Source organism: Phenylobacterium ferrooxidans (assembly GCF_042714595.1).
GTDB lineage: Bacteria > Pseudomonadota > Alphaproteobacteria > Caulobacterales > Caulobacteraceae > Phenylobacterium > Phenylobacterium ferrooxidans.
Genome location: NZ_JAOTJD010000007.1, coordinates 1 through 113,689 on the forward strand (window position 1 = coordinate 1; position 113,689 = coordinate 113,689).

Genomic DNA, 113,689 nt, shown 5'->3' on the forward strand with positions numbered 1-113,689 from the left:
GGCCCGAGCAGGCGGCCAGGGCGAGCGCCAGGAGGGCGGCGACGGCGGCCGCGCGCCGGCGGGCGCCTGAGGAGATCTCGTCCGGGAGGCGGGTCATCAGAGTCCTCGATCGCCTTTGCACATCCGTCGTGGGCGACGGCCTGGAAACACTCAGCCATGAGCATCGATTGCGCGGCAAGTCGGGCGTGGGTCGCTGATCCCTCTGATTGCCGTGGCGGAGGACAAGCCCGGGGATGACGGAGACGTCTCAGTCGCCTCGATGCGGCAAGCGCTCCATGCGCGAGCTATTCTGGGCGCCCAAGCGCCGAGCATGCGGCCCAGGAAGCCGAGCGCGGCCTGCCGCTCAAGCGACTTAAGTTCCGTCGGGCCTCGGCCCGTCCGGGTTCGACCCCCGGCGTCCCCACCAAAAAGGGGCGTCCCTACCGCCTACGCCCGGCGCCCCGGTGGTGCTCCGGGCGTAGGCGGCGTCGAAGGCCGCAGATCGCCGATCGTTCAGGGGACGGGTCGCCGCAGGTCCGGCGGCTAGAGGTCTCTAAGCCAATCCCAAATGAGGTCGGGGCGGCGATGGTCATTGAGGGGTTCACCCCCCTCCGCGGCGTTGCGCAGCCGTCCGGGCGGCGCGCCAAAGCGGCGGCGGAAGGCCCGATTGAAGTTGGCGTCGGAGCGGAAGCCGTGCCGGTAGCCGACCTCGCTGAGCGAAACCGCGCCACCCCTGTCCTCCATGATCGCGCGGAAGGCGTTGTCCAGGCGGCGAATCTGCACGAAGGCGCTGACGCCACCGAGGGGCTTGAACAACCGATAAAGCTTGGCGCGGGAGACGCCCAGCTCGGCCGCGACGCTTTCGGGCGTGAGGTCCGGGTCATCGAGCCGCGCGTCGATCAGGCTCCGCGCCCGAACCATGCTGACCTTGTCCGCCGGCCGCGCGTCCTCCCAGGCGACGCCGGCCTGGGCGAAGATCAGCGCTTGAACCAGGGCGCTCGCCGCCGTGGCCATCGGTCGCGCCTCGGCGGCGGTCAGGTTGGGGAGATTCTCCCAGAGCGCGTGCATGAACCCCGCCAGGAGCCGGCAGCTTGGGCTGTTCTCCGGCGCGACCAACCCATGCAGGTCGAAGCCCGCCGCGGGGCCAAGCAAGGCTCGCGGCAGCATCAGATTGAGCGTTGTGAACGCGTCGGCGCGGAACTGGAACGGCCGCGACCAGTCGATCAGGCGCAGGACGCCCATTCTGCTGTCGACGAGCCGTCCGTCGTAGTCGCCCTCCCACCGATTGCCGGGAAGGTCGAGAACCACCTGCACATTGTCGCCGCCGTCCGCCACCAGGTGAGCGGGAGACCGGTCGAACCGCTGCGCGACGCCCTCGCAACGGGAGAATATCGCCGCCTCGATGTGAAAGCTCTCCATGCGATTGGAGAAGGTGGCGTCGGCCCCCAAGAGCTCAACGGCGAAGATGCCTGCGCAGGCCCGCCGGTATTGCTCAGCGGCGTCGGCCTGCTCGCAGGCGTCGAGAACCCACAGGTCTCTCCGCACAGCCGGCGATCTAGAGATGGCGATCCCCTTGGCGGCGCGCCTTGCGCCGAAGGGGCGCTCCGCAGCCCAACAGGCAAGTGTTCGCCGCCCTCAACCTCCAGGTGATGCAAGTGCGACGCTGGGTCAAGATTCGGAGAACCCCAGGATAATGACTTCCCATCCTTCTAAACACAGACTGCCCAGGAAGTACGCTCAAACAAAGTGTAGGGGGATATTGCATGTCGAAGGCCGCGAGCACCACGACCAAGGTTGCGCAAAACGTGAAGGCGGGGCCGCAAGCCAAGGCCGACGCGGCTTCGGGCGGCGAAAACCAAGTCATCACGATCGATGTCATGGCCAACGACGCCGGCGGAAATGGCAAGGCGCTGTGGTCGTTGGACCAGGCCAATCCCGGCGTCTACACCGCCCCGGACGTGGCGATGATCCTGGCCAGCGGCGCCACGGTGCGTTTTGAGGGCGGCAAGGTGGTCTACGACCCCGGCCAGGCCTTCGACCATCTGAACGAGGGCGAGGTCGGCGCCGACAGCTTCACCTATGCCATCCGCATGGGGAACGGGGTGGTCAGCTACGCCACCGTTTCGGTGACCCTGAACGGAGAGAGTGATGGCCCCGTCGACGAGAACCTCGTCGGCACTGAGGGTGACGACACCATCCTTGGCAATGGCGGCCAGGACTACATCAGCGGCCTTGGCGGCCGCGACTATATCGATTTCGCCTACGGCGGCGCCGAGGGCGGCGACGGAAATGACACCATCGTCAGCAGCGGCCCAGCCGGCGGTTTCTTTACCCGCGCTTCGCTTGATGGCGGCGACGGCGATGACGTGCTCACCCTGGAAGGCGGCACGGGGTTCATTGTGTTCGGCGAGGTCTATGGCGGGAACGGCGATGATGTGATCAATTTCGGCGGTGTGGGTGACCTCAGTCCGCGATTGGCGCCAGGTTCCGGCGCCGACACGATCAACCTCAGCGCGACCGCGGCCACGGGCTCGGCCTACGTCCAGTTCGGTCCCGGCGAGTTTGGGGCGGGGGACGTCATCCAGGGGGTCGGTTCGGCGTCCGACTATCTCGACATCAGGACCGAAGGCGACGGGAATCTGACCGTCGCCGGCTCCACCTGGACATTCAACGGCGCCGCCGTCAGCGTCGCCGGAATTGACCGCCTGGGTCTTTATACGGACCAGGAAGGCGACTTCTCCCTCAACTCCAGCTTCGATTTCTCCGCCGCCACAGGACTGACTTCAATCGAGGTCCGGGGCGGCGGCGGCGTCGATCACTTCGTGGCGCCGACGTCCGGGGAGGTCGCGACCTTCTTCATGATCGCGGACACGAACGGCGACAGTTTCGTCGGCGGCGGGGGCTTCGACGTCCTCTCGATCCAGCCCGGAAGCGCCTCGCCGCAATCCTTGCAGATCAATGGGCCGGGCGGCGGTCTCGCCGGCGGGGTGCAGGTCGTCGGAGCCGACCGCACCGACGTTCTGATCTCCACCAGCGGTGGAGGCGTGATGGCCGCTGGCGACCTGACCGGAGTCGTGGCGGTCACCTCCTACGCCTATACCGGCAGTCCGACGGTCGTGGATTTTGGAGCTGTGACCGGTTCGGCCACCCTCGACTACCGTCTCGGAAACTATGAGGCCTTCTTCTCAGCCCAAGCCACTGTGATCGGCACCCCAAACGGCGACGTCATCCAACCCGGACGCGGCGACGACATGGTCACAGGTGGCGCAGGCGACGACCTGATCTATCTGTCCGAGCGAGGGTATTTCAGAGGAGACTATGGCTCTGACACGGTGGTGGTTGGGCCAGGAAGCGGACACGATCAGCTCCACGGATTCCGGCCCGGCGCAGGCCCTGGCCACGACGTGATCGACCTCTCCGCTTACGGCTTCAGCAGCCTGGCGCAGGTGCTGAACGCCGCTGCGGGCGATGATTCATACGGAATCCGCATCCAACTCGATGGCGCCAACTCAATTACGGTCGCAGACATCAGTCTGAATGAATTCACCGCCGACAACTTCGTGTTCATCTGAATCAGCGGCAAAAACGGCGCCGGCCAGCCCGAAGAATTCGGTGAAGAATTCGGTGACAGTGCATATATATCCCGCGTGGGTTGAGAATTGAATGCACTGTCACCGAAATTCCCCGAAATTCCCCGAAATTCCGCGAAATTCCGTCATTTGTCGCCCTGGGCAGGCGCGGCCCTAGCCCGAACGCGCTCACTATTGCCGCTGACGTTGGGGCCGCTCCCCGTTCCAACTCCCGTTCCGCCCGACGAGCCGGTGCTGGCGATGCAGCCGAAACGGGCTTGCGAGTTCCAGGGCGTCGGCAGGTTCGTGCCGGCGGAGAATTTCATGACGATAGTCTGCGAGCCACAAATCGCAGCCGCGGCCAGGGCGGAGTCCGCAGCGCTCTGCAGATAGCCCAGCTGTGTTGAGCAATACGACGCGCAATTGCTGGTGGGCAGCACGTTGGTTTGCTGATTGTAGCAGGCCCCGTGATTAGTCCGGCTGACTAGCAGGGCTCCGCCAAGTCCCAAGGTTGCGGTGCAGGAACAGTGGGCCGACTTGATCCCGCTGCAGGGATGCGCCTGCGCCTCAACACCGTAGCACATGACGATCAGGCCGCAGACCACAGGCGCCAAATTGAAAATCTTCACGGCATTCACTCCTTATGACCTTGCCGAAACAGCAGCAGTCACGGGGACGTTAGACGGTTTTACAACTGAGTATTGAAATTACCGATCTCCTCCCGAGGATGCGGAGACTATCGGGCCAGGCCTAGCCCACCCCCAGCCGCACAGGATCGAGCGCCGTGCCGGCCGGGTAGTTGCCGCCCAGCCATTGGCTGCCGAACATCAGCAGGGCGGCGGGGAGGGCGAGCTCGCCGGGCGCGGTCGCCATGGCCCCGAGGTCCAGCCTGGCGGCTTCCAGGCGGTAGGTGCGGGTGGGGTGGTCGGCGACGGTGAGGACGGCGCCGGCGTCGGTGATCTCGAGGATGGGATCGACCATCCAGACCTTGAGCATGCCGCCGTGGGCCTCGAAGTGGACAATGCCGGTGAAGGTCCCGCGTCCGGTCAGCCTGCCGGCCTCGTCGAGCGCCAGGGTGCTGTCGGGGCCGGCTGCGAAGACGAAGCCGCCGTCGGCGGCGGTCTGGGCGCCTTCGCTGGTCTGGGTCTTGCCGCCGGCGCCTTCGACATAGGCCCGGAAGCTCTGTCTCACGCCCCAGCTGAGGGTTCTGATGGTTTGCATGGGGCTCTCCTCAATCGATCCCGGACGGGCCGCGGCGGGCGGCGAAGGCGGCCTCGACGCAGGGCATGACCAGCCAGCCGATGCCCTCGCCCACGAAGGCCAGTTCCTTGGCGGTGCTGGAGGAGACGTGCAGGAACTGGGACTCGCAGATGAAGTGGACCATCAGCACCCGGGGGTCGATGCGGCCGGCGACGCCGTGCAGGTTGAACTCGTCGTTGAAGTCGCTGGCCTCGCGCAGGCCGCGCACGATGTGGGTGGCGCCGATCTCGTGGGCGTAGCCGATCAGGCTGCGGTTGGCGTAGTCGGCGACCTCCAGGGCGCCGCCGAACAGGCCGTCGGTCCCGTCTGGATCGGCGGCCTGGGGCCACAGCTCGGTGACCGAGTCGACGATCAGCTGGCGGCTTTCCTGGACGCCGAAGGTGCGGCCCTTGCGGACATTTGTGCCGATGGCGACGTGGACGGCGTCGAAGGTCGAGAGCGCCTTGCCGATGATGTCCAGGTGGCCCCGGGTGACCGGATCGAACGACCCCGCATAGAGCGCCTTGGTGGGGCCGGACTTACGCATGTGGGAACCTTGAACGCCTCGCTGGGGCGCGAAGAGTTCCGCGATGCGGAGCCGATGCGCAAGCCCCGGCGCGCGGAGGATTTTCTGGGTGGGATAGACCTAGCGGTCCGACGGCCCCCTCACCCTACCCTCTCCCCCGCGTAGGGGGAGAGGAGGGGATAGCTCGAGACCTGCCGTTGAACTCTCCTCTCCCCCCTGGGGGAGAGGGTAGGGTGAGGGGGGCTCTCCGCCGCAATGCTATGGTCACGGAATGATTCAGCGCCTGCTCAGCGCGGCCCTGGCGGCCGCCCTCGTCGCCCTCCCGGCCCAGGCCCAGACCGTGGTCATCGTCCGCCACGCGGAGAAGGTCGCCCCGACCGGCGACGTGGACCTCTCGCCCGCCGGCAAGGCCCGCGCGCTTGCCCTGGCGAAGGCGTTGTCGGGGGCGAGGGTGAGGATGGTGCTGGCGACGCCGCTTCGGCGCACAGGCCAGACCGCCGCCCCGACCGCCGACGCCGCCGGCTGGACGGTGGCGGCGATCGGCTTCGAAGGCGGGGATGCCGCTCACGCCCAGCGCCTGGCCGACGAGGCGCGCAAGGCCGGGCCCGGCGACACCGTGCTGATCGTCGGGCACAGCAATACGGTGGCGCAGATCGCCCGGGCGCTCGGAGATCCCGCCCCGGTGGCGCCCACCGATTGCGAGTACGACAAGATGACGGTGCTGGAGCTGGGCGGGCCGGCGACGCGGGCCATCCACACGCGCTATGGCGCGCCGACCGAGGCGTGCTCAGCATGAGCCCCCTGTCCCAACTGCCCCCCGACGCCTTCGCCAGGGAAGACGACGGGGACGACGCCGAGTTCTACGCGCAGGCCCGGCTGAAGACCCACATCGATGAGGCCGCCATCGCGGCCCTGACCGGGTTCTACCGCCAGGTGCTGCCGGCGGGCGGGCGGCTGCTGGACCTGATGAGCAGCTGGGTCAGCCACCTGCCCCCCGAAGTCGCCTATGGCGAGGTGATCGGGCACGGCATGAACGCGCAGGAGCTGGCCGCCAATCCGCGGCTGTCGAGGTGGTTCGTGCAGGACCTGAACCGCGACCCGCGCCTGGACCTGGCGGACGAAAGCCTGGACGCCGCGATGATCTGCGTGGGGATCCAGTACCTGCAGCAGCCCGTGGACGTGCTGGCGCAGGTGGCCCGGACCCTGCGTCCTGGCGCGCCGCTGGTGGTGAGCTATTCCAACCGCTGCTTCCCCACCAAGGCCGTGGCGGTGTGGCGCGACCTCGGCCCGCAGGGCCACGCCCGGCTGATCGAGCTCTATCTGGAGGCGGCCGGGTTCACGGACGTCGAGGTCCACCGGCTGCGGGACGGGCGAAATGGTGATCCGATGACGGTGGTCATGGGACGGGCGCAGGCTTGGTAAGATCAAAGGCCACGCGGAACAGGCGGCCGGGTCGGGCGAGCTCGTAGGTGAAGACCTCCGGCGTCAGGCCCAGGGACCAGACATTGGTGTTGGAGACCGCCCGGCCGGTGCGGGTGAACATGGCGATGGAATAGGCGTCGGCGGGGAAACGCTGCAGGTCAGGCGCGCCCGGCCCGGCGGTGTCGCCGCCATATTGCGAAACCTCGTCCTCCGACCCGTCGGCGTGGCGATGGTCGTGCTTGAGCCGCAGGCGGCCCCCAGGCAGGCGGGTGACGACCCAGGTGCGGGAGCGGTCCTCGCCGACCTGGAAGGGGATGCGGATCTCGTCGGCGGCGCAGGCCGCCACGGTCATGGTGAGCCTGGCCTGGCGCATGGCGGCGTCGGCGGTGGGGTCACCCTCCACCACCACGCCTGAGAAGGTCTGGCCGCAGAGACGGCTCAGGGACGCGAAAAAGGCGTCGGCGGGGGTCTGGGCCTGGACCGTCAGGGGCGCGGCGCACAGGGCGAGGATCAGGGCGAAGAGGAGACGCATGGGGACCACCTTTGGGAGGCGCCAACCTAGCGCCCGCGCCCCACCGGCGTCTCGTCAGAACTCTTCCCAGCCCTCGACCTGGGGTTTGCGGACGGCGCCGCCGGCGCGACTGACGGTCTTCAGGGCGGCGACGGGGCGGGCGGCGCGGGGACGTTCGGCCTCGAGGGCCGCGCCGGTCTGGAAGCGGCTGATGGAGCCGGCCAGGACATCGGCCTCGTTGCGCAGGGCGTGGCTGGCGGCGGTGCTTTCCTCCACCATGGCGGCGTTCTGCTGGGTGAACTGGTCCATCTGGTTCACCGCCGTGCTGACCTCGGCCAGGCCGGTGGCCTGTTCCTGGGCGCCGGCGGCGATCTCGGTGACCAGGCTGTCGATGTCGGCCACCTTCTCGATGATCCGCTGCAGGCTCTCGCCGGTCTGGCCCACCAGCTTCACGCCGGTCTCCACCTGGCGCGAGGAGGCGCCGATCAGGACCTTGATCTCCTTGGCGGCTTCCGCGGAGCGCTGGGCCAGCGCCCGGACCTCGGAGGCCACGACGGCGAAGCCCTTGCCGGACTCGCCGGCGCGGGCGGCCTCGACCCCGGCGTTGAGGGCCAGCAGGTTGGTCTGGAAGGCGATCTCGTCGATCACCCCGATGATGGCGCTGATCTCGCGGGCCGAGCCTTCGATGGCGCTCATGGCCTCGACGGCCTGGCGCACCACGTCGCCGCTGGTCTGGGCGTCGCCGCGGGCGGCCTGGACCACCTGGGCGCAGGCGATGGCGCCCTTGGCGGAGCGCTGGACGGTGGAGGTGATCTGCTCCAGGGCGGCGGCGGTCTCTTCCAGGCTGGCGGCCTGTTGCTCGGTGCGGCGCGACAGGTGGTCGGTGGCGGCGGTGATCTCGCCCGAGCCGTTGCGGATGCCGCGGACATTGCCCACCACGATGGTCATGGCGTCCTGCAGCTGCCCCATGGCGGCGTTGAAGTCGCCCTTCAGCTTGGCGTAGTCCTCGGGGAAGGCCTCGGCGACGCGATGGGTGAGGTCGCCGCGGCTGAGATGCTCCAGGCCGCTGGCCAGGGAGGCCACGACGACGGCCTGTTCGGCGGCGGCGCGGGCCTTGGCGGCCTCGGCGCGGGCGCGCTCCTCCTCGGCGGCGCGGCGCTGTTCAGCGCTCATGCCCTCCAGGCGCAGCTTCTCGATGCCCGCGTCCTTGAAGACGGCCACGGCCTCAGCCATCAGGCCGACCTCGTCGCGGCGGCCCTGGGCGGGGATGTCGACGGTGAAATCGCCGCCGGCCAGCAGGCGCATGGCCCGAGTCATGGCGGTGACGGGCCGGGCGATGGCGCGGGTCAGCCACAGGCCCACGGCCACGGCGATCAGCAGGCCCAGGAACAGGCCGGCGGCCAGGGTGAGATAGGCGCTGCGGGTGATGGCGGTCTGGCGGGCGGCGAGGCCGGCGAGGCGCTTGGTCTCACTGTCGAAGATCGCCTCAATGCCGTCCTCGGCCGGGGCGATCAGGCCGTCGGCGGCGCCGTCGGGGGAGATCATATCGACCGCCTGCTGGCGGGTGGCGGGGTCGGCGGCCAGCACCTGGCCGGCCTGCGCGATCTCGCTATGCCAGCGGTCAGCGGCCGCGCCGATGGCGGTGAGGGTTTCCAGGTCCTTGGGCGTGTCGGCGAGCAGGGGGGCGGCGGCGGCCAGGCGCGCCTTAAAGTTGGCCCGGTGCTTGGCGATGCGCTCGACATAGTAGGGGTTCGCCGAGAGGAGGAAGCCGCGATAGCTGTTCTCCTGGCGGGCCAGGAAGAACTTGGCCTCGTTCAGGGTCTGGATGGTCTGGCGGCTCTCGTCGGTCTCGGCCCGCGCGGTCTCCAGGGACTGGAAGGACAGGAAGGTCGCCGCGCCCATGCCGGCCATGGTCAGGGTGACGGCGGCGAAGCCCGCGGTGAGCTTGCGAGAAATCTTGAGGTTGTTGAATGACATGTCCGGGTCCGCCTTGGGGCCGGCGTCGCGGCGCCGGCGATCTCGCATCTACCTCGGCCCACTTGAGCGAATGGTTACCAGCGGTTGACGCAGGGTCGCCTGCGACAGCGGGCCACAGGCCTTGCGGGAACCGGCGTCCATGACCGGCATCTGCATGACCATCAGGATCACGTCCAAGGCCTGGGTCTCGAAGATGCCGGCGTGCGTCGCGCCGGCCCGCAACAAGCCTGGACGTGTGGCGTGCGTAAGCGACGATTAACCCTGATCTCTCATGGTCGGCGCCATTCCGGAGACGACAATGACCCGCCTGGCCTTGGTGATGATCGCTCGGGACGAGGCTCACCAGATCGCCCGGGCGCTCGACAGCGCGGCGGCCCATGTCGACCTGATGATCGTGCTGGACACCGGATCGATCGATGGCACCCAGGAGATCGCACGGGCCTGCGGCGCCCAGGTGCACGAGTTCGCCTGGTGCGACGACTTCGCGGCCGCGCGCAACGCCTCGCTGGACCTGTCGCCCGCCGACTGGAATCTGGTGCTGGACGCCGACGAATGGATCGAGAGCGGGGGTGAGGCGCTGGCGGTCCTGGAGCCCGACACCATGGGCTGGGTGCGCCGGGACAACCAGCTGGCCGACGAGGCGGTGGCCCAGACCTGGATCCCCCGGGTGCTCCCACGCGGGGTCCGTTACACAGGCCGCATCCATGAGCAGCCAGCGGGGCCCGAGCGCGGTGTGCGCCTGCCCCTGTTGCTGGGGCACGACGGGTTCACGCAGGCCAGCCTGGCGCGGAAGGGGGACCGCAACGAGGTCCTGCTGATGGCCGACCTGCGGGACCATCCGGAGGACCCCTATCTCTGGTTCCAGCTGGCCAAGGAGCATCAGGCGCGGGGGCATCCGCCCCAGGCGGCGCTGTGCTTCACCGAGGCCCTGCGCCTGGCGCCGACCGACGCGCCGTGGCGCCATGGCCTGGTGGTGCGGGGGCTGACGGCCCTGAAGGACGCCGGTCAGCTGGACGAGGCGCGGGCCTTGGCCGAAGCCGAGCGGCCTGCCTGGTCCGGGTCGCCGGACTTCCACTTCGCGGTGGGGGACCTCTATCTGCAATGCGCGATGTCAGACCCGGCGCGCGCGGTGAGCGAGCTGCTGCCGATGGCCGAAGCGGCCTGGAAGACCTGTCTGGAGATCGGGGAGCAGCCGCATCTCGACGGCTCGGTGCGCGGCCGGGGCAGCTTCATGGCCGCCCACAATCTGGCGACGCTGTACGAGACCTTCGGTCCGAAGGCTGCGGCCGCACGCTACCGTGAGCTGGCTTCCCTCCGCTAGGCTGCGACCTTCACATCGGTGCGCGAGAAATCGTCGCCGATGAAGAGCAGGGCGCAGTCGTTCTCTTTGGCCAGAGCGTAGGCGAAGCAGTCGCCATAGTTGAGACCGGCAGGGTGGAGCCCCTTGCCCCACTGCGCGTAGGCCTGGCTCACCAGACGCGCCGCGGATTCGCCAACGGGAATGACCGTGAAGGCGAGTCCGACCACAAGCTGGTCAACCTCAGTGGCGACCCCGCGTCGGGCGGCGACGATGAGCGCCTCGGCGAGGGTCGCCGCGGAGATCAGAACCTCAGTCTCGGCTTCCAGCACGGCGATGCTGGTCTCGCTCACCGCCTCGTCCAACACGATGGCCAGCAGAGCAGAGGTGTCGACGACGATCATTCCGGCAGACCATCCTCGCCATAGAGAAAGTCCTGGCTACGTTCCGCGGATGGGCCGGGGCTAGCCTTGGCGGCGCCGGCTCGGCGCACCGCGTCGATGATCGCCCGGCGAGTCCGGGGGTCTGGTTGAGTTCGAACAGGCGTGAGTCGCGCAGCCGCCTGCCCATGGCGGGTGAGAATGACCTCCTCCCCCGACTCCGCCCGGCGCACCAGCTCGGTAAGTTGAGCCTTGGCCTCAGTGACGGAAATGCGCATTTGAACCGATGGACTATTAAGTGGTCCAATATATTGGTCCAACATGTGGTCCAAAGTCAATTGACCACGAAAAAGGGCGGCGCCCGGAGGCGCCGCCCAGTTCGGCAGGGCTGGTGAGAGGGGTGGCTCCAGCCCTGAGTTCCAGTCACCCTTACGGGGTCGGAACGGTGATCGCCTCGGGCTGAGCCGAATCAGGGGTCGCCTCGGACGGAGCCGGGTTGACCGCTTCGGGAGCCGCTGTCACCGGCGGGACCACGATGGCGGCCGGGGCCGACGCCGAGGTCTGGGCCAAACCGGAATAGGCCTGCGGCGTCGCCGGGATCGTGGCGCTGGCGTTGGTCCCTGAACCCTCGGCGCTCACGGCGGAGGTCGCGGGGCGGGCCCGGGCCACACGGGTCGGGGCGACGCGAGCCGTGGCCCTGGGCGTCTCGATTCTGGCCAGCCTGGTGTCAGCGGGCGCTTCCGGCGCCATGACCGGCGGCGTGGTCACCGCGGCGGTCTGAGTGGGAGCCAGCATCGGGGCCGGAGCCATGGTGTTGGTGGCGCTCGGGGGCGGAGCCGCCTCGTCCTTGGGGCCGCCCATGAACATGACGCCGGCGCCAATCGCCAGGGCGATGGCCGGAACCGCCGCGTAGACCAGGGGATTTACACCCCCCTTGGCCCTGCCGGCCTTGGGTCGGGCATAGATCGGAGTTTCCGCAAACATCGGCGTATCGGAACCAGGCTCGGCGTCTCGGCGCTCAAGATCAGACGCGGCGACAGTCGGCTTGGCGAAGGGGCTATATTCGGTCGTCACTTTAAGACCTCCCAATGTTGTTCGAGAGGTTAAACGAGGGGTCTGGTCACACGTTCCGTGTTTTCACCGGTAGATCTCGGGTCTGGTGTGTCAAAAACGCCGCAACACCCAATAAAACATGGGCTTGAGGCGAGTCATATTTTTTTCGGAAACTTCCTAATTTTCGGATCAAACGGCTCCTGTCCTTTTCGGAACGCGCCGAAATCTCTCCAATTTTCGACGTAAACCCGCCCCATTTGACGCTCAGCTCAAATTTTCCGTCAGTTCGCCAATCGATCGGATGATGCGGTCGGGCCTGACCAAGCTTTCCGCGGGCAGGCCCTCTCCCAGGTGATCGTGCCAGATGGCGTGGATGCCCAGGCGCTGAGGCCCGGCCACCTCCCATTCGAGATTGTCGCCCACCATCCATGTCTCGTGGGCCTGCACGCCGAGGGCGGCCATGGCGTGGAGGTAGGCCTGCTCCTCCGGCTTGCCGAACCCGGCCTCGCCCTCGATCTGGATGTGGTCGAAGCGGTGGGCGAGGTCAAACCTCTCGATCTTCGCCCGTTGCACCGCCGCCGCGCCGTTGGTGACCAGGGCGAGCTTCACGCCACGCCGTTTCAGCTCGTCGATGGCCTCCACCGCGCCAGGGAAGAAGCGGATCTGTTCCTCGCGATAGGCGTCGAAGCGCGCGGCGAAGGCCCGGCCGGTTTCCGGGGGCAGGCCGGGCGTTCGCCGCCGAAGGTCGGCGAAGACCCCAGTGACGACACCGAGCCGCGCCGCGGCCAGGTCCATGCGCCCGCGCTTGTGGCGCTCGGCGTCCGACCAGAAGGCGCGGAAGGCGTTCTCCATCTCCTCCGCAACCCTGGCGGGGCCGGGGGGCGTGAGGTCGGCGGCGAACTCTTCGGCCACCTCGGCCAGCAGCTGTGGGCGGCGGCCCAGGGAGATGAGGGTGTCGTCCAGGTCGAACAGAATTGCGCGGGGCAGCAGGGTCATGGAACCAGCCTAGCCCGTGAACCGAGTCGTTGGACTGAGTCCTTTCCGCCACGGTGGACCCTGTCTGACGCGGGTGTGACAACGGGTGTCCAAAGCCCCGCTTGACCCGCGCCTCGCCGCCCCGCCAAGGTGGCGCGGACGTCGGAGGGTACGCATGAGTTTTAAGGCCCGGCTCGAACGTGAGTGGCGGTTCGTACGCGGGCTCAACCGCACCCTGAAGCGGGTGAAGACCATTGCGCCCACCTCGCCCAACCTGGTCTGCGACGATCTGCAGGCCGCCGTGGATCAGTGGCGTGAGAAGCCGGCCCTGACCTTCGAGGGCAAGACGCTGACCTACGGCGAGATGGACGCCATCGCCAATCGCTACGCCCATTGGGCCAAGACCAACAACCTGCGGCGCGGCCAGAGCGTGGCGCTGTTCATGCCCAACCGGCTGGAATATTTTCCCATCTGGTATGGCCTGACCAAGGTCGGGGTGATCACCGCCCTGATCAACAATCAGCTCTCAGGCGCGGCGCTCGCCCATTGCCTGAACATCTCCGGCGCCGGTCACGCCATCGTCGACTCCGAGACGTCCATCGCCTTCGAGCAGGCCAAGGGGCTGCTGGACAGACCCATGCAGCAATGGGTGCTGGGCCACGCGGTGGGCGATCAACGCGACCTTTCGCAGGCCTTGAAGAGCTGCAGCTCCCTGCCGCCCGACCGTTCGGTGCGCGAGGGGATGACGGCGAGCGACACGGCCCTGTTCATCTACACCTCCGGCACGACCGGCCTGCCCAAGGCGGCGCGGATCACCCATGTGCGGGCCCAGCTGTTCATGCGCGGCTTCGCGGGCTCCACCGGGGCCACGGAGCATGACCGGATCTACAACCCCCTGCCGCTCTATCACTCCACGGGGGGGCTCTGCGGCCTGGGCGCGGCCCTGCTGAACGGCGGCTCGGTGGTGCTGAAGAAGAAGTTCTCCGCCACGCACTTCTGGTCCGACGTGGTGGCCGAGGAAGCCACGATGTTCGTCTATATCGGCGAGCTGTGCCGCTACCTGGTGAACCAGCCGCCGGGGGAGGACGACACCCGCCACAAGCTGCGCCTGGCCTTTGGCAACGGCCTGCGCCCCGATGTCTGGGCGGAGATGAAGTCGCGGTTCCGGATTCCCGAGATCCTGGAGTTCTACGGCTCCACCGAAGGCAATGTGTCGATGTTCAACTTCGATGGCCGCACCGGCGCCATCGGACGTGCGCCCAAGTGGCTGCGCAATCGGTTCAACATCCGCCTGGTCCAATTCGACGTCGAGGCCGAGGCGCCGATCCGCGGGACCGACGGTTTCTGCATCGAATGCGGGCCGGGCCAGGTGGGGGAGTGCATCGGCAAAATCGGCCAGGGCGACGCGCGAAGCGAATATACCGGCTATGTCGACAAGGTCGCCTCGGACCGGAAGATCCTGCGCGACGTGTTCGAGAAGGGCGACGCCTGGTTCCGCACCGGCGACCTGATGAAGGCTGACGGTGACGGCTATTTCTACTTCATCGACCGGATCGGCGACACCTTCCGCTGGAAGGGCGAGAACGTCTCCACCGGTGAGGTGGCCGAACGGCTGCAGGCCGTGCCGGGGGTCACCGAGGCGAATGTCTATGGCGTCGAGGTTCCCGGCGCCGACGGCCGAGCTGGCATGGCTGGCCTGGTGGTGGACGCAGATTTCGACATCAAGGTCTTCGGCGACCAGGTGGCCGCCGACCTGCCGCCCTACGCCCAGCCGGTGTTCGTGCGCATCCTGCCGGCCATCGAGACCACGGGCACCTTCAAGTACCGCAAGCTCGACCTGGTGACCGACGGCTTCGACCCCGGCAAGGTGAAGGGGGCGATGTTCTACAAGGACGGCGCCAAGGGCTATGTGAAGCTGACCAAGGCCGGCTTCGCCAAGCTGGAGGCCGGCGGCGTGAAGCTCTGAGTAGATCCTCCCCCAGGCGCGTAGCGACGATGTGGGGGAGGTGGGCTCTCGCGAAGCGGCAGGCCGGAGGGGGATCGACGTAGTCGACACCAGTCGCCGTAGAACAAGAGTCAAAGTCCCCCTCAGTCAGCTTCGCTGACAGCTCCCCCAGTGGGGGAGCATCTGATAGGGCCAGCCAAAAAACCCGCCCGGCTAAGACCGCTTTAAACCCTACCGGACCATTCTCTCGTCATGGCCAAGCTCATTCTCGTCACCGGCGGCGCCGGGTTCATCGGTTCGTCGCTCTGCGCGCGCCTTGTCGCCGAAGGCCACAAGGTCATCTCGCTCGACAACTATTTCGCAGGGACGAAGGACGCCCATGTCGCGGGCGTCGACTACCGCGAGGGCCACACCAAGGATGTCGCGGCCCTGGTGCCCGAGACGCCGGACCTGATCTTCCACCTGGGGGAATATTCCCGCGTGGAGAAGAGCCTGCTGGAGCCGGCGACGGTCTGGGACCTGAACAAGGCCGGCAGCTTCGGCGTGCTGGAGTTCTGGCGGACCAAGGGCTGCAAGCTGCTCTACGCCGGGTCGTCCACCAAGTTCGGCGACGGCGGGCTGGGTCGCGACCAGAGCCCCTATGCCTGGACCAAGGCCACCAATACCGAACTCGTCCGCAACTATGGCGACTGGTACGGCCTGCAGTACGCCATCACCTACTTCTACAACGTCTACGGACCCGGCGAGCGGGCCGGGGCCTATGGCACCCTGATCGAGATCTTCCGCCAGCGCCGCCTGGCCGGCGAGCAGTTGCGGGTGAATGCGCCCGGCACCCAGAAGCGCAACTTCACCCACATCGACGACATCGTTGAGGGCCTGGTCCTGGTGGGCGAGAACGGGGTCGGCGACGACTTCGGCCTGGGAGACAGCCGCGCCTATTCGATCCTGGAGGTGGCGGAGATGTTCGGCGGCGAGATCGTCATGGGGCCAGAGGTGGCCGGCAACCGGATGAGCGCCGACATCGATACCTCGAAGACACGCCTGCTGGGCTGGTCGCCGACCCGCGCCCTGATCGACTATATCGGTCAGACTCCGGGCGCGAAGACCCAGCCCCGCCGAGCTTAGACGGCCGGCTTCAGGGGCAGGATCACCTGACAGTGGAGGCCGTCCTGGCGGTAGTCGAGCGTCGCCTCGCCGCCGAGTTCGCCCTTGAGGCTGCGCTCGATCAGGCGTGAGCCGAAGCCCTTGCGGGTGGGGGCTGTGACCTTGGGGCCCTTCTCCTCGGTCCAGGTGATCACCAGGCGCTGGTCGGCCAAAGTCCAGTTCACCTTCACGCAGCCCTCGGGACTGGAGAGCGCGCCGTACTTGGCGGCGTTGGTGGCCAGTTCGTGGAACAGCAGCCCCAGGGCCAGGGCCTGGGACGGCGAGAGGCCGAGGTCGGGACCCTCCAGCTTGTAGCGCTCGACGCCATGGGGCCGGAACTCGGCGCCCAGGATGTCGCGCAGGTCGGCGCCGCGCCAGCTGGAGGCGGTGAGCAGGTCGTGAGTGGAGGAGAGCGCCATCAGGCGGGACTCGAAGGCCTCCTTGAAGGCCTGGGGGTCGGGGCTGGTGCGCAGGGTCTGGGCGGCGATCGACTGGACGGTGGCGAGCGTGTTCTTCACCCGGTGGTTCAGCTCGTCCAGCAGCAGCTTCTGCTGCTCCTCGGCGCGCACCCGGTCGGTGACGTCGCTGCCTTCCACGAAGACCCCGGCCGCCTGCCCGTCGGCGCCGAGGATCGGCTGGTAGATGAAGTCCAGGAAGCGCTCCTCGGGCGGTCCGTCGGGCGCGCGCTGGAGGAGGACGCTGATCGACCGGCCGATGAAGGGTTCGCGGCTGGCCATCACCCCTTCGAGCAGCTGAATGAAGCCCTGGCCGCGCACCTCGGGCAGGGCCACGGCCACCGGACGACCGATGACCGGGCGATGGCCGATGAGTTGATTATAAGCGTCGTTGGCGAGGGTGAAGGTGAGGTCGCGCCCGGTGAGCACGGCCATGAAGCCGGGCGCCTGGCGGAAGATGTCGCGCAGCTCGCCGGTCTCCTGCAGCAGGGAGAGGTTGGCCTCCTGCACCTCCTGCACCCGTTGGAGCAGGCTGGTCTCGCCGGGCCCGGGGGCCAGGGCTCCGGGACCTTGGGCCGTATCCTTCAGGGCCTGGAGCTCGGTGACGTCGACGGTGTTCTGGACGATGAACGCCACCTCGCCGTCGTCGCCCAGCAGGGGTGTATGGACCGCCGACCAGTAGCGCATCTCCATCCCGCCGCCGCGGCTGGCCGGGCGTTCGATGGCGTAGGAGATAAGCGCCATGCTGTCGGCATGGCGGGTCTCGATGACGCGCTGGAAGGAGGCCCGCAGCAGGCGGCCGCTCTCGCCGGGATCGGGGAACAGCTCAAAGATGTCCCGGCCCAGCAGTTCCTCGCGGGTCCGGCCGACCACCTGGACATAGGCCTGGTTGGCGGCGACGTACCGCAGCGTCCGGTCCAGCACCATGTAGGGGCTGGGCAGGACGTCGAAGAGGGCCTGGAAGTCGATCTGCTGCAACACGTCGTCCCGCATAGCCTTGAAGCCCGCGGGGGCGCCCAAGCGAGGTCACTCTTAGCGAACCTGGTACATAGCGCACCGGGCGAAAAGTCGAAGCCTGACGAAAGGTCGCGCCGCCGCTGCGCATCGCGGCGGACTCGCCTATATCTGCGGCATGCCCACGGACGTGACCCTGGCGCCCCTGAAGGGCGCGGCCCTGATCAAGGACGAGGTGAGACGCCTGCCGGACGCGCCGGGGGTCTATCGCATGATGGGGGAGGACGGCGAGGTCCTCTATGTGGGCAAGGCGCGCTCCCTGAAGAAGCGGGTGCTGCAGTACGCCCAGGGGCGCTTCCACACCCAGCGCATCGCCCTGATGGTGGACCTGACCCGGTCCATGGAGTTCGTCACGGTCCGCACCGAGACCGACGCCCTGTTTCTCGAGATCAACCTGATCAAGCAGTTGAAGCCGCGTTTCAACGTGCTGCTGCGGGACGACAAGAGCTTCCCCGAGATCGTCATCCGCCGCGAACACCCGGCCGCCCAGCTGCGCAAGCATCGCGGCGCCCACACCATCAAGGGCGACTATTTCGGGCCCTTCGCCAGCGCCTGGGCGGTGAACCGCACGCTCAACACCCTGCAGAAGGCCTTCCTGCTGCGGTCGTGCTCCGACAGCGTCTATGAGAGCCGCACCCGGCCTTGCATGCTGCACCAGATCAAGCGCTGCGCCGCGCCCTGCACCGGGCTCGTCAGCCTGGAGGACTACGGCGCCCTGGTGGAGCAGGCCGAGGACTTCCTGCGCGGCAAGAGCCGGGCGGTGATCTCCAGGATGTCAGGCGAGATGCAGGCGGCCTCCGACGACATGGAGTTCGAGCGGGCCGCGCGCCTGCGCGACCGCATCCGGGCCCTGGCCTCGGTGGCCCAGGAACAGCAGATCAATCCCGAGACCCTGGACGAGGCCGACGTCTTCGCGCTGTTCGCCGAGGGCGGGCAGGCCTGCGTCCAGGTGTTCTTCTTCCGGGCGGGCCAGAACTGGGGCAACCGCGCCTACTTCCCCCGGGTCGACAAGTCCGACGAGGACATCGACGTGATGAGCGCCTTCCTCGGCCAGTTCTATGACGACAAGCCGATCCCGCGCCTGATCCTGACCAATGTGGAGCCGGCCGAGCGGGAGCTGCTGTGCGAGGCCTTCTCCCTGAAGGCCGGCCGCAAGGTGGAGATCAGCCGGCCGCAGAAGGGGGAGAAGAAGGGTCTGGTGGACCACGCCCTGACCAATGCCCGCGAGGCCCTGGGGCGCAAGATGAGCGAGAGCTCGGCGCAGGGGAAACTGCTGGCCGGGGTGGCCGAGGCCTTCGGCCTGGAGGCCCCGCCCGAGCGGATCGAGGTCTATGACAACAGCCACATCATGGGCACGAACGCCGTCGGCGGCATGATCGTGGCCGGGCCCGAGGGCTTCAACAAGAACCAGTACCGCAAGTTCAACATCAAGGGCACGGACCTCACCCCCGGCGACGACTTCGGGATGATGAAGGAGGTGCTGCGGCGCCGCTTCGGCCGGATGGTCAAGGAGGAGGAGTCCGGCGAGGCCTCCAGCCCGCGGCCCGACCTGGTGCTGATCGACGGCGGTGCAGGCCAGATCTCGGCGGTGATGGAGGTGATGGCCGACCTGGGGGTGGACGACATCCCCGTCGTGGGCGTCGCCAAGGGGCCTGATCGCGACGCTGGGCTGGAGCGCTTCCACGTGGCCGGCAAGCCGCAGTTCATGCTCGAGCCCAAGTCGCCGGTTCTCTACTACCTGCAGCGCCTGCGCGACGAGGCCCACCGCTTCGCCATCGGCACCCACCGCATCAAGCGGTCCATCGACATGAAGAAGAACCCGCTGGACGAGATCGAGGGCGTGGGTCCCGGCCGCAAGCGCGCCCTGCTGCACGCTTTCGGCTCGGCCCGCGGGGTGAGCCGCGCCTCGGTGGACGACATCATGAAGGTGGAGGGGGTCAGCGAGCCCCTGGCTCAGCGGATCTTCGACTTCTTCCGCAAGGCCTAGCGACTCTCGGCAAGCTGAGGCGTTAGACTGCCATGATGAAGTCCCTGCCCAACATCCTGTCCACCGGCCGCCTGATCCTGACGGTCCTCATGTTCGTGGCCCTGGCCGCTGCGGCGGGCGGCGTGCCCTATGTCAGCGAGAACCTGACGCCAGACACCCAGTTCGCCCTGCAACGGTTCGCCTTCTGGGCCTTCGTGATCGCCGCGGTGACCGACTATTTCGACGGCTGGCTGGCGCGCAAGTTCGACGCCGTGACGGTCTGGGGCGCGATCCTCGATCCGATCGGCGACAAGGTGCTGGTGGCGGGCGCGATCCTGGGCCTGATGGCGCTCGGCCCTCAACCGGCCGTGGTGCTGCCGGTGGGCCTGATCCTGTTCCGCGAGTTCACGGTCAGCGCCCTGCGCGAGGTCGGCGCGGGCCGGGGGATCAAGCTTCCGGTCACCCTGCTGGCCAAGTGGAAGACCACCCTGCAGCTTGTGGGCCTGGGCGCGGAGCTGCTGGTGGCCTCGTGGGCGGCGTTCCAGCTGCCGTCGGACCCGTCCATCCAGGGCCCGGTGATGATCTTCGCCCATACGGTGCTGTGGCTGGCCGCCCTGGTGACCCTGATCACCGGCTGGCAGTACTGGGACCAGACGCGCAAGGCGTTGGCCGCCTAGAGCCTGACGCGCTCTAGCTCATCGGATTGGCGGGCGGGGACGGCTCGGGCAGGGGGATGAACTCCTGGTCGTCGGCGTCGGGCAGCTTCATGCGGCCGGCGCGCCAATCGGCCTTGGCCTGCTCAATGCGCTTCTTCGACGATGAGACGAAGTTCCACTCGATGAAGCGCGGGCCCACCGGCTCGCCCCCCAGCAGCATGACGATGGCCGGCGTGACGGCGGTGAACAACACCGGCTCGCCAGGCTTGAACACGATCATCTGGCCTTCGCGGAAGGTCTGGCCCAGCACCTCGACCTCGCCGTGGGCCACATAGGCCGCGCGCTCGGGATACTCCGCCGGCAACTGCGCCTTGGCGCCGGCTTGCAGGGCCCAATGGACATAGAACATCGGCGAGTGGGTCTTGACCCGCGCCTCCGCCCCGAAGGCCTTGCCGACGATCAGCCGGGCCCACATGCCGTTTTCCTCATAGGTCGGCAGGTCGGCGACGTCGTGGTGGTAGAAGGCCGGATCGATCTCCTCCTGGCCGTCCGGCAGGGCGACCCAGGTCTGGATGCCGTCCATGCGCCCGCCATGCGCGCGGAGTTCCTCAAAGCGCTCGGAGTGGGTGATGCCGCGGCCCGCGGTCATCCAGTTCACCTCGCCGGGGTTCACCACCTGGGTGGCGCCCACCGAGTCGCGGTGGGTCATCTGGCCTTCGAACAGATAGCTGACGGTGGACAGGCCGATGTGGGGATGGGGGCGGACATCGACGCTGCGGGGGAAGCCGGCGGTGAAATCGGCCGGACCCATGTGGTCGAAGAAGATGAAGGGCCCCACCATCCGGTGGGCATGGAACGGCAGAACCCGCCCCACCTCGAACCCGCCAAGGTCCTTGCGGCGTTGTTCAATGACGAGGTCGATCATGGGAAGGAAGCCCTAGGAGTGGGCGCTCACATACGGGCTGACGAGGCCGAGCGGCGCGGCGGTCGTATTCTTCACCGATCGTATGACGATCCGGCTCTCGATGTTGGAGACCAGACCCAGGGACAGGATCTTCTCGCGCAGGAAGTCGTCGAAGGCGTGCATGTCGCGGGTCACGACCCGCAGCTCGTAGTCGGCTGAACCGGTGACGGTGGCGCACTGCACCACCTCGGCCAGCTTGGTGATGGCCTGCTCGAAGTCGTTGAGGTTGTCCTTGGTGGGAAGGCTGAGCTTGACGGTGCAGTAGACCTCGAAGCCGAGGCCCAGCAGTTCGCGATCCAGGATGGTCACGCGGCGCTGGATGATGCCGGAATCTTCCAGGCGCTTGATCCGGCGCCAGCAGGGGCTGGAGGACAATCCGACCCGCTCGGCGATCTCGGCGACGGACAGGCCGGCGTCATGCTGGATGAGATCCAGAATCTTAGCATCGACAGCGTCGAGAGCCTCAGACAAGTTTTCCTCCCACACTTGGCGCTATTGCGCGTCATTCGTGCCCCGGAACCGCTGTCAGGGGGCACGCCTTTGGCAAGCAATTGCGGCGCACTTATATGATCTTCTAACCTCGTTAGGGAACCCAAAAGGAAAGAAATTGCGATGCGGCACCAGGATGTGACGCTCGACGACAAATTTCTGCTCAGCCAGGGCCGGGTTTTCATCACCGGCGTGCAGGCCTTGTTGCGAGTTCTGATGGATCAGCGCCGCCTCGACCAGGCGGCCGGTCTGAACACCGCTGGTTTCCTCTCCGGCTATCGCGGCTCGCCATTGGGCGGGCTGGACCAGCAGGCGACGCGGGCGAAGAAGCACCTGGAAGCCTGCGAGGTGGTCTTCAAGGAAGGCCTCAACGAGGATCTGGCGGCCACCGCCGTCTGGGGCAGCCAGCAGGCCAATCTGTTCCCCGGCGCGAAGTTCGATGGGGTCTATGGCATGTGGTACGGCAAGGCCCCCGGGGTCGACCGCACCGGCGACGCCTTCAAGCACGCCAACTTCGCCGGGACCTTCCCCAAGGGGGGCGTCCTGGCCGTGGCCGGCGACGACCACACCTGCAAGTCGTCGACCCTGCCGTCGCAGTCGGAGTTCGCCTTCCAGGACTTCGAAATGCCGGTGCTGTCGCCGGCCGATGTGCAGGAGGTGCTGGACTACGGCCTGCTGGGCTACGCCATGTCGCGCTATTCCGGCCTGTGGGTCGGCCTGATCGCGCTGGCTGACACCATGGATAGCGGTGTCACCATCGACGTCGACCTGTCGCGCCACAAGTTCGTCCTGCCGGCCAACTTCGCCCTGCCGCCCGGCGGCCTGGGCATCCGGCTGAAGGACCAGCCGCTGGACAAGGAGCGCCGGCTCCGCACCCAGAAGATCCCCGCTGCGCTCGCCTTCGCCCGCGCCAACAAGATCGACCGCGTGGTGCTGCCGGCCGCCCGGCCGCGCCTGGGCATCGTCTGCCAGGGCCAGGCCTACAAGGACGTGATCGAGGCCTTCGCGGCCATGCGCATCAGCTTCGAGGAAGCGGCCAGCCTCGGCGTCTCAATCTACAAGGTCGGCATGCCCTGGCCGCTGGAGCCGCAGGGGCTCCGGGCCTTCGCCGCCGGTCTCGAGACCCTGATGGTCATCGAGCACAAGCGCCCCTTGATCGAGACCCAGGCCCGCGCCGCCCTTTACGACCTGCCGGCTCACGCCCGTCCGCGCATTATCGGCAAGACCGACGAGGTGGGCCATCCGCTGCTGTCGCAACTGGGCTCGCTGTCGGTGGCCGAGGTGGCGCTGGCCATCGCCGACCGCCTGCCGCCCGGGCCGCACATGGACCGGGTGCACGACTATCTGAGCCGGGTGTCGGCGGCCTCCATGGCCGCGGTGACCCTGGCCGCCGAACAGCAGCGCAAACCCTTCTTCTGCTCGGGCTGCCCGCACAACACCTCGACGCGACTTCCCGAGGGATCGCGGGCGCTGGCCGGCATCGGCTGTCACTACATGGCCAGCTTCTCCGATCCCCAGACTGACCTGAACAGCCACATGGGCGGCGAGGGCCTGACCTGGGTGGGCTCGGCGCCCTTCACCACCGAGGACCACGTCTTCGCCAATCTGGGGGACGGGACCTACAATCACTCCGGCTCGCTCGCGGTCCGCGCCTCGATCGCCGCCAATTCGCACATCACCTACAAGCTGCTGTTCAACGACGCCGTGGCCATGACCGGCGGCCAGCAGGCCGAGAGCGGATTCACCCCGGCCCAGATCACCCGCCAACTGGCCTCCGAAGGTATCGCCAAGACCGTCATCGTCGCCGACGATCCGGACCGCTACGCCCACGTCACCGACCTGGCGCCGGGCGTCGAGGTGAGGCCGCGGTCGGAGCTGATCGCCGTGCAGAAGATGCTGCGCGACACGCCGGGCACGACGGTCCTGCTCTATGACCAGGTCTGCGCCACCGAGAAGCGTCGCCGCCGCAAGCGCGGGTCGATGGAGACCGCCACCAAGCGGGTCTTCATCAACCCCCTGGTCTGCGAGGGCTGCGGCGACTGTTCCAAGGTCTCCAACTGCGTCTCCGTCGAGCCGCTGAACACCGAGTTCGGCCGCAAGCGGAAGATCAACCAGTCCAGCTGCAACACCGACTATTCCTGCCTCGACGGCTTCTGCCCCTCCTTCGTCACCATCGAGGGCGGCGAGAACGCCCAGGCCAAGGCCCTGCCGGCGCTCACCGCCGACTCCACGCCCCTGCCCAGCTTCGAGCCGCTGGAGGGGGTGAAGAACATCGTCTTCACCGGCATCGGCGGGACCGGCGTCACCACCGTCGCCTCGATCCTGGCCATGGCCGCCCACGTGGACGGCCGCGCCGCCTCGGTGGTGGACATGACGGGCCTGGCCCAGAAGGGCGGGGCGGTGTTCTCCCACGTCCGCATCGGCGAGCTTGAGGAGACCGTGGTCGGCGGCCGGGTGCCGGCGGCCTCGGCCCATGTGCTGATCGCCTGCGACATCCTCTCGGCGGCGGGGCCGGACGCGCTGTCGCTCTACGCCAAGGACCGCACCGTGGCCTGCGGCAATGAGGACTTCGCCCCCACCGCCGACTTCGTCACCGACCGCGACGTGCGGTTCGACGCGGGGAACATGGCCCGCCGGATCGCGGCGGCCACCAAGAGCTACGACGAATGCCCGGCGCACCACCTGGCCGAGACCCACTTCGGCGACGCCATCTACGCCAACATGATCATGGTGGGCTTCGCCTGGCAGAAGGGGCTGATCCCGATCTCCAGCCGGGCGGTCTATCGCGCCATCCGGCTGAACGGGGTCCAGGCCGAGGCCAATCTGCAGGCTTTCGAACTGGGCCGCCGGGTGGCCCACGATCCGGCTGAGCGCGGCAAGGCCGAGGCCGACGTGCCGACGCCGGAGACCATGCCGCTCGCCGAACTGATCGCGCACCGCGCCCGCGAACTGGCCGCCTATCAGAACCAGGCCTATGCCCGCCGCTACCTGACCCGGGTGGAAGACGTGGCTAAGGCCGAGGCCATCTTCGGCTCTGAGGTCCTGACCCGTTCGGTGGCGGTGAATCTCTACAAGCTGATGGCCTACAAGGACGAGTACGAGGTGGCCCGGCTCTATTCCGACGGACGGTTCGAAGCCGAGAAAAACGGGACCTTCAAGGGCGGCAAGGCCAAGGTCTGGCTCGCCCCGCCGATCATCGCGCCCAAGGACGCCAATGGCCGGCCGAAGAAGATCGCCTTCGGCGGCTGGATGCTGGACCTGGGCTTCCCGATGCTCGCCAAGCTCAAGGGCCTGCGCGGAACGGGCCTCGACCTCTTCGGCCACAGCGAGGAGCGAAAGATGGAGCGGGGGCTGATCGCGGCTTACGAGGCGGGGATCGACAAGCTGCTCGCCGGCCTCTCGGCGGAGAAGATGCCGCTCGCCGTCCAGATCGCCCAGGTCCCGCAACAGATCCGCGGCTATGGCCACATCAAGGAGGCGTCCGTCACCAAGGCCACGGCGCAGGAGACTACCCTGTGGGCGCAGTGGGCTTTGGCTTGACGAAGGGGTAGAGCGCCGCGGCGGAGGCCAGCAGCACGCCCGCGATGAGAGGCGCTCTCCAGTCGTCGGAGGCGATCCGCGCCACGAGCAGTCCAAGGCACACAACCGCGCCGGCCGCCGGGATGACGATAGGTATCTCGAAACCGCCTTTGGGCTCGTCCTTGCGCAAGGTCAGCACCACCAGGGATGCGTTGACCACGACGAAGACGCAGAGCAGCAGCAGGACCGTGGCGGAGGCGAGTTCGGCGATGTCGCCGGCCATGGCCAGGGCGATCAGCAGGACCAGCAGGATGAGGATGGCGATGTGAGGCGTGCGCCGCGTGGGATGAACCCGCGCCAGCCGCGCCGGCAGGCGTCCGTCGCGCGCCATGCCGTACAGCAGGCGCGAGGCGGTGACGTAGTTGATGAGGGCCGAGTTGGCGACGGCGAAGACGGTGATGACGACGAAGGCCCAGCCGGGGAACCAGGGCGCGGCCCGGGCCATGACGTCGGCCAGCGGGGCCTTGGCGTCGGCCAGCTCCCGCCAGGGGATGACCGAAACCGCCGTCACCGCCACGCCGATATAGAGGATGCAGGCTAGCGACATGCCGAGCACCAGCCCCAAGGGCAGGGTGCGTCGCGGGCTTTTGACCTCCTCGGCGACATTTAGCGTGTCTTCAAAGCCCACGAAGGAGAAGAAGGTGAGCACGGCGCCCTGCACCATCAGCAGCGGCGGGATGGCCAGCAGGCTGCCGCCGGACGGGGTCGCCGGGGTCTGGAACATGTCAACCGACCCCCAGTACTTCGCGCCCACGACGATGATCAGGGCCAGGCCGGCGGCCTCCACCACGCTGCAGACGACATTGGCCCACATGCTCTCGCGAATGCCGCGAAAGACGATGCCGGCCATCAGGAACAGATAGGCCACCGTCAGGACCACGACCGGTGTCTCTGACAGAAAGGGGATGCGCTGCAGGTTTAATCCGATGACCCAAGATCCCGCGGCGATCGAGGTGAGGCCTGAGCCAGCGACGGCCAGCCCCAGGACATGGGTCAGCAGGCCCCTGCCGTAGGCGCGGTGGGTGACGTAGGCCGCCCCCCCGGCCCGCGGGTAGCGGGAGCCGAGGGAGGCGTAGGACAGCCCGGTGAGCAGGGCGGCCACCATGGCCAGGAGGAATCCCAACCAGACCGCCGAGCCGAGTTCGCCCGCCGCCTTGCCGATCAGGCCATAGATGCCGGCGCCCAGCATGGAGCCTGCGGAGTAGAACACCATCTGGCCCAGACCGATGGTCCGCATGAGTTGCGGCTGGCCTGTCGGGGCGTCGGGGCTAGCGGAGTCTGTCAGGGCCATCTCCTTGCAATGGGAACGGTCAAGGTCGGTTCCCGACCGCTCCCAAGCTTTCGGCCAGGCGACCGCAACCTTATGCGGCCCGGCCCAGCACGCTGGCGGTCTCGCCTGAGGGCAGGGCGACGGCGCGTTCGGCGATCAGGGCGCGCCGCAGGTCGTGGTCCTTGTTGCGGGTGGCGGCCTCGATCAGGGTCAGGTCGATCAGGTCGCGCTGAGCGTGGCTGCCGCCGAACCGCGCTGAGCGGTTGCGGACCGTCCGCAGACGCTCAACCGCCAGGCCGTAGTTCCCGGCCCCGAAGGCGACGAGGCCCTCCATGACGGGCAGGCCGACCTCACCCGTGAAGCTGGCGTTGTCGCCGGGACCCTTGAGCGCCGCCTGCTGGGTTTCCAGCAGCGCCTGGATCGCGTCCATGCGGCCGGCGCCCACGAAGGACAGCATGGCGTGGGTGTCGTCGAAGGCGTAGGCGCCCAGGGTGTCGGCGCGGGCCTGGTAGACATCGGCCAGCTCGTTCCAGCGGTTCCCCAGATCGACGCCGCGCACCCACAGCCGCCACAGCAGGGCCGAGGCGTCCACCAGGTCGAAGGCCATGTCGGACTTCGCGCCCCAGATCGGGCCGTCATAGAGCTTCAGCACCTCGTCGACCTCGCCCAGGCCCAGGTGGAAGAGCGCCAGGTGCCACCAGTTGTGGACCGCGAAGAAGCTCTCGCGGGTCCAGGCGTCGATGTCGGCGCGCATCCAGATGATCCCGTCGGCGCGGCGGTCCTGCATCTCCAGGACGTGGGCGACGGCGTGCTGGGCCCAGCCGTTGCGCGGCTGCAGGTCGATGGCCTGGCGGCCGGCGGCTTCGGCGCGGTCATAGAGACCGGTCTCCTCCAGGCCGAAGGCGAGCATGCCGAGCACGGCGTGATAGTCGGGTCGGCCCGGGTCCCAGTAGGGGGCGGCGCGGCCGATGCGGTCGCGGAGCATGCGGCTGTCCCCGGTCAGGAAGTCCATCAGCTGGCCGGCCTGGAGACCGAGCGCGTCCTTCGGGTGAGCGATGGTGAGGTCCTCGAAGATCCGGCCGGCGGCGCGGTATTCTCCCGACAGCATCTTCTGCAGGCCAGCCAGGTGGCCCTGCTCACGGTCGTTGGCGGGCAGGGAAAGCGCCGTGGCGGCCGCCTCCACGCCCACCTGAACCGCCGCGGCGTTGGAGCCCACCAGGTGCAGGTAGGCCTTCAGCACATGGGCCATGGTGAAGGCCGGGCTGTCGGCGATGGCCGCCTCGATCAGGCCGCCGGCGTCGCCTGCGAAGCAGTGATAGGCCTCGACGGCGGCGATGTAGTTTTCGGTCGCCGCGGCGCTGGCGCCAGACAAGACAGACCCGGAAAGGTCACGATTTTGCATTTCGTTCTCCTGGCGACTGGGCGCAGAGGGGTTGTCTTCCAGATGCCGGCCTCTCGCGGTGGCGCGGTCGGGCTTGGACGCGGCGAGATTTCCCGACATCTGAGCCGCAAATCGGGGGTTTGGCGAGCGGAACGAGAGGATCGGCGGCATCCTTCTTGAAGGCTTATGCCGAGGCGATGGAGCGGGGAGCCGCGAGGTGCGGCAGCGCAACGGCCCGGCCCTGAGCCCACCCTGGCTTGGCGTCGCCCGCGGCATCGGCTACCCACCCATCCATGGCGGACTTCGATTTCGACGTGGTGGTGGTGGGCGCGGGCGCCGTGGGCCTGGCCTGCGGCTACGCCCTCACAAAGCGTGGCCTGGTGACGGCTGTGCTGGAGGCTGGCCCGATCATCGGCGAGGGGGTATCGGCGCGCAATTCCGAGGTGGTCCACGGCGGGCTCTACTATGCCTCCGGCTCGCTCAAGGCGAAGCTCTGTGTGCAGGGCCGGCGGGCCCTCTACGCCTTCTGCGACAGCCACAAGGTCGCCTATGACCGATGCGGCAAGCTGGTGGTGGCGACGACGACCGACGAGGTCGGCCGGCTGGACGCCATCCTGGAGCAGGCCCAGGCCAACGACGTCGAGGGCATGGCGCACATGACCAAGGCCCAGGTCCTGGCGCTCGAACCCGAACTGAAATGCGAAGGCGCCCTGATTTCCCCGCAGAGCGGCGTCTTCGACAGCCACGGCTACATGCTGGCCCTGCAGGGCGAGATCGAGGCGGGCGGCGGGGCTGTGGTGACCTCCACCCCCTTCGAGGGCGCGAGCCCCATCGCCGGCGGCGGCTGGTCGGTGCGGGCCGGCGGCGCAGAGCCGACGACGCTGACATGCCGCATCCTGGTGACCGCGCCGGGGTTGGCGGCCCAGGCGGTGGCCGCCGAGATCGACGGTTACCCGAAGGTGACGATCCCCGAAGGCCACTACGGCAAGGGGGTCTATTTCCGGCTGACCGGCAAGGCGCCCTTCGCCCGGCTGATCTATCCGCCGCCGATCCCGGGCGCGCTCGGCACCCACTACCGTCGCGACCTGGGCGGTCAGGCGGTGTTCGGGCCCGACCTGCAATATGTCGACAGCCTGGACTATAGCGTCGATCCGGCGCGGGCCGCCGACTTCTACAGCTATATCCGCAAGTTCTGGCCGGGCCTGCCGGACGGGGCGCTGGCGCCTGACTATGCCGGCATCCGGCCCAAGCTGCATGGGCCTGGCGAACCGCAGCCGGACTTCCGCATCGATGGGCCGCAAGCCCACGGCATGGCCGATCTGGTCACCCTCTTCGGTATCGAGAGTCCGGGGCTGACCAGCTCCTTGGCGATCGGCGAAGAGGTGGTCTCGCGGCTCAGCCTCTAACGCTGGCCGCAGGGCTTCCCATATGGAGGCGATGATCCCGCTTTCCGTTCTCGACCTCTCGCCGATCCTTCAGGGCGGCGACGCCGGCCAGTCCCTGCGCAACACGCTGGACCTCGCCCGCCACGCCGAGCGGCTCGGCTACAACCGCTACTGGCTGGCCGAGCATCACAACATGCGGGGCGTGGCCAGCGCGGCGACCGCCGTGGTCATCGCCCACGTGGCGGCAGGCACCAGCACCATCCGGGTCGGCGCCGGCGGGGTCATGCTGCCCAACCACGCGCCCCTGGTGATCGCCGAGCAGTTCGGGACCCTGGCGGCACTGCATCCCGGGCGCATCGACCTGGGCGTCGGCCGCGCGCCGGGCTCCGACCAGCTCACCGCGCGCGCCCTGCGCCGGACCCTGACCGGCGACGTCGACCAGTTCCCACAGGATGTGATGGAGCTGCTGCACTATTTCGAACCGGCCCAGCCCAACCAGGCGATCCGCGCGGTCCCCGGCGAGGGGACCCGCGTCCCGGTCTGGATCCTGGGGTCCAGCCTGTTCGGGGCGCAGCTGGCCGCGCACCTTGGCCTGCCCTTCGCCTTCGCCAGCCACTTCGCGCCCGCCCAGATGATGCAGGCCATCAACCTCTACCGGGCCCAGTTCCAGCCCTCGGAGTACCGCGACAAGCCGCATGTCATGCTGGGCCTGAACATCGTCGCCGCGCCCACCGACGAGGAGGCGCGGTTCCTGTTCACCTCGATCCAGCAGGCCTTCGTCAACCTGCGCACCGGCCAGCCCGGTCCCCTGCCGCCGCCGGTGGAGGGCTATGGCGAACGCCTCGATCCCATGGCTCAGGCGGGACTGGCCTCGGCCCTGTCGCAGGCGATCATCGGCTCGCCGGATACGGTGCGCGCGGGTCTGGCCGAGTTCGTGGCGCGGACGGGCGCCGACGAGCTGATGGTGACGTCGCAGATCTTCGACCACACCGCCCGCCTGCGCTCCTTCCAGATCGCCGCGGAGGCTCGCGACGCGTTGGCGAAGGTGGCGGCGTAAGGCGTCCACCATCCAACTGCACATCCCGGCGAAGGCCGGGATGTGCGAAGTTGAAATCAGCTCTTCGGGACCAGCTTGAGAATGCGGCCCTCGGCGCTGTCGGTGGCGAGGTAGAGGGCGCCGTCGGGGCCGACCACCACGTCGCGGATGCGTTCGTTCAGCTCGGTGGCGATGCGCTCCTCGCCCACCACCTTTTCGCCGTCGAGGGTCAGGCGGGTCACCGACTTGCCGGCCAGGCCGCCGACGAACAGGCTGCCCTTCCACTTCGGGAACAGGGCGGCGTCATAGAAGGCCAGGCCTGAGGCCGCGATCACCGGGTCCCAGTAATAGATCGGCTGCTCCATGCCCTCCTTGGCGGTGAGGCCCGCGCCGATGGGGCCGCCCTGGTACTCAATGCCGTAGGTGATGGTGGGCCAGCCATAGTCCTTGCCGGCGGCGGGGATGTTGAGCTCATCGCCGCCCCGGGCGCCGTGCTCGGTGGTCCACAGCTTGCCGGTGGCGGGGTTGAGAGCCGCGCCCTGGACGTTGCGGTGGCCGATGGACCAGATCTCGGGACGGGCGCCTGCCTTGCCGACGAACGGGTTGTCCTTGGGGATCGAGCCGTCGGCGTTGATGCGCACCAGCTTGCCGATGGCGCTGTCCATCTGCTGCGACTGCACGCGGCCCGGCAGGACCGAGCGGTCACCAAGCGTCACGAACAGCTTGCCGTCGGGGGCGAACACCAGGCGTCCGCCATAGTGTTGCACCGACTGCAGGGAGGGCGCCTGGTGATAGATCACCTGGACGTTTTCCACCTTCGCCTGGCCGTCGGAGGCCACCACCAGCTTGCCGCGGGCGACGGCGGTGTTGGTCATCTTTTCGGCCGGGCTTTCGGCATAGCTCCAGTAGATCAGGCCGTTCTTGGCGAAGGCCGGATCCACCGCCAGGCCCAGCAAACCGCCCTGGCCCTTGGCGTAGATGGCGGGCAGGCCGGCCACCGGCTCGCTCAGCGCCCCGTCGGCGCCGACGATCCGCAGGCGGCCGGGCTTCTCGCTCACCAGGATCTTGCCGTCCGGCAGGAAGGCGATCCCCCAGGGATTGGCCAGGCCCTCTGCGACCGTCTTGACCTCGTACTCGACGCCGGCCTTGACCTCCGGCGCGCGGGTCTGGCCCGCGAAGGCCGGGACCTGGTCCTTGCCGTTGGCGGGCCGCGTCTCCACCGGCGCGCCGGGCGCCGCCAGGGTCGGACCGCAGGCGGAGATCAGGGCCGCGACCGCGGCGGTGAAGAGCAGGCTACGCATGGGAGTCTCCGGGGTTTTCAGCACAATAGCACGTCAGTCAGATCGTTCCCGCTGCTTGGCGCAAGGCGTCCTCGGGGCTCGCGCCCTCAAGATGGACCAGCGACCAGACGGCGAAGAACAGCAGGGGCCATCGCTCCGCGCCGCCCCCGACGAAGGTGGCGCGGACCGCGTCCGGCGTGCGGACTCGCCGCACGGCCTCCACCTTGCCGATTCGCTCGGCGAGGTCGGCGGCGCGGGGCGCGATCCAGGCGTCCACAGGGACGGTGAAGCCCTGCTTGCGCGCCCAGGGATCGGCGGCGGGACAGACCCGCTCAAGCCACTTGCGCACCAGCCACTTGCCATAGCGTCCCCGCACCTTGAACCGGTCGGGCAGGGGGAAGGCGAAGTCGGCGACGTGGGGGTCGAGGAACGGGGTGCGGCCCTCCAGCCCATGGGCCATCAGGCAGCGGTCCAGCTTCAGCAGCAGGTCGTTCGGCAGCCAGGTGGCGATGTCGGCCCATTGCGCCTGCTGCAGCCGGGTAAGGCTCGCGGGCGCCCTTGCCTGCGCGCGCCAGCGGGCCAGGGCCTCGGCGTCATCGGGTCGCGGCTCGGCCGGACGCCCTCCCAGCCAGGCGGGGCGCAGGGCCTTGCGATAGCGGCCATAGCCGCCGAACAGCTCGTCGCCGCCCTCGCCCGTGAGCACGACCGTCAGGGTCCCCTTGGCGGCCTCGGCCAACTTGTACGTGGGCAGGGTCGCGTAGTCGGCGGTGGGGTCGTCCAGGGCCCAGGCGACCTGCGGCAGCACGCGCCAGAAGTCGGCCTCGTCGAACCGGGTCTCGCGCCAGTCGAGGTTCAGGGCCCTGGCCACCCGCTCGGCCTGGGCCCGCTCGTCCTTCGCGCCGGGCGCATCGAATCCGCAGGTGAAGGCGGTGACCGGCCGGGCGTTCAGCCGCGACATCAGGGCGGCGATGGCGGCCGAATCGATCCCGCCGGAGAGGAACAGGCCATAGGGCACGTCGGACCGCTGGTGGACGCGGACGCTGTCCTCCAGCACCGCGTCGAGCCGGTCGAGGAGCGCGGCCTCGTCGCTCTTCTGGCCGATGGGCGGCGCGGAAAGGAAGGGTCGTCGCGTCGAGGGCTGCAGTTTCCCATCGATCACCTCGACGATCTCGCCGGGCGCCAGGCGCTTCAGGCCCTTGAAGATGGTGTCGCCGGTCAGGGTGTAGTTGAAGGCCAGCAGTTCGCGGGCGCGATCCTCGTCCAGCTCCGCGTCCAGCAGGGCCGCGAAGGCGCGGGGCTCCGACGCGAAATAGACCGCGCCCTCCTGCTCCAGCACATAGAGCGGCTTGATGCCGAAGGGGTCGCGCACCAGCCAGGTGCGGCCGTCGCCGCCGATCAGGCAGAAGGCGTACATGCCCCGCAGGCGCTGGAACGCGGCCGGCCCCTCCTTGGCGTAGAGGTGCAGCAGAGGCTCGAAGTCAGAACCGGTGGAGAGCTCGTTGGCCAGCCCGAACTCGGCGGTCAGTTCGACATAGTTGTAGATCTCGCCATTGCCGATCACCGTGCCGCCCGCCGCGTGCAGGGGCTGCCAACCGCCTTCCAGGTCGATGATCGACAGGCGGGCGTGGGCCACCGAGCCGCCGCGAACCTGTTCGGTCCGCACCCCGTTGGGGCCACGATGGGTCAGGGTCTCGATCATGGGACGCGCAGACGCCGTCCCGTGCAGCACCCCGGCGATGCCGCACATCAGGCGGCTCCGTAGTCGGCGAACAGCGACCGCCATTGGGCGACGACGGCGGCCTCGGAGAACTCCGCCTCCACCCGGTTCGACCCGTTCTGCACCAGCCGGATGCGCAGCATGGGGTCGGCCAGCAACCGGCGCGTCGCATGCGCCAGCGCCTCGGCCTCATCGACCGGGACCAGCAGGCCGTCGTCGCCGTCCGCGATCAGGCCGGCCGGGCCCTGGCTGGCGGCGGCCACCACCGGCAGCCCATGGGCCCAGGCCTGGATCACCACATTGCCCAGGGGCTCGTAGCGCGAGGGGAAGACGCAGACATCGGCGGCGCGGTAGAGGGCCGAGGCGTCGGTGCGCCAGCCCAGGAACCGCACCCGGTCGGCGACGCCCAGCGCCGCGGCCATGGCCTTCAGCTTGGCCTCCTGCGGCCCGACGCCCGCGATCCACAGGAAGGCGTCGGGGATCTGGGTCAGGGCCTGCAGGGTGACGTCGTGAGCCTTGGCGTCATGCAGCCGGCCCATGGAGAGCAGCAGGGGCGCGTCGGCGGGCGTGTTGAGAGGCGCGCGGTCGGCCGGCGCGGTCTCGGGCGGGACGGCGGCGAAGTTGGGAATGCAGCGCACCTTGCCGGCCGGCCAGCCCTGGCCGACGATCCACTCGGCGATGTCCTCGGTGTTGGCCACCAGCTCGTCGAAGCCGCGATAGTATTTGAGATTGTAGTAGCCGCCGAGGCGCCCGATCCGGACCGGGCCTTTCGGCGTGTGCCGCGCGGCGCGGTTCATCCAGGCCAGGGCCAGCTTCACATCGTTGCGGCGGGCGAAGCCGGCCACCTGGGGCTTGGTCAGGATGTCGATAGGACCGCCGAACCGGAAGGTCGCGGTGGGGACGCCGGCGGCCGCCAGGGCCGCCTGCCGATTCGGGTTTGGGCGGATGGCGGCGGCCTGGCTGACGCCCGCGCGGGCGAGGCCGGACACGAGGTCGACGAAGTACGTCTCCGCGCCGCCTTCGCCGGCCGTTCCAAGGAGGTGGAGCACGCTCATATGAGCCGCAACTCTAGCCGGGCTTTGCGCCGCACCCAAGCCGCTTGAAGCGGCGAACATCCCACCCTATAACCCGCGCCTCCGCGGGTGGCCCATGGCTGGGTAGCTCAGTTGGTTAGAGCGGTGGATTCATAACCCACAGGTCGGCGGTTCGAGCCCGCCTCCAGCTACCACCCGCGGAGTTTGCTTCAGAAGACCTGACCATATAGCAGCCAAAGCCATCCAGGCGGGCGGCTTGGCGCGCCACCGCCGCTGCGTTAGCGTCCCGAGCAAGATGTCCAAACCGATCGCCACGTTCGTCGAGTTTCCGGTTGTCTCTGATCCGCGCGGAAACCTCTGCTTCGCTGAGGCGAGACGACACGCGCCCTTTGACATCGAGCGCGTCTACTTCCTCTACGACGTGCCCAGTGGTTCGGTGCGCGCCGGCCACGCGCACAAGGCCCTGCAACAAATCCTGCTCGCGGTCGCGGGAAGCTTCGACGTCAAGCTAAACGATGGCTTTGGCGAGCAGACTGTCACCTTGAACCGCCCGAACGTCGGCCTGCTGATTGGCCCCGGCCTCTGGCGCGAGATCAATAATTTCTCCTCCGGATCCGTCTGCCTGGTGCTCGCATCGATGCCCTACGACGAGGCCGACTACTTCCGCGATTTCGAGACGTTCGCGCGGCACGTCCGCCAATGAGGTTCGTCGACCTCGGCCTGGACGATCCGACGTTGCGCGAGGAACTCGATGCCGCATATGCGCGGGTCATCGACAGGGGCTTGATGATCCTCGGGCCCGAGCTCGAGGCGTTTGAAGCGGAGTTCGCGAGCTATTGTGGCGCGCGTCATGCGGTCGGCGTCGGTAACGGCTTCGACGCCCTGGTCCTGTCGTTGCGGGCCGCCGGTGTGGCCGCGGGAGCCGAAGTCATCGTTCCCGCCCATACTTTTGTCGCCACCTGGCTTGCCGTGGAGGCGGTGGGCGCGACCGTGGTTCCGGTGGAGGTCTCGCCAGATACCTACATCATGACGCCAGAGGCGGCCGCCGCGGCGATCACGTCACGGACCGCCGCAATCCTGCCTGTGTCGCTCTACGGCCATCCTGTGGACATCGACGGCTTCATGGCTCTGGCCAGTCGGCACGGGCTTTTCGTCCTCGAGGACGCCGCCCAAAGCCATGGCTCATCCTATCGCGGCAGCCGGACGGGCGGGGGCGCCCATGCGACCGCGTTCAGCTTCTATCCCACGAAGAATCTCGGTGCGCTGGGCGATGGCGGGGCCATCACCACGAGCGACCCGGAGTTAGCCGCGAGGCTCATGCGCCTGCGCAACTACGGCTCCTCGCGCAAGTACGTGCATGAGGAAACTGGCGTGAACTCGCGGCTAGACGAGATGCAGGCCGCGTTCCTGCGCGTTTTCCTTCCACGACTCGACAGCCGCAATGACGCGCGGCGGGGGATCGCCCTGGCCTACGCAGATGCCCTTGCGGGGGTGACGGGGCTGACGCTCCCCCACGAACTGCGGGACGCGCGCCACGTCTATCACCTCTATGTGGTGCGGACCGGCCGGCGCCAGGCCGTCCAAGCGTCTCTGACGGAGGCGGGCGTGCAGACACAGGTTCACTACCCGATCGCGTGCCACCTCCAGCCAGCCTTCGCCGCCCGGGCGTTCCGACGCGGGCAGTTTCCCCTTGCCGAGCAACTCGCCGACGAGGTGCTGTCCCTGCCGATGTGGCCAGGGTTGCGGCAGGTCGATATCGCCTCTGTGGCTCAAGCGGTGCGCGCGATGGTATGAACTGCCCCATGTCCTCCGAAGTGGCGCGTCCAGACGAGCGGGATCTCTCCGCCTACGAGATCACCTATCGCGAAAGCACTTTTGAAGTGGTGCAGGCGGCGTTCCGGAAACGGATGCTCGTAGGCCTGCTGGAGCAACTGCGGCCGCGCAGAATTCTTGAAGTCGGGTGCGGTCTCGACACCCTCGCCAACCACTGGACCCAGGCCGAGCGCTTCGTGATCGTCGAGCCGGGGCGCAGCTTCGCCGAGGAGGCGCGCCGGGCCACGCACGGCCGCCCGGATGTGGAAGTGGTCGGCGCGAATCTGGAGGATGCGGCCGATCGGCTGGGACCCAGGTTTGACCTCATCCTGCTCAGCGGTCTCCTGACGGAGCTGACCGATTGCGCGCCGGTCCTGGCTGCGACACGCTCACTTTGCGGGGCCGATACTGTCGTGCACGTCAACGTCACGAATGCCCGGTCCTTCCACCGCCTGCTCGCGCTGGAGATGGGGTTGGTCGACAATCTGCTCGCGCTGTCCGATCTCCAGCACAAACTTCAGCAGCATCGCGTCTTCACAAGCGAAAGCCTGCGCGACCTGATGGTGGAGAGCGGGTTCGCCGTGTTCGAGGAGGGGGACTATTTCGTGAAGCCGTTCACCCACGCGCAGATGCAGGCCCTCGCCGACCAAGGCGTGCTCACGCCCCAGATGCTCGAAGGCCTTTGGGGCATGGCCAAGCATCTGCCCGGCCTGGGCTCCGAGATCTATGTGAACGTCCGTCGATCGGCCTGACCCGCGCATGCAGACTGACCGACTGCGCCTCGTCGCCTACCGGCCGGAGCTAAGGGCCCGGTGGAACGCCTTTGTCACGTCGAGCAAGAACGGCACGTTCCTTTTCGATCGCGACTTCATGGAATACCACGCCGACCGGTTTGAGGACGCGTCTCTCGTGGCCTTCGAAGGTCCAGACGAGTCAAACATCGTCGCGCTCCTCCCGGCCACGAGATTGGGTGACCGCCTGATAAGCCACGGCGGTCTGACCTATGGAGGCTGGGTCACTGACCGACGCATGACCACGGCGGCGATGCTGATCCTCTTCGACCTGCTTCGCAGCTGGTCTGGTGGCCACGGTGTCGCCGAGCTTCGCTACAAGGCGACGCCGCGCTGCTACCATAGCCTGCCGGCGGACGAAGACCTCTATGCGCTCTTCCGCCAAGGCGCCGTCGTGGTTCGCCAGGACGTGACCTCAGTAATCGACCTGAACCCCGGAGTGGCCTGGTCGAAAGGCAAGCGACACGCCCTCAGCAAGGCGCGAAAACTCGGTGTCACCGCAGTGCTGAGCGATGATTTTGACGACTTCCATGAGGTCCTTCGTGAGGTGCTCTCAGCCCATGACGCCACGCCGGCGCACAGCGTCGACGACCTGAAGCGCCTTGTGTCCCGGTTTCCGGAGCACATCCGCCTCTACGCCGCCGACCTGGAGGGGCGGGCCATCGCTTACGCCCTCGTCTTCGATTGCGGGCAGACGGCGCACACTCAGTACCTCGCCGCGCGGCCCGAAGGGCGTCAGAGTGGCGGCCTCGAGACAATTGTTCAGCGCCTTCAATTCGAGGACTTCTCGTCTCGGAGATTCCTGAGCTTTGGAATATCGACTACGAACGATGGGCGGACGTTGAATCTCGGCCTCGTGGCTCAAAAGGAGATGTTTGGCGCGCGAGCACTGATCTGTCCTCACTTCGATCTCGCGTTCTAGCGCAGGTTCATTGCTCATCCGCTGAGGCCAGCCTTGGCCCGCTACCAAGTTCCCCAAAGGTCCGATGCAGGCGTCAGCTCCCGAAAAGATTGTGTTTGTCGGCGGGGCCCCGAGGTCGGGCACCACGGTTGCGCACGCGCTGATCTGCACCTCCGCGAGGGTCACACGCTATCATCCGGAGATCAGTTTCTATCGCGGCATAGCTTTGGCGTACCGAAACGGGGCCGTGGCCTGGGACCAGCACACCTCCGCATTCTTCTCTGACCGCGAGGCCTTTCGCGCGCACATGCGCGAGCACAGCGACCTCGCCCTGAGGCGGATATGGGACGCCCTCGACAGGCGCCCCATCCTTGCTTGCAAGGACCCGTTGCTGACCCGCTTTTTCCCGGATTTGGCGCAGCTTCATCCGGAAAACGCCGTCTTTGTCGTAACTGTCCGCAATCCGATCGACATCGTCCGTTCTCGACAGGAGGTGCACGAGCGGGCGGGCAGTGGGCGCCCGTTCAGCGCGGCGGACGCTGTCGGCGTGGCGCGAGAAATGATGGAAGCCTATCAAGCGGTGCTCTCGACCGACTTCGGAGGCCGGCTTTTCGCTCTCCGCTACGAAGACCTAGCGGATGCTCGCATTCACGCCGAATTGGGAGCGTTTCTCGGCGTGAGCGATCTCGATCCGGCCAATATGTGGGGGACCGCCCCCGACCAGGGCGACGACCCCTGGGGATCGCCGAAATACTACGGAAAGATCGACCTAAGTCCGCGACTTTCGCCATTGGACGCTCTGCTTGCCGGCCACGTGCGCCAAACGTGCGCCCCTCTGATGCGGCGATTTAACTACGAGTGATCGGCTGGTGACGGGTCGGTGCGCAGGTGAATGTAGTTCTCAAAACGGTTGAGTTCTCGTCGTAGCGCGGCGACGTATTCGGTGGACTGCAGGTCCTCGCCAAGGGCCCGGGCCTTCTTCAGGGCATTGGCGATCTGATAGGGGCGATTGATCTCGATCCACCCGGGCATCGGAATGTCGAAGCGCGAGAGGCTGGGCGCGTCGAGATCCACCGGGACTATCACTGGGATCTGCGCCGCTAGCGCTTCGAGATTGGCCTTGCCACCCGCTTCGGGATAGCTCGACAAGTAGACGTCCGCTCCCTGGGCGATCAACTCGGCATGAAGGCTGGGCACGAAGCCGGTCACCACGTAGCGCGATGGATCGATCCGTTCCTTCTTCAATCCGGCCGCAATCGCCGACATTACGTCCTCGGTGACTGTCCCGATGTGGACGATGCGGCTGTCCGGTTCAGCCTTCAGGGCGGCGGTGAAGTAGCTCGCCCATGAGAAGGCGCCAGCGCCGCGGTACTTGTTGGAGCTCCCACATGTCGCGATCACCAGCCCTTTGCCCGCTTCACGCTGTGGCCGAGGTCCAGTCGCCAAGGTGGGTGATGTCATTCCAGCGTACACTGGATTGAGGCCTGCCTCCCGACACGCGAGGTGGCAACGATAGGTGAGATCGACGTGGCTGGAGAATGGCAAGGTAGCCCCGACCGCGGGCGCGTGATCGAAGTGATGTACGAACTCAGTGACCTCTCGAAAGGGCCAGGCGGCGAGGATGGGAACGATATCCATTCCATGGCCGAAAAGGAGGATTCGAGTGGGCTGGATCGCCTTCAGCATCATGTAGACTTCCACGCACCGTTCTAGCAGGCGCCGTCGGCGTGGATACAGCCAGGCACGCTCCTGGAAGACGGTCGTCAGCTGCGGCATCTCGCCGAGTTCTTCCGGAAGCTCGCGGTAGCTGTCGGTGTAAATTCCCGTCACCTGACCAGGGAAGGCGTGCATGATGTCCTTCACCACTTGGCTATGCCCGCCAGTGTGACGCAGTATCGTGGCTAGGACGACGATCCGCTCGTTAGACTTTTGCGGTTGCGGCACGTCGATCAAACCGAGGCGGTTCGCGATCCCGGGCGCCAACTTGTCGAACCACCCCACGAAAAGCTTGCGTCCGTGGATCGCGGGATTGCGAAATCCTCTGTTGAGCAAGATCACCTGTTCCATCGCCGCGTCGAGTTCGGCCCAGCTGCGCGCCGAAGTGATGGTCGTTTCAATGTCCGGCCGCTCGTACTCGAGGGTCATCCCTACTCCTGCCTCACGCGGCGCATCTTGATGGGTCTACTCGCGAATCCCTCGCGATTCTGGGGCCATCAGAATAGTCTCCATCACGGGTCGTCAAACGTAGGGTCAGTTCTTTGTGGAGGAGACCCGCTGCCCTATGCTCGGAAGTGGACTCTCTGGAGGTCCGCATCGAGGCGTCAGCAGCCGATTACCCTGTGGCCGGAAGCAGACGTAACCCCGTCGCCCTCGGCGTCTTGCGGACAAATGCGCGACTAGGTGTCGGGATCGCCCCGCGTCATCCGTCATACTTGGGTGACCCAACTAGGTCCTGAGGAGATGAACCGATGCGCTTCCTGTTGATCGTCAAGGCGACCCCCCAGTCGGAGCGTGGCGAGATGCCCGCCGACGTCGAACGGCTGATGGTCGATATGGGCAGGTTCAACGACGAGATGATCGCCGCCGGCATCCTCCTCGATGGGGCGGGCATGCAGCCCAGCTCCGCCGGCAAGCGGATCCGGTTCGAAGGCCTGGGCCACGCGGTCGTCACCGACGGGCCCTTCGACAACGTTTCCGAGCTCGCGTCGGGCTACTGGATCCTCAACTGCAAGGACACCGACGAGGCCCTGGCCTGGGCGCGGCGGGTTCCCTTCTCCAGTGGGGCGCTCGAGCTCCGCCCCCTGGCGGAGCCGGAGGCGTTCGCCGACCTGGTCTCGGAGGAGGAAGTCCAGAAGGAGCGTGACCACCGCGCCGAACAGCTGCGCAAGGCGCCAAAGCCCAAGGTCTGAGCCTCAAGAGGGCCCCTGCGGGGAATTGGGCGGCGGCCCCAGCTCAGTCCCGTCGGAGGTGCAGGGCGTCGCCGCGCGATGCTGGTGTGCTATGGCATACCCATGCGCATCCAAGCCCTGCTTCCCGTCCTGTCCCTGCTGGCCCTGTCAGCGTGCGAGCCTGCGCCGCCCGCGGCGCCCCAGGCGCCTGAGCCGCCGGCTTCTCGGTGGTCGTCCATCGTCACGGGGGCCGGGATGGCGCTGAGCTATGCGCCCGCAGCCCCCAGCGCTCAGACGCCCGCGATCCGTCTGAGCTGCGCTCGCGATCCCGACGTGTTCCAGGTGGCGGTGGAGCAGATCATTCCGATCTCCAGCGAAGATCGGCTGTCGGTCGGGTTCGACGGCGAGCCCTTCGCCCTGGCCGTGACTCCGGAATCCTTGGCGGGACCTGCGGGCCTCGAGGCGGCCGGGCCGATCACCCAGGACCTGTTGACCGTGATGCAGACCGCCAAGGTGATCGAGGGATCCTACGGCGCCACGCAGTTCGGACCCTATGACGCCCCGCCGCCAGCGATGCTGGCGAGTTTTGTTCAGGGCTGCCGGGCGGCGGGCGTCAGCCGCTAGATCCCGGCGGATCAGCCGGCGAAGATCCAGGCGCCATCGAGGGTGGCCAGGGAGACTCCCACCAGGATCATCTTGCCGCCGCCCACCATGTCTATGACCGTGTCGGCGCCGACCTGGGAGGCGGTGGCGGCGGTCCCGACGTCAAGCTGCACCCGGTCGCCCTCGGCGCGGCTGAAGTCGGTGATCCGGTCGATTCCCGTGCCGCCCCAGGTGCGGAAGGTATCGGCGCCGGGGCCCCCGCTGAGGGTGTCGTCGCCGAGGTCGCCCGACATCCAGTCGTCGCCGCCCCCGCCCGACAGGCTGTCATTAGCCTGCCCGCCTCGCACCCAGTCGACGCCGTCGCCGCCGTCCTGGGTGTCGGCGCCGAGATTGCCGTAGACCAGGTCATCGCCGGCCTCGCCGTAGAGCATGTCATTGCCCTGGCCGCCCACCACCCAGTCGTGACCGTCGCCGCCGCGAACGGTGTCATTACCCTGGTTTCCGTGGGTGTCGTCGAAGCCGGCCCCGCCGACGATGCTGTCGTCTCCCAGGAAGCCGCGCAGGAAATCGTTTCCGCCGCCACCGTTCAGATAGTTGGCCGCGTCATTGCCCAGGATAGTGTCCGTGGCCGACCCGCCCAGGACGTTCTCGATCACTGTCGCATAGGCGATGCCCAGGTTGTCGGACCAGGTGTAGGTCTCCGGGTCGATGATGAACTCGGCGATCGTGGCGGCGGAGTTCGGATAGATGCTGCTCCAGTAGTCGGCCTGGGCCTGGGCCGAATAATAGGCGATCGAGGAATAGGCGCCTGGCGTCAGGTCGATGATCGATGAGCGGGTATGGGCCGAGAGGTCGAAGGTGTCGGTCCCGCCCGCGTCATAGACCGCCTGCATCATGGGGGTCGCCTGGGACCAGGTGTAGGTGGTGTCGCCGAGACCGGTGGTGGGGTCGGCGCCGTAGCGGGCCTGCAGGGCGACGATGTCGAAGACCATCGGGGTGGTGGGGCTGACCGCCCGTCCCACCAGCCGGTTAACCCCGTCCACGGGCTCGATCGTGACGTGGAAGATGTCCTGCGGAAAGTCATAGGACATTATTGTATAGCGGACGTTGTCGTAGCCGGTGGGCAGGGTGGCGCCCGGTCCGAACGGGTGCTGCAGGCCCAAGGCATGCCCCAACTCATGCAGCACCGTCTCGAACCCTGCGGAGCTCGGGGCGAAGTTCGAGGTCTTCAAGGTCTCGTCCAGCCACACGTCGCCCTGCCACGCCCCCTGGGCGAATCCCGGCTGGGGCGGGCGATAGGCGAAGGCCGTGGTGTCCTCGTTGCCGGTGACGTCATTGACGTCGGTGAAGGCGAAGCGGATCTGGCCGGTATTGGCGACGTCGTCGGTCTCCACCAGGCTGGGGGCGATGACCTTGTCCCAGGCTTGCAGGGCCAGCCGGATGGCCGCGGCCTGGGCCTCGGTCACGGTTCCGTAGTCGGCGTTGGCCTGCTCGTCGTCCACGGCGTAGGTCGGCCAGGTGCTGCCGGCCTTGGGAAAGCTGAAGGTGATCTGGTTCCCGCTCCAGGCGTTGCCCTCGTCGTACAGCAGGACGCTGGTGATCTCGGAAATGCTCGGCGCCGCCATCTTCGCCCCCCACAGGCCGACGCCGGTAACGCGTCACTCGACCTCTACCCTAGCGCGACCCGCCGGTGCGTGGGCAAGCGCAAACGTCAGGCGGCCACCGCGCGGCCCCACTCGTTCCAGCCGGCGATGCGCGGCGTGCCCGGCAGGTACATGGTCTCCAGCCAGTCGACCTTCAGCCCGGCGGCGGGAAGGGCCGCGGCCACGGGGCGGATGATGTGACAGCCCCCGGCCATGCGGCTCCACAGCGGGTCCCAGAACCTCTGCCATCTGGCGACGTCGGCGTCGGGAGCCAGGCCATGCTCACAGAACAGGAACTCTCCCCCGGGCTTCAACACCCGGCGCGCCTCGGTCAGGGCCGCAGCCGGCGTATGGACCGAGCAGAGAGTGAAGGTGCACACCACCGTATCGAAGCTGCCGTCCTCGAAGGGCAGGGCCTCGGCGGTTCCCTCTGCGACCTCGACGGCCAGGCCGGGCGCCCGGGGCGCGGCCTCGGCCAGGGCGAGCAGCTCGGGCGAAGGATCGACCCCCACCACCGTGGTGACGGCCGCCGGATTGTAGAAGGCCAGGTTGAGTCCCATCCCGATGCCCAGCTCCAGCACCCGTCCGCTGGCGCGGGGGACGATCTTGGCCCGCTGTTTCATCATCGGTGGCGAGGAGCAGGCGCAGGTCAGAAGACCCGGCAGGATCTTGCGGCTGTAGAAGGATGACATGGCGTCTCGTCCCCGAACTTTCGACCAGCATCCCTCAGGTCGCCGCCCAAGGCCAGTGTCCGCAGACGGCGCGCCGCGCCGGGGCAGGGCGGGACGAAGCTAGGCTGCGACCGACTCTTCGGCGGCGCCGCCGAGGTTTTCCTGCAGGGCCTTCAGCAGGTTCTCGGGCTTCATGGGCTTTTCCACGACACCGTTCATGCCCGCGGCGAGGTAGCCCGCGGCGTCCTCCGGGTCGGCGTTGGCGGTGAGCGCGATGATCGGCACCCGGCCCGCCGCGCCAGGCAGGGCGCGGATCGCCTGGGTGGCGGTGACCCCGTCCATGCGGGGCATCTTGATGTCCATCAGGATCAGGTCGAAGCGGCCGGTGCGGGCGGCGGCCACGGCCTCTACGCCGTCGACGGCCGACTCCGAGGTGCAGTCGAACATCTCGCACAGGGTCTCGGCCACCATGCGGTTGGTGGCGTTGTCGTCCACCACCAGGATGTGAGCGGCCCGCTGCCGGGCGTCGAGATTGTCGGGCTCCGCCTCGCCGTTGCTTTCCACGGCCGTGGGGGCGGTGAATTCGAAGACCAGGGTCTCCCCGGCCCCGGCGTTGGCCTCGGTGTGGACGTCTCCGCCCAGGGCCGCGATGATCTGGCGGCCGACGGCCACCGACAGGGCCGTTTCCAGCCCGAACAGCGCCTCGATCTCCTGGATATCCAGGGCGTCGCCGACGCTGCGTTCGCCGCCGCCGCGCACGCGGCCTTCCAGCCGCACCATGTCCCCGGCCGGATAGGCTCGCAGGGTGGCCTCAACCGCGCCGTGGCGCACGCCAGCCAGGGCCTGGGAGATGAAGCCGTCGAAGGCCTGCATGACCCGGGCGGAATCGATGAGCGCCGTCATCTCCGGCGCTCCGTCATAGGAGACCAGCAGGGTGACGCCGGACTTGGCCGCCTTCTGTCCCCAGCGGGCCTCGATCTCGTCGGCCAGGTCACGCAAGCGCTTGGGGGCGGGCTCGAAGGCCATGCCCTGGGTGGCGGCGTCCTTGAGGTCGGCGCTGGAGGCCAGGATCTGGCGCACGCAGGCCGCGGCCTCGCTGACGCCGGCGACGCAGGCCTGGGCGTCGGCGCCCAGGGGGTGGCGCGCGAGACGTTCCGCAAGCGCCTGCACGCCTTCCATCTGCTGATGGATTTCGCTGGTGATCCGTTCGAAGAAAAAGTCTGGCAGGGACATGAACAGCCGACGCGGGGGGAACTACGCCCAGAATGCGCGTAAGCGCTTGCAGAGACGTTAAGGTCAGAGACTGAGAGTTGTGAGCGCTGCAATAGGTCGCACGCGCTGAAAATTCCTGACGCAGGCGCAGAAAAAGGGCGGCGGATTGCTCCGCCGCCCTTGAATTTCCTGGAGAAAATTCGGCTCCTTGGAGCCGGGCCGTCATCCAGATCCTAGAACTTGTATTGCAGTTCCAGGCTGTAGGTGCGCGGCGCGATCAGGCCGCGCGAGATCGAGACGCCGGTTTGGCGCAGGTACGGCGTGCCGCCCACCACGAGGCCGGGGTTCGGATTGCCGAACACCGCCGTCGGGTTGGTGGAGCCCGTCGAGGTGAAGCCCTGCTCGTCGGTGACGTTCTTCACCGAGGCGATGAGCGTGTACTTGTCGTCGGCGTCCTTCCACAGCGCCCGCAGATCGCCGGTGCCGTAGGCCGGAACCTCGAACGCCGGGTCGTTGAAGGGCTGGTAGATCGTCGAGTCCGTCCAGGTGTAGGTGCCCGACAGGATCAGCGAGCCCGGGGCGAAGTCGAAGGTGTAGTTGGCGTTGAACGCGAACTTGTTCTCCGGCGACTGGAAGAGCTGGCTGCCCTTCAGGTCCTGGAAGACCAGCAGGACGCCATTGGTGGTGGCCGAGCCGCCGCGGGGCTGGGCGCCCGGCAGCAGGGCCGACGGATCGGCCGGGTCATAGAAGCAGCAACCGCGGGTGATCTCGGTGTTCAGATAGCCGTAGGAGGCCATCATCTGCAGCGGCTCGATCGGACGCCATTGAGCTTCCAGCTCGACGCCCCAGGCCTTGGCGTCGACGTTCACGAAGTTCGAGGCCGCCGCCGTGCCGGTCGCGTTGAGCTGCGACAGGTTGAGCTGCAGGTCCTTGAAATCGTTGTAGAAGATTGACGAGTTCAGGATGAAGCGGCCGTTGAAGGTCTTCTTCAGGCCGATTTCGTAGGCGTTGACGGACTCTTCGTCGGCCTTCGGCTGCGGAGCGAGCGTGCCCAGCAGGAAGCCGCCAGACTTGTAGCCGCGGCTGTACTTGGCATAGGCCAGGGTGTCCTGGTCCGGGGTCCAGTCCAAGTTCAGGGTGCCGGTGACGGCGCTCCAGCTGTCGGACAGGCTGCGGAAGTTCTGCACGCCCGGGGTCAGCGGGTCCATGTCGCTGGAGACGTCGAAGGCCGCGGCGCCGCTGAAGATCGAGGGCGACTGGATGATCAGGCGCTGGGTCTCAAAGCCGTCCTTGTCGTCGACCGTGTAGCGCAGGCCGCCGGTGATCGCCCAGGCGTCGTTGAACTTGTAGGTCGACTGGCCGAACACCGCCCAGGCCTTGGACTCCAGGGTGGCGTTCTGGTCGGCGAAGTTGCGCAGCGGGTTGGGGGCGGCGGGCGTGCCGGCCAGGGTCAGCGGGGTGGCCAGCTGCGACTGCTGCGGCGAGCCGAGCTGGATCCGCTGCTTGTACTCTTCCTTGTACTGATACAGGCCGAGTATCCACGAGAGCGGGCCATCGCTGTTGGAGGTGAGGTTCACCTCGTTCGAGAAGTAGCGCTTGTTCTCGTTGAAGTCGGTGGTCAGGTCCGGGAAGAACGGAACCGCCATGCCCGGGATCGCGATGGCGCCGGTACGGCTGGTGGCGTCATAGTCGCCGCCGGTCTGGTAGTTGTACTGCTGGAAACCACCGATGTACTTCAGGTCGGCCCATCCCAGGTCATAGGTCACCTGGGCGGTGAGCACGTGGTTGCCGCGCAGGTAGCCGTAGCCGTCGCGGTTGGTGTTCTGCTTGTAGGGATCGGTGACGCCCGGGTTGGCGACGCCGTAGCCGAATTGCGGGTTGGGCAGCAGGCCGCCGATCGGCTGGAACACGCGGGTGGTGTCGTAAGGCGTCACCAGGTTGGAGAGGCGGTCGCCCACGCCGGTGGTGTCGTCCCAGTTCGAGCGCGAGTAGCGCAGCCAGGCGTTGGTGTTGTCGCCCAGCTCGGCCTCGGCCTGGATTTCGAAATAGGTGCGCTTGATGGTCCCGCCGTCGTTGGCCGGGCCGATGTTCTTGATGAAGCCGTCGCGCTGCCAGTCCTGGCTGCCGCCGATGGAGAAGCGCAGGTGCTCGGCCACCGGGATCGAGACCAGGCCTTCGATCTTGGTGCGTTCGTAGTTGCCCACCGCCAGGCGAACTTCGCCGCCGAACTCGTCGGCCGGGCGCTTGGAGATGGTGTTGATGGCGCCGCCCATGGCGTTGCGGCCATAGAGGGTGCCCTGGGGACCGCGCAGGATTTCCGTGCGCTCGACGAACAGCGGCGACTTGAACAGTTCCGACGAGGAGGCGGAATAGAAGCCGTCGGTGTAGGCGGCCACGCCCGGGTCGTTGCCGACATAGAAGGTGTTACGGCCGGCGCCGCGCAGCGACACCCGGTCGGTGCCGGAATAGTTCATGCCCGGCGTGAAGTTCACGAAGTCCTGGATGTTGTTCATCCCGATGACGTCGCGCTGGTTGGAGGTGTAGGCCGACACCGCGACCGGAACGTCCTGCAGGGCCTGCTCGCGCTTCTCGGCGGTGATCACCAGCTCATCGATGGTGAAATCGTTGGCGGCGGCGTCCTGGGCGAGGGCGGGGGCGGCGATCGCCGCCAGGGTCAGGGTCGAGACCCCGAGCGCCAGAACGGTGCGCAGCCGGAAACGGTTGACTGAAGACATGTATCCTCCCGGGCGGCGGGGCTTCGCCCGCGTCCGCCTGCATGTACGAATCTGATGAAGCCAGGGCGCGGGGAGGCGCCGAGGCGCGCGATACCTCGGTCGCGCGCGCGCCTCCGTCAATGTGCGGCGCCGAAAGGCGCGGGCTTTTGGCGACGCTTTCGTGTCGCTGTGGCCGAAGTACCGCAGTTTCAAACGGGCGGTACAAAACTGACCCGCGTTCTTTGGTTTCCCTGTTAATTCCTGGGAAAGCTTAACCAATCCGGGAGGTGGCCGTGGCTGCGGTTCATACCGTGCCTCGAAATTGGCGTGCAGCCTACATTCAGCGAGGCGTTTCCGCACGGCGGCCAAGAAAAAGGGCGGCGGGTTTCCCCGCCGCCCCTTCAGTTCATAGAGTTCGTTTAGAAGCGGTATTGAAGCTCCATGCCCATGAGCCGGGGCGGCGTTATTTCCAGGTTCTGGGCGGCCCCGGTGAGGGGGAGATTGCGCTGGGACCCGGCGACCGCCGCCGCGTAGCCTTCAGTATCAAAGACGTTCTTGACATAAGCGATGACGGTGTATTTGCCGCCGGACGGCTGCCAGAACGCGCGGAGGTCTACCTGGTCCCAAGAAGGCGCCATGTTGTAGCTGCGCGTGAAGACATTGGCGTAGGACTCGCTGCGGTAAAGGTAGGTTGCTCCCAAAGTGAGGGCGCCAGCGTCCATGTCGAACGTATAAGCGCCGTTCAACGCGACCTTATGCTCGGGAGCTTATTTCCTTTAACACTGACTGCCGTCGTGGTGACGTTATCGTTGACGTCGACGAGCGATACGCTCTCCACGATTTTGGTAGGGTTGTAGCCGTAATCCAAGGTTAAGCGGATCGGCGGCGCTGGCTGCCAAATCGCGCTTAACTCCAGTCCGCTGGAACGCGACTTAGCAATGTTCACGAACTGGCCGACGTTAGTTGGGCCTACCCTGATCGTGACCGGCGCCTGAAGGTCTCGATAATCAATGTAGAACAAGGCGGCGTTCAGTTGGAGATTCGGGAAATTCTTCTTGACCCCAATCTCGTAGGCATTTGCGAACTCGGCATCGGCCTTGGGCACGGCAAGGAAACCACCGGCGGAGAAGCCGAAGGCCTTATAGCCTCGGCTGTAGCGAGCATAGGCCATCGTGTCGTCGTCCGGTTGCCACTGCAACCCAGCAGTCCCGGTCGTGGCGTCAGAGGTGTCGCTCAGCTCACGGCTGGCGATGCCTGTCGCGCTGCTGATGGTGTACTGGCGACAGACCCCAGCCGTGCAGACCGAGGGACTGGTGACGCCCTTGATGAGTCCCGAGGTGCTCTTTGGCGCAAGGGTGTCGGTCAGGTCAAAGGCGCCGTTGCCCAGACCGGCGAGGCCGTTCAGGGCGCCGCCGAGGCCCAAGGCCGCGCCGACCGCAGGCAGAGCGTTGATGTTGCCCAGCAGGCTGCCGTAGTTCGCCGCCGTTCCTGGGCCAAAACCGCTAAGTCCGAGGGCCGGATAGAGGCCTGGATAGCAAGCATCAGAGTTGCAAACGATGCGGCGGTTCTCAGTCCCGAACTTCTTGTCCTTGGTGTACCGGAGGCCCACCGTGAGCTTCACGGTGTCGGTGACGTCCCAGTCAACCTGCCCAAAAAGCGCCCTGCTCTGTGTAGTGAGGGAGTAGGTGCCGGTCGACCAGAACTGGTCCGGATTTTGCGCTGCGCCGAGCACTGGCGTTCTCAGGTTGCTGGGCCCGACAAGGAAGAAGTCGGCGGTGCTTCCCGTGCCGGTGTATTTTTCCTGGTAGTCGAACGCTCCCACGATCCACTGAACGGGCCCGTCCGTCGTCGAGGAGATATTGATCTCGTTGCTATACCACTTAGGGTACTCAAAGTAGTGATAGCCGTTGTTGGCGTTGACGGTTAGCGGCGAGCAATTGACCGTCGAGGCGCCGGCGGCGAACAACGCGGCGACATTTCCGCAAAGAGACCCGGGCGCGAGCGGGATTTGGTAGGACTGGACGTTGGTGGCGTCTGTGTCCCCGTAGAGATCGTAGTTGTACTCCTGAAATCCGCCCACATACTTAATGTCAAAATTCTGCGCATGGTAGACGAACTGCGTTGTGAATGAATTCACATCGCTTAAGCGTACGCGTTGAGTGAGGTTTGTGTTGAACTTGTGAGAGTCAGTCAGCGCTGGATTAGTCTTCGTGACGCCTCCGTTAAACTGCACAAGGCTGCCCGGTACAATCCCGTTACTGTAGCCGAAGGCCGAATTGTAAACGACCGGGAAGTTGGGATCGAGGAGGCCTGTCTCGTATTGCCCGTTGAGAAAGCCTGCGCGGGCGCCGGGTCCGCCCCGGTTGTGCCAGGCCAGGGTCTTGTATGAGGCCCAGAGTTCAGCGTTCTCACCGAGGTCGGCTTCCAACTGGAGTTGGTATTGATACTCGTCACGTTTGCTGCCTTCAGAAGGGCCGCCATTGACGTTCTCGTAGTAGCCTTCCCGCTGGTCGAGCTTGTAGCCTGAAACCCGATACCTCAGGCCATCCGCAATTGGACCCGAAATCGCAGCCTGGAAGTTTGTGAATTCATAATTCTCCGCAATTGCCCGTACCTCCGCGTAGAAGTCCTCAGTCGGCCGCGCGGAGATAACGTTGACGGTGCCGCCGATCGCGTTGCGGCCGTAGAGCGTGCCCTGAGGGCCCCGCAAAATCTCGACCCGATCCACATCCAAAGGCGGGCCGCCAGCCAGCACTGTCGAGGTTGTAAACAGGCCGTCCACGTAGATCGACACAGCGCCGTCGACCGAGTGGACGTTGGTGAGGCGGCCTATGCCTCGCATGCTCGCGCGGTCGTTTGCAGATTGGTAGACAAAGCCTGGGGTGAAATTGGTCAGGTCCTGCACCGTGCTGATGCCGACCTTGTCGCGCTGCTGGCTGGTGAAGGCCGAGATCGCGATGGGGACGTCCTGCAGGCTTTGTTCGCGCTTTTCAGCGGTGACCACCAGCTCTTCGATGGTCGTTGTGGCTTGGGCGAACGCTGGCGAGGCCATTGCTGTAAAGGCCGCCACGGATGCGCCAGCAACCAGCAGGCTCCGCAGGTGCAGAGTTTTGGACATTCAATTATCCTCCCATGACAGCCGGACTTTCTACGCCGGTCCGGTCTGTCAGCATTCGCCACGCAAAAATCTTGGCCTGGAACCCGCGGCGGCTGTCCCAGCAGAGGTGACGGTCACGCCGCGACCAAGAGTCTGTCAACGCACAGCGATAGGTGAACAGCGTTCAGTCGGTCGTTTTTTGGCGGCGATGTGGCGCAAATACCAAGGGTCTTTGAACCTTCCGTAGCGGCATGGAGGCCTGATTTCTCAAGGGATGGGCGACTTTTTGATCGCCCGTACGATGAACCGGTCCCTAGGGGCGGCGCCGGGGAAAGCCGTGCGGCGCGGCCCACGGTCGCGCCGGCCTTTCGATTTGGCCGGCTCTGACGCATATGGAGCCGATGAGCCAACCCACCCGCGCCCTCGTGCTGTTTTCCGGCGGCCAGGACTCCAGCGTCTGCCTCGCCTGGGCCCTGGAGCGCCACGACCACGTCGAGACCGTGGGCTTCGACTACGGCCAGCGTCACGCCGTGGAGATGGCCCAGCGCCAAGTGGTGCGCGCCGGGTTCCTGCAGCGGTTCCCTCGGTGGGCCGGTAAGCTGGGGGACGACCACGTCATCGACCTCACCGGCTTCGGCGCGGTGGGCGAGACGGCCATGACCACCGAGCGCGCCTTCGAGGTGACGGAGAAGGGTCTGCCCAACACCTTCGTGCCCGGGCGCAACCTGGTGTTCCTGACCTATGCGGCCGCGCTCGCCGATCGCCGCGAGGCCCGCTTCCTGGTGGGCGGCATGTGCGAGACCGACTTCTCGGGCTATCCCGATTGCCGCCGCGACACCCTGGACGCCCTGCAGACGGCGCTGAACATGGGCATGGCCCAGGACTTCGTCATCGAAACTCCGCTGATGAAGCTCACGAAAGCCCAGACCTGGGCGCTCTCCAAGACCCTCGGGGGCGAGGCTCTCGTGGAGCTGATCGTCGCCGACAGCCACACCTGCTACCGCGGCGAACGCGGCGAGCTGCACGCCTGGGGCCACGGCTGCGGCGACTGCCCGGCCTGCGACCTGCGGGTGCGAGGCTGGAACGAATGGGTGGCCGCCGGCCGGCCGGACCTCGTCCAGTGACCTATTCGGTCAAGGAGATCTTCCTGACCCTGCAGGGGGAGGGAGGGCAGGCGGGCCGCCCCGCCGTCTTCTGCCGGTTCGCCGGCTGCAACCTCTGGAGCGGCCGGGAACAGGACCGCGCCACCGCCGTCTGCACCTTTTGCGACACCGACTTCGTGGGTATGGACGGGGAGGGGGGCGGACGCTTCACGACCCCCGAGGCCCTGGCCGATGCGGTTGCGGCCAGGTGGACGGGCGGCCCGGACAACCGCCTGGTGGTCTGCACCGGCGGCGAGCCCCTGCTGCAGCTGGACCCGCCCCTGATCGACGCCCTGCATGGGCGGGGCTTCACCATCGCGCTGGAGACCAACGGCACCCTGGCGGCCCCCAGCGGCGTCGACTGGATCTGCGTCAGCCCCAAGGCCGATGCGCCGGTCGTTCAGCGGACGGGGCAGGAATTGAAGCTGGTCTTCCCGCAGGCGAACGTCGATCCGGCCACCTTCACGTCGTGGGATTTCGAGCGGTTCCTGTTACAGCCGATGGACGGTCCGGCGCGCCTGGAAAACACCCAGGCGGCGATCGCCTATTGCCTCGCCCACCCCCAGTGGCGTTTAAGCGTCCAAACCCACAAATATCTCGGCATTCCCTGAGCTGCGACTGCGCTCAGCGACGCCAAAGACAGCTGATGACCGCTCCGATTTTCGAGATCACCAAGGCCGCGACCTTCGACGCGGCGCACTATTTTGAAGATGGGCCCGAGCACCGGCCCTATTCGCGCCTGCACGGTCATTCCTTCAAGGTGGAGGCCACTGTTCGCGGTAAGCCGCAGGAGCCGGTGGGCTGGGTCGCCGATCTCGCCGACCTGGACAGCGCCCTGCGCGCCGTGGCCGCTGAGCTGGACCACGGCCTGCTCAACGAGAAGCCCGGCCTCGAACGCCCGACCCTGGAACACCTCTGCCTCTATTTCGCCGAGCGCCTGAAGGTCACGTTCCCCGGCCTGTGCCGCATCGTGGTCTCGCGCCCCACCATCAGCGAAAGCTGCGCGCTGAACCTCTAGGCGCCTGTGGAGTCAGGCGAGGGGGTTGCAAGGCGGCGGCCCCTTGACACTGACCCGTGGTCATTAGTTAATGACTGTCGGTCATCAGGAAGGGCCCCATGAACAGACCTCCGCGGCGGCGGCTTCATCCCGAGGCTCGGAAGCTCGAGATCGTCGAGGCCGCCGAACGCCTGCTGCAGGCCAATGGCGGCCGGGCGCGGGTGGAGGATGTGGTCCGCGAGGCCGGCGTCGCGAAGGGCACCTTCTTCCTCTATTTCCCCACCTGGGACGACCTGCTGGAGACGATCCGGCAGCGGCTGGTCTCCCAGTTCGACACCGCCTACCCCCTGCCCACCGAGGTCGAGGGCCCGGTGGACTGGCCGGGCCTCGTGGAGTCCCAGGCCTTGGCCTTCATCGAGTTCACCCTCTCCCGGCGCGGCGTGGGTGAGGCCGTCTTCCATTCCGACTTCGCCGAGCGCCGGCCCCTGGCCGACCACGCCATCCATCGGCTCGCCGCCGTGATCCGTGCTGGCCAGGAGGCCGAAGCCTTCGGGCCGGTCGATCCGGACGCTACGGGACGCCTGCTGTACGCCGTGATCCACGAGGCGGCCGACGCCGTCGCCGGATGCGGCGACCGCGCGGCCGTTCAGGGCGCCCTGCAACACGTCCTTCGGCGCACCCTCGCGCCATGACCCCAGTCTTCGTGCCAACCCCTGGAGGATCCCATGAGTGAGAGCGTTGTGAACGTGCGGTACATGGTCAGCGACGTGCAGGAGGCCGCCGACTGGTATGTCGGCCTCATGGGCTTCAGCCGACTTCCCAACGCCTCGCCGGCCTTCGCGGCGGTCGAGCGCGGACCGCTGCGGCTGCTGCTGAGCGGCAAGGCCAGCTCGGCCGGTCGGCCCATGCCCGACGGCCGCCAGCCCGAGCCGGGCGGATGGACGCGCTTCCAGATCATCGTCGAGGACCTGGCGGCCGAGGTCGGTCGCCTGCGGGGTGAGGGCGTGACGTTCCGCAATGATATCCTCACCGGTCCCGGAGGATCTCAGATCCTGGCGGAGGACCCGTCGGGCAACCTGGTGGAACTGTTCCAGCCGGCGGTGTGGGGCTGATCCCCGCGCCCGGATGATCGGCGAGGGAAATCTTCAGCGGGTCAAGCCGGTCTTCTAGCCAGGCTCAGCGCCGCTTGCGGTCGTCGCGCTCTTCGTCCTCGTCCTTCCCGTCGCCAGGGATCACCGCGCCCACCACCATGCCCGCGCCCTTGGCGGTCATGCCGACAGCGCTGGCGGTGACGCCCACGGCGGTGCCGACCACGGCGCCGGCGGCCATGGCGATGCAGCCGGCTTGGGAGAGGCCGAGCGCGGCGAGGAGGGCGGCGGTGGCGGCGGTGCGGACGATGGTCATGCTGGGTCCCCGGCTGGCCCGCCAGGGTTAACCTGCAATTGATACCAAATGGTGGCTAGGCGGCTTGCCGGACTGTTGAGCGCGTGGGCCGCGACGCGACAGCGAAGACTCTAGAGCCTGAGCGCGCGGGGCGCGGGCCCGTCGGCGGCGCGGCGGCGCGGACCGTCGTAATTCGGGTCCACCTTGCGGCGGCGGTCGGGCCCGAAATAGTCGTCGGTCCGCACATAGGGGCGCGGGTGGTCGATGATCTTCTGCAGCCGGTCCAGCACACCGCGCGCGGTGAGCGGCTTGGCGAGGAACTCGTTGACCCCCACGTCGCGGGCTTCGCTGATCCGGCGCATGGTGGAGTGGCCGGTGATCATGATGACCGGCGCCATCTGGTTGGGGCTGTCGGGGGAATTGCGCAGCAGCCGCACGAAGTCGATGCCGTCCAGGGGCTCCATGGCCAGGTCTGTCATGACGATGTCGATGGGATGGGCCCGCATCTGCTGCAGGGCCTCGGCCCCGTCGCCGGCCTCATAGATGTTCTGCAGGCCCACCGCGCGCAGAACCTCCGACAACAGCACCCGCATGTGGTGGTTGTCGTCCACGATCAGGATCTTGAGGACTTCAAGCCGCACGGGGTTGGTGTTCGCCCTACAATCTAACCTAGAAAACTGGCCTTGAGCCGATGGGGGTGTTGTCATCAACGGCGCGGAAGGCGCTCAGATACCGGCGTCGAACGCGTTCGGTCAACGGGCAATAACCCCTGACGGAACAAAACAATTCGGAGCGTGAGAGGTCGCTGAAGGCCGCGCCCTGAAGCTAAGCGTCAGCGGTCTGCTACTTTACCGGGCAAGTGGGCGCCGCCACCCGTCTGGGCCCGGTGCCGCAGGAAGGCGTCGGCCAGGACGCAGGCGGTCATGGCCTCCACCACCGGGACCGCGCGCAGGCCGACGCAGGGGTCGTGGCGGCCCTTGGTGCGCAGGTCGATGTCTTCGCCGGCCTCGTTGATCGACTGGCGCAGGGAGAGGATGGAGGAGGTGGGCTTGAAGGCCACGCGCGCCACCACCGATTGTCCTGTGGAGATGCCCCCCAGGATGCCGCCGGCGCTGTTGGACAGGAACAGCGGACCCTCATTGCCCATCCGCATCTCGTCGGCGTTCTCCTCGCCGGAGAAGGCGGCCGAGGCGAAGCCCGCGCCCACCTCCACGCCCTTGGCGGCGTTGATCGACATCAGGGCGCCGGCCAGTTCGGCGTCCAGCTTGCCATAGATCGGTGCGCCCCAGCCGGCGGGCACGCCCGTGGCCTCGACCTCGACAATGGCGCCCGTGGAGGAACCGGATTTGCGGACGGTCTCCAGGTGGTCTTCCCAGACAGACACCATCGCAGGGTCGGGGCACCAGAAGGGGTTCTCTGTCGTCTGGTCCCAGTCGAAGCGCGAACGGTCGATAGCGTGCGGCCCGATCTGCACCACGGCGCCGCGGATCGTCACGCCGTCTAGGATCTTGCGGGCCACGGCGCCGGCGGCCACACGGGCGGCGGTCTCGCGGGCCGAGGCCCGTCCGCCGCCGCGATAGTCCCGCACCCCGTACTTGGCGAAATAGGCGTAGTCGGCATGGCCGGGGCGGAAGGCTTGGGCGATCTCGGAATAGTCGCGACTGCGCTGGTCGACGTTCTCAATGATCATCGAGATCGGCGTGCCGGTGGTGACCTGGCCGTCGGTGCGCTCGTCGGCGAACACGCCCGACAGGATCTTCACCGCGTCCGGCTCCTGGCGCTGGGTGACGAACTTGCCCTGGCCCGGCCGGCGCTTGTCCAGCCAGACCTGGATCTCTTCGGCGGTCAGCTTGATGTTGGGCGGGCAGCCGTCGACCACGCAGCCCAGGGCCGGACCATGGCTCTCGCCCCAGGTGGTCACGCGGAACAGATGGCCGAAGCTGTTGTGCGACATGCCGGCGCTTCTAACTGCGCGCTGTGACTATGGCTAGGCCGCCCAAGCGGCGGCGAAGCGCCGAAGCTGGGCGCGGGCGGCGGAATCCCCGGTGGCGCTGTCGGCGGCCAGGCGCAGGAACAGGTGCCCCTGGCGGTGACGGCCCCGGGTCGGCAGGCCTTGGCCCACAAGGCGGATCAGCCCGCGTTCGCCGGCCTTCTTGGTCAGCCAGACGATGCGCCGGCCCAGCGGCGTCTCCACCGCAATGCGGCCCCCTTCCGCCAGCAGGCGCGGCTCAATCTTCACGGTGATCCAGAGGTCGTCGCCCCGCACCAGCATCTCGCCGTCGCCGCGGATCGCGACCTCCAGCTCGGCCTCGCCCACGCGGACGGTGTCGCCGGCCCGCATCCCGGCGGGCAGGTCGATCTTCACCCGGCGGCCGTCGGGAAGACGATGCTCCACCTTGCCGCCGGTCATGGCGATCAGGGGCGGGACCGAAAGGGTCGGCGAGCTGACCATGGGACGGCTGACCGTGGCCGGCGGCTGGCTCACCCGGTCGCGGGGAACCGGGGCGGTCTGGAGGATGTGATAGGCCTCCACGACCTCGCGGAAGCGTTCGGCGTCGCCGCCCTTTCTATCCGGATGGGCGCGTTTGGCGGCGTCGCGGAAAGCGCGGCGCAGTTCGGCGGGGCCGGCGAGGGGGCCTGCGCCCAGCACCTCGCGCGCCCGTTTCGCGCTCATCGTCGTGGAGTTTGCCGCGGCCATCGACGACAGTCTTAGGAAGACGCGGTCAATGGGGGGTTAAGCCCTGACGCCGGAAACCGGCTGCGCTATATGCGGGGCCATGACCGACAAGCCCCCCATTCCCGCCTCGCCGACCGAGGACGACTACGTCCGCAGCGTCACTGAAGCCGCGCCCCTGCCGCTGCTCTCGGAGGAGGACCCGATCGCTCTCTTCAACACCTGGCTGACTGAGGCCCTGGGCAAGGAGCTCAACGACGCCAACGCGATGGCCCTCGCCACCGCCGATGCCGACGGCCTTCCCGACGTGCGCATGGTGCTGCTGAAGGATGCGGACGAGCGCGGATTTGTCTTCTATTCCAACGAACAGAGCGCCAAGGGCCGCGAACTGGCGGCCAATCCGCAGGCCGCCCTGCTGTTCCACTGGAAGTCGCTGCGCCGGCAGGTCCGTGTGCGCGGTCCCGTCTCCCACGTCTCCGAGGCCGAGGCTGACGCCTATTGGGCGACCCGCGCCAGGCCCGCCCAGATCGGCGGCTGGGCCTCCCAGCAGTCACGGGCTCTGCCCGACCGCCTGGCCCTGGAAAAGCGCATCGCCGAGTACGGCCTCAAGTTCGGCCTTGGCAAGGTGCCGCGCCCGCCGCATTGGCGCGGCTTCCGCATCACCCCGCACAGCATCGAGTTCTGGCGCGATCGCCCCTTCCGCCTGCACGAGCGCTTGGTCTTCGTCCGCGAAGGCTCGGGCTGGACCACCCAGCGGCTCTATCCTTGACCGATCCGCAGGAAGCCGAGGTCGCCGCCTGGTTCGAGGCCCAGGCTGACCGCGCCATCGAGACCGCCTGCGCCCGGGTCTATCTGGCCGGCGAGCTGGCCTTCAAGGTCAAGCGCCGGGTGGAGCTTGGCTATCTCGACTACTCCACCCTGGACCTGCGCCACTGGGCGCTCGAGCGTGAGCTGAGCTTCAACCGCGCGGCGGCCTCCGACATCTACCGCGCGGTGCGCAGGGTGACACGGGCGCGCGACGGCGGCCTGGAGCTGGACGGCGCCGGCGAGACCGTCGAGTTCGCCCTCGAGATGCGCCGCTTCGACGAGCATGCGGTCCTGGCCGCCCAGCCCTGGGCGGTGGACGGGGCCCTGGCCGATGCGCTTGGCCGCACGGTGGCCGGCTTCCATGCCGATGCGCCCATCCGTCCCAATGGCGGCGGCGGCAAGGCGCTGAAATACACCATCGATTCCAACGCCCAGTTGCTGAAGGGCCTGGCCGCGCGGTTGGGCGCCGAGCGCGTCGAGCAGGCGGCTGCCGCCACCGACGCCGAGTACCACCGTCTGGAGCCCCTGCTGGACGCCCGCCGCGCCGCTGGGTTCGGCCGCCACTGCCACGGCGACCTGCACCTGGGGAACATCCTGCTGGAGGATGGCCGCCCCATTCTCTTCGACTGCATCGAATTCAACGACGTGCTGTCGGAGATCGACGTCCAGTATGATCTGGCCTTCCTGCTGATGGACCTGCAGTTCCGCAGGCGGTCAGACGCCGCCGTCCGCGCCCTGTCGGCCTATTTCGACCAGGCCGCCCGGAGCTGGGGCGATGAACTGCGGGCCGGCATGGCCGCCCTGCCGCTGATGCTGTCGGTCCGCGCCGCCGTCCGCGCCCATGTCTGCGCCTATAGCGGCGACGATGCGGGCGCCGTCGCCTATCTCGACGCCGCCATCGCCCACCTGACACCGGTAGCGCCCAGCCTGGCGGCGGTCGGCGGCCTCTCCGGCACCGGCAAGTCCACCTTCGCCCGCCTGATCGCGCCGGGCCTGGGGGCCTCGCCCGGCGCGGTGGTTCTACGCACCGACGAAATCCGCAAACGCCTGCTGGGGGTGGCCCCGGACGCCAGGCTCTCCAGCGCCGTCTATTCCCCGGCCTTCTACCAGGACGTCTACGATACGATGTTCGCCGATGCGCGCGCCCTGCTGGCCGCCGGCCGCGCCGTGGTCCTGGACGCCACCTTCATTCAACCCGAACTGCGCGCCCGCGCTCAGGCGCTCGCCGCCGAGCTGGGCGTGGTCTTCCATGGCGTCTGGCTGGAGGCCGCGCCCGACATCCTCGCCGCTCGCATCGACGGCCGCAGCGGCGACGCGTCGGACGCCACCCGGGCCACCCTCCAGATGCAGCTCGACCGCGACATCGGCGAGGTGACCTGGACCCACGTCGACGCCTCAGGTCCCGCCGCGGACTCCGCCGAGGCCTGGTCGATCCGCTACGCCCGAGGGTGATCGCCCCTGCGCGCGAGGCCCCTGGATTCATTCTCCGTTAGTCAAGAGCACCCAAGGCTCACCGCACAACTCGGAGATCGGTGTTATGGGCGCGCAGCAACAGACCGCGGAGGTGCTCGAGGCCAGCGTGTCCAGCATGGTGGGCGTCCTGGCCTGGGAGATCGAACTGGCCGGCGCCCGCTGCATGAAGCTCGACGTCCTGATCGGCCAGCTGATGACCATCCTGCCCCCGGAACACCGCGAGAAACTGGTGGAGGGCATGCACACGGTCGATCTGCTGGGCCAGCAGCTCACCAGTCTCTCGACCTTCGCCCGTCACCTCAGCGCTGGAATCCCTGAGGAGGTGACCGCCTCGGTGGAGGACGCGCTCGGCGGGATGACTTTGGGCGCCCTGGCCGACCGCATGTTCAGCGCCCTGGGCGGCGAGGAGAAGGGCATCAATGACGGCGACGAGGCGGGTGACCTTGACCTGTTCTGACCCCTCCGTCCCGACCCTCAAAGGCGCGCACCCATGAACCTCGAGAGCCAGGGCCGCAGGATCCTGATCTGCGACGTCGACCGCACCGTGCTGGAGCTGCTGCAGATTCGCTTCGACCTCGCCGGCTGCCACACCTTCGTGGCTCGCACCGGGGCCTCGGCCCTGGAAACCGTGAAGACAGCGCGTCCGGCCGCCATGATCCTGGAGCTGAACCTGCCGGAGATGGACGGCTTCGACGTGCTGCGCGCCCTCAATCCGCGCGGCGAGGGGATCCACTTCCCCGTCCTGGTGATGGGCAAGAAACTGTCCGCTGAGGACATCCAGCGGGCGGTGGCGCTGGGCGCCCGGGATTGCCTGGCCAAGCCCTTCAGCGGTGCTGATGTGCTGGAGCGCGTCGCCCGCCAGTTCCGCCGTCACACCCCGCCCGCCCCGCCGCCCGCCGCCCAGTCCCTCCGCACGGCGATGGTCTAGCGCCCGCGAGGACTGATCGCCGGACAACCTCAGCTTCCCTTCGCGGTGAAGCTGCGGCCATTGTGCGCGTCGTGAACATCCTCTTCATCACCCTCGACCAGTTCCGCGGCGACGCGCTGGCCTGCGCCGGCCATCCGGTCGTGCAGACGCCGCATCTCGACAGATTGGCCCGTGAGGGGGTGCGGTTCGCCCGGCACTACAGCCAGGCCGCCCCCTGCAGTCCGGGTCGGGCCAGTCTCTACACCGGGACCTACCAGCTCAATCATCGGGTGGTGGCCAACGGCACGCCCCTGGACCGGCGGTGGGACAATGTGGCGAAGGCGGCGCGCAGGGCCGGCTATAGGCCAACCCTGTTCGGCTACACTGACCAGGCGGTGGACCCCCGGGACGCCACCGGCCCCGACGACCCGCGCCTTAGGTCCTGGGAGGGCGTGCTGCCGGGCTTCGAGGTGGGGCTGAACTTCGCCACCCACAATCCCGGCGTCTGGGTCGACTGGCTGCGCGGCCTGGGCCACGAAGTGCCGGATGACTATGAGGGGGCGGTCGGCGGCGAGCCGGGTCGCCCGGCCGAGCACAGCCTGTCCGCCTATCACACCGACGTTCTGCTGGACTGGATCGCCGCCCAGGACGGCCCCTGGTTCGCCCACCTGTCCCAGCTTCGACCGCACCCGCCCTATGGCGCGGCGGGGCGATTCGCGACGATGTACGACCCCGCCGACATGGCGCCGCCCATCGCGCCCGCTGAAGATCGCCACCGGCTGCACGACGGCCTGCGCCGCGCCATTGGCGCGCCCGAGGACCCGACGGAGATGGCGCAGCTCCGGGCCCAGTACTTCGGCATGGTCAGCGAGGTCGATCACCAGCTCGGACGCCTGTGGGCGGCCCTCGAGGCGTCCGGCCAGTGGGAGGACACATTCATCGTCGTCACCGCCGACCACGGCGAGCAGCTGGGCGACCACGGCCTGATCCAGAAGGCGGGGTTCTTCGAGGAGAGCTACCACATCCTGAATATCGTCCGGGACCCGCGCCAGCCCCGCGCCCACGGCGCGGTGGTGGACCGTTTCACCGAGAACGTGGATCTCCTGCCCACGCTCTGCGAGGCCATGGGCCTGCCCGTCCCCGACCAGTGCGACGGCCTGCCGTTGACGCCCTTCCTTGCGGGCGAGGACCCGCCCCACTGGCGCGCCGCCGCCCACTGGGAATTCGACTGGCGCGGCTCCAACATCGCCAAGGGCGTCCAGGCCTGGCCGTGGGACCGGCGGCTGGAGCAGCAGAATCTGGCGGTGCTGCGCTCGGAGGAGGCCGCCTATGTCCAGTTCGGCGACGGCGCATGGCTCTGTTTCGACCTTGCCGCCGACCCCACCTGGCGGACGCCGGTCACCGACACCGGTGTCATCCTCGCCCACGCCCAGGCGATGCTCACCTGGCGCGCCCAGCACACCGACCGCACCCTCACCGGCCTGCTGATCGACAATGGCGGGACCGGACGCTGGCCGGCCTCGCACCTCTGACGCAATTCTTCACCAAAACCCTCGCGTCACAAGGGCGCGGCGTTGCGTCGGAGCCCGGCAAAAACTAGCCTGTCGCGCGCCCGTTCAGAGGCCGCAGTGGAGGACGCGTTTCGATGCAAGGCAGGATGCAGGACTGGCCGCTGACGGTCGACCGGATCATCGATCACGCCAAGTCCTGGCACGGCGACCGCGAGATCGTCTCGCGCTCCGTCGAAGGTCCCATGATGCGCACCACCTATGCGCAGGTCCATGCGCGGGCCAAGCGCGTCTCCAACGTCCTGAGGGGCCTGAACATCCAGCCGGGCGACCGCGTCGCGACCCTGGCCTGGAACACCGCCCGGCACATCGAGGCCTGGTACGGGATCATGGGGATGGGGGCGGTCTGCCACACCCTCAATCCGCGGCTGTTCTCCGAGCAGCTCGTCTACATCATCAACCATGCCGAAGATAAGGTCATCTTCACCGACCTCACCTTCCTGCCCATCCTGGCCGGGATCCGCGACCAGATCCCCACCGTCCAGCACATCATCGTCTTCACCGACGACGCCCACATGACCGCCGGCCTGCCCGGCGCCCATTCCTATGAGAGCCTGCTGAGCCAGGTGTCCGAGGACGCCGTCTGGGGCGGCTTCGACGAGAATTCGCCGGCGGGCCTCTGCTACACCTCGGGCACGACGGGCAATCCGAAGGGTGTGCTCTACAGCCACCGCTCCAACTTCCTGCACACCCTGGTGACCATGGGCGCCGACGTGCTCGGCATCGGGGCGACGGACACCGTCCTGCCGGTCGTGCCCATGTTCCACGCCAACGCCTGGGGCGTCGCCTTCTCCGCGCCCGCCGTGGGCGCCAAGCTGGTGATGCCCGGCGCCAAGCTGGACGGCGCCTCGATCCACGAGCTGCTGGAGAGCGAGCAGGTCACCTTCTCGGCCGCTGTGCCCACCGTCTGGCAGATGCTGCTGACCCACCTGCGCGACACCAACGGGACCCTCAACAGCCTCAAGCGCGTCGTCATCGGCGGCTCGGCCGTGCCCGAGGCGATCGTGCGGGCCTTCCGCGACGAGTACGGCGTGGCCGTCACCCATGCCTGGGGCATGACCGAGACCTCGCCGCTCGGCACCCAGGCCACGCCCAACCACAAGATCGCCGCCATGGATGACGAGGCCCAGCTTCGCTTCCAGCTGAAGCAGGGCCGCCCGCCGCTGGGCATCGACCTGCGGCTCACCAATGACGAGGGCCAGGACCTGCCCCGCGACGGCCACACCTTCGGCAAGCTGCTGGTGAAGGGCCCGTTCGTGGTGGGCGAGTACTTCAAGGGCGACGGCGGCCACATCCTCGACGACCAGGGCTTCTTCGACACCGGCGACGTCGCCACCCTGGACGAGCACGGCTTCATGCAGATCACCGACCGCGCCAAGGACGTCATCAAGTCCGGCGGCGAGTGGATCAGCACCATCGAGATCGAGAACATCGCCGCCGGCCATCCCAAGGCCGAGCTGGCCGCCGTCATCGGCATGGCCCACCCCAAGTGGGACGAGCGGCCCTTGCTGTTGGTCAAGCTGCGGCCTGGCCAGGAGGCCACCAAGGAAGAATTCCTCCAGTTCCTGGAAGGCAAGATCGCCAAGTGGTGGATGCCCGACGACGTGGTCTTCGTCGACGACATCCCCCTGGGCGCCACCGGCAAGATCGACAAGAAGCTGATCCGCACCCGGATGGCCGACTATGTCCTGCCCACCGCCGCTGCGGCCGCCGCCTCGACCATCGCCCTGGCCGCTCCACCCGAGCCGAAGATCTACGCTCCGGAGCCTGAGGCCCCTGCCGAACCGGAGGTTCACGCCCACGCCGAGCCCGCGCCGCAGGAGGACCACGCCGGATGGTCTCCCGCGGCCAGGCCCACCCAGGAGGAGAGCTATTCCGGACTCACGGTCCTGACGCCGACCCTGGATGACGCTCCGGCCGTGGAGGCGCAGGCGGAGGCCATCGCCCCTTTTCCCGCTGAGCCCGCGTCCGAGACGCGCGCCTCCGCTATCCCGGCGCCCGAAGTCCATGCGCCCCTGACCTTCGGCTCGCCCTCCGACGAGGAGCCCTTCGGGGCGCCCCTGGTTCCGCGCCGGACGAAGACGCGCAAGGGCGACGGCTTCGCGGGCTTTTATCTGAACCTGGCCACCCTGGTGGCCCTGACGCCGGCCCTGATGGTGGGCGCGGGCATGCTGGGCACCCGCTACGGCCTGATGGACTGGAAGACCGGCCTGGGCGTCATCGCCCTGGAATGGGCGCCCAAGGTGACCATGATCGCCGTGGCCGCGGGCCTGCTGGGGATCATCATCGCCCTGTTCGCTGGCTTCGGCCGCTACTGGGCCCGCGCCCTGATGGTGCTGATCCTCTGCGGCGCGACCTTCGGCGGCTATCTCTGGGCCCGTCAGGCCCAGATCACCAATCCGCCCATCAATGACGTCTCCACCGACTGGACCATGCCGCTCACCTTCTCCCAGAAGATGATGCGCGAGCGGGGACCGGAGGCGATCATGGTGGAGGCCGATCCGATGCGGCCCATGGACTCCTTCGCCTATGCCGGCCGCCGCATCGCCGACATCAACGCCGAGACCTGCGCCGAGGCCCGGCCGCTGGTCCTGGCCCAGGCGCCAGGGCAGGCCTACGCCCAGGCCAAGGCCGCCGTCGAACAGGCAGGCCTCGCCCTGGTGACCGACGATCCGGCCACCGGCCGCATTGAGGCCACCGGCCGCAGCCTGGCCTTCGGTCTGAAGAATGATGTCGTGGTCCGGGTCCTGCCCGCGCCCCAGGGCTCGCGCATCGATGTCCGCGCCATCGGCCGCGTTCCGGTATCCGACCTCGGCGCCAACTGCGCCCGGGTGACGGAGCTGATCGGAGCGATGCGGAGCTGATCCGCGCCGGGACTTCGGGAGCGACAGCCAACGGAGGGGCTCGAAGGCGCAACGAATAGGGAGGCGGCTCGTTGGAGCGACGCAACGCTCGCCCCTTGGACGCCAATGACCCCTCAGCCCCCGCGACGGATCGACATTCGCGACAACCGGCTCGCGGCGGCGATCATCGAGCAGGCCGTCGAGTACGCGATCCTGACGATGGAATTCGACGGGACCATCACCTCCTGGAGTCCGGGCGCCGAGCGGATGACCGGCTACACTGAGGACGAGATCGTCGGATCGAACTTTTCCTTGCTCTTCACCTCGTCCGACCGCTCGGCGGGGGAGGACAGGATCGAGCTCGCGACCACCTTGCGCGACGGGCGGGCCGAAGATTCCCGCTGGCACCTGTGCAAGAACGGCGGGCGCTTCTGGGCCAACGGCATGACGATGCTGATGCGCGACCCGGACCTCACCTGCCTGCTGAAGGTCATGCGCGACGAGACCCCCGCCAAGCGGGCGGACGAGCAGCGGGTGCTGCTGCTCAATGAGCTGAACCACCGGATCAACAACACCCTGGCCACGGTGCAATCCATCGCCGAGCAGACCCTCCGAGGCAGGGAGGTCAGCAGCGAAACCCGCGGTGATCTGGCCGGACGGCTGCTGACGCTCTCTGAGGCCCACCGGGTGCTGGTGGACGAGAACTGGGCGGGCGCGGACCTGCACACCATCCTGCGCAAGGCCCTGGCCCCCCACGCCGGCGGAGAGAGCCGCATCGTCTTCGATGGCCCCGACGTGCGGCTAAGTCCGCCGCAGGCCGTCTCGATGGCCCTGGCCCTGCACGAACTCGCCACCAACGCCCTCAAGTACGGATCGCTGACCAGCCCCGACGGGGCGGTGCGGATTGACTGGAACCTGGCCCACGACGGCGCCGGCGGTCGGCACCTGACCTTTCTCTGGGAGGAGCATGGCGGGCCCGCCGTCGCGATCCCGACTCGCCGGGGTTTCGGAACCCGGCTGCTGGCCCGCACCTTCGGCGAGGAGAACGGGGGGAGGGCGGAGGTGCAGTACAATCCGTCAGGCCTGAGATGCCTGATCCATCTGCCGCTTTCCACCCGCGAGGAGGCGCTGGTCCTGGATCTCGCGGCCGAGGCCGGCGAGTAGGGGCGTGCGCCGGGACCCGGCGTGGACTTGATCTAGGTCAAGGCCGCCGCAATCCCGCTCGCCAGATTGGGGTCCAAAGGAGACCCCAATGCCTGACATCGGCCTGATCCAGCAGATCTATCTCGGCGGCGTGATCACCGCCTTCCTGAGCTTCATCCTCGTGTTGGGATGGGGCGCTTTCTATTCCAATTCGGCGCCCCGCAAACACCTGTAGGCAGCCCCGGTTCGCCAGTCGGAGCCAGGCAAGGCCGCCTGAGGTTCGGCGTCAGGCGCGGCGGTAGTCGCTGTCGGGACCGGGCTTGCCGTCGGTGGTCACCAGGCCGCGCTTCACCAGGTCGATCATGTGGCCCAGCACGGAGCGCGCCGCCGCGGGGTGGAGCCTGGGATCAACGTCGGCATAGAGCACCGGGACCATCTCCCGAATCCGGCCATGGCCCTCGGTCACAGCCTTCAGTACCTGAGCCTCGCGGGCCCGGCGGTGAGCAATATAGGCGTCGATGAACGGCGCCACTTCGGTGACCGGCGGCCCGTGGGTCGGCCATAGGATGGAAAAGTCGCGCGCCTTAACCAGGTCCAGGCTGTCCATGTAATCTGTCATGTCGCCGTCCGGCGGCGTGATCACCGTTGTCGACCAGCCCATGATGTGATCGCCGGAGAACAGCGCGTTCTCTTCCTTCAGCGCAAAGCAGATGTGGTTGGAGGTGTGACCGGGGGTGGCGATCGCCTCCAGCGTCCAGCCTGGCCCCTCCAGCACCTGACCACCGCCACACAGGCTGACGTCCGGCGAAAAGCCGAAGTCCGCGCCCGCCTCCATCCGCACGCCGCTGTCGTCCACCGGGATCTCGGCCACGGCGCAGCCGTAGATGGTCGCCCCGGTCCGCGCCTTCAGCGGCCCCGCCAGGGGCGAATGGTCGGAGTGGTGGTGGGTGATCAGGATGTGAGTGATCTTTTCGCCCGGCTCCAGGGCGCCCAGGATGGCCTCCAGGTGCTCGTCCATGTCCGGACCGGGGTCGATCACCGCCACCTCGCCGCGCCCGATGATGTAGGTGCCGGTGCCCAGATAGGTGAAGGGACCGGGATTGTTGGCCACCACCCGACGGATCAGGGGGGAGACCTGGTCAGCCTTGCCGTAGTCGAACTTGATCTCGCGGACGTAGGGAATCATCGGGCGGTCTCCTTTGGGAGCGTGACAGCCTGAAGTGGGTACCGGTTCAGGCGACCGTCACGCGACAGACTAAAGAAAAGGGCGGCGCTTATCGACTCCCGGCGCCGACCTTGCGCAGCAGCGCCTCAGTTCAGGATTGTGAGGCGGTTATGGCGGCGCAGGCGGTGATGTTTGTTTCAAAACGGCTTCAGCGGGTGGTCTTCGCCCTGATGTGTCTCATGACGGCGCAACTGATTCTGACCATGGCCAGCTGCGAGCCCGACGAACCCGCCCTTCTTGGCGCGGTCCGCGTGCCCATCTCCTATCCAGGCTAGGCTGGGAGGACGCCGTTGAGGTCGTAGCCGGCCTGATGGCCGAGCTCCACCAGTTCGTCGCGCGAGCGCGCGCCGTCCATGGCCTCCCCCAGGGACCAGGTTATGATCGAGCGGGTGCCGGACCGGCAGAAGGCCAGCACCGGGCCCTCTGAGTTTTCCAGGATCGAGCGCTCCTCGGCCACCTGGTCCTGGGTCGGACCGCCGCGCACCGGGATGTAGGCGTATTGCAGCCCCGCCGCCTTGGCGGCGGCCTCGACTTGCGCGCTGCTCGGCTGGGCCGGGTCCTCGCCGTCGGGACGGTTGTTGATCACCAGCTTGAACCCCAGGTCAGCGGCCCTTTTCAGGTCATCCAACCCGATCTGTGGGCTGACAGAGAGCTGGTCGGTGACGCGTCGGAATTCGGTCATGGTCTGACTTCACTTGAGGTGGGAGGAGGCCCTTCGTTGACATCATCGGGGGGCGATGAAACTTTCGCAACGCCCGGCCGTCAAAACGCCCTCCACCTTGAGCTTCCAAATCCATGTTGCGTTTCATAGGCCGACGACTCCTCGTGGCCATCCCGACGCTGTTCCTCGTCGTCACGCTCGCCTTCTTCATGATGCGCGCGGCGCCCGGCAGCCCGTTCGACATGGACCGCAAGCTCTCGCCCGAGATCGAGGCCAATGTCATGGCCAAGTACGGGATGGATAAGCCGCTGGGCGAGCAGTACGCCGACTACCTCAAGGGCGTGCTGCAGGGCGATTTCGGGCCGTCCCTGAAATACAAGGACAAGACCGTCCTGCAGATCCTGCAGGAGAACTACAAGGTCAGCCTCACCCTGGGCCTCTCGGCCATCACGCTTGCCGGCGCCATCGGCGTGACCCTGGGGGTGCTGGCGGCGCTGAAGCAGAATGGGTGGGTGGACTTCGGCGTCATGGGCGTGGCGATCATCGGAGTCTGCATCCCCACCTTCGTGACCGCGCCGCTGCTGGTGCTGCTGTTCGGCTCGATCCTGCAGTGGCTGCCCAACGGCGGGTGGAACGACGGGGCGATCCAGAACCTGATTCTGCCCATCACCGTCCTGGCCCTGCCTCAGATCGCCATCATCTCGCGCCTGACCCGGGCCGGCATGATCGAGGTGCTGCATTCCAACTATGTCCGCACGGCGCGGGCCAAGGGTCTTCCGGCCCACCGGGTGGTGTTTAAGCACGCTCTGCGAGCCGCCATACTGCCCCTGGTGAGCTACCTCGGCCCGGCCTGCGCGGGCCTGCTCACCGGCTCCCTGGTGGTGGAGAAGATCTTCAACCTGCCGGGGCTCGGAAAGTTCTTCGTGATCTCCGCCCTGCAGCGCGACTACACCGTCGTCATGGGCATGGTGATCTTCTACGCCGCCCTGATCCTGTTCCTGAACCTGGTCGCCGACCTGCTCTATGCGGTCCTCGATCCCCGCGTGAGGCTGTCGTGAGCACTCCTATCCTCGCTCCCGGCTCGCGCGAAGGCGCGGCCCTCATGGAGACCGCCGTCAAGGGCCGCAGCCTGTGGGACGACGCGCGCCGTCGCCTGCTGCGCAACTGGGGGGCGGTGGGCGGCATGATCATGCTGGCCATCCTGGTGCTGGTGGCCCTGATCGGGCCCTATGTGACCCCCTTCGCCTACGATCAGATCAACAAGAACGACGTCTGGGCCGCGCCGCTGACCGGCGGCCACCTGCTGGGCGCCGACTCGCTTGGCCGCGACCTGCTGGCCCGGCTGCTCATGGGCCTGCGGGTTTCCCTGTCCATCGGCCTCATCGCCACTCTGGTCTCCCTGGTGATCGGGGTCGCCTGGGGCGCGGTGGCGGGCTTTGTCGGCGGGGTTGTGGACGAGGTGATGATGCGCATCGTCGATGTCCTCTATTCGCTGCCCTTCATCTTCTTCGTCATCCTGCTGATGGTGACCTTCGGCTCCAACATCATCCTGATCTTCATCGCCATCGGGGCGGTGGAGTGGCTGACCATGAGCCGGATCGTGCGCGGCCAGACCCTGTCGCTGAAGCACAAGGAATTCGTCGAGGCGGCCCGGGCTGCGGGCCTGACCCAAGGCTCCATCATCACCAAGCACATCGTGCCCAACCTGCTGGGGCCTGTGGTGGTCTATGTGACCCTGACCATCCCCGCCGTCATCCTGGCCGAGAGCTTCCTCAGCTTCCTGGGCCTGGGCGTGCAGCCCCCGATGGCCTCCCTGGGCACCCTGATCGCCGGCGGCGCCCAGGACATGGAGCTGGCCTGGTGGTTGCTGGTGTTCCCGTCGGTGACCATGGTCATCACCCTGATGAGCTTCAACTTCATCGGCGACGGCCTGCGCGACGCGATCGATCCCAAGGACCGGTGATCACGAATCCTTCTCCCGCAAGGGAGAAGGACCGCTCCCCTACCTGACCCGCCGGGCGCGAACCGCGCGCTGGCCGTCCAGGTTCATGAAGTAGCCCATGGCCGCCTTGCGAATCTCGGCCTTGGAGCCCGCCTTGGGCGGGCGGGCGAGAATCTCGCTGTCGTTCTGGGCCCAGACCGCGCCGCCCTCGAGTTCCACCGTCCAGCGGCGGTCGCCCCCCTGATAGGCTCGAACCACGGCGGTGGTCACCCGGTCCAGATCCTCGGGCTTCTCGCCGCGATCGAACATCGCCATGGAGGGCAGGGTGAAGCCGAAGGCCTGACGGCGCGCGGCCCGGGCCTGCTCGCGGTCCACTACCACGATGTCGCCCTGCTTCTCGGCCACGTCCAGGCTGGAGACCGCGGCGTCGTAGCAGGCCAGCCGCTCGGCGGCCTCGGTCTTGCCCTTGCAGTCGATCAGGTTCTGGAAGGTCGCTGTGCGCGCCGCGGCCCTGGGCTCGGCGGCTGACGCTGCGCTGGAGAGGGCAAAGGCGGCCACACCGAGGGCCACCAGCTTTAAGCGCGTGGGAAACTGTGTCATCCGTGGCCCCATGATCTCGATATCCCGCATTGATAAGGCGCTGCGGTCGCGCGGCAAGCCGATGATGTTGGCGCTCGCCGCCTTTTCGCTCCTGGCCACGGCCGGCTGCTCCCAGAAGGTCTCGCGCCCGGCCTGTCCAGCCGGCAAGATCTGTCTGCAGGTGGGCAATGGCTCCGAACCCGCCAGCCTGGATCCGCACAAGTCCACCGGCACCTGGGAAGACCGCATCATCTCCGACCTGATCGTCGGGCTGACGACGTCGGACATCGACGGCAAGTCGATCCCCGGCATGGCCGAGCGCTGGACCAGCAGTCCCGACGGCAAGACCTGGACCTTCTATCTGCGTGACGCCGTCTGGTCCGATGGGGCGCCGGTCACCGCCGACGACTTCGTCTTCTCCCTGCGCCGCATCCTGGATCCGAAGACGGCGGCCGAATACGCCTCGCTTATCTACTTCATCAAGAACGCCCAGCCGGTGAACGAGGGCAAGCTGCCGGGCGCGGAACTGGGCGCCCGGGCCATCTCGCCCAAGGTGCTGGAGATCACCCTGGAGCACCCGGCCCCCTACATCACCGAGGTGGCCAAGCATCAGACCATGCTGCCGGTGCCCAAGCACGTGGTGGAGAAGTGGGGCGACGCCTGGAGCCAGCCGGGCCACTACGTCTCCAACGGCCCCTACATGCTGAAGAGTTGGACCCTGGGGGACCACGTCGGCGTGGTGAAGAACCCGCGCTTCTACGACGCGGCGAACGTCTGCATCGACCAGATCAACTACTATCCGACCAATGACGCCATTGGCGCGGAACGCCGTGTGCTGCGTGGCGAACTCGACATGAACGCCGACATCCAGTCCAACCGCATCGCCTTCCTGCGCGAGCGGATGCCGGAGTACGTTCACACCAACACCTATCTCGGCGTCGCCTACCTGGCCTTCAACGCCTCGGTGCCAGCCTTCAAGGACAAGCGCGTGCGCCTGGCCCTCGACATGGCCATCGACCGGGAGTTCATCACCGGCAAGCTGCTGCGCGGGGGCCAGACCCCGGCCTATACCTTCGTGCCCCCGGGCGTGGCGAACTACACCCCCGCCGCGCCGCCGGTCTGGTCCACCTGGTCGCTGGAGAAGCGTCAGGCCGAGGCCCGTCGCCTGCTGGCGGAGGCGGGCTACGGTCCCAAGAACCCGCTGAAGATCGAGATCAAGCACCGCAACAGCCCTGATCCGATGCTCTTCATGCCGGCGGTCCAGGCCGATTGGAAGGCCGTGGGGGTCGATACGGCCCTGATGCAGAACGAGACCCAGATCGCCTATGCGGCCTATCGCTCTCGGGACTTCCAGGTGGCCGACGCTGCGTGGATCGCCGACTACAACGACGCCATGAGCTTCCTCTATCTGCAGCAGTCCTCCACGGGATCGCAGAACTATGGCGACTACAAGAACCCGGTGTTCGACGCCCTGCTGGCCAAGGCCGACAATGAGCCCGACGTGAACCTTCGCGCGGGATACCTCGCCCAGGCCGAGCAGATCATGCTGGACGACGCCACCGTGGCGCCGGTCTTCTTCTACGTGAACAAGAACCTAGTCTCGCCGAAGATCACCGGCTGGAAGGACAACCTGGTGGATCACCACCGGTCGCGCTGGCTCTGCATGCCGCGGACGACCGGCTGACATCAGGGATTCGGTTTCGGCGTGGCCGTGCTCAGAGGCGCGGCGTCCCATCGCCTGGGAAGGGCGGCTGCGCGCCCGTCAGCCGTAGCCGAGCAACTCGCGCAGGCCCGGCGCCATGAAGTCCACCGCACGCTTCTGGTCGTCGGGCAGCACCTCGGGCAGGGTCATTCCCACCGACAGCTTCTCGCGGCTGGTGGCGCTGTGTTCGCGCGCCGACCCCACCCGAACGCGGTCGCGCCAGTCGTCGGGTAGGGCGATGCCGAACTTCGCCAGCAGGTCACGGAAATAGGTCTCCGCCGCGGCGGCCTCGAGGTCCTTCAGGTGGGCCACGATGTCCTCGTAGCGGACCAGGTGCGCGCCCGTGCCTAGCCACCCCACCGCATGGAAGGTGAAGGCCTCCCGCAGGGCCGGTCCTTTCCCCGGAATCCCGAAGATCATCAGGTTCATCATCTGCTCGACGCTGACCGCCCCGTTCTTCAGGGGGTTCAGCTCGGGATGGTCCAGCTGGTCCGACAGACTGAACCGCGCGCGCGCCAGCACATAATCATAAGGGTCGCGCACCAGGATCACCTGGTTGGCGTGCTTCAGGGCCATCAGCGAGATGTCGGCGAACAGCAGGTGGCCCACGCTGAACTGCGGCCGCGCGGGGTTCAGCGCCCCGATGTGTTGCTGCAGGTTCTGCACCTGGATGAACTCGCGATCGTAATGCTGCTCGGTGGGTACGAACATGCGCACGATGTTGCGCAGCAGGTGGGTGCCGCACTTGGGCACGCTGTTGAGGAACGCCGTCTGGCGCAACGGCGCCTGGGCGAACTTCCGCACCTCAGGCCCCAGGGTGTCAGGCTTGCTGCGGATGACGGCGACCGGTTGAGCCATGGGAGCGCTCCTCGAAACAAGAGTTATCGCTAGGCGCCGGGCAGTCCCGGCGCAACCGAAAATAAGTCGCGCTAAGGGTACGGAAAATCCGCTAGCCTCATGGCGAAGGTCCAAGGGGGGCGGCGCCTACAAGATGAGTGGTTTCGACCAGACGCGGCGGGGCCTGATCGGGGGCCTGGCGGCGGCCGGACCGCTGGCCGCCTGCGCCACGGCTCTGCCCGGCGATCGCCGCATGATCCAGGTCAACCTTGCCGACACGCCCCTGCCGCCAGCGCCCGCCGATACGGCGCCATCCTCCGCCGCTGATGCGGTCCTTCAGGCCGGTTTCGACCCCGTCCAGCGGATGACCGTCCCGGTGATGATCGAGGGCAAGGGCCCCTTCACCTTCGTCGTCGACACCGGCGCCAACCACTCGGTGCTGTCCATCGAGACCGCCCAGGGCCTGGGTCTGCCCAGCGGCGGCGGCGCCGCCATCCATGGCATCGCCGGGGTCGAACCCGCCGAGACCGTCTATGTTCGCCAACTGGCCATCGGGAGCGTCGTCTCCAAGCGCATCCGCATGCCCCTGTTGGCGCGCCGCAACCTTGGCGCCGACGGCTTGCTGGGGGTCGATGTCCTGACCCGCCGCGACGTCCAGCTCGACTTCGAGCGCAACCGCTTCAACATCGCCCCCTCGAATTCCAGCTTCCGCCAGACGACGACCACCGGCGGCACGGGCCGACTGGCGACCCCTGTGGTCAACCCCAACATCGTCGTGGTCCCCGCTCGCTACCGCTTCGGCCAGCTGACGATCATAGACGCCGAGGTGGGCGTCGGCCTGGCCATCACCGCCTTCCTGGACTCCGGAGCCCAGTCGACCGTGGGCAACCTGGCCCTGCGGAACGCCGCCTTTCTTCAGGAGCCGGGCCTGGCCCTGCGAACGACGCGGGTGCAACTGGTTAGCGCCACGGGGCAGACGGTCTCGGGCGACCTGGCGCGGCTGCCGGGCCTGCGCCTGGGAGGCTTGCGGATCGGCAACCTCTCCTGTGTCTTCGCCGACCTCCACACCTTCAAGATCTGGGACCTGGTGGACCGGCCCGCCATCCTGATCGGCATGGACGTCATGCGTCACTTCAAGACCATCGAGCTCGACTTCGGCCGCCGGGAGGTGGTGTTCGAGACAGGCGCCAAGGCGGCCCCTTCCGTCGTGGGCCTCCCCGGTTCGGCGCCGCCGACCTGACTAGAACGGCTGGGGGGCCAGGACGGCGGCCTTGCCGCCGCTCCGCAGGCGCTCGTCCACCAGTCCATCCAGGGTGCTCTGAGCGCGCGGGTCCCCCAGGATCCAGGCGGCCGCCGCCAGGGTCTGCAGCGAGGTCGCCGACACGCCGAGCGCGCTCTCCAGGGCCTCGAAGGGTGAACTCTGCCGGGTCATCCGCTTCAGTCTCACCTCGCCTTTGAGGTCGGCCAGGGCCTTGGCCTTGTCCACGGCCTGATAGAAGCCGCCGATCTCGTCGACGAGGCCCAGCTGACGCGCCTGGGCCCCGGTCCAGACCCGGCCCTTGGCGATTTCGCGCACCCGGGCTTCCGGCAGACGCCTGCCCTCCGACACGCGGGCGATGAAGTTGGCGTAGATCCGGTCCATCCATCCGGCGAAGGCGGCCTGGTCGCTGGCCGAGAACTCCTGGCCCACGCCGAAGGCGCCGGCATAGGGGCTGCCCACCGTGGTTTCGCGCACGTCGACACCGTATTTGGCCAACGCGGGACCCAGGGCGAACTTGCCGCCGTAGACGCCGATGGAGCCGGTGAGGGTCGTGGGCTGGGCCACGATGGCCGAGGCCTCGGATGAGATCCAGTAGCCGCCGGAGGCCGCGTAGGTCCCCATCGAGACCACCACCGGCTTCTTGGCCGCCTTGGCCGCGCGCACCGCCGCCAGGATCTGCTCAGACGCCGTGTCCGAGCCGCCGGGGGAGGAGACGCGCAGGACGATGGCCTTGACGTTCTTGTCCTCAACCGCGTCGTAAATCGCCTCCGACAAGTCATCGGAAAAGATGGTCGAACCGCCGGAGAACGGATTGCGGGCGCCGTCCTTGCCGGTGACGATCGCACCCTCGCCCTCGATTACCGCGATGGCGGGGCCCGAGCCGGTGCTGCGGTCGTGGTTGGCGCGCATGTAGTCGTCGAAATCCACCAGCTTTGCGCCGTCGCCGGCCTTGGCCAGGATCGCCGTCTGCGCCTCCTTCACCTGGCCGACCTTGTCGATCAGCCCCAGCCTGGCAGCCTCCTCGGCGAGATAAGGCCCGGCCTCGATGGAAGCCTGCAGGGCGGCGGGGTTCTTCTTACGGTCCAGGGCCGCCGTGGTCAGGCCGGTGCGGTAGACCGACCCCATCCAGGACAGGGTCCCTTCCTTGTGGGCGGCCGTATAGTCGTCGTGCAGGAACGGATTGACCGCGTTCTTGTACTCGTAGCGCTGCTCGTAGTCGGCCTTGACGCCATACTTGTCGAACAGCCGCTTGAAGAAGACCTCCTCGCTGGCCAGGCCGGTGACCTGGAACGAGGCCCCCGGCTGCATCCAGAGGTTTCCGGTCGAGGCGCCGAGCATGTAGGTGGCCGTCACCACGCCAGAGGGATAGAGCCCTTGGCTGTGGGCCAGGATCGGCTTGCCCGCTGCCTGGAAGTGCTTGAAGGCCAGGCGCAGTTCATCGGCCTGGGCCGGCTCCATGCCGCCCTCGGGCAGGCGCACCAGCACCGCCTTGACCTTGCCGTCGGTCTCGGCCCGGCGAAGGGTCTCGATCACCGACATCACCGACATCGACCTGCGGCCGAAGGCGGCCAGGGGATTGGAGGGGTCCTGGTCCGAGAGCGACTGGCGCAGGTCGAGGGCCAGGACCGCGCGCGCGGGTGTCACGTCAGGCCGCGCGGCGCTGGCGGCCATGGCGATCAGCAGGAAGGGCACGCCCACGAGGAACAGCACCAGGCCCGCGAAAACGCCGGCCGCGGTGATCAGAAACTGCTTCATGGGAATCCCGCGAGAAAGTCGCCTTACGCTATATGGCGGCGGGTTTGGTTCAAATGAAGTCCCTGCAATCCGGGCGGGAGATTTTCCTTAGGCCGCCAGGGCCAGGCTCTTGGGCAGGACGTTGTCCAGGGACAGCAGGCTGACGATGCCCTCGTCGGTGGACATCACCGCGTCGACGAACTCCCGCACCTGGTCGGCGCCCACGTCCGGCGGCTCGTGCAGCATGTTCTCGGTGACCGTGAGGATGTCGCAGACCGCGTCCACCAGCAGGCCGACCTCGCGGTCATGAATCTGGGTGACCACCACGACGGAGGACTGGTTCGGCGTCGCCATGCCCAGGCCCAGGCGCGAGGCCAGGTCCACGACCGGCAGGATGGAGCCGCGAAGGTTGATCATGCCCAGCACGTGGGATGGCGCGTGGGGCAGGGGGGTCGAGGCGGTCCAGCCGCGGATCTCGCGCACCGACATGATGTCGATGGCGAACTGCTGCCCGCCGGCCATGATGGAGATGAGCTCGGCGCCGACGTGCGGCAAACCCCCGGTCGCTTGCATCAGAACTTCCCCGCTGGATGGCCTAGCGGCGCCGTTGCGCACGACGCCAGCCCCAGGTCTGAACCGCTACGGTTAATGTTTCGGAAATCGCGGTCCCAGGCTTGGCGCTCATGGGCGTGGCGCGTTGTCGCGCCTGCGACGCCTGCCGTCAGCGATCCAGATCGCAGGTCACTTGGCCCGGGGGGCGGTCCTTGTCAGGTCGACTGGTCGTTGAGGGGTATCGCCCAGGGGTTCCAGGGGCCGGCCTGCGGATCGCGCGCCGTAAGGATCGCAAGCTCGGGGCCATCCAGGCGAACAGCGCTCAGAACCCCGGTCGCGTAGGCGCCGGTATCCAGGCCGACGCGATGACCCAGGACCTCGGCCGTGTCGCCGCGCCAACTGTGCCCATGCACGATGATCTTTTCGTACGGCCCACGGGGGATGAGAAGGATCGGGTGACCGAGCGGTGTCAGGCCTCTATGAGAGGCGTACACCGTCCGCCCCTGACATAGAGACTTCAATGAGCCAAGCCGCCGCCCAGCGCCCTGAGACCCTGGCCATCCACGCCGGAGCCACGCCCGACCCAACCACCAAGGCGCGGATCACGCCGATCTATCAGACGGCCTCCTACGTGTTCGACGACAGCGATCACGCCGCGGCCCTGTTCAATCTGGAGGCCGGCGGAAATATCTACACCCGGCTGGGCAACCCGACCCAGAGCGTGCTGGAGGCCCGGGTCAGCGCCCTGGAGGGCGGCATCGCCGGCCTGGCGGTGGCCAGCGGCCATGCGGCCCAGTTCCTGGTGTTCCACACCCTGCTGGAGCCCGGCTGCAACATCGTCGCCTCCCGCAAGCTCTACGGCGGCTCGATCAACCAGCTCTCGCAGAGCTTCAAGAAGATGGGCTGGGGCGTCACCTTCATCGACACCGACGACGCCGCCGACTACGCCAAGGCGATCAATGACAAGACCCGCGCGGTGTTCATCGAGTCCATCGCCAACCCCGGCGGAGTGATCTCCGACATCGCCGCCATCGCGCAGGCGGCCCATGCGGCGGGCGTCCCCCTGGTGGTCGACAACACCCTGGCCTCTCCCTACCTCTGCCAGCCTTTCGCCCATGGGGCCGACATCGTGGTCCACTCCCTGACCAAGTTCCTCGGCGGCCACGGCAATTCCATCGGCGGCATGATTGTCGACAGCGGCCGATTCGACTGGGCGGCCGGCGGCAAGTACCCTTATCTCTCGACGCCCAATCCCAGCTATCACGGCAAGGTCTTCACCGAGGCCTTCGGCCCGGCCGCCTTCATCGTCGCCTGCCGCGCGCTCGGCCTGCGCGACCTCGGGCCCGCGATCTCCCCCTTCAACGCCTTCATGATCCTGACCGGAATCGAGACCCTGCCGCTGCGGATGGAGCGGCACTGTCAGAACGCCCTGGCCGTCGCCCAATGGCTGCAGGCCCATCCCAAGGTGGCCTGGGTCTCCTATGCCGGCCTGCCGGAGGATCGCTATCACGCCTTGGCTCAACGCTACGCGCCCAAGGGCGCCGGGGCGGTGTTCACCTTCGGCCTGAAGGACGGCTACGCCGCCGGCGTGAAGCTGGTGAGTTCGGTGAAGCTGTTCTCGCACCTGGCCAATATCGGCGACACCCGCAGCCTGATCATCCACCCCTCCTCCACCACCCACCGGCAGTTGGAGGAGGCCGACCAGATCGTCGCCGGCGCCGGTCCAGATGTGGTGCGTCTGTCAGTGGGTCTCGAGCACATCGAGGACATCATCGCCGACCTCGACCAGGCGTTGGCGGGCCTCTGATCTCGCTCAAAACGTCGCCATGAAGCGCCAGTGATCAGGAAGGACGCGTGGAGGAATTCTATCCCGCAATTCGGACGATCCACATATGGGCGGTCGTGGCCAGCGGCCTGTTGTTCGCCTTGCGTGGTGGGGCCTGGAACCTGCTGGAGGCGCGCTGGCCGAAGGTCCTGCCCGTGCGGATCCTGTCCTGGGTGATCGACACGGCGCTGCTCGCCGCGGCGCTCATGCTGACGACCATCATCCAGCAGTACCCGTTCACCGATGCTTGGCTCACGACAAAGGTGGTGTTGCTCGTGGTCTATATCGGCCTTGGCTCCATGGCCTTCTCCCCCAGACGCTCCCGCTCGGTCCGGATTGGCTTCTGGGTGGCCGCCCTCTGTGTGTTCGGCCTCATTGTCAGCGTGGCGCGGGCGCATAGCCCCCTCGGCCTACTCGCGAGCCTCGGCGCCTAGTTCTCGCTCAGCTTGCGAGATGGCGCGCGGCCGGCGTGATCATCTTCGAGAGCCGAGTTGACCCCCGTCAAGGTGTGCGGCGCCCCAGGGGGCTAAGGCTCGCCATCGAGTGGTGGAGGCCGCACATGAATTTTGACCTGTCTGAACGTCAGGCGCTGTGGCGCGACCGCGTGCGGGCCTTCATGGCGGCGCATATCTACCCCTCCATTCCGCTCTATCAGCAGCAAGCCAACCAAGTGGGCGCAGCGCGCTGGCAGGTCATCCCGATCGTGGAGGAGCTGAAGGCGCGGGCCTATTCCGAGGGACTTTGGAACCTGTTCCTGAACCCATCGGAACAGGACGACGACGCCTATACGGGGCCGGGGCTGAGCAACCTCGAATATGCGCTGTGCGCCGAGGAGATGGGCCGGGTCGCCTTCGCCTCGGAGGTGTTCAACTGCTCGGCGCCCGACACCGGCAACATGGAGGTGCTGCGCCAGTATGGCTCGGCCGCGCAAAAGGCCCAGTGGCTGCGGCCGCTGATGGACGGCGAGATCCGCTCGGCCTTCCTGATGACCGAGCCCGACGTGGCCTCCTCCGACGCCACCAACATCCAGACCTCGATCCGCCGCGACGGCGACAGCTACGTCATCAACGGCCGCAAGTGGTGGTCTTCGGGCATTGGCGATCCGCGCTGCAAGGTCGCCATCCTGATGGGCAAGACCGATCCGGAGGGCGCCCGCCATTCCCAGCAGTCCCAGATCCTGATCCCCACCGACGCCCCCGGGTTCGAGGTGGTCCGCATGTTGCCGGTCTTCGGCTATGACGACGCCCCTCATGGCCACGCCGAGGTGATGCTGCGCGACGTCCGGGTGCCGGTGGAGAACCTGATCCTGGGGGAAGGGCGAGGCTTTGAGATCGCCCAGGGCCGTCTCGGCCCGGGCCGTATCCATCACTGCATGCGCGCGCTCGGCGCCACCGAGGTGGCCCTGGAGAAGATGGTCGACCGCCTGCTCTCCCGCGTGGCCTTCGGCAAGCGACTGGCGGACCAATCGGTCTGGGAGGAACGGATCGGCGAGGCTCGGTTGGAGATCGAGATGACCCGCCTGCTGTGCCTGAAGGCCGCCGACATGATGGACAAGGTGGGCAACAAGGCCGCCCAGCTGGAGATCGCGATGATCAAGGTGGCCGCGCCGCGCACCGCCCTGAAGGTGCTGGACGACGCCATGCAGGCCCACGGCGGTGCGGGCCTATCAGAAGATTTCGGCCTGGCGCGCGCCTATGCCGGCATGCGCGCCCTGCGGATCGCCGACGGCCCTGACGAGGTGCACAAGCGGGCCATCGCCAAGCTGGAGATGGGCCGCCACGGCGCGCGCCTGCGGGCCTGGCGCGACGGCGCGCCGCTGGACGCCGGGCAGGTCCCGACCCCGGCCTAGACCCACAATCCTGGAACCCGACACCCCATGAAGACCGGCATCGACGAACGGCTGCCCTTTCACCCGTTGAACATCGCGGTCCTGACCATCTCCGACACCCGGACGGAGGTCACCGACACCTCCGGCGGCCTGTTGGCCGACCGGCTGACCAGCGCCGGTCACGTCCTGGCCGCCCGCGCCATCGTGGCCGATGAGGTGGGCGCCATCGCAACCCAGGTCCGCGCCTGGGCGGCGTCGGCCGAGGTGGACGTCATCCTGACCACCGGCGGCACCGGGTTCTCGCCGCGCGACGTGACGCCCGAGGCGGTTACGCCCCTGCTGGACAGGACGATGGACGGTTTCTCGGTCGTCTTCCACCAGGCCAGCCAGGGCACGGTAGGGGTCTCGACCCTGCAGTCGCGCGCCCTGGCGGGCCAGATCGGCGAGACCTTCATCTTCTGCGTCCCTGGCTCCACCGGCGCCTGCAAGGACGCCTGGGACCTGGTGCTCGCCGAGGAATTCGACAGCCGCTTCCGCCCCTGTTCGCTGGTGGGCCAGATCCCGCGCTATCGGGGCGTCTGCAATTGATCAGCTTCGACGCCGCCGCGGCCCTGGTCTCCGGACTGGCCCGGCCCCTGGCCACGGAGCGCGTCGGGCTCGACCAGGCCGACGGCCGCGTGCTCGCGGTTCCCCTCGTGGCGAGGGGGGCGTCACCTGCCGTCGCGGTTTCGGCCATGGACGGCTACGCCGTGCGGGAGGCCGACCTGTCGCATGGCTCGGTCAGCCTTCCGGTGGTGGGGGTCGCCTATGCCGGCCAGGGCTTTGGACAGCCCCTGGCGCCGGGCGCCTGCGTGCGCATCTACACTGGCGCTCCGGCCCCTGCGGGGGCCGACCGGGTGGTGGTGCAGGAAGCGGTGCGTGATGAAGGCGGCGTCGCCTATTTCGCCGAAGCCCCCTGCGGTGGGCGGCATGTCCGCGCGGCCGGCTGCGACTTCCGGGCCGGCGACGAACTGTTGGCTGCGGGCCTGCGGCTCACACCACAGAGGCTGATTGCGGCCGCCGCGGCCGACCAGTCCGAATTGGCGGTCGTGGCCCGGCCAAGGGTGATGATCCTCAGCACCGGCGACGAGCTGCATGAGCCGGGCCAGGGTCCCGGCGGTGGGGCGTCGATCCCCGAAAGCGTCTCCTTCGGCCTAGCCGCCCTGGTGCGCGCCTGGGGCGGAGAGGTCATCGGCCGAAGGCGGCTTGGGGATGACCTGTCCCTGCTGCAGGCCGCCGCCGGCGAAGCGCTGCAGGCCGCCGACCTGGTGGTGGTCACCGGCGGAGCCTCCGTCGGCCAGCGCGACTACGCCAAGGTGATGTTTGCGCCGTTCGGCCTGGACTGCGTGTTCGCAAAGGTGGCCATCAAGCCTGGAAAACCCGTCTGGCTGGGGCGAGCCGGCGGCAAGCTGGTGGTGGGCCTGCCGGGCAATCCCACCGCGGCCCTGGTGACGGCGCGCCTGCTGCTGGCGCCGCTGGTGGCCGGCCTGGGCGGGCAGGCGCCGGATCGCGCCCTCGCCTGGCGCCGGGCGCCGCTGACGCAGGCGCTGGAGGCCTGCGGCGATCGGGAGACCTTCGTGCGCGGACAACGCCTTGCGGCGGGCGTCGCCCCGCTGTCGGACCAGGATTCCTCGTCCCAAAGGGCTCTGGCCCTGGCCGACGTGCTTATCCGTCGTCGACCGGGTGACTTGGCCGCGGCGATCGGAGACCGGGTCGAGGTCCTCGAGTTCTGAGGACCTCGCCTACAGGAAGTGGGGGAAGAGGACGTCGTTCTCCAGGCGCATGTGCTCGCGCAGGTCTCGGTCCAGCTTGCGGCAGGCCTGGGAGAGCGCGCGCCAGGTCTTGCAGGCGTCCCGGGGCGGGGTGAAGTCCCGGGTCAGGGCCGCCAGGCGGTCGAGCTGCTCATAGACGTCGTCGTGTTCGGCCATCATGCGCGAGATGGGGAATCGCAGGACCCCGCACGAGCCGGCCAGCATGGTGGGGAAGAGGATGTTCTCCTCCTTGAGCTGGTGGCCCTCCAGGTCGTCGGCCATGACCGCCAGGTGGTCGGCCAGGCCGCGGGGGCAATCGGGGTCGCCGGCGTGAACCCGCTCCACGGTGCGCGCCAGCTCGATGGCCTGGGGGAACTCGCGGCGATGTGTTTCGTGATAGCGCTCCAGGATATGCTCGATCAGCTTTCCGGCCGCGCGCTCGGCGGTCTTGCCTCCACGGGTGGCTGCGGTCAGGTCACGCTCAAGCTTCTCCAACTTCGTCAGGGGGCCCCTGACACGGAAGATGTCGCTGGCCTCTGGGGATCGCTTGGCCAATTCGCGCGCCCAGAGATCAAGTCCAGGGGTGGGGATCGGGATCATGGCGGCCTCCTCAATGAGGACAGACTAGACCGCCGGCGTTCCCCGCGCCTTGAGCCGGGCCTGACTCCGGCTTGATCTTGGCCAAGTGGCCGCCTGGCTGATTTGGCGGGCTGCGACACCCATCGCGCGCGCCGTACGCCGCAGGGAATCGGACAGCCTCGTTCTCCCACGCAGAGAGACCACCATGGCCTTCGACAATCCCTTCGCCGGAGAAATCTGGTCCAGCAAGTACCGCTTCGCCCCGGCCGGCGGAGGCGGGGACGCCAGTCTCGCCGAGACCTGGGCCCGCGTCGCCCGCGCGGTGAGCGAGCCCGAGGCGCCCGACCGTCGTGAAGCCTTCCGCGCCGAGGTGATGGACGCGCTCACCGACTGCCGCTTCCTGCCCGCCGGCCGCATCCTGGCCGGCGCCGGCACGCAGCGCTCGGTCACCCTGTTCAACTGCTTCGTCATGGGAGAGATTCCGGACGACCTGGGCGCCATCTTCGAGCATGTCCGCGAGGCCGCCGTCACCCTGCAGCAAGGCGGTGGGGTCGGCATGGACTTCTCCACTGTGCGACCCAACGGCGCCCTGGTCCGCGGTGTCGGGGCCGACGCCTCGGGACCGCTCAGCTTCATGGATGTCTGGGACTCCATGTGCCGCACCATCCTGTCGGCCGGTCAGCGGCGGGGGGCGATGATGGGTTGCCTGCGCATCGACCACCCAGACATCGAGGCCTTCATCGACGCCAAGCGCGAACCCGGACGCCTGCGCAACTTCAACCTCTCGGTGCTGGTGAGCGACGCCTTCATGCAGGCCCTGGCGGCGGATGGGGAGTGGCCGCTGGTGTTCGATGGCAAGGTCCACCGCAATGTGCGCGCGGCCGACCTGTGGGCGCGGCTGATGACCGCCACCTATGACGCGGCCGAGCCCGGGGTGATCTTCATCGATCGGGTCAACGCCAACAACAACCTGGCCTATTGCGAGGAGATCCTGGCCAGCAATCCCTGCGGCGAGCAGATGCTGCCGGCCTATGGGGCCTGCTTGCTCGGATCGCTCAACCTGGCCCGGCTGGTGGAGGCGCCGTTCTCCGACGGCGCGGTCCTGGACGAGGCGCGGCTGGCCGGACTGACCCGCACGGCGGTCCGCATGCTGGACAATGTCATCGACATCTCGCGCTTTCCGCTGGAGGCCCAGGCGGCGGAGGCAAGGGCCAAGCGGCGGATCGGCATCGGCGTCACCGGCCTGGCCGACGCCCTGCTGTTCTGCGGCGCCCGCTACGGCGGGGATGAGGCCGTGACCCTGACCCAGCGCTGGCTGCAGGTGATCAAGCGCGAGGCCTATCGCGCCTCGGCGGCGCTTGCCGCCGAGAAGGGCAGCTTCCCGCTCTACGATCCTCAGATCCTGGAGCGACCGAACCTGCTGAGCCTGGATGCAGAGACCCGGGCCATGATCGCCGAGCATGGCCTGCGCAACGGCTGCCTGACCTCCATCGCGCCCACCGGCACCACCTCGCTGCTGGCCGGCAACGTCTCCTCCGGCGTCGAGCCCGTCTTCGCCTACGCCTATACCCGCAAGGTCCGCCAAGCCGACGGGACCTCGCGCGACGAGCAGGTGGAGGACTATGCCCTGGCCGTCTGGCGCGGGCTGAAGGGCGACACGCCGCCGCCGGCGGAGCTGTTCGTAAGCGCCCAGGATCTCACCCCTGCCGACCACCTGCGCATGCAGGCCGCCGCCCAGGCCTGCATCGACAGCTCGATCTCCAAGACCGTGAACTGCCCCGAAGGCATCGCCTTCGCCGACTTCTCCGACATCTACCTGGAAGGCTACCGCCTGGGCTGCAAGGGCCTGACGACCTACCGGCCCAACGCCGTGACCGGCTCGGTTTTGTCGGTGGTCCCCGACGTGAAGCCCGAGCCGAAGCTGTCGCCCCGCCCGGACGTCCTTGAGGGCGCCACCTACAAGATCAAATGGCCGCAGAGCGCGCATGCGGTCTATGTGACCATCAACGACGCCGACACAGGTGAGGGGCCGCGGCCCTTCGAGATCTTCGTCAATTCCAAGAACATGGAGCACTACGCCTGGACCCTGGGTCTCACGCGGATGATCTCGGCGGTCTTCCGCCGGGGCGGCGACGTGGCCTTCGTGGCCGACGAGCTGAAGGCGGTGTTCGATCCCAGCGGCGGCGGCTGGATCGATGGGCGCTACGTGCCGTCGTTGCCGGCGGCTATCGGCGGGGTGATCGAGCGGCACCTGAGGATCGAGGCGGTCGCCGCGCCCGCCCACGTCGGGCACGCGGCCCACGCCGAGGCCAAGGCCTGCTGTCCCCAGTGCGGTGGGTTCGAGCTGGTCCGCAAGGAGGGCTGCGACACTTGCTTTGGCTGCGGCTACTCCAAATGCTCATGAAAGGGTCGGCGATTGATGTCCGACAAGGGCCGCGGGGCGGGGCGGGGCTAGAAGGAAGCCCCGTCCTCTAGACGACCGGAGTCCGTCATGGCCACCGCCGCTGATCGGCGCGCCTACCGGGGGCCCAAGCTGTTCAGCTACGGCTTCCGCCCCTTCTTCCTCGCCGCCGCCATCTGGGCCGCCCTGGCCGTTCCCCTCTGGCTGCTGTCCTTCACCGGCTACCTGCCGTGGGCGGCGCTCACCCGCGAGTGGCACATCCACGAGATGCTGTTCGGCGTGCTGGGCGGCATCGTCGCCGGCTTCCTGCTCACCGCCGTGCCCAACTGGACCGGCCGCTTGCCCGTGATGGGAACGCCGCTCGCGGCTCTGGCGGCCCTGTGGCTGGTGGGACGCTTGGCGATGTTGGCGGCTGCCCAGCTCGGGGTCTGGGCCAGCGTCATCGACAGCGCCTTCCTGGTGGTGTTCGCCGGTGTGATCTGGCGCGAGGTCCTGGCGGGGCGCAACTGGCGCAACCTTGCCGTCTGCGGCCTGGTCACAGTGCTCGCCTGCGCCAATATCGCCTTCCACCTTGGGGCCCTGGCGCCAGAGGCCGCCGGCCAGCGGGCCGCGCTCGGCGCCATCGCCCTGCTGATCGCCCTGATCGGCGGCCGGGTCACCCCCAGCTTCACCCGCAACTGGCTGATGCAGCGCGCGCCCGGCCCGCTGCCCGCCCCCAGTGACCGTGCGGACATGGCCGCCCTGATCCTCACGGGCCTGGCCGCCGTCGCCTGGGTGGCGGTCCCCGACGCCCCGCTGTCCGGCGCCCTGCTGACTGTCTCGGGCGTCGCGGCCCTTGCCCGCCTGGCGCGCTGGCAGGGCCTGCGGACCCTGATCGAGCCCCTGGTCTGGAGCCTCCACCTTGGCTACGCCTGGCTGGGCGTCGGGCTGATGCTGATGGGCCTCACCATCCTGGCGCCCGACATGTTTCCGCGCACCGCGGGGGTCCACGCCCTCACGGCCGGGGCCGTCGGGGTCATGACGCTGGCCATGATGACCCGGGCCACCCGGGGCCACAGCGGCCGGCCCCGGACGGCCGACGGCTGGACGCTCGTCATCTATCTTCTGGTCAACGCAGCGGCCGTGGTGAGGGTCTGGGCCGGCTTCGGCGGGGCGGGGAGCGAGGTTCTGCTGGCGACCTCTGGTGTCCTGTGGAGCGCCGCCTACGGCGGTTTCGCCCTGGCCTACGGGCCGATGCTGCTGGGCTGGCCGGCTCAGTGGCGGGGCCGGCCTCTGCCGGCTTAACCGAAGTCAAGGCTCGGCCCCTCAGCCATCATACCCAGACGGGCCTGGTCCCTCTAGGCTCACCCTCGATCCGCCCACCATGTGCGACGCCATCCTCCCATCGGCGTCGGCTCGGGTGACATCGACACCGGCGACCCGCCGGGTCTTGGGGCGCCGGGAGACCGGCGCCTCTTCTGTCCCGCGAGGAACCTGTCCCATGGACCGACTGATCGACGGGTTCGGTCGCCGTTTCCGCTACCTGCGACTTTCAGTGACGGAAGTCTGCAACTTCCGCTGCACCTACTGTCTGCCCGACGGCTACAGAAAGACCGCCGGGCCGGCCTTCCTGGGCGTCGACGAGATCGGCGCCCTGGTCTCCACCTTCCAGCGACTGGGCATCGAGAAGGTCCGACTGACCGGCGGAGAGCCGACGGTGCGCAAGGACATCGGCCAGATCATCGCCCGGGTCGCCGAGGTTCCCGGAATCGCCAAGGTGGCCATGACCACCAACGGCTGGAACCTCCACCGCCACGTGGCGGACTGGCGCGCCGCGGGCCTGACCAACCTCAATGTCTCCATCGATACTCTCGACCGGGACGGCTTCACCCGCCTCACCGGCCACGATCGCCTCCATCAGGTGGTGGCGGGCCTCGATCAGGCGTTGGCCATCGGCGTCCCGACGGTGAAGGTGAACGCGGTCCTGCTGCGCGACAGCCTGGAGAACGGTTTCGCCGAGTTCGCGGAGTTCGTCCGCCGCCGGCCCGTGGCGGTCCGCTTCATCGAACTGATGCGCACGGCCGACAACGCCGCCTATTTCACTGACCAGCATGTGAGCGGCGAGCGCCTGAAGACGTGGCTGGGCCAGGAGGGCTGGAGCCCTCGCCCCCGGGCCTCAGACGATGGCCCGGAGACGGAGTATGAGCATCCAGACTTCGCCGGACGCATCGGATTGATCGCCCCCTATGGCGCCGGGTTCTGCGACGGCTGCAACCGCCTGCGGGTCACGGCTCAGGGGCTGCTGCGCCTGTGCCTTTTCGGCCAAGGGGGTGTCAACCTGCGCGACCTGCTGACGGGCGAGGCGGAGGCTTCGAATCTGTTGGCGGCGCGGATCGCCCAGGCCCTGACGGGCAAGGCCAGCGGCCATGAGCTGGCCCGCGGACAGGCCGGGGACACTCGCAACCTGGCCCAGTTCGGCGGCTAGCCCGCGCGGCTGGCGGGCCACAATTCCTGCTCGGCCTGGCCGATGGGGGTGCCGCTGGGGGGCTGGTGATTGTCGATCAGCGGATCGGGCTTGGCCAGGCGCTCCAGGACCACCGGGCGGGCGATGGTCACCTCGGGGCCGTTGATCACGACGCCGTAGCCGGTGAGGGTGGCGAAGGCCCGCGACAGATTCTCGGGGGTCATGCCCAGCAGGGAGGCCAGCAGGCGCTTCTCGTGGGGCAGGGTGAAGGTCTCGGCTCCGCCCTGACGCACCCTTTGGGTGATCAGGTAGTTGGCCAGGCGTTCGGCGCCGCCGCGCAGCTTCTGGTTCTTCAGCGATCGCACCAGGCCGCGATAGCAACCGGCCAACTCAAGGGTGGCGGCGTAGCTGAAGCGGGGGTCTGTCTGCATGGCCCGGCGCAGGGCCTCGCCAGACAGCATCAGGATGTCAGACCGCTCCACCGTGCGCGCGCTCATGAGCGCGTCGGCGTCGAGGGCGACAGCGGCGAAGATGAATGTGGAGACCGGCCGGAGCACGGCCAAGGTGGTCTCCTTGTCGTTCCAGGTGCCCTCCAGCTCCACCAGGCCGTCCAGCAGGACATAGAGAAAGTCCACCGGATCGCCTTCATGGAGGAGGGTGGTGCCGGCCGGGAATTTCTGCAGGAAGGCGCCGGCGGTCACTGCGCCGAAGGTTTCCTCCGAGACGCCGCAGAACAGGGGCAAGCCCCTCACGCGCTCGACATCCACCACTCGCATAGACATGGGCTCGGTCTCCTAGGTCGCCCATCAATCGCGCCGCTCAACGAGTCGAGCCTTGATGTGGATCAAGTGCGGCTAAAGCGCCGCGGGCCGTCGAGCGGCTTGATGATCATCAATTGACCGAGCCAATAAAAGTAATCGCAGGTGTTGAAAGTGTAAATCGAGGCCAATATTCGCTTCAGACCGCCTCGAATATTGCAACATCCACGCCTGAATTTGATCATCATCAATCCAATCCCTCCGCGCCCTCGTCATAGCAGTGATCGACGCGAGGGCGCTTGGCCCCGCCACAGAGAAGTCGGGGGACAAGTTGACCGTCGCCATCACACCGCCCGCCACCCAGACCGCGCCCGGCGCAGGCATGGCGCTCTGGATGAGCACCTTCTCCTTCACCGCCTGTTTCGCGGTGTGGACGATCTTCTCGATCATCGGGGTGCAGATTAAGCAGAACCTCGGCCTCACTGAGGCCCAGTTCGGGCTGCTCGCCGGAACGCCGATCCTCACCGGATCCCTGGTCCGGGTCTTCCTGGGGATCTGGGCCGATCAGTACGGCGGCCGGGTGGTGAACCTGGTGGTGATGCTGTCGGCGGCGCTCGCCACCTTCCTGCTCTCCCATGCCCAGACCTATCCGCAATTCCTGCTGGCGGCGCTTGGGGTCGGCATGGCGGGAGGGTCCTTCGCCGTCGGCGTGGCCTATGTCTCCAAATTCTTCCCGAAGACAAAGCAGGGCACGGCCCTGGGCATCTTCGGCGCCGGCAATGTCGGCGCGGCGGTCACCAAGTTCGCCGCCCCCTTCGTGATGATCGCCTATGGCTGGCAGACCGTCGCTCAGGTCTGGGCCGCGGCGCTGGCGGTGATCGCCGTCATCTACTTCCTGCTGACCCGCGATGATCCGGAACTGGTGGAACGCCGCCGGACCGGCGCCAAGCCCGTCGCCGCGGCGATGCAGTTCGCGCCGCTCAAGAAGCTGCAGGTCTGGCGCTTCGCCCTCTACTACTTCTTCGTCTTCGGCGCCTTCGTGGCCCTGGCTTTGTGGCTGCCCCACTATCTGGTGGGGGTCTATCACCTGGACATCCGCACGGCGGGCATGCTGGCGGCGGCCTATTCGATCCCTGGGTCCTTGTTCCGGGTGTTCGGCGGCTGGCTCTCCGACAAGATCGGCGCGCGCAAGGTGATGTACATCACCTTCGGCATCAGCGTGGTGGCCACCTTCCTGCTGTCCTATCCCCCCACCAGCTACGTGGTGGACGGGGTCCATGGGCCGATCGCCTTCCGGCTGGCCACGGGGCTCGTTCCCTTCATCGTCCTGCTGTTCTGCCTCGGCTTCGCCATGAGCCTGGGCAAGGCCGCGGTCTACAAGCACATCCCGGTCTACTACCCCGACACCATCGGCTCGGTGGGCGGTCTGGTGGGCATGGTGGGCGGCTTGGGCGGCTTTGTCCTGCCCATCGCCTTCGGAGCCCTGAACGACCTGACCGGGGTCTGGACCAGCTGTTTCATGCTGTTGTTCGTCCTGGTGGCCAGCGCCCTGATCTGGATGCACTTCGCCATCCGCCGGATGGAGCATGCCGACGCCCCGCAGCTGGGCGACCTGCCCGAACTTCCCGAGATGGCGGCCCTGCACGCCGACCTTCAGCCGCGCCCGGTCTCCGGCGCGTCCGCCCGCGCTCGCGCGGCGACCCCAGCAACAAGAGGAGCGCCTTGATGGCTTCCCGCAAACCTGCCCGCCATGTCCTGACCGACTGGCGTCCCGAGGACCCGGCCTTCTGGTCGGGATCGGGCAAGGCGATCGCCAGCCGGAATCTGTGGATTTCGATTCCCAACCTGCTCCTGGCCTTCTCGGTCTGGATGGTGTGGTCGATGGTGGTGGCCAAGCTGAAGCTCGTCGGCTTCAAGTTCACCACCGAGCAGCTCTTCTGGCTCACTGCGCTGCCCGCCCTCTCGGGCGCCACCTTGCGGATCTTCTACACCTTCATGGTCCCGATCCTCGGCGGCCGGCTGTGGACGACGCTCACCACCCTTTCGCTGCTGCTTCCGGCGATCGGCATCGGCCTGGCCGTGCAGGATCCCACCACGCCCTATGAAGTGTTCGTGGTCCTGGCCCTGCTCTGCGGCCTGGGGGGCGGCAACTTCGCGTCCTCGATGGCCAACATCGGTTTCTTCTTCCCGAAGAGCCAAAAGGGCAATGCGCTGGCCCTCAACGCCGGGTTCGGGAACCTTGGCGTGAGCGTCATGCAGTTCCTGGTGCCGGTGGTGATCGGGGTCGGGATGTTCTTGCCCCTGGTGGGCGCGCCCCAGACCGTCGTGGAAAAGGGCGTGTCGAGCACGATCTGGCTGCAGAACGCCGGCTTCGTCTGGGTCCCCTTCATTCTCATCGCCGGCAGCATGGCCTGGTTCGGCATGAACGATATCGCCGCTGCGCGGGCCTCCTTCGCCGAACAGTCGGTGGTGTTCAAGCGCAAGCATAACTGGGTGATCTGCTGGCTCTACATCGGCACCTTCGGCTCGTTCATCGGCTTCTCGGCGGCCTTTCCGCTCCTGATGAAGACCCTGTTCCCTGATGTCCAAGCCATGCAGCTGGTCTTCCTCGGCCCGCTGGTCGGGGCGGCCTCTCGGGCGCTCACCGGCTGGGTCTCCGACAAGTTCGGGGGCCACCACGTCACGCACTGGGTGTTCATCGCCCTGGCGCTGGGCGTGCTCTCGGTGATGTACAGTGTCGGCGGCTTTGGCGCGGCGCCATCCTTCCCGATCTTCTTCGCCAGCTTCATGTGGCTGTTCTTCTGGACCGGGGTCGGCAACGCCTCGACCTTCCAGATGATCCCCGCGATCGTGCGGGCCGACATGCCCAGGCTGCTGCCGCAGGCCGATCCTGCCGCACGCCTGAAGGCTGCTGAAATGGAGTCGGCGGCCATTGTCGGGTTCAGCTCGGCGATCGGCGCCTTCGGCGGCTTCTTCATCCCGCTGGCCTTCGGCAATGCGATGAAGGCCACCGGCGGGCCGAGCTCAGCGCTGCTGGTCTTCCTGGCCTTCTATCTCAGCTGCGTCGCGGTGAACTGGCTCTTCTACGCCCGCAAGAGCTCGCTGCTGCACGCACCCCAATCCTCCTCGAAGATGGAAATCGTGGCATGAGCCATACCCTTGATCGCCTGACCTTCTTCGCTCGGAAAACCGAGCTGTTCTCCGATGGCCACGGCGTCCTCACCGACGAGGACCGCCAGTGGGAGGAGGCCTACCGGCGCCGCTGGCAACACGACAAGGTCGTCCGCTCCACGCACGGCGTGAACTGCACCGGCTCCTGCTCCTGGAAGATCTACGTCAAGGGCGGGATCGTCACCTGGGAGACCCAGCAGACCGACTATCCGCGGACCCGGCCCGAGCTGCCCAATCATGAGCCGCGGGGCTGCGCCCGGGGCGCCAGCTACAGCTGGTACCTCTATTCCGCCAACCGGGTGAAGTACCCGCTGATCCGCTCGCGCCTGCTCAAGCTCTGGCGCGCGGCGCGGGCCACCCTCAGCCCGGTGGCAGCCTGGGCCTCGATCCAGAAGGACCCGACCCAGCGCGCCTCCTACGTCACCATGCGTGGGGCAGGGGGCTTCATCCGGGCGACCTGGGACGAGGTCACCGAGATCATCGCCGCAGCCAACGCCTACACCGTCAAGGAATGGGGTCCCGACCGCATCTTCGGCTTCTCGCCGATCCCGGCCATGTCCATGGTCTCCTACGCCGCCGGCGCCCGCTACCTGCAGCTGCTGGGCGGTGTCTGTGGCTCCTTCTACGACTGGTACTGCGACCTGCCGCCGGCCTCGCCCCAGACCTGGGGCGAGCAGACCGACGTGGCCGAGAGCGCCGACTGGTTCAATTCCGGATTCATGATCCTCTGGGGCTCCAACGTCCCGCAGACCCGCACCCCGGACGCCCACTTCTACACCGAGGCCCGCTACCGCGGTGCCAAGTCGGTGGTGATCTGTCCCGACTATTCGGAGGCCTCCAAGTTCTCCGACCTGTGGCTGCCCGTGAAACAGGGGACCGACGCCGCGCTCGGCATGGCCTTCGGTCACGTGATCCTCAAGGAATTCCACATCGACAGGCAGGTGCCCTACTTCCGCGACTATCTGCGGAAGTATTCCGACCTGCCGATGCTGGTGCGCCTGGTCCCGCAGGACGGCGCCTATGTGCCCGAGCGCCTGCTGCGCGCGGCTGAGTTCGACCAGGCCCTGGGCGAGACCAACAACCCCGACTGGAAGACCGTCGCCCTGGATGAGACCACCGGCGAGGTGATCGTCCCCAACGGCTCCATCGGCTTCCGCTGGGGCGAGAACGGCAAGTGGAACCTGGAAGAGAAGGATGGGGCCGGCCGCGAGACCACCCTGCGTCTGGGCCTGAAGGGCGTCCATGACGAGGTCGCCGCGGTGCGCTTCCCCTATTTCGGCGGGGCGGCCACCAACGGCTTCGCCATGACCGATCACCCGGACGTCCTGGTCCGAAATGTGCCGGTCAAGCGCATGATGCTGCCCGAGGGCGAGACCCTGGTGGCCTGCGTCTATGACCTGTTCCTGGCCAACTACGGCGTCGATCAGGGCTTCGGCGGCGACCACATGCCGGCCAGCTATGACGAGGTGGAGCCCTATTCCCCGGCCTGGGCCGAGGCGATCACCTCGGTGCCGAAGGACCAGATCATCGCTGTGGCCCGCGGCTTCGCCGGCAATGCCGAGAAGACCAACGGCAAGTCGATGGTGATCATCGGCGCGGCCATGAACCACTGGTTCCACATGGACATGAACTACCGCGCGGCCATCAACATGCTGGTCATGTGCGGTTGCGTCGGTCAGTCCGGCGGCGGCTGGGCCCACTATGTCGGCCAGGAAAAGCTGCGGCCGCAGACCGGCTGGGCCCCGCTGGCCTTCGCCACCGATTGGGTCAAGCCGCCCCGTCAGCAGAACTCCACCTCCTTCTTCTACGCCCACTCCGACCAGTGGCGGTACGAGACGGTGGAGATGAGCGAGATCCTCTCGCCCACCGCGCCGGAAGGCGTGTGGGACGGGGCGATGATCGACTTCAACGCCAAGGCCGAGCGTCTGGGCTGGTTGCCCTCGGCGCCCGCCCTGCAGACCAACCCGCTGGAGGTGGCCAAGGCCGCCGCCGCGGCGGGGCAGGACCCCAAGGCCTACGCGCTGGCCCAGCTCAAGAGCGGCGATCTGAAGATGTCCTGCATGGACCCCGATGATCCCGCCAACTGGCCGCGCAACATGTTCATCTGGCGCTCCAATCTGCTGGGCTCCTCGGGCAAGGGCCACGAGTACTTCCTCAAGCACCTGCTGGGCGCCTCTCACGGCGTCCAGGGCAAGAACCTGGGCGAGGACGGTCGGCGCAAGCCCAACGACGTCGCCTGGCATGACAAGGCGCCGGAGGGAAAACTCGACCTGCTGGTCACCCTCGACTTCCGGATGTCCACGACGGCCGTCTACTCCGACATCGTTCTGCCGACCGCCACCTGGTACGAGAAGAACGACCTCAACACCTCCGACATGCACCCCTTCATCCACCCGCTCAGCGCGGCCGTGGATCCGGCCTGGGAGTCGAAGTCGGACTGGGAGATCTTCAAGGCGATCGCCAAGAGCTTCTCCGAGGTCTCCCCGGAGGTCCTGGGGGTCGAGCAGGACGTCGTCCTCACCCCCATCCAGCACGACAGCGCCGCCGAACTGGCCCAGCCCTTCGACGTGAGGGACTGGTCCAAGGGCGAGTGCGAGGCGATCCCCGGCAAGACCATGCCGCAGATCACCGTGGTCGAGCGGGACTATCCCAACACCTACAAGCGCTTCACCGCCCTTGGCCCGTTGCTCAAGGCCACCGGCAACGGAGGCAAGGGAATCAGCTGGAAGACAGACCACGAGGTCGACCTGCTGACGGCCCTGAACGGCGCGGTGCTGGAGGAGGGTCAGACCCAGGGCCTGGCGCGGATCGAGACCGACATCGACGCCTGTGAGACCATCCTGATGCTGGCGCCGGAGACCAACGGCGAGGTGGCGGTCAAGGCCTGGGAAGCCCTCGAAAAGCAGACCGGCCGCGAGCACACCCACCTGGCCGTGCCCAAGGAAGACGAGAAGATCCGCTTCCGCGACCTGCTGGCCCAGCCGCGCAAGATCATCACCTCGCCGACCTGGTCGGGCATCGAGAGTGAGAAGGTCTGCTACACGGCCGGCTACACCAACGTCCACGAGCTGATCCCGTGGCGGACCCTGACCGGCCGCCAGCAGCTCTATCAGGATCACCTGTGGATGCGGGCCTTCGGGGAGGCGCTCTGCGTCTACCGTCCGCCGATCGATCTGAAGACCACCTACGTCATGGGTCAGAAGCCCAATGGCGAGAAGGAGATCGTCCTCAACTTCATCACCCCCCACCAGAAGTGGGGCATCCACTCCACCTACTCCGACAACCTGATGATGCTGACCCTCAATCGGGGCGGTCCCGTCATCTGGGTGTCCGAAACCGACGCCAAGAAGGTCGGTCTGGTGGACAACGACTGGGTGGAGGCCTTCAACGCCAACGGGGCGCTCACCGCCCGGGTGGTGGTCTCCCAGCGGATCCGTGAAGGCACCACCTTCATGTATCACGCCCAGGAAAAGATCGTGAACACGCCGGGGTCCCAGATCACCGGCAAGCGCGGCGGCATCCACAATTCGGTGACCCGCACGGTCCTCAAGCCGACCCACATGATCGGCGGCTACGCCCAGCTCGCCTACGGCTTCAACTACTACGGCACGGTCGGCTCCAACCGCGACGAGTTCGTGGTGCTGCGCAAGATGACCAAGGTCGACTGGTTGGAAGAACCCCTCAACGCCAAGGATTTCGCTCAATGAAGGTTCGCGCGCAAATCGGCATGGTGCTGAATCTCGACAAGTGCATCGGGTGTCACACCTGCTCGGTCACCTGCAAGAACGTCTGGACCAACCGGGAGGGCGTTGAATACGCCTGGTTCAACAACGTCGAGACCAAGCCCGGCGTCGGCTTCCCTCGCGACTGGGAGAACCAGAAGCGCTGGAACGGCGGCTGGACCCGCAAGGCCAACGGCAAGATCGAGCCGAAGATGGGGGCCAAGTGGCGGATCCTGGCGAAGATCTTCGCCAACCCCGACCTGCCGGAGATCGACGACTACTACGAGCCCTTCGACTTCGACTACGCCCACCTGCAGACGGCGCCGGAGATGAAGGCGTTCCCCACCGCCCGGCCGCGGTCGAAGATCACCGGCCAGCGGATGGAGAAGATCGAGCGCGGTCCCAACTGGGAGGAGATCCTCGGCGGCGAGTTCTCCAAGCGATCGGCCGACTACAACTTCGAAGGCGTCGAGAAGGAGATCTACGGGGCCTTCGAAAACACCTTCATGATGTACCTGCCCAGGCTGTGCGAGCACTGCCTGAATCCCACCTGCGTCGCCGCCTGTCCCTCGGGCGCCATCTACAAGCGCGAGGAGGACGGCATCGTCCTGATCGATCAGGACAAGTGCCGCGGCTGGCGGATGTGCGTCTCGGCCTGCCCGTACAAGAAGATCTACTACAACTGGGAATCCGGAAAGTCGGAGAAGTGCACCTTCTGTTTCCCGCGCATCGAGGTCGGCCAGCCGACCGTGTGCTCGGAAACCTGCGTCGGGCGCATCCGTTATCTCGGTGTCCTGCTCTATGACGCCGACCGCATCGAGGCCGCGGCCTCGACCCCCGACGAGCAGGACCTCTACCAGGCCCAGCTCGACGTCTTCCTGGATCCCAGCGATCCGGCGGTGATCGCCCAGGCGCGCGCCGACGGCGTGCCGGAGGCCTGGCTGGACGCGGCCCGCAAGAGCCCGGTCTACAAGATGGCCATCGACTGGAAGATCGCCTTCCCGCTGCACCCGGAATACCGGACCCTGCCCATGGTCTGGTACGTGCCGCCCCTCTCGCCGATCCAGTCGGCGGTGGCGGCGGGCGCCCTGGAGATGGACGGCGACATGCCCGACGTCCACTCGCTGCGGATCCCGATCAAGTACCTCGCCAACCTGCTCACCGCCGGCAAGGAGGCGCCGGTCCAGCTGGCCCTGGAACGCATGCTGGCCATGCGCGGCTACATGCGGGCCAAGACGGTGGAGGGGGTCATCGACCACGCACTGGCCGAACGGGTCGGCCTGACGGCGGCGGAGATCGACTCCATGTACCGCTACCTGGCGATCGCCAACTACGAGGACCGCTTCGTCATCCCGTCGGCTCACCGCGAGACCGCCGAGGACGCCTACGACATGCGCGGCGGCTGCGGCTTCTCCTTCGGCAACGGCTGCTCGGGCGGCCGCACGGAGCTGGGCCTGTTTGGTCCCAACAAGCGCTCGCGCGCCAAAACCCCCATGGAGGTCTGAGACATGGCCCGCACCTACAAGGCGCTCGCGCTGCTGCTCACCTATCCCAACCGCGAGCTGCAGGCCTTCGCGCCCGAGGCCGTGGCCGTGATCGAGGCCGAGGCCATGCTGAGCAAACCCCTGGTCCAGGCCCTGCGCAAGCTGGCCGCCGAGATCACCGGGGACGACATCTACGACCTGCAGGAGCGCTACACCGAGCTCTTCGACCGCACCCGGTCGCTGTCCCTCAACCTCTATGAGCACGTGCACGGCGAGAGCCGCGACCGCGGCGAGGCCATGGTGGCCCTGCTGGAGCTCTATCGGGCGCAGGGCCTCGACTTGGCGGCCAACGAGCTGCCGGACTTCCTGCCGGTGTTCCTGGAATTCCTCTCGACCCTGTCCGACCGCCAGGCCGCGTCCCTGCTGGGCGAGGCGAGCCACGTGCTGGAGGCCATGGGGGAGCGGCTCAAGACCCGCGGGAGCGCCTACCGCGCGGTGTTCGGGGCCCTGGCCCGCCTGGCCGACACCCAGGCCGATCCGGGCGTCCTGGCGGCTCTGCTCCGCGAGCCCGAGGAGAACCCCAACGACCTGGAGGCCCTCGACAAGGCCTGGGCCGAGACCGCCGTCACCTTCGGCCCGTCCGACTCCGACTGCCCCAAGGCCAGCGCCCTGGTCGAGGCCATGACCGCCGAACCGCCGCGCGCCTCACGTCGCGCCGGCGCGCCGGCCTGAGGAGCCCCTTGCGATGCAACTGCTCAATCAAATCCTGTTCGGCGTCTATCCCTACATCGCCCTCGCGGTCCTGGTGCTGGGGTCGGTCATCCGCTTCGACCGTGAACAATACACCTGGCGCTCCGGCTCCTCGCAGCTCCTGCGGCGCAAGCAGCTGGTCCTGGGATCGGTCCTGTTCCACGTCGGCGTTCTGGTCATCTTCGGCGGCCACTTCGTCGGCCTTCTGACCCCCATCTGGGTGTTCGACGCCCTGGGCGTGCCCCACGGCGCCAAGCAGATCCTGGCCATCGTCGCCGGCGGCATCGCCGGGATCCTGTGCCTGGCCGGCGGCCTGCTGCTGCTGCACCGGCGCCTGTTCGACCCGCGGATCCGCCACAATTCCAGCTTCGGCGATACCGCCATCCTGATCATCCTGATGGTCCAGCTCTGCCTGGGCCTGGCCACCATCCCGCTGTCCCTGGGCCACCTCGACGGCGGGGAGATGCTGAAGTTCATGAGCTGGGCCCAGGGGGTCTTCGCCTTCCAGCCCAACGTCGCCGACCACGTCGCCGATGTGCACCCGATCTTCAAGGCGCACCTGGTGCTGGGCATGACCATCCTGCTGGTTTTCCCGTTCACCCGCCTGGTGCACATGCTCTCGGCGCCGGTCTGGTACCTCAACCGCCGGGGCTGGCAGCTGGTGCGGACGAGGCGTCCGCTGCCGCACCGCCGCGACAACGCTGCTCCGGTCTATCCGACCAGACCCGGCGTGCAGCCCATCCCCCTCAGTGCGAAAACCGCCGCGGTCCGACCCGCGCCCTTCAAGCCCGCGGAGTAGCCGCCATGACCGCCGCAGCCGCGACCGCCACCATCGTCGTCGAAGGGGTCGAGATTCCCGAGTTCCTCATCGCCGAGGAGGTGCAGAACCATCCCAGCCTGTCGGCCGGCGAAGCCCGCGCCGCCGCCGGCAAGGCGCTGGCCGTCAAGGCCCTGCTGCTGCACCGGGCCGACGAGCTCGGCCTGACGCCCCAGCCCATCAAGGACGAGGCCGGGCGCGAGGAGACCAACGAGGAAGCCTTGATCCGAGCCGTCCTCGACGCGGAGATCGACATCGAATCCCCCAGCCAGGTCGAGCGCCGCCGGGTCTATGACACCCAACGCGCCCGTTTCACCAGTCCGGCCCTGCTGGAGGCGGCCCATATCCTCATCGAGCCGAAGGGCGACGACGCCGAGGCCTTGGAACAGGCGCGCAGGACCGCCCAGGGCATACTGGACCGCTGCCTGGCGCAGCCGTCACAGTTCGCCCATCTGGCCAAGACCCTGTCGGACTGTCCCTCGGGCAAGATCGGCGGCTCTCTCGGCCAACTGGGTCCCGGCGACGTGGTGGGGGAGATCGAGCGCGCGCTGGGCGGCCTGCAGGCCGGGGACATTTTCCCCCGCCCGGTCGCCTCGCGCTTCGGCTGGCACATCCTGAAGCTCGAGCGGCGGATCGAGGGGCGAGAGCTGCCCTTCGACTATGTGGAGGACAAGATCGCGCTTCACCTGGAGAGCCGCGCCTGGACCGCCGCGGCGACCCGCTACGTCTCCGACCTGGCCGACCGAGCCCGCGCCCAGGGCGTGGCCTTCAGCCTCAGCCGCGACGGCCGGTTCGCCACCGGCTCCCTGTCGCTGGGCGAATTGCTGTCCCAGGGGGGCTCGGCCGACGAGCTCGAGGCCTGGCTCGACGCCACCGACCCGGAGCTGGCTGACCGCGTGAGGGCCGCGGCCCTGGCCGACAAGCTCGACGTCACCGGCTTCGTGCGCCGCGCCGTGGCCCACTTCGTCGACAACGCCGGCGACGAGAGCTGGACCCATCTGATCTCGGCCGCCCAAGGCGCCAAGGACCCCGCCATCGCCGCCATGGCGTCACTGCTGAGGGCCAAGCTGACGCCCAAGGCCCGCACCTACACCATCGTTCGGAGAGTCTGAGTCATGCGCCTTCTTCCCGGCCTCCTGGGCCTCGCGTCCCTGGCCGTTCCATCCTTGGCCTGCGCGGCCGAAGCGCCCAAGGGCCTGATCCTGGAATCCCGCCTGCGGTACGAGACCGTGTCCCAGGACGGCTTCTCCAAGGACGCCCAGGCGGTCACCCTGCGCACCCGACTGGGCTACGAGACCCCGGCCTTCCACGGCTTCAAAGCCCTGGTGGAGGGGGAGAACGTCACCGCGCTCTCCGACCGCTACAACAGCAGCACCAATGGCAAGACCGCCTATCCCCTGGTGACCGATCCCGAGACCACCGAGCTGAACCGAGCCCAGGTCTCCTGGACGGGGACGCAGGGCGAGGCGGTGATCGGACGCCAGCGGCTGATCCTCAACAACGCCCGCTTCGTGGGCAATGTCGGCTTCCGCCAGAACGAGCAGACCTTCGACGCGGCAAAGCTGGTCTACCGGCCATCTCCCAAGGTCAGCGTGACCTACGCCTATATCGACAAGGTCCACCGGATCTTCGGCGAGGACCATCCGCAGGGAAACTGGCGCAGCGACTCCCACCTGGCGCAGCTGGACGCCAAGACCAGCCTCGGCCAGGTCTCGGCCTATGGATACCTGCTGGACTTCGCCAATGCGCCCACCCAGTCGAGCGCCACCTGGGGCGCGAGGCTTACCGGCTCGCGGCCGCTGAACGCGGGCCTCAGCGCCACCTATGAGGCCGAGTACGCCCGCCAGACCGACTATCGCAACAGCCCCACCAGCTTCGACCTCGACTACATCGCGCTCTCGGCCGGGCTGAAGACCAAGACCAACGCCGTGGCGCTCGGCTTCGAGCAACTGGACGGCGACGGCCGGCGCGGCTTCTCGACGCCGCTGGCCACCCTGCACGCCTATCAGGGCTGGGCTGACGTCTTCCTCACCACCCCCGCCAATGGCGTGCGGGACCTGAGCCTTACCGGCAGTTCGGTGCTCAAGGGCCCGCACGGCAAGCCGCTGAAGATCCAGGCGAGCCTTCACCAATTTGACGACGCCGGCGGCGGCGCGGACCTGGGTCGAGAGTTCGACGCCTCGGTGTCCATGCCCCTGACCGCGAAGCTGGGCGCCGAGCTGAAGGTTGCGGCCTTCCAGGGCGACCGGCCCGCCTTCCCCGATCGGACGAAGATCTGGCTGACGCTGGAATTCAAGCTCTGACCCAAGGTCGAGAGGAGGCGGTGGTGAAACAAACGACCGAAATCGAGGAGGTCCCGATCGAGCTCCTGGCCGAGCCCCTCGACTGGTTCTTCGCCGAGCACTACCGCCACCGGCAGCTCTGCCAGATGATCGACGAAGTTTGCGCGACCACGGTGTTCGACGGCGACAAGATCGCCAAGGTGGTCGCCTTCCTGAGCCACGACCTCGCCCTGCATGTGATCGATGAGGAAGAGGATTTCTTCCCCCTCCTGCGCCGACGCTGCCTGCCGGAGGACGAGGTCGAGCGGGTGCTGGGCATGCTCTCGGCGGAGCACCGGGCCGACATGACCAAGGCTGCTCAGGTGAGCGACCTGCTCAAGGCCTGCCTGCTGAAGGAGACCGCCCCGGGCCTCGATCTGGCTCGCCGCAGGATTCTCTCGGAGTTCGCCAGCCAGGAGCGCCGACACCTGGGCCTGGAGAACGCCGTCATCCTGCCCATCGCCCGGCTGCGGCTGGACGCCGAGGACCTGGCGACCCTGGGGCGGCGGCTGGCCGCGCGCCGCGGGCGCATCCTCCACGAGCCGGACGCGTGACCCAGGGAGTCTTCCGTCGCAACCTCGCCTGGGCGGCGGCCAGGGCTCGGGACGACCGGAACTTCTTTACCGACCTGGCGGCCCAGGAGGCGCCGGACTACCTGTGGATCGGTTGCGCTGATAGCCATCTGCCGGCGCATGATCTGACCGGCCTGGCGCCTGGCGAACTCTTCGTGCACCGCAACCTGGCCAATCTGGCGCCGGCCCAGGACGCCAATTTCCTGTCGGTGCTGCAGTACGCTCTCGAGGTTCTCAAGGTGCGGCACGTCGTGGTCTGCGGCCATTATGGCTGCGGCGGCGTGCGGACGGCCGTCAGCGGCGAGCGCCACGGCCTGGTGGACAACTGGCTGCAGCCGGTGCGTAGCCTGTTCTGGCGTCATGCCGAGGAACTGGACGCCATCCTCGACGTCGAGACCCGGCTGAACCACCTGTGCGAGCGCAATGTCGTCGAGCAGGTCGGTGGCCTGGCCGGCAACCCCCTCGTCCATGACGCCTGGCGCCGGGGCCAGCCCCTCGCGCTGCACGGCTGGATCTATTCCATCCATGACGGCCTCCTGCGGGACCTGGAGACCACCGTCTGCGACCTGCACCAGGCTCGCGCCATGATCGGCGCGCCGGCCGCGAGCGACCCGCGCCGCAAGCCCGCGAGGACAAGGGCATGACCGGCGTCGCCGTCGTGCTGGCCGGAGGCGAAGGCCGCCGGATGGGGGGCGGCAAGCCCCTGCGCGCCTGGGGCGGCCGGCCGCTGCTGTTCCGGGCCATCGAGCTGGCCGGCGGCTACGCCTCCCAGGTCGCCGTCGCCGTGCGGGAGGCGGGCCAGGCGGGGCAGGGGGCGGAGATCCCGCTGCTGTTCGATCCGCCCGAGATCGGCGGGCCGCTGGCGGGTCTGGCCTCGGCCCTGGACTTCGGACGCCGCTGCGGCGCCACCTGGGTCCAGACCCTGGCTTGCGACATGCCCTACCTGCCGCCCGATCTCAGCGACCGCCTGGCCGGGGCCCTGGCGCCGGAGGTCGGCGCGGTGCTTCCCACCAGCGGAGGCCGCCTGCATCCGATCTGCGGTCTCTGGCGCGTCGGGTCGCGGGATCGGCTGGAGGCTTATCTGACCACCGGCCGCTCCTCCCTGCGCGGCTTCGCCGAGCATGTGGGGCTTCGGGAGGTGGCCTGGGACACCCCGGCCGCCGACCCGTTCCTGAACCTCAATACGTTGGAAGACCTGGCGGCCTGCCAGCCGTCCGCCGTGGTCTCCGACCAGGCCTTGATGGGCCGGCCACTGGACCTGTTGGGGTAGGTTGGTGGCTCTTCGGAGCGCCAGACGCGCGCGCGCCGCAACCCGCCGAACCGGCGGACGTCTCCGGCCAATTGGGCGCGGGAAAATCCGCCCGGGGCAGCGAGGGAAGAATTGGTCGTAGAGCCAGTCGGCGGCGACTGGTCTCCGGGTCCGAGTGGTTCGCGCCGGGCCTCGGAGAATAGGGTCCTGGGGGTCGAAAGTCGGACGATTGTTCCGCGCGTCGAATTTGGTCGAAATCCAGTCGCCGGCGACCTCGCGCCTAAGATAGCGCCGATACGTGAGCGAGCACGCCTGCTCTCGATGAGCCCCTGCGGCCTCGCCCCTCGCCGCCAGCTCGCAGGCCTGGGCGGAGGGCTTCGTGACTGTGTTCGGCGGCGGTACGCAGGGGGGGCTGAATCTCAGCCATCTGGCAGCTGGCGTCGACTCCGTGCGCGCTCAACTGCGCCCGATACGCATGGTTGTGGTTGATGCGGATCAAGCCGCGATCCACCTAACACCCGTATGGATATGTGAACTCGAAGTGGAGGTTTGTGCGGGATTTCGTGGCGGCATGGACTAAGATGACGGTCCTTGCTCGCTTCGACCTCCATTTGTCACTGCGCAGGGAGACCCAGCGCTTTACAATCATCTAAAGACGAGGAAATGCACATGTACAGTCACGTTCTCATCTCTACTGACGGTTCCGAAGTCGCGCAGAAGGGCGTGGAGCAGGGCCTGTCACTTGCCAAAGCTCTGGGCGCCAAGGTGACGCTCATTACCGTCACGGAGCGCTTTCCTGTCTATGCCAGAGGTGTCGGCCTGGAATACGCGATGAGCCAACCCATGACGGCTGAATACGCCACAGGTCAGAAGGAGGCTGCGAATGCCGCACTTGCCGCCGCCAAGCAATTGGCCGACCGCCTCGGCATCTCGACCGAAGATTTACATGTGCCGGATGCTCATCCGGCCGATGCGATCATCGAGGCTGCAAGATCGCGCAATTGCAGCCTTATCGTCATGGCCTCGCATGGCCGTCGAGGGCTTGGCCGCCTCTTGCTGGGAAGCACGACCTCGGAAGTGCTCGCAGAGAGCCCCGTGCCGGTTTTGGTCGTGCGTTGATGCCTTAGGTGGAGCGAGCCACTCCTCGGTCATGTAGTCGGCCGACGTGAACGACGATCCCGGCGTCGGCCCGCCTGCTCGCATTCGCATAGGTCCCAGGAGGTGTCAGGGGCCCGGCAGGCGATCATCAGCGCAGAGCCGTCGGCGGGGCGCGCCCTAAGACCGCCTCCTGCTCGGCGGGCTGCAGAATCGCCTCAAGCGGAATCCCGAGCAATTCGGCCGCTGACGCGGCCAGGTGCGCCCAGGTGCAGCGGTTGGCGAACAGCATTCCGGGGGCGTCCAATGTCCCGCCGCGGCTGATATAGCCGTGAGCCCTCAGGCGCTTGGGCCCGCCATCAAGGCGACGAAGGACACCCAGGAGAGGCTCTGGACGTGTGTGGGTGACGAGCACCCGGGGGAGATCTGGCGGAAACAGCGCCTCGATCGCGGAGTCGGTCAGAACGAAGCGAGCTTCGAACTCATCGCGCGGCGACCGAAGTCGACCCGGCTCAAGAATGCAGCCGACGCTTACCCGCTTACCGCTTGCGCGAAGGCGTTCGGCCGCCCGGCGCGCCTCGATCAGTTGATAAGCGCCGACCGCCACCAGTTGAAGCTCGGCTTGCTCATCTGCCTCCACGACCGCCGCGCCTAGAGTCACGGCCGCCTGCGCCTCGACGGGTCCAAGAACGCAGGGTGTGGACCGCTTGGGCGCAACTATGCAGCCGACCACGCCCCTGTCGGCATAGATGGCCCGTAATGCTTCCACCGCCGTAGCGGCATCAACCGGGAACATTACGCGCGAGACGTCCGACATCTCGCCCAGCAGGGCCTCGCCGATGGTCGGGTCCTGATGGGACTGCTGGTTCTTGCCGTTTTCCCAAGTGTGGGACGTCGCGATGAGCGGCACGCCGATCCATTGCGGCGGCGCTCCGGCCTCGGTCTGCTGCCGTGCGAAGATTATATCCTGGCGAAGCGCGCCAAGCATTTTCACGGCAAACGCCTCGTAGGAAACTGCGAGGTTCAGTCCCCCCTTGTTGCCGAGCGCGGCCCCGATCACCGCTTCTTCGTTGAGCGCCGTGATGACGGCGCCTGTCACGGATTCTGGCGCACCGGCCTCGGGTCGGTTGACCCTATGCTTCAGGAGGTCGAGCGTCCCGCCCATCTGGTTGCTGCGCAGCTCGTCGGGGTTGCCGATCCTGAAGCGAGAGCCGGGGTTAGCCCTTACGAACTCCGTGAACCAGGCGTCCATCGCGGCCATCGCCGAGGCGTTGCCCTGGGAGGGCGCATCGGAGGCCGGAAGCGTCGGCGCCGGCGGGTTGCGATGGGCGAGCGCACTGTCCCGCTCCTTGGGCCGTCCCTGCGCCTCATGTTGTAGGAACGCCCTGCGCGAGACGGCAAGGGTGTCGGCGGACACATGCAGAGCCGCCGCCCCGGCGTTGAACGCGGCGCGGGCGACCTCGTCCGTCCGAGGTATCGCGCTCAGCGGCAGATTGTGTGCCGCGTTCGAGCCTGCGCCCGGAAAACCGTAGCCTTTCACCGTAGTCGCGATGACGAACGGAAGCCGGACGGGATAGGTCGCGCGCCCTGCGGCGACCTCGGCGGACGCCAAGCCGAGGCGCTCTTCAGCTTCCAAAATCGCCCATGCGTAGGCGGCCGGGTCTCGCCCGTCGATGATGATCGGGTCAAATCCATTGACGTCCAGGTGACGGCTGAGCCAAGCCGCGCCGCCGTCCTGCGCGACCTCCGTGCGCTGCTCGATGCGCCTCCCGTTGAGCACCATCATCGGCGCTACCAGCCCGCAGTCTTCGGCGCGCCACCACCGCTCCGACCAGTCGCTCCCGCGCTGCTCCTCGAACGCCCCGTCGCTTAGAATCGCCACGAGGCGCTCCCCTGGAAGCGGCATGTGGACGTACTGGACCTCGGCGAACCCGAGATATCCGCCTTCGGACACCCCACCTGCGGTATAGGCGTTCACGTGGCTGCCGACGGGGACGCTGGGACGACCATCCGGGCCGATGGCGTAACTGTAGAAGTCGGCGCAAAGCCGGCTTAGCCCCGCATCGTCCGGCCCGTAGCGACCTTGTTGGGCGGGCGACAAATTGTCGACGAGGGCGTTGGCCGCTTCAATAGCCGCGACGCAATGGCCCTGGCCGAGGATCCAACCGCGTGTCGCGCCACTGAGCGCATTGGCCGCCAGATATCCGATGTAGGCCGGCGCGACATTCAACGCGCCGCCGGTATGGCCTTCCGGCGCAAGCTTGAAGGCGTCGGCCGGCAGTGGCGCGCCCGACAGGTCAACCCGCTCGGCATAGGTCATGTGCACCACCGTCCACATGGTCGCGCTGGCAAGTCGGTCAGCCGCGGCCAGCACAGCGAAGACCTCCTCCTGGTCACGGGCGAGGCCCCGCGCCGCGAGCTGCTCGGCGAGGCGGAGCACTCGCACGCACGTCTCCGGCGCATGCTGGATCACGCCATAGCCACTCTTCCACTGATCGAAATTCATGCCGGGACCTTTTCCTCAGGCGCGGGGCGCCTGCGCCCAAACAGACTTCAGCGCACGAACACCATCGCTTTCATTGCGCGAGATCAAGTCGGGCCACAGTGGGTCGTGTTGAATAGGCTGAAACAAGCCAACCGGGACGAGATGAGATGACTAATCCATCGTGGCGCCAGGGGCCGCCTCGAACAATTCTCTTGGCGACGGACTTGAGCAGTCGATGCGACAGGGCGGTGCAGCGCGGCCTGCAATTGGCCAAGCTCTGGAACTCGCGCCTTATCATCTTGAATGTGATTGAGCCGGTCCACACGACCGACCGGAATGAAATGGGGGATCTCCCGAGTTGGCGGCGCCCGGCGGATCCCCGCCGGGGCGCCCAGGATCAGCTTCGACGCCAGTTCGGCGAAAGTGTCCAAGGCGCGGAAGTCAGGGTTGTCGAAGGTGAGCCTGTGGCGGCGATCGAGGAAGCGGCCCGCGAACTCGGTGCGGACCTGATCGTTACAGGTGTGGCGCGGGACGAGGTCTTCGGTCGCTATGTCCTGGGCTCAACAGTGGACCGGCTTGCGCGGCAAACGTCCGTCCCATTGCTGGTCGTAAAGAGCCGGGTCTGGCCCTACGAGGAAATCCTCGTAGCCACCGACTTCTCGGAGGCCTCACAACAGGCGCTGACCGCCGCAGACCGGTTTTTCCCGACCGCGCCGCTGACGGCGCTGCATGGGTGGGAGGTGCCGTACGCCGGCTTTCTCGACGCGCCTGGCTTCCGCGAGCAGTGGAAGGAGCAGGAGAAGCAGGGCTGCGAGGATTTCCTTCAGCGCTCGCAGCTCTCCTTTGAGGGTCGCGCACGCGTGAGGGTCCTTGTCGAGCACGGCTGTCCTGAGGTTCTGGTTCGGCAGTATATGCTCGACAAGGAGGTCGACCTCGTCGTGGTCGGCACACACGGGGGAAGTGGACTGTTCGACAAGCGGCTGGGTGGCACGGCCAAGCGGATTCTCGAGTACGCGCCCGCCGATGTGCTCCTGATCCGCGAACCGCGCGCTGTGCGCCGCGGGGAGCCGTCCCGCTGACGTCGTGCGATCCCCTGGCTCAAACGAGGGATCTTCGGAGGCCTGCTCACACCGCTGAAGGCTGCCAGGAGAGGCCTGAGAACAAGCGCGACCGAAAGGCGATAGGGGGCGGGCGAACCAGGCTGGACTCCGCTGACTCGCATCGCCGGGTTCAAGGGACCACGAGAACGTCGATTTCCGATGAGCCGAGCAGATCATGGGCCACGCTGCCTAGGACGAAGCTCTTTACGCTGCTCATGCCGCGGGTCCCGATCACGAGGAGGTCTGCCCTACACATTTGCGCACCGCGGCGAACGCTCTCCGCGGCGGAGGTTTCGATCAACTCTATCCTGCTCTCGGCAGGCGAATATTTGGCGGATCGCAGGTGGGTTTCTAGGTCTCGCTCAGCTTTTGACGCCTCCTCCACGCGGTAGGCCTTGGCTTGCTCCGCGCTCATCCCAGACCTGAAAAGCAGTCCCTCCGCCGGCGCGCCATAAGCGTGGAAGACGGTGACCTGGGCATTCTGCAGGAGGCCGAGCGCTTCAGCTGACGCGAAGGCCTTCGCCGAGCATTCCGACAAGTCGGTGGCGATCATGACGCGGTCGTAGCCCCGCGCCGGCACTGAGTTCGCCATGATGATCGGCATGCTCGCTTCACGTATTGTCCGTTCCACGGCCGTGCCCGTGAAGATATCCCGCAAGATCTGACGGCGGTGGGGCCCCATGATGATCAGATCTGCGTGGAGGCCATCAGCGGTGGCGGTCACCTGCTTGAAGGGTTCCCCGGCCACCACAGTTGCGCTGCATCTGACCCCATCGGCCACCGTGACCGTGGCCGCGAGGTCCTCCAACAGTGCTGTCGCCTCGCGGCGCTCGGCCTCCACCATGCGAACGGGCTGATCATCATCGACCACGTGCACCAGGGCGACATCGCAACCGAACTGTTTGGCCAACAACGTCCCTCGACGAAGCGCCCGATCCGAGCGGGTGGAAAAGTCCGTCGCCACAAGGATCCGCTGCATCGATACCCTCCTTCAGATCCATTCTTCCGGATCGAAGCGTTAGGGGCGCATGGATACACCACCCGTCGAGCATTGACCTTGCTCAAGGTCATCGCAATGCGGTCGATCCACAGTCAAACTGGCGGCGTTCGCCGCGACGACCATCCTGTGGATCATCTTCCCGGCGCGGGTGCTCTTCGAACTGCAGAATCGCTCAGGCGCATTGTTGATCCTGCGGGGTGCGGGAGGCCCGCGCAGCGTGGGCGCTTCGCCGCGATCGGCGGACACTTCCAACAAATCGTAGTTGCGATCGCGACCGTCGGCGTCTGCCGGCGACCTCGCGCCTAAGATAGCGCCGATGCGGTAGAAGGTTCAGTTCGGGCTTTCTCAGGTGAGGAGAACTATTGGGCGTCGACCATGTCGCGCCATCCGACGATGGTCCCCACACGCGATCACTACACCTTGGTGGCGTATTCATGTTCCAGCATATGCTGGCGCCCTTGCCCGTTGGATGGCGAGCCGAACCTGCTTTTCGGTCTCGAGAAGAGCGAACAGCGCCACGCCCACGCCGACAATCAGCGCGCCGTCCAGTAGCGGGATCGACTCCGTGGCGAAGACAGCCTGCAATGGCGGCAGGTAGGTGATAGCGGTCTGTGTCACCGTGAGGACGACCACGGTCGTCCACACGACCTTGGTGCCGCGCACGGCCTTCCAGGTGAGCGAGGCGCCGTAGATGTTGCGGATGAAGAACAGGTGGAAGATTTCCATCACGACCAGGGTGTTGAACACCATGGTGCGCGCCAGTTCCACAGAGTGCCCGCGATCGACCGCGTAGAAGAACATGCCGAACGTGCCGCAGAGGAACAGCGCTGACACAAGCACGATATGCCACACGAGTTCACCACCGATCAGCGACTCGTTTCGGGGGCGCGGCATCCGGCGCATGGTGTTTTCCTCGGTCGGCTCGAAGGCCAGCGCGATGCCCAACGTCACGGCGGTCATCAGGTTGATCCAGAGAATCTGAAGCGGGGTCAATGGCAGCGTCATGCCTAGGAACAGCGCAAGTACAATCGTCATGCTCTCGCCCGCGTCGGTGGGCAGCGTCCAGCTGATGACTTTCTTGATGTTGTCGGAAACTGTGCGGCCCTCGCGAACAGCGGCCGCGATCGAGGCGAAGTTATCATCCGCCAGCACAAGATCTGCCGCTTCCTTGGCCGCTTCACTTCCTTTTCTGCCCATCGCAATCCCAGCATCGGCGCGTTTGAGCGCGGGCGCGTCGTTCACGCCGTCGCCAGTCATGGCCACGGTCAGGCCATGCGACTGCAACGCCGTAACGAGGCGCAGCTTATGCTCTGGGCTTGTGCGGGCGAAGATGTCGCAATTCACGACCGCGCCTTTGAGCGCCTCATCGCTCATCTCATCGAGATCGGCCCCCGTCAGCACCTGATCGGGATTTTGAAGCCCAATCTGTCTCCCGATGGCGGCGGCGGTCTTGCCGTGATCGCCTGTGATCATCTTCACACGGATGCCGGCGCCCCGGCATTCCCCAACGGCCGCAATGGCTTCCGGTCTTGGCGGATCGATCATTCCCACCATACCCAGCAAGGTAAGCGTGCCCTCCACATCGCGATGCTCCAGGACCGTGTGATCCGGCTTCACCGATCTCACGGCGAAGGCGAGCACGCGCTGACCAAGGGCGGCGATCCTGTCGGTTTGTTGGCTCCAGTAGACGTCGGCCAGCGGTTCGACGCCGCCCGCAGCCGTGCGTTGATCCTTGCACATCGAAATGATCCGCTCGGGCGCGCCCTTCACGAAGACACAGGCATGGCTCTCATGATCGTGAACCAAGGTCGCCATGAAACGATGCTGGGAATCGAAGGCGATGGCGTCCGTGCGCGCCCATTCCGCCTGTTGCTTGCGGACATCGGTTCCGATCTTGCCGGAGAAGGTCAGGAGCGCCCCTTCCATCGGGTCGCCTTCCACCGTCCAAACGCCTTCATGTTCCCGCAGGCCGGCGTCGTTGCAGAGGGCGCTCGCGCGGGCGAGTTCATGCAGAATATCGTGTTCGCTTGCATCGACCGCCGCATCCTCCAGCCGGATGACGCCCTTCGGTTCATATCCTGTGCCGTCCAGCGTGAAGAGGTGCTGAGGCGTGAGGACCGAGGCGACCATCATCTCATTGCGTGTCAGGGTCCCGGTCTTGTCGGTACAGATGACCGAGACCGCGCCGAGAGTCTCGATGGCCGGCAGGCGGCGCACAATGGCGTTGCGCCGCGCCATGGCCTGCACGCCGATGGCGAGCGTAATGGTCAGAACCGCAGGCAGTCCCTCCGGTATGGCCGCCACCGACAAGCCCACCACCATCATGAATATTTCTTCGAATTCGTAATGGCCGACGAAGTAGCTGTAGATAAGCAGCAGCGCGGCGAGCATGAGAATGAGGACGGTCAGCCACTTGGCGAACACGTCCATCTGCTTCACCAGCGGCGTGGTGAGCGTTTCCACCGTCGATAGCAGTCCACTGATGCGCCCTATTTCCGTCGCACCGCCTGTCGCCACCACGACGCCCTTGCCCTGGCCGGAGGCCACCAGGGTGCCGCTGTACGCCATGCCGAAGCGGTCACCCAGCGGGGCGTCAGCGCGGACCGGTTCGATGTGTTTTTCCACGGGCACGGATTCGCCGGTAAGGATGGCTTCCTGCACCGAAACGCCATGCGCCGAGAGCAGCCGCAGATCGGCAGGGACCTTGTCGCCTGCTTCCAGCAGCACGATATCGCCGGGCACAAGCGCCTCGCCCTCGACGCTCCGACGCTCGCCATCCCGCAGCACGTTTGCGTGGGGCGCCAGCATCTGACGGATGGCGTCCATCGCCTTCTCCGCCTTGCCCTCCTGGATGAAGCCGATGAGGGCATTGGCGACCACCACCGCCAGAATGACCAGCGTATCGACGAGATGATTAAGAAGCGCCGTGATGACGGCCGCCCCGATCAAGACGTAGATCAGAATATGATGAAACTGCATTAGGAAACGCAGGAACACGCTGCGCTTCTTGGCCTCCGGGAGGCGGTTCGCGCCGTAAATCTTGAGCCGCGCCTCAGCTTCCGCCTGGCTCAGGCCCGTCGACGTCGCCTTTAGATCTTGAAGCGTCTCCCCCGTTGAGCGGGCATGCCAAGGCGTATGACTTTCAATCATAGCTAAGGGCCTTTGCTGGAGAGACAAGACCGCTTTGCTTCAGCATCCCTGTTGATAAGGGCAGGTGCGGCGCCACGCTCGCAGCCGTTTGTTCGAAGACAAGGCGGCGCATCACGCGCGCGACATTCAGGCCTCCACCTCCGGCATCGACGCGTGGCCCCGAACAGCGGAGTCCGTGCGCGGGGGCCAGCCGCGCGACGGAGGTGGCGACATCGAGCGCGGGATTCAGGGTGAGGGTCACGACATTGAGGTTCGGATTCATCCGCAAGGACTTTAGGCTGCGATATCCAAGCGGCTTTGACTGGGATCAAGAGTATTGTCCCCGTGTAGCATCACAATAATGTGCCATTTTGAGGATGAAAACGTCCCATAAGGGCATGGGCGCGGCGCAACAGAGTTGATCAAACTCAAGGTGAGGCGCCCGATTGCCGTTCACCGTTGCTTCTTCTGCAATGAAGAGTGCCCGAAATGGACGCTCCCGCGGTTAGCGCGAACCCGACGAACGGGCTGAATTACATTCGACCGTTCGACAGCCTCGGGCTTGGCGGCGCGCCTCTCGTCGGTGGCAAGACAGCGTCACTCGGCGAGTTGCGGGACCTGCTCGGCTCGGGTCCGACCAGTGGGTGCTGTCAGTTTAAGGTCAACTTGTCTCCGGTAGTGGCGTGACGCCTGTCCGGAGGAGCCCCCTCGTGAAGCCGATTGCATACAAACGCCACCGGTTCCCACCGGAGGTCATCCGGCATGCGGTGTGGCTGTATTTCGGTTCACGCTGAGCCTACGCGACGTCGAAGAGTTGATGGCCCAGCGGGGTGTGGAGGTCAGCTACGAGACGATCAGGTGTTGGACCCTGAAGTTCGGCCGGCAGTTCGCGCGCAATCTCAGACGGACAAGATCCAAGCCGACCGGGCGCTGGCATCTCGACGAAATGGTCGTGAAGATTGGCGGCAAGAGGGTGTTCCTTTGGCGGGCCGTGGACGATGAAGGCGAGGTCCTCGACATGCTGGTCCAGGAGCGACGAAACAAGGGCGCGGCCCTTAAGATGCTAAGGGAACTGCTGAAAGACCAGGGTGTCAGACCCGAGGCGATCGTCGCCGACAAGCTGGCTTCGTATCGCGCTGCGGCCCGAGATCTGGGCCTAACGGCGCGACATAAACCGGGAGGAATGCACGAGAACAATCGGGCCGAAAACTCCCATCTGCCGATCCGCCGGCGGGAGCGAAAGCAGCAGAGGTTCAAGTCCAGAGCTTCGGCCCAGACGTTTCTCGCCACCCACGCCGCCGTCTACAACGTCTTCAACCTCCAGCCCCATCTGATCCGCCGACCGACCCTCCGCCTCTTCCGGGCCGAGGCCTATCGGACGTGGGAGGCCGCGACCGCCGCGGCGTGACGGCGGCGCGGTGGAGGGGGCGTTGCGGCTGGGCGGAGTTAAGCTGACAAAACCGCGCGGGCCGTTATCCGCCTAACCGACGGACTACTCGGGACGAATTGGGCGCGGGAAAATCCCCCCGCGTCAGCGGGGAAATGAATGGTCGTGGAGGCAGTCGGCGATCGACTGGTCTCCCGGCTCCGAGCGGGGTGGTGGTCCTGCATCTGTCACCAAATGCAGAGTCTAGCCGGGGATCTGCGGCGGAGTGGAGGTGATCGGCCTCGCGTCGTACGTTTGGTCGCCCATGCCGCGGAGAGCGACGTCGTCGAGGGTATCCCCGTGATCGCGCTCACTTAACTCCGGGGCGCTCCAGGGCTTTGGATGGAGCCAAATTGCGGTCTAAGCTGGAGCCAGTCTTCCACGCGGGCCCGGGAAGTTATGGCCGACGTCGTCTTCTATCTGGACCATGGCGGTCCGCTAACGCTGCAGACCCAGCTGCGCCAGCGGATCATCGACTCCGTGGTGTCGGGCAATCTGGAGCCGGGCGCCCGCATGCCGGCGTCGCGGCGCCTGGCCGGCGACCTGGGAATCGCGCGCAATACCGTGGCCCTAGTCTATCAGCAGCTGATCGCCGACGGTTATCTGACCGGCCGGGAGCGCAGCGGGGTCTTCGTCAGCGACGCCCTGTTCGAGGCTGTGCGTCCGGGCCGTGACCGGGCCGACCGCCCGGTGATCGCCGCCGCCCCGTGGCGGTCGCGACTACAGGCGGTGGTGCGGGTGGACGTGGAGGGGCGGCCGCCGCCGAGCTGGGAGCTCAATCCCTATCCCTTCCTCGACGGGGCCTATGACGCCTCCCTGGCCCCGGGCCCGGAGTGGCGCGACGCGGTGCGCTCCACCCTCAACGCCCGGGAGTTCGCCGAGTGGAGCCAGGATGGCGGCGAACTGGACGATCCGCGGCTGGTCCACGAGATCCGCACCAAGATCCTGCCCCGCCGCGGCCTGCAGGCCGGGAGCGAGGAGGTGCTGGTGGTGGGCGGTCGGCGGGAGGCCTTCAGCCTGCTGGTGCGGGCCTTCGTCGGCCGCGGCGCGCCGGTGGCGGTGGAGGAGCCGGGCCTGCCCGACCTGACCCAGATCCTGCGCCTGCAGGGCGCCGACCTGATCCATCTGCCGGTAGACTCCGAGGGCATGGCCGTCGACGATCGGCTGGCCGCCGCCGCCCTGGTCTTCGTCACCCCGGCCTGCCAGTACCCCACCGGCGCGCGGCTGGCCCCGTCACGCTGCCGCGCGTTGCTGGAGCGGGCCGAGACCGACGACCTGCTGGTGATCGAGTACGACCTGGCGGCCAGCGGCGGCTTCGCGGCCCAGGCCTCGCCGGCCCTGCGCAGCATGGATCGCTCGGGCCGGGTGATCTATGTCGCCGATCTCTGCGACGTGCTGAGCCCCGGACTCGGCCTTGGTTTCATCGTCGCCGACGCCGAGCTGATCCGCGAACTGCGCCGCCTGCGCACCCTGGTGTCCGGCTGCGCCCCGCGCGCAGCCCAGCGGACCGCCGCCTTCTTCCTGTCGCTCGGCCACTATGACGCCAATCTCGGCCGCCAGCATCGGGTGCTGCGGGAGCGGCTCAACGCCCTGCGGGACGCCCTGAACTACCACCTGCCGCAGCTCGTCGCGATCGACCCGCGCTCCAACGGCTCGGCCATGTGGGTGGAGGGGCCGCCCGACCTATCGGCGCGCCAACTGGCCAACGAGGCGGCCAAGCGCGGTGTGCTGATCGAGCCG

At 67.4% G+C, this 113,689-nt stretch carries 100 protein-coding genes, 1 tRNA gene and 1 pseudogene (1 of these 102 cut by a window edge); 60 read left to right on the forward strand and 42 right to left on the reverse strand.

What is annotated here, in order from left to right; all coding sequences use genetic code 11:
• Positions 1-522: 522 nt before the first annotated feature.
• Positions 523-1,524 carry a helix-turn-helix domain-containing protein gene (locus OCL97_RS05305; protein WP_377368254.1) on the reverse strand — a complete coding sequence of 334 codons (1,002 nt, stop codon included), beginning with the start codon at positions 1,522-1,524 and terminating at the stop codon, positions 523-525.
• A 218-nt stretch (positions 1,525-1,742) separates the two neighbouring features.
• Here OCL97_RS05305 and OCL97_RS05310 point away from each other — a divergent pair, with 218 nt between their 5' ends.
• The gene (locus OCL97_RS05310; RefSeq protein ID WP_377368256.1) at positions 1,743-3,551 is read left to right on the forward strand and encodes an Ig-like domain-containing protein; all 1,809 of its coding nucleotides are present in this window, start codon (positions 1,743-1,745) and stop codon (positions 3,549-3,551) included.
• 143 nt (positions 3,552-3,694) lie between these two features.
• Here the strand turns inward: OCL97_RS05310 and OCL97_RS05315 are convergent, their stop codons facing one another.
• The 3 genes from OCL97_RS05315 to coaD form a co-directional block, all read right to left on the reverse strand.
• Positions 3,695-4,177 carry a hypothetical protein gene (locus OCL97_RS05315; protein ID WP_377368258.1) on the reverse strand — a complete coding sequence of 161 codons (483 nt, stop codon included), beginning with the start codon at positions 4,175-4,177 and terminating at the stop codon, positions 3,695-3,697.
• A gap of 121 nt (positions 4,178-4,298) precedes the next feature.
• Positions 4,299-4,769, reverse strand: a complete 471-nt coding sequence (locus OCL97_RS05320; protein ID WP_377368260.1) for an HtaA domain-containing protein — start codon at positions 4,767-4,769, stop codon at positions 4,299-4,301.
• A 10-nt stretch (positions 4,770-4,779) separates the two neighbouring features.
• Positions 4,780-5,334: a pantetheine-phosphate adenylyltransferase gene (gene coaD / locus OCL97_RS05325; protein WP_377368262.1), complete on the reverse strand. Its 555-nt coding sequence runs from the start codon at positions 5,332-5,334 to the stop codon at positions 4,780-4,782.
• 250 nt (positions 5,335-5,584) lie between these two features.
• Between coaD and OCL97_RS05330 the strand changes: the two genes are divergently transcribed.
• Together OCL97_RS05330 and OCL97_RS05335 are read left to right on the forward strand one after the other, a co-directional pair.
• On the forward strand, positions 5,585-6,109 hold the full coding sequence (locus tag OCL97_RS05330; protein ID WP_377368264.1) for a SixA phosphatase family protein: 525 nt from the start codon (positions 5,585-5,587) through the stop codon (positions 6,107-6,109).
• Complete coding sequence (locus tag OCL97_RS05335) at positions 6,106-6,735, forward strand: class I SAM-dependent methyltransferase (protein ID WP_377368266.1); 630 nt, start codon at positions 6,106-6,108, stop codon at positions 6,733-6,735. Before OCL97_RS05330 ends, OCL97_RS05335 begins: the two co-directional genes overlap by 4 nt.
• On the opposite strand, the gene OCL97_RS05340 is transcribed toward OCL97_RS05335, so the two are convergent.
• Entirely contained in the window at positions 6,710-7,267 is a 558-nt protein-coding gene (locus tag OCL97_RS05340) for a hypothetical protein (RefSeq protein ID WP_377368268.1), read from the reverse strand. The genes OCL97_RS05335 and OCL97_RS05340 overlap by 26 nt on opposite strands.
• A gap of 54 nt (positions 7,268-7,321) precedes the next feature.
• Positions 7,322-9,223, reverse strand: coding sequence for a methyl-accepting chemotaxis protein (locus OCL97_RS05345; RefSeq protein ID WP_377368270.1), 1,902 nt, complete (start codon positions 9,221-9,223; stop codon positions 7,322-7,324).
• Positions 9,224-9,521: 298 nt separating this feature from the next.
• On the opposite strand from OCL97_RS05345, the gene OCL97_RS05350 reads away from it, so the two are divergent.
• A complete protein-coding gene (locus OCL97_RS05350; RefSeq protein ID WP_377368272.1) occupies positions 9,522-10,544 on the forward strand; it encodes a glycosyltransferase in 1,023 nt (340 codons plus the stop codon).
• On the opposite strand, the gene OCL97_RS05355 is transcribed toward OCL97_RS05350, so the two are convergent.
• From OCL97_RS05355 to OCL97_RS05370, 4 genes are all read right to left on the reverse strand, one after another.
• A complete protein-coding gene (locus OCL97_RS05355; protein ID WP_377368274.1) occupies positions 10,541-10,924 on the reverse strand; it encodes a type II toxin-antitoxin system VapC family toxin in 384 nt (127 codons plus the stop codon). The two genes, OCL97_RS05350 and OCL97_RS05355, sit on opposite strands and share 4 nt — an antisense overlap.
• Positions 10,921-11,223: a type II toxin-antitoxin system Phd/YefM family antitoxin gene (locus OCL97_RS05360; RefSeq protein WP_377368276.1), complete on the reverse strand. Its 303-nt coding sequence runs from the start codon at positions 11,221-11,223 to the stop codon at positions 10,921-10,923. The genes OCL97_RS05355 and OCL97_RS05360 overlap by 4 nt, the downstream gene beginning before the upstream one ends.
• A 106-nt stretch (positions 11,224-11,329) precedes the next feature.
• On the reverse strand, positions 11,330-11,974 hold the full coding sequence (locus OCL97_RS05365) for a hypothetical protein (protein WP_377368278.1): 645 nt from the start codon (positions 11,972-11,974) through the stop codon (positions 11,330-11,332).
• 243 nt (positions 11,975-12,217) lie between these two features.
• Positions 12,218-12,949: an HAD family hydrolase gene (locus tag OCL97_RS05370; protein ID WP_377368280.1), complete on the reverse strand. Its 732-nt coding sequence runs from the start codon at positions 12,947-12,949 to the stop codon at positions 12,218-12,220.
• A 154-nt stretch (positions 12,950-13,103) separates the two neighbouring features.
• On the opposite strand from OCL97_RS05370, the gene OCL97_RS05375 reads away from it, so the two are divergent.
• Positions 13,104-14,894, forward strand: coding sequence for a long-chain-acyl-CoA synthetase (locus OCL97_RS05375; protein ID WP_377368282.1), 1,791 nt, complete (start codon positions 13,104-13,106; stop codon positions 14,892-14,894).
• A gap of 231 nt (positions 14,895-15,125) precedes the next feature.
• Positions 15,126-15,998: an NAD-dependent epimerase/dehydratase family protein gene (locus tag OCL97_RS05380; RefSeq protein ID WP_377368284.1), complete on the forward strand. Its 873-nt coding sequence runs from the start codon at positions 15,126-15,128 to the stop codon at positions 15,996-15,998.
• Here OCL97_RS05380 and OCL97_RS05385 read toward each other — a convergent pair.
• Positions 15,995-17,491 carry an HWE histidine kinase domain-containing protein gene (locus tag OCL97_RS05385; protein WP_377368286.1) on the reverse strand — a complete coding sequence of 499 codons (1,497 nt, stop codon included), beginning with the start codon at positions 17,489-17,491 and terminating at the stop codon, positions 15,995-15,997. The two genes, OCL97_RS05380 and OCL97_RS05385, sit on opposite strands and share 4 nt — an antisense overlap.
• A 112-nt stretch (positions 17,492-17,603) precedes the next feature.
• Between OCL97_RS05385 and uvrC the strand changes: the two genes are divergently transcribed.
• Positions 17,604-19,472 carry an excinuclease ABC subunit UvrC gene (gene uvrC, locus OCL97_RS05390; RefSeq protein ID WP_377368288.1) on the forward strand — a complete coding sequence of 623 codons (1,869 nt, stop codon included), beginning with the start codon at positions 17,604-17,606 and terminating at the stop codon, positions 19,470-19,472.
• A gap of 35 nt (positions 19,473-19,507) precedes the next feature.
• The gene (gene pgsA, locus OCL97_RS05395; RefSeq protein WP_377368438.1) at positions 19,508-20,128 is read left to right on the forward strand and encodes a CDP-diacylglycerol--glycerol-3-phosphate 3-phosphatidyltransferase; all 621 of its coding nucleotides are present in this window, start codon (positions 19,508-19,510) and stop codon (positions 20,126-20,128) included.
• Positions 20,129-20,141: 13 nt separating this feature from the next.
• On the opposite strand, the gene OCL97_RS05400 is transcribed toward pgsA, so the two are convergent.
• Complete coding sequence (locus tag OCL97_RS05400; RefSeq protein WP_377368290.1) at positions 20,142-21,032, reverse strand: pirin family protein; 891 nt, start codon at positions 21,030-21,032, stop codon at positions 20,142-20,144.
• 12 nt (positions 21,033-21,044) lie between these two features.
• Positions 21,045-21,542, reverse strand: coding sequence for an Lrp/AsnC family transcriptional regulator (locus OCL97_RS05405; protein ID WP_304775654.1), 498 nt, complete (start codon positions 21,540-21,542; stop codon positions 21,045-21,047).
• A 141-nt stretch (positions 21,543-21,683) separates the two neighbouring features.
• Here OCL97_RS05405 and OCL97_RS05410 point away from each other — a divergent pair, with 141 nt between their 5' ends.
• On the forward strand, positions 21,684-25,100 hold the full coding sequence (locus tag OCL97_RS05410) for an indolepyruvate ferredoxin oxidoreductase family protein (RefSeq protein ID WP_377368292.1): 3,417 nt from the start codon (positions 21,684-21,686) through the stop codon (positions 25,098-25,100).
• Here the strand turns inward: OCL97_RS05410 and OCL97_RS05415 are convergent.
• Positions 25,069-26,430: an APC family permease gene (locus OCL97_RS05415; protein ID WP_377368294.1), complete on the reverse strand. Its 1,362-nt coding sequence runs from the start codon at positions 26,428-26,430 to the stop codon at positions 25,069-25,071. The two genes, OCL97_RS05410 and OCL97_RS05415, sit on opposite strands and share 32 nt — an antisense overlap.
• Before the next feature lie 70 nt (positions 26,431-26,500).
• A complete protein-coding gene (locus OCL97_RS05420; RefSeq protein ID WP_377368296.1) occupies positions 26,501-27,811 on the reverse strand; it encodes a tetratricopeptide repeat protein in 1,311 nt (436 codons plus the stop codon).
• Positions 27,812-28,083: 272 nt separating this feature from the next.
• On the opposite strand from OCL97_RS05420, the gene OCL97_RS05425 reads away from it, so the two are divergent.
• Together OCL97_RS05425 and OCL97_RS05430 are read left to right on the forward strand one after the other, a co-directional pair.
• Positions 28,084-29,196: an NAD(P)/FAD-dependent oxidoreductase gene (locus tag OCL97_RS05425; protein ID WP_377368298.1), complete on the forward strand. Its 1,113-nt coding sequence runs from the start codon at positions 28,084-28,086 to the stop codon at positions 29,194-29,196.
• Positions 29,197-29,227: 31 nt separating this feature from the next.
• Positions 29,228-30,232, forward strand: a complete 1,005-nt coding sequence (locus tag OCL97_RS05430; protein ID WP_377368300.1) for an LLM class flavin-dependent oxidoreductase — start codon at positions 29,228-29,230, stop codon at positions 30,230-30,232.
• Positions 30,233-30,288: 56 nt separating this feature from the next.
• Here the strand turns inward: OCL97_RS05430 and OCL97_RS05435 are convergent, their stop codons facing one another.
• Genes OCL97_RS05435 through OCL97_RS05445 form a run of 3 tightly spaced genes read right to left on the reverse strand, consistent with a single transcriptional unit; the run spans position 30,289 to position 34,263 of the window.
• Positions 30,289-31,512, reverse strand: a complete 1,224-nt coding sequence (locus OCL97_RS05435; RefSeq protein WP_377368302.1) for a PQQ-dependent sugar dehydrogenase — start codon at positions 31,510-31,512, stop codon at positions 30,289-30,291.
• Positions 31,513-31,549: 37 nt separating this feature from the next.
• Entirely contained in the window at positions 31,550-33,238 is a 1,689-nt protein-coding gene (gene asnB / locus OCL97_RS05440; RefSeq protein ID WP_377368304.1) for an asparagine synthase (glutamine-hydrolyzing), read from the reverse strand.
• Positions 33,238-34,263, reverse strand: coding sequence for a glycosyltransferase (locus OCL97_RS05445; RefSeq protein WP_377368306.1), 1,026 nt, complete (start codon positions 34,261-34,263; stop codon positions 33,238-33,240). The genes asnB and OCL97_RS05445 overlap by 1 nt, the downstream gene beginning before the upstream one ends.
• Positions 34,264-34,359: 96 nt before the next feature.
• On the opposite strand from OCL97_RS05445, the gene OCL97_RS05450 reads away from it, so the two are divergent.
• The 6 genes from OCL97_RS05450 to OCL97_RS05475 all read left to right on the forward strand — a co-directional run bounded on the left by OCL97_RS05450 (position 34,360) and on the right by OCL97_RS05475 (position 38,608).
• A tRNA-Met gene (locus tag OCL97_RS05450) sits at positions 34,360-34,436 on the forward strand.
• A 101-nt stretch (positions 34,437-34,537) separates the two neighbouring features.
• Positions 34,538-34,945, forward strand: coding sequence for a sugar 3,4-ketoisomerase (locus tag OCL97_RS05455; RefSeq protein ID WP_377368308.1), 408 nt, complete (start codon positions 34,538-34,540; stop codon positions 34,943-34,945).
• Complete coding sequence (locus tag OCL97_RS05460; protein WP_377368310.1) at positions 34,942-36,036, forward strand: DegT/DnrJ/EryC1/StrS family aminotransferase; 1,095 nt, start codon at positions 34,942-34,944, stop codon at positions 36,034-36,036. The genes OCL97_RS05455 and OCL97_RS05460 overlap by 4 nt, the downstream gene beginning before the upstream one ends.
• Before the next feature lie 8 nt (positions 36,037-36,044).
• Entirely contained in the window at positions 36,045-36,806 is a 762-nt protein-coding gene (locus tag OCL97_RS05465; protein ID WP_377368312.1) for a methyltransferase domain-containing protein, read from the forward strand.
• Between the two features lie 7 nt (positions 36,807-36,813).
• Positions 36,814-37,767, forward strand: coding sequence for a GNAT family N-acetyltransferase (locus tag OCL97_RS05470; RefSeq protein ID WP_377368314.1), 954 nt, complete (start codon positions 36,814-36,816; stop codon positions 37,765-37,767).
• A gap of 64 nt (positions 37,768-37,831) precedes the next feature.
• On the forward strand, positions 37,832-38,608 hold the full coding sequence (locus tag OCL97_RS05475; RefSeq protein WP_377368316.1) for a sulfotransferase: 777 nt from the start codon (positions 37,832-37,834) through the stop codon (positions 38,606-38,608).
• Here OCL97_RS05475 and OCL97_RS05480 read toward each other — a convergent pair.
• The gene (locus OCL97_RS05480) at positions 38,599-39,891 is read right to left on the reverse strand and encodes a glycosyltransferase (protein WP_377368318.1); all 1,293 of its coding nucleotides are present in this window, start codon (positions 39,889-39,891) and stop codon (positions 38,599-38,601) included. The genes OCL97_RS05475 and OCL97_RS05480 overlap by 10 nt on opposite strands.
• 323 nt (positions 39,892-40,214) lie before the next feature.
• Between OCL97_RS05480 and OCL97_RS05485 the strand changes: the two genes are divergently transcribed.
• Positions 40,215-40,655, forward strand: coding sequence for a YciI family protein (locus OCL97_RS05485; RefSeq protein ID WP_377368320.1), 441 nt, complete (start codon positions 40,215-40,217; stop codon positions 40,653-40,655).
• A 102-nt stretch (positions 40,656-40,757) separates the two neighbouring features.
• Positions 40,758-41,258 (forward strand): hypothetical protein, encoded by a 501-nt coding sequence (locus tag OCL97_RS05490; protein ID WP_377368322.1) that lies wholly within the window; start codon positions 40,758-40,760, stop codon positions 41,256-41,258.
• An 11-nt stretch (positions 41,259-41,269) separates the two neighbouring features.
• On the opposite strand, the gene OCL97_RS05495 is transcribed toward OCL97_RS05490, so the two are convergent.
• The 6 genes from OCL97_RS05495 to OCL97_RS05520 form a co-directional block, all read right to left on the reverse strand.
• Entirely contained in the window at positions 41,270-42,862 is a 1,593-nt protein-coding gene (locus tag OCL97_RS05495; protein ID WP_377368324.1) for a matrixin family metalloprotease, read from the reverse strand.
• 86 nt (positions 42,863-42,948) lie between these two features.
• On the reverse strand, positions 42,949-43,572 hold the full coding sequence (locus OCL97_RS05500; RefSeq protein ID WP_377368326.1) for a class I SAM-dependent methyltransferase: 624 nt from the start codon (positions 43,570-43,572) through the stop codon (positions 42,949-42,951).
• Between the two features lie 99 nt (positions 43,573-43,671).
• Complete coding sequence (locus OCL97_RS05505; protein WP_377368328.1) at positions 43,672-44,784, reverse strand: response regulator; 1,113 nt, start codon at positions 44,782-44,784, stop codon at positions 43,672-43,674.
• A gap of 212 nt (positions 44,785-44,996) precedes the next feature.
• Positions 44,997-47,498: a TonB-dependent receptor gene (locus OCL97_RS05510; protein WP_377368330.1), complete on the reverse strand. Its 2,502-nt coding sequence runs from the start codon at positions 47,496-47,498 to the stop codon at positions 44,997-44,999.
• A 398-nt stretch (positions 47,499-47,896) separates the two neighbouring features.
• On the reverse strand, positions 47,897-48,223 hold the full coding sequence (locus OCL97_RS05515; RefSeq protein ID WP_377368332.1) for a hypothetical protein: 327 nt from the start codon (positions 48,221-48,223) through the stop codon (positions 47,897-47,899).
• Positions 48,220-50,595: a TonB-dependent receptor gene (locus OCL97_RS05520; RefSeq protein ID WP_377368334.1), complete on the reverse strand. Its 2,376-nt coding sequence runs from the start codon at positions 50,593-50,595 to the stop codon at positions 48,220-48,222. Before OCL97_RS05520 ends, OCL97_RS05515 begins: the two co-directional genes overlap by 4 nt.
• Positions 50,596-50,975: 380 nt before the next feature.
• Here OCL97_RS05520 and queC point away from each other — a divergent pair, with 380 nt between their 5' ends.
• The 5 genes from queC (at position 50,976) to OCL97_RS05545 (ending at position 53,825) form a co-directional block, all read left to right on the forward strand.
• Positions 50,976-51,698 carry a 7-cyano-7-deazaguanine synthase QueC gene (gene queC / locus OCL97_RS05525; protein ID WP_377368336.1) on the forward strand — a complete coding sequence of 241 codons (723 nt, stop codon included), beginning with the start codon at positions 50,976-50,978 and terminating at the stop codon, positions 51,696-51,698.
• On the forward strand, positions 51,695-52,327 hold the full coding sequence (gene queE, locus OCL97_RS05530; RefSeq protein ID WP_305762160.1) for a 7-carboxy-7-deazaguanine synthase: 633 nt from the start codon (positions 51,695-51,697) through the stop codon (positions 52,325-52,327). The genes queC and queE overlap by 4 nt, the downstream gene beginning before the upstream one ends.
• 35 nt (positions 52,328-52,362) lie before the next feature.
• Complete coding sequence (locus OCL97_RS05535; protein ID WP_377368338.1) at positions 52,363-52,734, forward strand: 6-pyruvoyl trahydropterin synthase family protein; 372 nt, start codon at positions 52,363-52,365, stop codon at positions 52,732-52,734.
• A 98-nt stretch (positions 52,735-52,832) separates the two neighbouring features.
• Positions 52,833-53,405 (forward strand): TetR/AcrR family transcriptional regulator, encoded by a 573-nt coding sequence (locus tag OCL97_RS05540; protein WP_377368340.1) that lies wholly within the window; start codon positions 52,833-52,835, stop codon positions 53,403-53,405.
• Positions 53,406-53,438: 33 nt separating this feature from the next.
• Positions 53,439-53,825, forward strand: coding sequence for a VOC family protein (locus tag OCL97_RS05545; RefSeq protein ID WP_377368342.1), 387 nt, complete (start codon positions 53,439-53,441; stop codon positions 53,823-53,825).
• Between the two features lie 64 nt (positions 53,826-53,889).
• On the opposite strand, the gene OCL97_RS05550 is transcribed toward OCL97_RS05545, so the two are convergent.
• The 4 genes from OCL97_RS05550 to OCL97_RS05565 all read right to left on the reverse strand — a co-directional run bounded on the left by OCL97_RS05550 (position 53,890) and on the right by OCL97_RS05565 (position 56,794).
• The gene (locus tag OCL97_RS05550; protein WP_377368344.1) at positions 53,890-54,117 is read right to left on the reverse strand and encodes a hypothetical protein; all 228 of its coding nucleotides are present in this window, start codon (positions 54,115-54,117) and stop codon (positions 53,890-53,892) included.
• A 110-nt stretch (positions 54,118-54,227) separates the two neighbouring features.
• Positions 54,228-54,737, reverse strand: coding sequence for a response regulator (locus OCL97_RS05555; protein WP_377368346.1), 510 nt, complete (start codon positions 54,735-54,737; stop codon positions 54,228-54,230).
• 191 nt (positions 54,738-54,928) lie between these two features.
• Complete coding sequence (gene aroC, locus OCL97_RS05560) at positions 54,929-56,050, reverse strand: chorismate synthase (RefSeq protein WP_377368348.1); 1,122 nt, start codon at positions 56,048-56,050, stop codon at positions 54,929-54,931.
• 33 nt (positions 56,051-56,083) lie between these two features.
• Positions 56,084-56,794: a DnaJ domain-containing protein gene (locus tag OCL97_RS05565; RefSeq protein ID WP_377368350.1), complete on the reverse strand. Its 711-nt coding sequence runs from the start codon at positions 56,792-56,794 to the stop codon at positions 56,084-56,086.
• Between the two features lie 79 nt (positions 56,795-56,873).
• Here OCL97_RS05565 and pdxH point away from each other — a divergent pair, with 79 nt between their 5' ends.
• From pdxH to OCL97_RS05605, 8 genes are all read left to right on the forward strand, one after another.
• Positions 56,874-57,539: a pyridoxamine 5'-phosphate oxidase gene (gene pdxH, locus OCL97_RS05570; RefSeq protein ID WP_377368352.1), complete on the forward strand. Its 666-nt coding sequence runs from the start codon at positions 56,874-56,876 to the stop codon at positions 57,537-57,539.
• Positions 57,536-59,029 (forward strand): bifunctional aminoglycoside phosphotransferase/ATP-binding protein, encoded by a 1,494-nt coding sequence (locus OCL97_RS05575; RefSeq protein ID WP_377368354.1) that lies wholly within the window; start codon positions 57,536-57,538, stop codon positions 59,027-59,029. Before pdxH ends, OCL97_RS05575 begins: the two co-directional genes overlap by 4 nt.
• An 85-nt stretch (positions 59,030-59,114) precedes the next feature.
• The gene (locus tag OCL97_RS05580) at positions 59,115-59,507 is read left to right on the forward strand and encodes a hypothetical protein (protein WP_304777287.1); all 393 of its coding nucleotides are present in this window, start codon (positions 59,115-59,117) and stop codon (positions 59,505-59,507) included.
• Positions 59,508-59,540: 33 nt separating this feature from the next.
• Complete coding sequence (locus tag OCL97_RS05585) at positions 59,541-59,978, forward strand: response regulator transcription factor (protein ID WP_377368356.1); 438 nt, start codon at positions 59,541-59,543, stop codon at positions 59,976-59,978.
• A 62-nt stretch (positions 59,979-60,040) separates the two neighbouring features.
• A complete protein-coding gene (locus tag OCL97_RS05590) occupies positions 60,041-61,489 on the forward strand; it encodes a sulfatase-like hydrolase/transferase (protein WP_377368358.1) in 1,449 nt (482 codons plus the stop codon).
• A 113-nt stretch (positions 61,490-61,602) separates the two neighbouring features.
• Positions 61,603-64,389 carry a long-chain-fatty-acid--CoA ligase gene (locus tag OCL97_RS05595; protein WP_377368360.1) on the forward strand — a complete coding sequence of 929 codons (2,787 nt, stop codon included), beginning with the start codon at positions 61,603-61,605 and terminating at the stop codon, positions 64,387-64,389.
• A gap of 105 nt (positions 64,390-64,494) precedes the next feature.
• Positions 64,495-65,532: an HWE histidine kinase domain-containing protein gene (locus tag OCL97_RS05600; RefSeq protein ID WP_377368362.1), complete on the forward strand. Its 1,038-nt coding sequence runs from the start codon at positions 64,495-64,497 to the stop codon at positions 65,530-65,532.
• An 88-nt stretch (positions 65,533-65,620) separates the two neighbouring features.
• The gene (locus OCL97_RS05605; protein WP_377368364.1) at positions 65,621-65,746 is read left to right on the forward strand and encodes a hypothetical protein; all 126 of its coding nucleotides are present in this window, start codon (positions 65,621-65,623) and stop codon (positions 65,744-65,746) included.
• Positions 65,747-65,797: 51 nt separating this feature from the next.
• On the opposite strand, the gene OCL97_RS05610 is transcribed toward OCL97_RS05605, so the two are convergent.
• Positions 65,798-66,697: an MBL fold metallo-hydrolase gene (locus tag OCL97_RS05610; RefSeq protein ID WP_305336872.1), complete on the reverse strand. Its 900-nt coding sequence runs from the start codon at positions 66,695-66,697 to the stop codon at positions 65,798-65,800.
• Between the two features lie 110 nt (positions 66,698-66,807).
• Between OCL97_RS05610 and OCL97_RS05615 the strand changes: the two genes are divergently transcribed.
• Entirely contained in the window at positions 66,808-67,011 is a 204-nt protein-coding gene (locus OCL97_RS05615) for a hypothetical protein (protein WP_370690195.1), read from the forward strand.
• On the opposite strand, the gene OCL97_RS05620 is transcribed toward OCL97_RS05615, so the two are convergent.
• Positions 67,008-67,418 (reverse strand): TIGR01244 family sulfur transferase, encoded by a 411-nt coding sequence (locus tag OCL97_RS05620; RefSeq protein WP_304777294.1) that lies wholly within the window; start codon positions 67,416-67,418, stop codon positions 67,008-67,010. The two genes, OCL97_RS05615 and OCL97_RS05620, sit on opposite strands and share 4 nt — an antisense overlap.
• A 113-nt stretch (positions 67,419-67,531) precedes the next feature.
• Here OCL97_RS05620 and oppB point away from each other — a divergent pair, with 113 nt between their 5' ends.
• Together oppB and OCL97_RS05630 are read left to right on the forward strand one after the other, a co-directional pair.
• The gene (gene oppB / locus OCL97_RS05625; protein WP_377368367.1) at positions 67,532-68,455 is read left to right on the forward strand and encodes an oligopeptide ABC transporter permease OppB; all 924 of its coding nucleotides are present in this window, start codon (positions 67,532-67,534) and stop codon (positions 68,453-68,455) included.
• Positions 68,452-69,360: an ABC transporter permease gene (locus OCL97_RS05630; protein ID WP_304777296.1), complete on the forward strand. Its 909-nt coding sequence runs from the start codon at positions 68,452-68,454 to the stop codon at positions 69,358-69,360. Before oppB ends, OCL97_RS05630 begins: the two co-directional genes overlap by 4 nt.
• 39 nt (positions 69,361-69,399) lie before the next feature.
• On the opposite strand, the gene OCL97_RS05635 is transcribed toward OCL97_RS05630, so the two are convergent.
• A complete protein-coding gene (locus OCL97_RS05635) occupies positions 69,400-69,939 on the reverse strand; it encodes a hypothetical protein (RefSeq protein WP_377368369.1) in 540 nt (179 codons plus the stop codon).
• Between the two features lie 10 nt (positions 69,940-69,949).
• Here OCL97_RS05635 and OCL97_RS05640 point away from each other — a divergent pair, with 10 nt between their 5' ends.
• Entirely contained in the window at positions 69,950-71,602 is a 1,653-nt protein-coding gene (locus OCL97_RS05640; RefSeq protein WP_305762154.1) for a peptide ABC transporter substrate-binding protein, read from the forward strand.
• A 78-nt stretch (positions 71,603-71,680) separates the two neighbouring features.
• On the opposite strand, the gene OCL97_RS05645 is transcribed toward OCL97_RS05640, so the two are convergent.
• On the reverse strand, positions 71,681-72,478 hold the full coding sequence (locus OCL97_RS05645; RefSeq protein ID WP_377368372.1) for a hypothetical protein: 798 nt from the start codon (positions 72,476-72,478) through the stop codon (positions 71,681-71,683).
• 133 nt (positions 72,479-72,611) lie between these two features.
• Between OCL97_RS05645 and OCL97_RS05650 the strand changes: the two genes are divergently transcribed.
• The gene (locus OCL97_RS05650; RefSeq protein ID WP_377368374.1) at positions 72,612-73,697 is read left to right on the forward strand and encodes a retroviral-like aspartic protease family protein; all 1,086 of its coding nucleotides are present in this window, start codon (positions 72,612-72,614) and stop codon (positions 73,695-73,697) included.
• Here the strand turns inward: OCL97_RS05650 and sppA are convergent, their stop codons facing one another.
• From sppA to OCL97_RS05665, 3 genes are all read right to left on the reverse strand, one after another.
• The gene (sppA, locus tag OCL97_RS05655; RefSeq protein WP_377368376.1) at positions 73,698-75,473 is read right to left on the reverse strand and encodes a signal peptide peptidase SppA; all 1,776 of its coding nucleotides are present in this window, start codon (positions 75,471-75,473) and stop codon (positions 73,698-73,700) included.
• An 87-nt stretch (positions 75,474-75,560) separates the two neighbouring features.
• Positions 75,561-76,025 (reverse strand): chemotaxis protein CheW, encoded by a 465-nt coding sequence (locus tag OCL97_RS05660; protein WP_215341652.1) that lies wholly within the window; start codon positions 76,023-76,025, stop codon positions 75,561-75,563.
• A gap of 194 nt (positions 76,026-76,219) precedes the next feature.
• Entirely contained in the window at positions 76,220-76,417 is a 198-nt protein-coding gene (locus OCL97_RS05665; protein ID WP_377368378.1) for a hypothetical protein, read from the reverse strand.
• Positions 76,418-76,524: 107 nt separating this feature from the next.
• Here OCL97_RS05665 and OCL97_RS05670 point away from each other — a divergent pair, with 107 nt between their 5' ends.
• The 5 genes from OCL97_RS05670 to OCL97_RS05690 all read left to right on the forward strand — a co-directional run bounded on the left by OCL97_RS05670 (position 76,525) and on the right by OCL97_RS05690 (position 81,429).
• A complete protein-coding gene (locus tag OCL97_RS05670; protein WP_304777320.1) occupies positions 76,525-77,811 on the forward strand; it encodes an O-acetylhomoserine aminocarboxypropyltransferase in 1,287 nt (428 codons plus the stop codon).
• 47 nt (positions 77,812-77,858) lie between these two features.
• On the forward strand, positions 77,859-78,263 hold the full coding sequence (locus OCL97_RS05675; RefSeq protein WP_377368380.1) for a SirB2 family protein: 405 nt from the start codon (positions 77,859-77,861) through the stop codon (positions 78,261-78,263).
• A 125-nt stretch (positions 78,264-78,388) separates the two neighbouring features.
• Positions 78,389-79,678: an acyl-CoA dehydrogenase family protein gene (locus OCL97_RS05680; protein ID WP_377368382.1), complete on the forward strand. Its 1,290-nt coding sequence runs from the start codon at positions 78,389-78,391 to the stop codon at positions 79,676-79,678.
• Positions 79,679-79,705: 27 nt separating this feature from the next.
• A complete protein-coding gene (gene moaB / locus OCL97_RS05685; protein WP_377368384.1) occupies positions 79,706-80,245 on the forward strand; it encodes a molybdenum cofactor biosynthesis protein B in 540 nt (179 codons plus the stop codon).
• Complete coding sequence (locus tag OCL97_RS05690) at positions 80,242-81,429, forward strand: molybdopterin molybdotransferase MoeA (protein ID WP_377368386.1); 1,188 nt, start codon at positions 80,242-80,244, stop codon at positions 81,427-81,429. The genes moaB and OCL97_RS05690 overlap by 4 nt, the downstream gene beginning before the upstream one ends.
• A gap of 9 nt (positions 81,430-81,438) precedes the next feature.
• On the opposite strand, the gene OCL97_RS05695 is transcribed toward OCL97_RS05690, so the two are convergent.
• Positions 81,439-82,047, reverse strand: coding sequence for a hemerythrin domain-containing protein (locus OCL97_RS05695; protein ID WP_304777325.1), 609 nt, complete (start codon positions 82,045-82,047; stop codon positions 81,439-81,441).
• 184 nt (positions 82,048-82,231) lie between these two features.
• Here OCL97_RS05695 and OCL97_RS05700 point away from each other — a divergent pair, with 184 nt between their 5' ends.
• From OCL97_RS05700 to moaA, 3 genes are all read left to right on the forward strand, one after another.
• Complete coding sequence (locus OCL97_RS05700) at positions 82,232-84,430, forward strand: adenosylcobalamin-dependent ribonucleoside-diphosphate reductase (RefSeq protein ID WP_377368389.1); 2,199 nt, start codon at positions 82,232-82,234, stop codon at positions 84,428-84,430.
• An 87-nt stretch (positions 84,431-84,517) separates the two neighbouring features.
• On the forward strand, positions 84,518-85,711 hold the full coding sequence (locus OCL97_RS05705) for an NnrS family protein (RefSeq protein WP_304777327.1): 1,194 nt from the start codon (positions 84,518-84,520) through the stop codon (positions 85,709-85,711).
• Between the two features lie 196 nt (positions 85,712-85,907).
• The gene (gene moaA, locus OCL97_RS05710; RefSeq protein WP_377368391.1) at positions 85,908-86,891 is read left to right on the forward strand and encodes a GTP 3',8-cyclase MoaA; all 984 of its coding nucleotides are present in this window, start codon (positions 85,908-85,910) and stop codon (positions 86,889-86,891) included.
• Here moaA and ftrB read toward each other — a convergent pair.
• Complete coding sequence (gene ftrB, locus OCL97_RS05715; RefSeq protein ID WP_377368440.1) at positions 86,888-87,646, reverse strand: transcriptional activator FtrB; 759 nt, start codon at positions 87,644-87,646, stop codon at positions 86,888-86,890. The genes moaA and ftrB overlap by 4 nt on opposite strands.
• A 313-nt stretch (positions 87,647-87,959) precedes the next feature.
• Between ftrB and OCL97_RS05720 the strand changes: the two genes are divergently transcribed.
• The 12 genes from OCL97_RS05720 to OCL97_RS05775 all read left to right on the forward strand — a co-directional run bounded on the left by OCL97_RS05720 (position 87,960) and on the right by OCL97_RS05775 (position 102,833).
• Entirely contained in the window at positions 87,960-89,354 is a 1,395-nt protein-coding gene (locus OCL97_RS05720; RefSeq protein WP_377368393.1) for an MFS transporter, read from the forward strand.
• Entirely contained in the window at positions 89,354-90,778 is a 1,425-nt protein-coding gene (locus OCL97_RS05725) for an MFS transporter (RefSeq protein WP_377368395.1), read from the forward strand. Before OCL97_RS05720 ends, OCL97_RS05725 begins: the two co-directional genes overlap by 1 nt.
• A complete protein-coding gene (locus OCL97_RS05730; RefSeq protein ID WP_377368397.1) occupies positions 90,775-94,506 on the forward strand; it encodes a nitrate reductase subunit alpha in 3,732 nt (1,243 codons plus the stop codon). The genes OCL97_RS05725 and OCL97_RS05730 overlap by 4 nt, the downstream gene beginning before the upstream one ends.
• Positions 94,503-96,026, forward strand: coding sequence for a nitrate reductase subunit beta (gene narH, locus OCL97_RS05735; protein ID WP_377368399.1), 1,524 nt, complete (start codon positions 94,503-94,505; stop codon positions 96,024-96,026). Before OCL97_RS05730 ends, narH begins: the two co-directional genes overlap by 4 nt.
• A 3-nt stretch (positions 96,027-96,029) precedes the next feature.
• Positions 96,030-96,737, forward strand: coding sequence for a nitrate reductase molybdenum cofactor assembly chaperone (gene narJ, locus OCL97_RS05740; RefSeq protein ID WP_377368401.1), 708 nt, complete (start codon positions 96,030-96,032; stop codon positions 96,735-96,737).
• 13 nt (positions 96,738-96,750) lie between these two features.
• The gene (gene narI, locus OCL97_RS05745) at positions 96,751-97,554 is read left to right on the forward strand and encodes a respiratory nitrate reductase subunit gamma (protein WP_305336897.1); all 804 of its coding nucleotides are present in this window, start codon (positions 96,751-96,753) and stop codon (positions 97,552-97,554) included.
• Between the two features lie 5 nt (positions 97,555-97,559).
• Positions 97,560-98,684, forward strand: a complete 1,125-nt coding sequence (locus OCL97_RS05750; RefSeq protein WP_377368404.1) for a peptidylprolyl isomerase — start codon at positions 97,560-97,562, stop codon at positions 98,682-98,684.
• A gap of 3 nt (positions 98,685-98,687) precedes the next feature.
• Positions 98,688-99,875: a hypothetical protein gene (locus tag OCL97_RS05755; RefSeq protein ID WP_377368406.1), complete on the forward strand. Its 1,188-nt coding sequence runs from the start codon at positions 98,688-98,690 to the stop codon at positions 99,873-99,875.
• A gap of 23 nt (positions 99,876-99,898) precedes the next feature.
• On the forward strand, positions 99,899-100,447 hold the full coding sequence (locus tag OCL97_RS05760) for a hemerythrin domain-containing protein (protein ID WP_377368408.1): 549 nt from the start codon (positions 99,899-99,901) through the stop codon (positions 100,445-100,447).
• Positions 100,444-101,109 carry a carbonic anhydrase gene (locus OCL97_RS05765; protein WP_305761437.1) on the forward strand — a complete coding sequence of 222 codons (666 nt, stop codon included), beginning with the start codon at positions 100,444-100,446 and terminating at the stop codon, positions 101,107-101,109. Before OCL97_RS05760 ends, OCL97_RS05765 begins: the two co-directional genes overlap by 4 nt.
• Positions 101,106-101,735, forward strand: a complete 630-nt coding sequence (locus OCL97_RS05770) for a molybdenum cofactor guanylyltransferase (protein WP_377368410.1) — start codon at positions 101,106-101,108, stop codon at positions 101,733-101,735. Before OCL97_RS05765 ends, OCL97_RS05770 begins: the two co-directional genes overlap by 4 nt.
• A gap of 648 nt (positions 101,736-102,383) precedes the next feature.
• Positions 102,384-102,833, forward strand: a complete 450-nt coding sequence (locus OCL97_RS05775) for a universal stress protein (RefSeq protein ID WP_377368412.1) — start codon at positions 102,384-102,386, stop codon at positions 102,831-102,833.
• A gap of 127 nt (positions 102,834-102,960) precedes the next feature.
• On the opposite strand, the gene OCL97_RS05780 is transcribed toward OCL97_RS05775, so the two are convergent.
• Positions 102,961-105,315, reverse strand: coding sequence for a phosphoketolase family protein (locus tag OCL97_RS05780; protein WP_377368414.1), 2,355 nt, complete (start codon positions 105,313-105,315; stop codon positions 102,961-102,963).
• A gap of 146 nt (positions 105,316-105,461) precedes the next feature.
• Between OCL97_RS05780 and OCL97_RS05785 the strand changes: the two genes are divergently transcribed.
• Positions 105,462-106,373, forward strand: coding sequence for a universal stress protein (locus tag OCL97_RS05785; RefSeq protein ID WP_377368416.1), 912 nt, complete (start codon positions 105,462-105,464; stop codon positions 106,371-106,373).
• 151 nt (positions 106,374-106,524) lie between these two features.
• On the opposite strand, the gene OCL97_RS05790 is transcribed toward OCL97_RS05785, so the two are convergent.
• From OCL97_RS05790 to OCL97_RS05800, 3 genes are all read right to left on the reverse strand, one after another.
• Positions 106,525-107,373, reverse strand: coding sequence for a universal stress protein (locus tag OCL97_RS05790; protein ID WP_377368418.1), 849 nt, complete (start codon positions 107,371-107,373; stop codon positions 106,525-106,527).
• Between the two features lie 453 nt (positions 107,374-107,826).
• Entirely contained in the window at positions 107,827-110,544 is a 2,718-nt protein-coding gene (locus OCL97_RS05795; protein WP_377368420.1) for a cation-transporting P-type ATPase, read from the reverse strand.
• The gene (locus OCL97_RS05800) at positions 110,537-110,806 is read right to left on the reverse strand and encodes a hypothetical protein (protein ID WP_377368422.1); all 270 of its coding nucleotides are present in this window, start codon (positions 110,804-110,806) and stop codon (positions 110,537-110,539) included. Before OCL97_RS05800 ends, OCL97_RS05795 begins: the two co-directional genes overlap by 8 nt.
• A gap of 427 nt (positions 110,807-111,233) precedes the next feature.
• Between OCL97_RS05800 and OCL97_RS05805 the strand changes: the two are divergent.
• Together OCL97_RS05805 and OCL97_RS05810 are read left to right on the forward strand one after the other, a co-directional pair.
• Positions 111,234-111,931: pseudogene (locus OCL97_RS05805) on the forward strand (IS6 family transposase).
• A 417-nt stretch (positions 111,932-112,348) separates the two neighbouring features.
• A protein-coding gene (locus OCL97_RS05810) for an aminotransferase-like domain-containing protein (protein ID WP_377368424.1) crosses the window boundary here: on the forward strand, positions 112,349-113,689 show its 5' portion. Its footprint extends 480 nt past the window's final position; 1,341 of the gene's 1,821 nt are visible here — the first part of the coding sequence; its start codon is at positions 112,349-112,351; its stop codon lies off the right edge, out of view.

Coding starts and splice junctions, on each gene's coding strand:
- moaA (WP_377368391.1), top strand. CDS start 85,908: ATGGACCGACTGATCGACGGGTTCGGTCGCCGTTTCCGCTACCTGCGA.
- OCL97_RS05565 (WP_377368350.1), bottom strand. CDS start 56,794: ATGGCCGCGGCAAACTCCACGACGATGAGCGCGAAACGGGCGCGCGAG.
- OCL97_RS05795 (WP_377368420.1), bottom strand. CDS start 110,544: ATGATTGAAAGTCATACGCCTTGGCATGCCCGCTCAACGGGGGAGACG.
- OCL97_RS05730 (WP_377368397.1), top strand. CDS start 90,775: ATGAGCCATACCCTTGATCGCCTGACCTTCTTCGCTCGGAAAACCGAG.
- OCL97_RS05345 (WP_377368270.1), bottom strand. CDS start 9,223: ATGTCATTCAACAACCTCAAGATTTCTCGCAAGCTCACCGCGGGCTTC.
- OCL97_RS05490 (WP_377368322.1), top strand. CDS start 40,758: ATGCGCATCCAAGCCCTGCTTCCCGTCCTGTCCCTGCTGGCCCTGTCA.
- OCL97_RS05355 (WP_377368274.1), bottom strand. CDS start 10,924: ATGATCGTCGTCGACACCTCTGCTCTGCTGGCCATCGTGTTGGACGAG.
- OCL97_RS05775 (WP_377368412.1), top strand. CDS start 102,384: ATGTACAGTCACGTTCTCATCTCTACTGACGGTTCCGAAGTCGCGCAG.
- OCL97_RS05375 (WP_377368282.1), top strand. CDS start 13,104: ATGAGTTTTAAGGCCCGGCTCGAACGTGAGTGGCGGTTCGTACGCGGG.
- OCL97_RS05475 (WP_377368316.1), top strand. CDS start 37,832: ATGCAGGCGTCAGCTCCCGAAAAGATTGTGTTTGTCGGCGGGGCCCCG.
- OCL97_RS05585 (WP_377368356.1), top strand. CDS start 59,541: ATGAACCTCGAGAGCCAGGGCCGCAGGATCCTGATCTGCGACGTCGAC.
- OCL97_RS05780 (WP_377368414.1), bottom strand. CDS start 105,315: ATGAATTTCGATCAGTGGAAGAGTGGCTATGGCGTGATCCAGCATGCG.
- pgsA (WP_377368438.1), top strand. CDS start 19,508: ATGAAGTCCCTGCCCAACATCCTGTCCACCGGCCGCCTGATCCTGACG.
- OCL97_RS05785 (WP_377368416.1), top strand. CDS start 105,462: ATGACTAATCCATCGTGGCGCCAGGGGCCGCCTCGAACAATTCTCTTG.
- OCL97_RS05425 (WP_377368298.1), top strand. CDS start 28,084: ATGGCGGACTTCGATTTCGACGTGGTGGTGGTGGGCGCGGGCGCCGTG.
- OCL97_RS05755 (WP_377368406.1), top strand. CDS start 98,688: ATGCGCCTTCTTCCCGGCCTCCTGGGCCTCGCGTCCCTGGCCGTTCCA.
- oppB (WP_377368367.1), top strand. CDS start 67,532: ATGTTGCGTTTCATAGGCCGACGACTCCTCGTGGCCATCCCGACGCTG.
- narH (WP_377368399.1), top strand. CDS start 94,503: ATGAAGGTTCGCGCGCAAATCGGCATGGTGCTGAATCTCGACAAGTGC.
- OCL97_RS05430 (WP_377368300.1), top strand. CDS start 29,228: ATGATCCCGCTTTCCGTTCTCGACCTCTCGCCGATCCTTCAGGGCGGC.
- OCL97_RS05350 (WP_377368272.1), top strand. CDS start 9,522: ATGACCCGCCTGGCCTTGGTGATGATCGCTCGGGACGAGGCTCACCAG.
- OCL97_RS05485 (WP_377368320.1), top strand. CDS start 40,215: ATGCGCTTCCTGTTGATCGTCAAGGCGACCCCCCAGTCGGAGCGTGGC.
- OCL97_RS05540 (WP_377368340.1), top strand. CDS start 52,833: ATGAACAGACCTCCGCGGCGGCGGCTTCATCCCGAGGCTCGGAAGCTC.
- sppA (WP_377368376.1), bottom strand. CDS start 75,473: ATGAAGCAGTTTCTGATCACCGCGGCCGGCGTTTTCGCGGGCCTGGTG.
- OCL97_RS05420 (WP_377368296.1), bottom strand. CDS start 27,811: ATGCAAAATCGTGACCTTTCCGGGTCTGTCTTGTCTGGCGCCAGCGCC.
- OCL97_RS05790 (WP_377368418.1), bottom strand. CDS start 107,373: ATGCAGCGGATCCTTGTGGCGACGGACTTTTCCACCCGCTCGGATCGG.
- OCL97_RS05380 (WP_377368284.1), top strand. CDS start 15,126: ATGGCCAAGCTCATTCTCGTCACCGGCGGCGCCGGGTTCATCGGTTCG.
- OCL97_RS05660 (WP_215341652.1), bottom strand. CDS start 76,025: ATGCAAGCGACCGGGGGTTTGCCGCACGTCGGCGCCGAGCTCATCTCC.
- coaD (WP_377368262.1), bottom strand. CDS start 5,334: ATGCGTAAGTCCGGCCCCACCAAGGCGCTCTATGCGGGGTCGTTCGAT.
- OCL97_RS05535 (WP_377368338.1), top strand. CDS start 52,363: ATGACCGCTCCGATTTTCGAGATCACCAAGGCCGCGACCTTCGACGCG.
- OCL97_RS05800 (WP_377368422.1), bottom strand. CDS start 110,806: ATGAATCCGAACCTCAATGTCGTGACCCTCACCCTGAATCCCGCGCTC.
- asnB (WP_377368304.1), bottom strand. CDS start 33,238: ATGTGCGGCATCGCCGGGGTGCTGCACGGGACGGCGTCTGCGCGTCCC.
- OCL97_RS05670 (WP_304777320.1), top strand. CDS start 76,525: ATGAGCCAAGCCGCCGCCCAGCGCCCTGAGACCCTGGCCATCCACGCC.
- OCL97_RS05310 (WP_377368256.1), top strand. CDS start 1,743: ATGTCGAAGGCCGCGAGCACCACGACCAAGGTTGCGCAAAACGTGAAG.
- OCL97_RS05455 (WP_377368308.1), top strand. CDS start 34,538: ATGTCCAAACCGATCGCCACGTTCGTCGAGTTTCCGGTTGTCTCTGAT.
- OCL97_RS05445 (WP_377368306.1), bottom strand. CDS start 34,263: ATGAGCGTGCTCCACCTCCTTGGAACGGCCGGCGAAGGCGGCGCGGAG.
- aroC (WP_377368348.1), bottom strand. CDS start 56,050: ATGTCGCACAACAGCTTCGGCCATCTGTTCCGCGTGACCACCTGGGGC.
- uvrC (WP_377368288.1), top strand. CDS start 17,604: ATGCCCACGGACGTGACCCTGGCGCCCCTGAAGGGCGCGGCCCTGATC.
- OCL97_RS05635 (WP_377368369.1), bottom strand. CDS start 69,939: ATGACACAGTTTCCCACGCGCTTAAAGCTGGTGGCCCTCGGTGTGGCC.
- queC (WP_377368336.1), top strand. CDS start 50,976: ATGAGCCAACCCACCCGCGCCCTCGTGCTGTTTTCCGGCGGCCAGGAC.
- OCL97_RS05520 (WP_377368334.1), bottom strand. CDS start 50,595: ATGTCCAAAACTCTGCACCTGCGGAGCCTGCTGGTTGCTGGCGCATCC.
- OCL97_RS05700 (WP_377368389.1), top strand. CDS start 82,232: ATGGCCTTCGACAATCCCTTCGCCGGAGAAATCTGGTCCAGCAAGTAC.
- OCL97_RS05340 (WP_377368268.1), bottom strand. CDS start 7,267: ATGCGTCTCCTCTTCGCCCTGATCCTCGCCCTGTGCGCCGCGCCCCTG.
- OCL97_RS05770 (WP_377368410.1), top strand. CDS start 101,106: ATGACCGGCGTCGCCGTCGTGCTGGCCGGAGGCGAAGGCCGCCGGATG.
- OCL97_RS05400 (WP_377368290.1), bottom strand. CDS start 21,032: ATGATCGACCTCGTCATTGAACAACGCCGCAAGGACCTTGGCGGGTTC.
- narI (WP_305336897.1), top strand. CDS start 96,751: ATGCAACTGCTCAATCAAATCCTGTTCGGCGTCTATCCCTACATCGCC.
- OCL97_RS05330 (WP_377368264.1), top strand. CDS start 5,585: ATGATTCAGCGCCTGCTCAGCGCGGCCCTGGCGGCCGCCCTCGTCGCC.
- OCL97_RS05470 (WP_377368314.1), top strand. CDS start 36,814: ATGCAGACTGACCGACTGCGCCTCGTCGCCTACCGGCCGGAGCTAAGG.
- OCL97_RS05545 (WP_377368342.1), top strand. CDS start 53,439: ATGAGTGAGAGCGTTGTGAACGTGCGGTACATGGTCAGCGACGTGCAG.
- OCL97_RS05415 (WP_377368294.1), bottom strand. CDS start 26,430: ATGGCCCTGACAGACTCCGCTAGCCCCGACGCCCCGACAGGCCAGCCG.
- OCL97_RS05680 (WP_377368382.1), top strand. CDS start 78,389: ATGAATTTTGACCTGTCTGAACGTCAGGCGCTGTGGCGCGACCGCGTG.
- narJ (WP_377368401.1), top strand. CDS start 96,030: ATGGCCCGCACCTACAAGGCGCTCGCGCTGCTGCTCACCTATCCCAAC.
- OCL97_RS05370 (WP_377368280.1), bottom strand. CDS start 12,949: ATGACCCTGCTGCCCCGCGCAATTCTGTTCGACCTGGACGACACCCTC.
- OCL97_RS05640 (WP_305762154.1), top strand. CDS start 69,950: ATGATCTCGATATCCCGCATTGATAAGGCGCTGCGGTCGCGCGGCAAG.
- OCL97_RS05650 (WP_377368374.1), top strand. CDS start 72,612: ATGAGTGGTTTCGACCAGACGCGGCGGGGCCTGATCGGGGGCCTGGCG.
- OCL97_RS05580 (WP_304777287.1), top strand. CDS start 59,115: ATGGGCGCGCAGCAACAGACCGCGGAGGTGCTCGAGGCCAGCGTGTCC.
- OCL97_RS05695 (WP_304777325.1), bottom strand. CDS start 82,047: ATGATCCCGATCCCCACCCCTGGACTTGATCTCTGGGCGCGCGAATTG.
- OCL97_RS05620 (WP_304777294.1), bottom strand. CDS start 67,418: ATGACCGAATTCCGACGCGTCACCGACCAGCTCTCTGTCAGCCCACAG.
- OCL97_RS05335 (WP_377368266.1), top strand. CDS start 6,106: ATGAGCCCCCTGTCCCAACTGCCCCCCGACGCCTTCGCCAGGGAAGAC.
- OCL97_RS05465 (WP_377368312.1), top strand. CDS start 36,045: ATGTCCTCCGAAGTGGCGCGTCCAGACGAGCGGGATCTCTCCGCCTAC.
- OCL97_RS05725 (WP_377368395.1), top strand. CDS start 89,354: ATGGCTTCCCGCAAACCTGCCCGCCATGTCCTGACCGACTGGCGTCCC.
- OCL97_RS05550 (WP_377368344.1), bottom strand. CDS start 54,117: ATGACCATCGTCCGCACCGCCGCCACCGCCGCCCTCCTCGCCGCGCTC.
- ftrB (WP_377368440.1), bottom strand. CDS start 87,646: ATGCGAGTGGTGGATGTCGAGCGCGTGAGGGGCTTGCCCCTGTTCTGC.
- moaB (WP_377368384.1), top strand. CDS start 79,706: ATGAAGACCGGCATCGACGAACGGCTGCCCTTTCACCCGTTGAACATC.
- OCL97_RS05610 (WP_305336872.1), bottom strand. CDS start 66,697: ATGATTCCCTACGTCCGCGAGATCAAGTTCGACTACGGCAAGGCTGAC.
- OCL97_RS05360 (WP_377368276.1), bottom strand. CDS start 11,223: ATGTTGGACCAATATATTGGACCACTTAATAGTCCATCGGTTCAAATG.
- OCL97_RS05500 (WP_377368326.1), bottom strand. CDS start 43,572: ATGTCATCCTTCTACAGCCGCAAGATCCTGCCGGGTCTTCTGACCTGC.
- OCL97_RS05605 (WP_377368364.1), top strand. CDS start 65,621: ATGCCTGACATCGGCCTGATCCAGCAGATCTATCTCGGCGGCGTGATC.
- OCL97_RS05510 (WP_377368330.1), bottom strand. CDS start 47,498: ATGTCTTCAGTCAACCGTTTCCGGCTGCGCACCGTTCTGGCGCTCGGG.
- OCL97_RS05595 (WP_377368360.1), top strand. CDS start 61,603: ATGCAAGGCAGGATGCAGGACTGGCCGCTGACGGTCGACCGGATCATC.
- OCL97_RS05410 (WP_377368292.1), top strand. CDS start 21,684: ATGCGGCACCAGGATGTGACGCTCGACGACAAATTTCTGCTCAGCCAG.
- OCL97_RS05320 (WP_377368260.1), bottom strand. CDS start 4,769: ATGCAAACCATCAGAACCCTCAGCTGGGGCGTGAGACAGAGCTTCCGG.
- OCL97_RS05705 (WP_304777327.1), top strand. CDS start 84,518: ATGGCCACCGCCGCTGATCGGCGCGCCTACCGGGGGCCCAAGCTGTTC.
- OCL97_RS05495 (WP_377368324.1), bottom strand. CDS start 42,862: ATGGCGGCGCCGAGCATTTCCGAGATCACCAGCGTCCTGCTGTACGAC.
- OCL97_RS05600 (WP_377368362.1), top strand. CDS start 64,495: ATGACCCCTCAGCCCCCGCGACGGATCGACATTCGCGACAACCGGCTC.
- OCL97_RS05750 (WP_377368404.1), top strand. CDS start 97,560: ATGACCGCCGCAGCCGCGACCGCCACCATCGTCGTCGAAGGGGTCGAG.
- OCL97_RS05460 (WP_377368310.1), top strand. CDS start 34,942: ATGAGGTTCGTCGACCTCGGCCTGGACGATCCGACGTTGCGCGAGGAA.
- OCL97_RS05645 (WP_377368372.1), bottom strand. CDS start 72,478: ATGGCTCAACCGGTCGCCGTCATCCGCAGCAAGCCTGACACCCTGGGG.
- OCL97_RS05480 (WP_377368318.1), bottom strand. CDS start 39,891: ATGACCCTCGAGTACGAGCGGCCGGACATTGAAACGACCATCACTTCG.
- OCL97_RS05435 (WP_377368302.1), bottom strand. CDS start 31,512: ATGCGTAGCCTGCTCTTCACCGCCGCGGTCGCGGCCCTGATCTCCGCC.
- OCL97_RS05505 (WP_377368328.1), bottom strand. CDS start 44,784: ATGTCCCTGCCAGACTTTTTCTTCGAACGGATCACCAGCGAAATCCAT.
- pdxH (WP_377368352.1), top strand. CDS start 56,874: ATGACCGACAAGCCCCCCATTCCCGCCTCGCCGACCGAGGACGACTAC.